The organism is Nocardioides lianchengensis, assembly GCF_900101465.1.
Classification (GTDB): Bacteria; Actinomycetota; Actinomycetes; order Propionibacteriales; family Nocardioidaceae; genus Nocardioides; species Nocardioides lianchengensis.
This window is the reverse complement of record NZ_FMZM01000004.1, coordinates 1-111,278: the sequence shown is the minus strand read 5'-3', so window position 1 is coordinate 111,278 and position 111,278 is coordinate 1. Positions and strand designations below refer to the sequence as shown.

Here is a 111,278-nt window from a genome sequence, read left to right as displayed (position 1 = left end):
GAGCGGCCCTCGTTGGTCGAGTAGCGAGCGCCAGCGAGCGTATCGAGACCCCCGGCAGGTTGGTCTCGATACGCCGCGCTCGTTCCTCGCCGGATGCTCGACCAGCGAGGGCCGTAGCCTGACCGGGTGACTCCCGGAGACCCGTCGTACCTCTCGGCCCAGCGGGCCGACCTGCTCCGGTTCGCCGCGGGCTCGCGGACCGAGCAGGGCTTCGGCTGGCTCGACGAGACGGGCGCGCTCGACCCGACGAAGCCGGTCGAGCTGTGGATCACCTGCCGGATGACCCACGTCTTCTCCCTGGCCGTGCTGGCGGGGGAGGAGCCGGCGCCCGGCGGCCCCGATGCGGCCGAGCTCGCCGAGCTGGCCGAGCACGGCGTCAGCTCGCTGCTCACCCATCTGGCCGACCACGAGCACCGGGGCTGGTACGCCGCGGTCGGCCCGGACGGGGTCGTCGACGACAGCAAGCAGTCCTACGGGCACGCGTTCGTGCTGCTGGCTGCCTGCTCGGCGCTGCTGGCCGACGTACCCGGGGCCGACGAACTGGTCGCGCTCGCGCTGACCGCCCAGGAGCTGAACTTCTGGGACGACGAGGCCGGGCTGGTCGTGGACCGGTGGGACCGCACCTGGACCGAGCTCGACCCCTACCGCGGCGTCAACGCCAACATGCACGCCGTCGAGGCCTACCTCGCCGCCGCCGACGTCACCTCCGGGGACGGCTCCGCGAGCGACTCGGTCTGGTACACCCGGGCCGGCCGGATCGCCAGCCAGGTCCTGGACTGGGCCGAGGCCAATGACTGGCGGATCCCCGAGCACTTCGACGAGCAGTGGCAGCCGCTGCTCGAGCACCACCGCGACGAGCCCGCCCACCCCTTCCAGCCCTACGGCGCCACCGTCGGCCACGGCCTCGAGTGGGCCCGGCTGGTGCTGCCCTTCGGCCTGGTCCAGGCCGCCACCGAGCTCGCCGACCGCGCGGTCGCCGACGGCTGGGCCACCGACGGCGCCGACGGGTTCGTCTACACCACCGACTGGTCCGGGCAGCCGGTCGTGCGCGAGCGGATGCACTGGGTCGCCGCCGAGGCGGTCAGCACCGCCCACGCCCTGCACGAGGCCACCGGCGAGCAGCGCTGGGCCGACGCCGCCACCACCTGGTGGGCGTACGTCGACCGCTGCTTCGTCGACCACGAGCACGGTTCCTGGCACCACGAGCTCGACGCCCAGAACCGCCCCGCGGCGACCGTCTGGCCGGGCAAGCCGGACGTCTACCACGCGTACCAGGCCGCGCTCGCCCCCGAGCTCGCCGGCGGCACGTCGTACGCCGGAGGCCTCGCCGCCCGTCGCCCCGACTGACGCCGGCCGAGCCGCCGGGGGCCCACGCTGGTTGAGGTGTGAGGGCCGCTAGGCCCGAGCCTCGAAACCCGGTGAGGTGGGTGTCGGTCTGGGTTGAGGCCGACTGTTGGCAAGACGGGTTTCGAGGCTCGCTTCGCTCGCACCTCAACCACCGTGGGGGTCGCGCCTCAACCAGCGCGGGGGACCGGTTGTCCATGTGACGTCTCCGACACGGGACACCCGGGGTACTGGGTGGGATCAGCGAGTAGGTTGCGGGACACCCCACCCGGAGGACGGCGCGATGGACGATGAGCAGGACGTCGTACCCGTGTTCTTCCTGTCCGACAGCACGGGCATCAGCGCGGAGACGATGGGCAACGCGCTGCTCATCCAGTTCCCCGACACGCGGTTCGAGCGGACCCTGATCCCATTCATCCACACCGTGGACGACGCCCGCCGTGTGGTGGCGCAGCTCGACGAGGCGATGGACGGGCCGATCACGCCGCTGGTGTTCTGCACCGCGGCGACCGACGAGGTCCGGGCCGAGCTGCACCAGACGCGCGCGCCGCTCATCGACTTCTTCGAGATGCACATGGCGAAGGTCGAGACGATCATCGGCCAGCAGGGGGTCCGCGAGGCCGCCCGGTTGCACGGCGTCGGCGACATCAAGCGCTACAACTCGCGGATGGCGGCGGTCGAGTTCACCATCGAGCACGACGACGGCCAGAGCCTGCGGGCGCTGGAGAAGTCCGACGTGATCCTGCTGGCGCCCTCGCGCTGCGGGAAGACCCCGACCAGCATGTACCTCGCCCTCCAGCACGGGCTGTTTGTCGCGAACTACCCGCTGGTCGACGAGGACCTGGAGGCCGACGGCCTCCCGGAGCCGGTCCAGCCGTACCTGGAGCGCTGCTTCGGTCTCGTCACCACCGTCGACCGGCTCAGCCGGGTGCGCAACGAGCGTCGCCCGAACAGCCGGTACGCGTCTCCCGAGCAGTGTCGCTGGGAGCTGCGCCGGGCGGGTGAGCTGTTCAAGGCCCACCGCCTCCCGGTCATCGACTCGTCGGCGAAGTCCGTCGAGGAGATCTCCGCGCTGATCCTGCAGACCCTCAAGTCCGACGCCCGGTCCCGGCGCCGGCAGCCCGAAGGGAAGTCGTCATGACCAACACCAACGTCCGGTGGTTCTCCGAGCTCGGCCTCGCCGACCTGGAGCAGGTGGGCGGGAAGAACGCCTCCCTGGGCGAGATGGTCTCGCAGCTGTCCGACCTCGGGGTGCGCGTCCCCAACGGCTTCGCGACGACCTCGGACGCCTTCCACCGCTTCATCGGGGAGACGGGGCTGAAGGAGCGGATCGTCGGCCTGCTCGACGGCCTCGACACCGACGACGTACGACGCCTCGCCGAGGTCGGACGCGAGATCCGGACGGCGGTCGTCGAGCAGCCCTTTCCCGAGGACCTCGAGGCCGACATCCGCCGCGCGTACGACGAGCTGGCCGCCGAGACCGAGGGCGAGCCGTCGTTCGCCGTACGCTCCAGCGCCACGGCCGAGGACCTCCCCGACGCGTCTTTCGCGGGCCAGCAGGAGACCTTCCTCAACGTCCGCGGGATCGACGCGATCCTGCAGGCCATTCGCGAGGTCTTCGCGTCTCTCTACAACGACCGGGCGATCGCCTACCGCGTCCACCACGGCTTCGCCCACGCCGACGTCGGCCTGTCCGCGGGCGTGCAGCGGATGGTCCGCTCCGACATCGGCTCCTCGGGCGTGCTGTTCACCATGGACACCGAGTCGGGCTTCACCGACGCCGTGTTCGTGACGTCGGCGTACGGCCTCGGCGAGGGCGTCGTCCAGGGGGCCGTGAATCCCGACGAGTTCTACGTCTACAAGCCTGCCCTGCGCGCGGGGCGGCCGGCGATCCTCAAGCGTGGCGTCGGCGGCAAGGCCACCAAGATGGTCTACACCGACGACGCGGCCGTCGGCCGTACGACGGAGTTCGTCGACGTCGACGCCGCCGACTCGCGGCTGCTGTCGCTGACCGACGCGGAGGTCGAGGAGCTGGCCCGGCACGCGCTGGTGATCGAGGAGCACTACGGCCGGCCGATGGACGTCGAGTGGGGCAAGGACGGCGTCGACGGGCAGCTCTACATCCTCCAGGCCCGCCCCGAGACCGTGCAGTCGCGCGTGACCGGCGCCCTCGAGCGCTACAAGATGCCGAAGGGCGCCGCGACCGGCGTCGACGTGCTCGTCGAGGGCCGCGCGATCGGCCAGAAGATCGGCGCGGGCGCCGTCCGGGTGCTGACCTCGGTCGAGAACATGCACGAGTTCGAGACCGGCGAGGTGCTGGTGGCCGACATGACCGACCCCGACTGGGAGCCGATCATGAAGCGCGCTTCGGCCATCGTCACCAACCGCGGCGGGCGGACCTGCCACGCGGCGATCATCGCCCGCGAGCTCGGCATCCCCGCGGTGGTCGGCACTGGCTCGGCTACCAAGACCCTGGCCGACGGCCGCGAGGTCACCGTCTCCTGCGCCGAGGGCGACACCGGGCTGGTCTACGAGGGCCTCCTCGACTTCGACGTCGAGCGCACCGAGCTGGACGCGATGCCCGACGTACCGGTGAAGATCATGATGAACGTCGGCACCCCCGAGCAGGCCTTCGCCTTCTCACGGCTGCCCAACAAGGGCGTCGGCCTGGCCCGCCTGGAGTTCATCATCAACCGCCAGATCGGCATTCACCCGAAGGCCCTGCTCGACCTGGCCGCCGACCCGACCGCGCTCGACGACGGGCTGCGCGCCGACATCGAGGAGACCATCGCGGCGTACGACGGACCGCGCGAGTTCTTCGTGCAGCGCGTGGCCGAGGGGGTCTCGATGATCGCGGCCGCCTTCGCACCCGAGCCGGTGATCGTGCGGATGAGCGACTTCAAGTCCAACGAGTACGCCAACCTCGTCGGCGGCGAGGGCTACGAGCCCGACGAGGAGAACCCGATGATCGGCTACCGCGGCGCCTCGCGGTACCTGTCGGAGGACTTCGCCGAGTGCTTCGCGATGGAGTGCGAGGCGCTGCGCCACGTGCGCGACGAGATGGGCCTGACCAACGTCAAGGTGATGATCCCGTTCGTGCGCACCCTGAAGGAGGCGCGTGGTGTCATCGACCTGCTGGCCCAGCACGGTCTGAAGCGCGGCGAGAACGACCTGCAGGTCGTGATGATGTGCGAGCTGCCGTCGAACGCCGTGATCGCCAGCCAGTTCCTGGAGCACTTCGACGGGTTCTCGATCGGCTCCAACGACATGACCCAGCTGACCCTCGGCCTCGACCGCGACTCCGGCCTGGTCGCCGACGGCTTCGACGAGCGCGACCCCGCCGTACTCCACATGCTCGACCTGGCCATCACCGCCTGCCGCGACGCCGGCAAGTACGTCGGCATCTGCGGCCAGGGCCCCTCCGACCACCCGGACCTCGCCGAGTGGCTGCTGGAGCGCGGCATCGAGTCGATGTCGCTCAACCCCGACACGGTCGTCGACACCTGGCTGCGGCTGGCCAAGGTCAGCGGCTGAGGGGCCGGGGGAGAGTTTCATCGGCTGGCCGATGAACCTCCCGCCAGGACGACAAAGGTTCATCGTCCCGGCGTGAGTTTCATCGGCTAGCCGATAAAACTCACCGAGCCCTCCGGGGGAGGCTCCAGCCACCGGATCGCCGACCCGCGACAATAGGCCCATGCGGTTCACCGAGCGGGAGATGACGGAAGGGCTGACCGGCGCCGCCAAGCTGGTCGCCGCACGCGGGAAGGCCGACAAGAAGGACGAGGTCTGGGACGGCCTGACCCGGTTCCAGCGCTACCAGCTGCTCGACTCGCTCGGCACCCAGGTGCTCGCCACCCTCGTCGCGCTGCCCGACGTCGACGTCGAGATCGGCACCCGCCCGACCTTCACCGACGCCCAGGTCACCGAGGCGGTCGAGGGCACCCTCGGCGACGTCGGCCGGCTCAAGCGCAAGATGCAGCTCGCCGCCCGGGTGGCGCTGGTGAAGACGGTGCTCGAGCACGTCCCGCCCCGCCAGGACCCGGACGCGCTGATCATCCCCGACCACCTCTGAGGGGTCCCGGCGGTCCTCCGCCGTTCCGCAGGTGGCGGATGTATCGGGAGCCGGCCCGGCCGCTCCTCAGCCTCGAAGGGGCGAGAGCCGCCCCGGGAAGGTGCGTCATGAAGCTCTCGGTCCTCACCACCGCGGCGGTCCTCGCCGCCGGACTCGTCACCGCGGCCGCGCCGGCACAGGCCGCGCCGGCCGCGCCCGCCCGGGCCAAGGTCACCGTCACCATCACGGCCGACGGCACCGACATGTCCGGCGTCGTACGCAGCACGCGTCCGAAGCGCTGCGCCCAGGACCGGACGGTCAAGGTCTTCAAGCTGGTCGCCGGCGAGCCGCACCTGTGGGCGACCGACACCACCGACCTGCAGGGCGGCCGCTACGTCTGGTCGACCGGCAACACCGGCACCGAGGGCCGGTTCTTCGCCAAGGTGGCCCGAAAGGCTGGCTGCAAGGGTGACGTGAGTCCGACGATCCGGGTGCGCCGCAACGACTGAGCGCCGGGCCCGGTCTCTAGGCTGAGCCCACCATGACCAGCCCGGACCGCACCCAGCTCCCGCTCGACGTCGACACCTCGGCCCGGCCGATCGGCCCGGTGCGACCGGGGAAGGGCGCGCCCAACGTCGTCATCGTGCTCATCGACGACATGGGGTACGGCGCCTCCTCGGCGTACGGCGGCCCCTGCGAGATGCCGACCGCCGAGCGGCTGGCCGGGGACGGGCTGCGCTACAGCCGCTTCCACGTGACCTCGCTGTGCTCGCCGACCCGGCAGGCGCTGCTGACCGGCCGCAACCACCACTCGGTCGGGATGGGCGTGACGTCGGAGATGTCGACGCCGAAGCCGGGCTACCACGGCTACCGGCCGGCCAGCGCGGCGACGATCGCGCAGATCCTCGGCGGCAACGGCTACTGCACGGCGGCGTTCGGCAAGTGGCACCAGACCCCGCCGGTCGAGGTGAGCCCGTCGGGGCCGTTCACGCGCTGGCCGATGGGGGAGGGCTTCGACTTCTTCTACGGCTTCATGGGCGCCGAGATGAACCACTGGTACCCGCAGCTCTACCAGGGTCGCCACCCCGTCGAGCCGGACCGGATGCCCGAGGACGGCTACCACCTCTCCGAGGACCTGGTCGAGCACGCCATCGACTGGGTCGAGAACCAGCAGGCGATCACCCCCGAGCGCCCCTTCTTCACCTACCTCGCGCTCGGCGCGACGCACGCGCCGTTCCACGTCGCCCCCGAGTGGCGCGACAAGTACGCCGGCCGCTTCGACCAGGGCTGGGACGCGCAGCGCGAGGAGATCCTGGCCCGCCAGCAGGAGCTCGGCATCGTCCCGGAGGACGCCGAGCTCGCGCCGTGGGCCGAGGGCGTGCCGCACTGGGACGAGCTCGACGAGACCGAGAAGCGGGTCGCGGCCCGGTTCATGGAGACGTACGCCGGGTTCGCCGAGCACGCCGACGTGCAGGTGGGCCGGTTCGTGGACGCGCTCGACGAGATGGGCGTCCTCGACGACACGCTGTTCTTCTACCTGCTCGGCGACAACGGCGCCTCGGGCGAGGGCGGTCCGCGCGGCACCTTCCGCGAGCACCTGGTCGGCCACGGCATCCAGGACGACACGGCCGACATGGCCGCGCGGCTCGACGAGCTGGGGTCCGCGTCGACGTACCCGATCTATCCCGTGGGCTGGGCGCTGGCGATGAACACGCCGTACCCCTGGACCAAGCAGGTCGCCTCCCACCTCGGTGGCATCCGGGACGGGATGATCGTGCGCTGGGGCCGCGAGATCGCCGACCGCGGCGGGATCCGCCACCAGTGGCACCACGTCATCGACGTGCTGCCGACCATCCTGGAGGCCGCCGACCTGCCCGCGCCGGAGACCTTCGGGGGCGTCCAGCAGCAGCCGATCGAGGGCACCAGCCTGCGCTACACCTTCGCCGACCCCGACGCGCCCGACCGGCGCGGCACCCAGTACTTCGAGATGGTCGGCAACCGCGGGATCTACCAGGACGGCTGGGCCGCGGTGACCCGGCACGGCACGCCCTGGGAGATGGTCGGCTCGGGCGACAGGTCGTTCGACGACGACGTGTGGGAGCTCTACCACCTCGACACCGACTGGAGCCAGGCCCACGACCTGGCCGCACAGCACCCGGAGCGGCTGGCCGCGCTGCAGCAGGTGTTCCTGGAGGAGGCCGAGAAGCACCACGTGCTGCCGCTCGACGCCCGGGTCACCGAGCGCGAGAACCCCGAGGTCGCGGGCCGACTCGACCTGCACGCCGGCCGCTCCCAGCTGTCGTTCGGGCCGCGGGTCCGCCGGCTGTCGGAGGAGGCCGCGCCCAACGTCAAGAACCGCACCCACACGATCACCGCCGACCTCGAGGTGCACACCGGGTCGAGCGGCGTCGTGGTGGCGCAGGGCGGCCGCTTCGGCGGCTGGTCGCTGTACGTCGTCAAGGGCGTCCCGCACTACGCCTACAACTTCGCCGGCCGCGACCTGACCACGGTGCGCGGCACCGCGCCGATGGCGCCGGGCCGCCACGACCTGGTCGTCCGCTTCTCGTACGACGGCGGCCCGCCCGGAAGCGGTGCCTCGGTGACGCTCGAGGTCGACGGGGTCGCCGTCGGGACCGGGACGATCCCGGTCACCACCGCCTACTACTTCTCCTTCGACGAGACCTTCAACGTGGGCGTCGACCGCGGCACGCCCGTGACCGACGACTACCGGCCGGTCCACAACCGGTTCGAGGGGCTGATCCACCGGGTCCGCTTCGACCTCGACGGCGTGGCCGAGCGGGCCAGCGACGAGGACCGGGCCCGCGCGGTGATGGTCCACCAGTGAGCAGCTGCTGCGCCCCCTCCCGCGGCCCGGACGACCAGCGCCCGGCGCCCCCGGTGGTTGAGGAGGTTGCGCAGCAACCACCGCCCCCGGTGGTTGAGGAGGTTGCGCAGCAACCGTCTCGAAACCACGACCTCTTCCTCATCCCCGGCGGCCCCACCCGGGTCGGCAGCGACGACCCCGACCACCCCGAGGAGTGGCCGGTGCGCGAGGCCGCGCTGGCGCCGTACCGGATCGGGCGATGCGCGGTGACCAACGCCGAGTACGCCGCCTTCGTCGCCGCGACCGGGCACACCTCGGACGCGGAGCGGTACGGCTGGTCGTTCGTCTTCGGCCCCTTCCTGCCCGACGACTTCCCGCCGACCCGCGGCGTGGCGGCGGCCCCCTGGTGGCGCCAGGTCGAAGGTGCCGACTGGGCGCACCCGGAGGGCCCGCAGTCGTCCGTCGCCGCGCGGGCCGACCACCCGGTCGTCCACGTCTCGCGCCTCGACGCCGAGGCGTACGCCGCCTGGCGCGGCGCCCGGCTGCCCACCGAGGTCGAGTGGGAGCACGCCGCCCGCGGTGGTCTGACCGGCCGGCCGTTCCCCTGGGGGGACGAGCTGGAGCCGGGCGGGGAGCACCGGATGAACGTGTGGCAGGGCGACTTCCCGACCCGCGACACCGCCGCGGACGGCTGGTCCGGCACCTGCCCGGTCAACGCCTACGAGCCCAACGGCTACGGGCTGCACAACACCACCGGCAACGTGTGGGAGTGGTGCGCCGAGACGGTCAGCCGGGGAGGGTCGTACCTGTGCCACGCGTCGTACTGCCGTCGCTACCGGGTCTCCGCCCGGCAGGTGCAGTCGCCCGACGACAGCACCGGCAACCTCGGGTTCCGGATCGCCACCGACGCCTGACGCCCCTCACGCTGGTTGAGGTGCGAGCGAAGCGAGCCTCGAAACCCGGTGAGCCGAGAAACGGCCGGTGGTCCCCCGGCCGATGGACGACTCGCCGGGCTTCGAGGCTCAGGCGCGGGGCGCCTTCGCACCTCAACCAGCGTCTAGCCGCGTCCGACGGTCCTCGAGGTTCTGCCCGACGACTTGTCGGTGAGGGCGATGCGGGTGCTGTCGGCCGGGCTGACGCCGTTGCTGACCGTGACCTCGACCAGCCCGTCGTCGAACTCGGCGTGGATCTGGTCGGGCTCGGTGCCCTCGGGCAGCGTGATGGTCCGGCGGAAGGCGCCGTAGAAGCGCTCGCGGACGAGGAACTCGACCCCGTCCTCGGAGGCGTCCTGAGGGCGAGCCCCCGACACGGTGAGCACGCCGTGGCTGAAGCTCAGCTCGACGTCCTCGGGGTCGACACCGGCGAGCTCGACCCGGATCACCAGGTCCTCGCCGCGGGCCAGGATGTCGGTGGCCGGCACCCACGCGGAGGCGTGCGTCCGCTCGGCCGGGGTGAGGGCGTGCTCGGGCCCTCCGTGCACGCCGGTCGAGCGGACCCGGGCCAGCTCGCTGAACAGGTCGGTGACGCCCTCGAAGGGGTTGCGGCGCTCGGTCATGCGTTCCTCCCGGTGGTCTCGTGCTCCTGCTCGGTCGTCGCCGGGGTCGTACGGCCCTCCTCGCGCAGCGCCTTGACCCAGCAGTAGGCCACGCCGACGAGCACGACGGTGAAGGGCACCGACCCGAGTACGGCGGCCTGCTGCAACGCGGTGAGGCCGCCCACGAGCAGCATCGCGCAGGCGATGCCGCCCATCAGCACGCCCAGGACGACCACGACGATCCGCGACGGGGTGATCGACCCGCGGGACGCCATCGTGGCCATCACGACCGAGGCGGCGTCCGCTCCGCTGATGAAGAACAGCGCGATCAGGATGATGCAGAGCGCGGAGCTGATCACCGGCAGCGGGAGGACGTCGAGGGCGGTGAACAGGGACAGCTCCAACGGTGCTCCGAGCACGTCGACCTCGCCGCTGCGCTGCAGCTCGATGCCGGTCCCGCCCACGATGGCGAACCAGATGAACCCGAAGCCGGTCGGCGCCGCGACCACCCCCACGATGAACTCGCGGATGGTCCGCCCGCGGGAGATCCGGGCGACGAACATGCCGACGAAGGGCGCCCACGAGACCCACCAGGCCCAGTAGAAGATCGTCCAGTTGGCCATCCACTTCTCGTCGCCGACGCCGGTCTCCAGCGACATCGGGATCACCTGGATGACGTAGTCGCCGATCGACTCGATGCCGTTGCTGATGACCAGCACGGTGGAGCCGCCGACCACCAGGAAGAACAGGAACAGCACGATCGTGGCGACCGAGCCGAGGTTGGCCAGGAAGTTGATGCCCTTCTCGACCCCCGACGTCGCCGACAGGATGAACAGGCCCGTGACGACCACGATGATCGCGACCGCCACGCCGTTCGACTTGGGTACGTCGAGCAGGTAGTCGAGCCCGCTGTTGAGCTGCAGGCCGTTGAGGCCGAGCGCGGTCGCCGTACCGAAGAGGGTGGCGACGATGGCCAGCGCGTCTACGAGTCGGCCGATCGGCTTCTGGTGGGCGTCCGGGCCGAGGATCGGGGTGAAGGTCGCGCTGACCAGGACCGGCTGGTCCTTGCGGAACGCGAAGTAGGCCATCGCGCCACCGAGGACGGCGTACATCGCCCAGCCGTTGAAGCCCCAGTGGAAGTAGGTGTAGCGCAGCGCGGTCAGCGCCGCCTCCTCGCTCTCCGGCTCGGCGAGCCCGTGCGGCGGGTTGGCCCAGTGGGTCACCGGCTCGGCGATCCCGTAGAAGAGCAGCCCCGCCCCGAGCCCGGCCGCGAACATCATCGAGACCCACGAGAAGGTCCGGAAGTCGGGCGTCGAGTCGTCCGGCCCGAGCTTGATCTTCCCCCACGGCGAGAGCGCGAGGTAGAGGCAGAGGAGCAGCACCCCGGTCGCGATCAGGATGAACGCCCAGCCGAAGTTGCCGACCACCCAGCCGGTGGCCTCGCCCATCACCGTGCCGAGGTTGTCCGGGGCGACCAAGCCCCAGGCGACGAAGCCGGCGATGAGCACCGCCGAGCCCCAGCAGACCGCCGGGTCCACGTCCTTCAGGTACCGGTTCATCTCGCGCCCCTCCCGAGGATGTTCGCGCGTCCTCGTCCGGTGAGTCGGTCGCGAGGTGGCGACCAGCCTTGTGGCGCGCTCGCGCCGGTGTCAATGAGGCGGGGTGTACCCACCGATCGAGATCCGTTATCGGTCCCGGCCCGGGCGGTCTCGACCGGTGGGGCCTGGTGTGCGGCTCCGCCGTACGTCGTCGCCGCGTCCTGCCAGACTCCGATGTCGTGGAGGCGGACCCGATGCTGCGCGTGCTCCGGTCGCTGCGAGCGGTGCTCGCCCTGGTCGCCGTAGTGGTGGCCGGCGCAGCGCTGTGGATCTCGGTCGACAACCCGACGGTCGACGGCACCAGCCGGGGCACCTACACGTGCCTGGCGCCCTACGACACCGTGCTCAACGACGCGATCGACCCGGTGGGCGGGGAGCCGCCGCCGGACGAAGACGAGATCGCGGCCAGCTGCCGCGTGGCAGGCGAGGAACGGTTCGATCAGGCGGTGTACGTCGGGGTCGCGGCCGGACTGGTCGCGATCGCGGCCGCCGGGGTCTCGGTCCTGCTCCACCGCCGGGACCACCGCCCGGTCACGTAACCCTCGCGGGGTCGGCGGCGGGAGGTCACGGCCCGTGCTCGACCTCGCCGACCTCGGTGACGAAGTCGCGGTCCCGCAGCACCTGCGCGGCGACGTCGACCGCGGCGAGCACGTACGGGACGGTCTCGCGGTACTGGTCGACCTTGGTCAGTGCGACCCGGACCTGCGTGGGGGGCGCCACGTCGAGGACCCGGAGGTCCACGGTGGCCCGCATCCCCCAGGTGCGCAGCGGTCGGACGACGTCGAGCAGCATCGTGTCGCTGAAGATCCAGGACCGGAGGAAGGTCCCGAGCTGCAGCGTGGCGGACCCGTGGTCGCGCCGGACCAGGTCGGCCTTGGCGGCGACCAGGCCGGCGACGAGGGTGTCGAGGGACGCCTCCGGTGACGCGGACGTGGTGATCGTCAGGGCCGGCTCGTAGTAGTGGTGGGCCTTGCGCAGCCTCCGTCGCTCGGTCACAGCGCGGGACCCGTCAACGTCACCAGCGTCTCCTTCCAGCGCTCGACGACCACGGCGGTCTGCTCGCGGCCGGGGCCGAGCATGCCGGTCATCGTCGTACCGGTGAGCAGGTCGATCGTGAACTGCACGAGGGTGGGCGCGCGCGGGTCGTCGCCGATCAGGGCGGTGACCGCGCGGTGGATGGCGCCGAAGAGCCGGGCCTGGAGGGGGACCAACGCCTCGCGCAGGGCGTCGTCGGTGCGGGCGGCGACCCAGAGCTCCAGGGCGGCGAGGAACGCCGGGCTCTGCAGGTCGCGCCAGACCAGGTCGACGACGGCGTCCCAGCCGTGGCCGGGCGGCGGCCCGGCGTCGGAGGCGAGGACGGCGAGCCGCCGCGCGGCGATGTCCTCGACCACCCCGACCATCAGCGCGGCCCGGGTCGGGAAGTGGTGCAGCAGCGTGCCGCGCGCGACGCCGGCGCGCTCCTGGACGGCCCCGACGGTGGTGGCGCCGTACCCCTTCTCCAGCAGGCACGCGAAGGCCGCGTCGACGAGCAGGGCGCGGGTGGCGGCGGTGCGCTCGGCCTGGGTCCTGCGCGGCCGCTCGTCCATGGCGCTACCGTAGTGTCCCAGAAACAGTCTGACCAGACGGAAAGTGATGACGAGATGGCGAAGCTGATCCGCACGGCCCGCACCCTGGTGAGCGTCGCGCGCGCCGCCGTCTCCACCCGATCGGGCGTCGGGGCCGTCAGGGAGGGCGGTCCCGACGTTCCCCCTCCGGCGGGCCTGGAGGCGTTCGCGCGGCAGGTCAGCGCGACCCGGCTGCTGCCGGCGCCGCCCGAGGTCGTCGCCGAGGCCGTCCTCGACCTCGACCGCACCGCGGACTGGCTGACCCTGCACGCCGCCTGGCGCGGCGAGCGGCCGGACCGGCTGCGCGCGGGGGAGGAGTTCACCCAGCAGATCCGGCTCATGGACATCCCCGCCCAGGCGCGCTGGAGCGTCGAGGCGGCCGGACCGGACGGCTTCGCACTGCGCGGCACCGGCCCGATGGGCATCGTCATCGGGCTGTGGTGCACGCTCGCCCCGGCCGAGGGCGGTACGGCGGTCCGCCTCGACGGCGGTCTGGACGGCGCGCCGGTCCGCGGCCCGGTCGGGCTCACCGCGGTCCGCAGCGTCGAGGTCGCGCTGGCCGAGTCGCTGGCCGCGCTCGAGCAGGTCGTCTCCGGGGGCGGCGCGCGGCTCCGGCTGTCCCGCGACCCGGTCCGCCACCACGCCTCCGGCCGCGAGCTCGACCCGCGCACGCCGGTCATCGTCGGTGTCGGGCAGCTGGTGCAGCGCAAGCCCGACCTGAGCACCCCGCGCGAGCCGGTCGCGCTGTCCGTCGAGGCGCTGCGCGGGGCGGTCGCCGACAGCGGCGCCACCGCCGACCTGCTCGCGCAGGCCGACCTCGTGTACGCCGTGCCGAGCGCGAGCTGGACCTACGGCAACCAGGCGGGCCGGGTCGCGGAGCTGGTCGGGGTGACGCAGGCCGGCACCGTGCAGTCCTCGCCGTACGGCGGCGACGGTGCGCAGCTGGTCGTCAACGACGCGGCCCAGCAGGTGGTCGACGGGCACGCGGACGTCGTACTCCTGACGGGGGCGGAGGCCGGCGCCACCGTGGCCGCGCTGCAGGTGGCCGGGCGGACGCCCGACTGGCCGCGGGTCGCCGAGGACGAGCGCCCGGACCGGGTGATCGGGGTCGACCGGCCGGCCAACAACGAGGCCGAGACCGCGGTCGGGCTGGGCGCGCCCATCTACGCCTACGCGCTGGTCGAGTCGGCGCTGCGCGGCCGCGCCGGCACGTCGTACGACGACCACCGCGCCACCCTGGGCCGGCTCTGGTCGCGGCTGTCGGAGGTGGCCGCGCGCAACCCGTTCGCCTGGGACCCGACCGCCCGCACGGCCGCCGAGGTCGCCGACCCGACGCCGGGCAACCGCTGGGTGAGCGACCCGTACACGAAGCTGATGTGCGCCAACCTCCAGGTCGACCTGGCGACGGGGATCGTGCTGACCAGCGTGGCCGCGGCCGAGGCGGCCGGCGTACCGCAGGAGAAGTGGGTGTTCGTGCACGCCGGGGCGTCGGCGACCGACGAGTGGTTCGTCTCCGAGCGCGCCGACCTGGCGACCTCGCCGGCCATCGCGGCCGCGGGCGCCGCTGTCCTCGACCACGCCGGGCTGGCGATCGAGGACGTCGACCTGGTCGACCTCTACTCCTGCTTCCCGGCTGCCGTGCAGCTCGGTGCGCACGCGCTCGGCCTGCCGCTCGACGACCCCGACCGGCCGCTCAGCGTGACCGGCGGGCTGACCTTCGGCGGCGGTCCCGGCAACAACTACGGCAGCCACGCGATCGCCACGATGGTGCCGCTGCTGCGCGCGGCGCCCGAGCGGGTCGGGCTGTCGACCTCGCTGGGCTGGTACGCGACCAAGCACGCGATCGGCGTCTACGCGGCGACTCCGCCCGCGCGGGCCTACGCCCACCTCACCCCGGCCTTCGAGCGCCCCGCCCCGCGCCCGGTCCGCACCTCGCTCGACGGGTCCGGGGTCGTGGAGGCGGTCACCCGCCCGTTCGACCGCGACGGTACGGCGGAGGCCGCGATCCTCAGCGTGATCGCCGACGACGGGGCCCGCGTGCTGCTGCGGATCGAGGACGGGCCGACCCTCGGCGTCCTGGACGAGGCCGACCTGCTGCGGACCCGGGTCACCTACGACGGCAGCGGGCTGACCGTCGACACGTCCGCGCGCCTGGAGCTCCCCGCGCCGCCGCCCGCACCGGTGCGGACCTCGCGGGAGGGGGCGGTCGCGGTGATCACCCTGGACCGCCCCGAGGTGCGCAACGCGATCGACCACCGCACCGCGGTCGCGCTCGAGCGCGCGCTGGACGACGCGGAGGCGGACCCCGCCGTACGGGTGCTGGTGCTGACCGGCGCCGGTGACCACTTCTGCGCGGGCATGGACCTGGCCGCCGCGAACCGCGGCGAGCTGCCGATCACCGACGGCCGGGGGCCGCTGGGCATCACCGCGCGCCCGCCGACCAAGCCGCTGGTCGTCGCCGTCGAGGGCGCGGCCCTTGCGGGTGGGTTCGAGCTGATGCTCTGCGGCGACCTGGTGGTCGCCGCGGACGGCGCGCTGATGGGGCTGCCCGAGGCCCGGCGCGGGATGGTCGCCGCCGCCGGCGGGCTGCTCCGGATCGGGACCCGCCTCCCGCGCGCCGTCGCCCTGGAGCTGGCGCTGACCGGCGAGCCGCTGCCGGCGTCCCGGCTGCACGAGCTCGGGCTGGTCAACCGCGTCGTACCGCCGGGCACGGCGCTCGACGTCGCGCTCGGGCTGGCCGCCTCGATCGCCGCGTCCGCCCCGCTGAGCGTCGCGGTCGGCAAGCGGATCGTCGACGACGCGTCCTCCTGGTCGGCCGAGGAGGGCTTCGAGCGGCAGACCGAGCTCGCGACGCCGGTGATGCTCTCCGACGACGCCCGTGAGGGGGTCGCGGCGTTCGCGGAGAAGCGAACGCCGGTGTGGACGGGGCGGTGACGACGGCCTTGTGACGCCCGTCATGCCGTGTCACGATGATTCCCGACCGATCGGTCGGGAAATGCGGGAGGCGCGGTGGACGACCTGGAGCGGCAGTTCGAGGAGACGGTGGCGCGTCACGACCGGATCGAGCCGCGCGACTGGATGCCGGAGGGCTACCGGCGGACGCTGGTGCGCCAGATCGCCCAGCACGCGCACTCCGAGGTGATCGGGATGCAGCCGGAGGGCGCCTGGATCACCCGCGCGCCGAGCCTGCGGCGCAAGCAGGTGCTGCTCGCGAAGGTGCAGGACGAGGCCGGCCACGGGCTCTACCTCTACTCCGCCGCCGAGACGCTCGGCGTCACCCGCGACGAGCTGGAGGCGCGGCTGATGAGCGGCGCGCAGAAGTACTCCTCGATCTTCAACTACCCCACCCCGTCGTACGCCGACGTCGGCACGATCGGCTGGCTCGTCGACGGCGCCGCGATCTGCAACCAGGTGCCGCTGTGCCGGACGTCGTACGGGCCGTACGGGCGGGCGATGGTGCGGATCTGCAAGGAGGAGTCGTTCCACCAGCGGCAGGGCTTCGAGCTGTTGATGACGATGATGCGCGGCACCGACGAGCAGCGGGCGATGGTGCAGGAGTCGGTCGACCGGTTCTGGAAGCCGGCGCTGATGATGTTCGGCCCGCCCGACGCCGAGTCGCCGAACACCGCGCGGTCGATGGCCTGGGGCATCAAGCGGCACACGAACGACGAGCTGCGGGCGCGGTTCGTCGAGATGACGGCGCCGCAGGCCGAGGCGCTGGGGGTGACGCTGCCCGGCAACGACGTCGACTGGGACGAGCTGAAGCGGGTCGTGTCCGGGGACGGGCCCTGCAACGCCGAGCGCCTCGCCCACCGGCAGCAGGCCCACGACGACGGCGCCTGGGTGCGGGAGGCGGCGAGCCGATGACCGGACCGCTCTACGAGGTCTTCGTGCGCGCCAAGCGCGGCCTCAACCACGTCCACGTCGGGTCGCTGCACGCGGCCGACGACGCGATGGCCCTGCGCAACGCCCGCGACGTCTACACCCGCCGCAACGAGGGGGTCTCGATCTGGGTGGTCCGCGCCGACGCGATCACCGCCTCCAGCCCGGACGAGAAGGAGCCGCTGTTCGACCCGGCCGGCGACAAGGTCTACCGGCACCCGACGTTCTACGAGGTCGGCGATGTCCCCCACCTCTAACGTCGACCACGGTCCGTACGACGGCCTCGACGCGACCGACCCGGCCCACTGGGCGTTCGGCACCGGCTTCGCCGACCCGCTCGACGGCATCGATCCGCACGTCCCCGACGGCGTCGACCGAGTCGCACTGGCCGCCCTCTGCCTGCGGCTCGGCGACGAGGCGCTGCTGCTCTCGCACCGGCTGTCGGAGTGGTGCAGTCGCGCCCCCGACCTGGAGACCGACGTGGCCCTCGCGAACGTGGCGCTCGACCTGCTCGGCCAGGCCCGGCTGCTGCTGGCCCGGGCCGCCGTCGTGGAGCCGGGCGTCGTCCCGGAGCTGCCGGCCGGCTCGCCGGTCCCCGCCGAGGACGCCCTGGCCTTCTTCCGCGACCCGCCCGCCTGGACTGGCTCCCGCACCGCCGCGCTCGCCAACGGCGACTTCGGGCACACCGTCGTCCGGCTCTTCCTCGCCTCGACGGTCCGGCTGGTCGTGCTGCAGCGGCTGACCGGCCACCCCGACCCGGTGCTCGCCGCGGTCGCCGCGAAGGGGGTCAAGGAGCTGACCTACCACCGCGACTGGTCCGGGCGCTGGGTCGTCACGCTGGCCCGCGGGACGCGGGAGTCGCGGCGTCGTACGACGGCGGCGCTCGGGCAGCTGGCCCCCGCCTGGGCCGAGCTGCTGGACCGCGACCCCGCCGTACGTGACGACGTGGAGGCGGTCCTCGACCAGCTCCTCGACGCCTCGGATCTCGAGCGGCCGGACGAGGGCGGCGAGCTCCCCGACGACCTGCCCGACCTGCTCGCCGAGATGCAGTCGGTCGCCCGCGCGCACCCGCAGGGGCGCTGGTGAGCGCCTACGACGCGGCGGCCACCGTCACCGACCCCGAGCTGCCGATGCTGACGATCGCGGACCTCGGCGTGCTCCGCTCGGTGGCGGAGGTCGACGGCCGCGTCGAGGTGGCGATCACGCCGACGTACTCCGGATGCCCCGCCCTCGCCACCATCCGCGACGACCTGGTCCGCCGCCTCGCCGAGGAGGGGTACGACGACGTCCGCGTCCGGGTCGAGCTGGACCCGCCGTGGTCCAGCGACCGGATCACCGACCGCGGTCGGGCCGCGCTGGCCGAGCACGGCATCTCCCCGCCGGGACCCGCCCCGGCCGGGCCCGTCGTCCTCACCCTGGCCCCGCCGCGGCGGGTGGTCCGCTGCCCGCGCTGCGGCGCCGTGGCCGACCGGACCTCGGAGTTCGGGCCGTCGGCCTGCACCGCGCTCTACCGCTGCCCGGAGTGCCTCGAGCCCTTCCAGCACGTCAAGGAGATCTGATGCCGCTGCTCGAGGTGGCCCGGGTCGACCGGCTGACCGACGACGCGGTGGCGGTGACCTTCGCCGTCCCCGACGACCTCGCGGAGGCCTTCGCCTTCGAGGCCGGCCAGTCGCTCACCCTGCGCCGGGTCGTCGACGGCGTCGAGCACCGCCGCTCGTACTCCATCTGCGCCCCCGTCGGCGCCCCGCCCCGCATCGGCGTGCGCGAGATCCCCGACGGGCTGTTCTCACGCTGGCTGGTCCGCGACGTCACGCCCGGTGCGACGGTCGAGGTGCTGCCGCCGACCGGCCGGTGGCGGGTCGAGCCGGGCGGTCGCCACCTCTGCATCGGCGCCGGGTCCGGCATCACCCCGTTGCTCTCGATCGCCGCGACCGCGCTGTCCGGCGACGGTGAGGTCACGCTCCTCTACGGCAACCGCACGAGCGGCTCGGTGATGTTCGCCGAGGAGCTCGCGGACCTGAAGGACCGGCATGGGCCGCGGCTGTCGGTCGTGCACGTGCTGAGTCGTGAGCCCCGCGACGTGGACCTGTTCAGCGGCCGTCTCGACGCCGACCGGCTGCGTCGGCTGCTGACCACGGTCGCGCCACTCGACGGGGTCGACCACGTCTGGGTCTGCGGCCCCTACGCGCTCGTCGTCGAGGCACGTGCGGTGCTCGCCGACCTCGGCGTACCGCCCGAGCGGGTGCACGTCGAGCTCTTCCACGTCGACGAGCCGCCGCCCGCCGTCGTCCGGGCCGAGGCGGCGCCGACGGGGGAGACCAGCGAGGTGACCGCGGTGCTCGACGGTCGCGCGGTCACGACCCGGGTGGCGCGCGAGAGCAGCGTGCTCGACGGTCTGCAGGCGGTCCGCGCCGACCTGCCCTTCGCCTGCAAGGGCGGCGTCTGCGGCACCTGCCGCGCGCTGGTCCGCGAGGGCGAGGTCGACCTGCGCCGCAACTACGCGCTGGAGCCCGATGAGGTCGACGCGGGCTACGTGCTCACCTGCCAGAGCGCGCCCGTGTCCGACCGCGTCGTGGTGGACTTCGACGCATGACCGAGACCCGGGTTCGCCGCGGCCGCCCCGGCCACGACCAGGCCACCGTGCTGCGGGTGGCCATCGACCTCTTCATCGCCCGCGGCTACGACGCCGTCAGCATGGCCGACCTGGCCGCCGAGCTCGGGCTGTCGAAGTCCTCGCTCTACCACCACGTTCCGAGCAAGGAACGGCTGCTCGAGCTGGCCCTCGACGAGGCGCTCGCCGAGCTGACCGCCGTGGTGGACGCGGCCGCCGACGGGGCCGGACCGGCGTACCCACGCCTGCGCCGGGTGGTCGAGGACAGTGTGCGTCTCCTCGTCGCCCACCAGCCGGCCGTCACCCTGCTGCTCCGCGTCCGCGGCAACACCGCCGTGGAACGCGCCGCCCTCGAGCGCCGGCGCCGGATCGACGCCCGCCTCGCCGGTCTGGTCCGCGCCGCCGCCACCGAGGGCTCCCTGCGCGACGACCTCGACCCGGAGGTCGTCTCCCGCCTGGTCTTCGGCATGGTGAACTCGCTGGTCGAGTGGTACGACGCCGCCGGCCCCGTCGAGGTCGGCGCGCTGGCCCGGACCGTCGTCGCCACCGCGCTGGAGGGTCCGGCGCGGGGGGCGTCTCCTGGTTGATCGAGCGCCTGCTCAACCAGGGTGGGCTGCCGCGACCAGGCGTCACGGCGTGCGCCGCTGCCCCACCGGCCCCCGCCGTACGGCGTCGCCGACCGTCTGGGCCAGCGAGCGAGGCCGGAGGACGGCGGTCGGCCCCGAGGCCGAGGTCCGCATCCCGTCCAGCACCTCGGCGAACACCTCGGGGGCGGACCGCGAGGGGACCCAGCCGAGCTCGGAGCGGGCGCGGCTGGAGTCGAGGTGCGGCAGCGCGAACCCCATGTCGAGCCAGCCGGCGTCGATCTGCTGCAGGTGTAGCCGCCAGCTCACGTCGACGCCGGCGCGAAGGACGGCCGACGGCACGTGGACGAGGCGGGCGCCGAAGGCCGCGGCGATGTCGGCAGCCGTGAGCGGTGCCGCGGCGGCGAGGTTGAACGCACCCCCGGCCCGCTGGGCGAGGACGCGGCCCAGGGCGTCGGCGACGTCGTCGGCGTGCACGAAGGCGATCCGCAGGCCGCGGTCGAGGGGGAGCAGCGGGAGGTGCCCGAGGACCCACGCCGGGACCAGGCCGGGCACGCCGTACCGCATCAGGGCGCTGCCCGCCGCGCGCTGACCGACGACGCCCGGGCGCATCCGCGTGATCACCAGGTCGCCGCCCTCCGCGGCGTCGAGGAGTCGCTCCGCGGCGACCTTGTGCCGGCTGTACGGCGAGGTGGGGATGCCACCGGTCGGGTACGACTCCGCGACCGGCCGGTCGTCGGAGGCCGGGGAGTAGGCGCCCAGCGAGGACTGGTGGACCAGGTGCGGGACGCCGGCGGCGCGGACGGCGCCGAGCACCCGGCGGGTCCCGCCGACGCCGAGCCGCTCCAGGTAGTCGAGGTCGTGCGAGGGCTGGAAGCCCCAGGCCAGGTGCACCACCGCATCCGCGCCGGCGAAGATGCCGGGCAGCGGGTCCTCGGCGGCCGTCAGATCGACCGAGTGCCACTCCACCTCGCGCCCGCCGACGGTCGGCGTGTCGGGGATCCGGCGGGCCAGGCCGACGAGCTCGTGGTCGCCGGTGGACGCGAGGTGGCGGAGCAGGGCGGTGCCGACGTTGCCGGTGGCCCCGGTGATGACGATGCGCATGAGGTCCGGTGCCCGACGGCTGCTCGTCCCACCGGCCCACCCGTACACGGACGGACACAAGTCGCCCCGGACGCGACGTCCCACGCTCAGCGCGACCGGTCGACCCCGACTTGTGTCCGTCCGTGTACGACGCCCTACCGGTCGACCCCCGCCGGCACTTCCGCGAAGTCCCGGTGCCCGACGATCTCCTCGTCGGGCAGCGCATCGGCCAGCTCGCGCCGTACCTCCTCGGACAGGAGGAGCGAGGCAGCATCGGCGTTCTCGTCGAGGCGGGAGCGGCGCCGCGTCCCCGGGATCGGTACGACGCCCTCCGCGAGCAGCCAGGCCAGCGCGACCTGGGCGGTGGTCGCGCCGAGCCGGGCGGCGACCGACTCGACCCGTGCGACCAGCCGACGGTTGGCTGCGAAGGCGGCGGGCTGGAAGCGCGGCAGGCCGCGCCGAGCATCGTCGGGGGCCAAGTCGGCGAGCGCGCGGACGCCGTCCGAGAGGACGCCGCGGCCGAGCGGTGAGAACGCGACGAAACCGATGCCGAGCTCCCGCATCGTGGCGAGCTCGCCGTTGTGCAGCACGTCGCGGGCGAACAGCGACAGCTCCGACTGCACCGCGGCCAGCGGGTGCACGGCGTGCGCGCGGCGGATGGTGCCGGCCGACGCCTCCGACAGGCCGAGATGGCGTACCTTGCCCTCGGCGACCAGCTCGGCCATCGCGCCGACCGACTCCTCGATCGGCACCTGCGGATCGACGCGGTGCAGGTAGTAGAGGTCGATGACGTCGGTGCCGAGGTGGCGCAGCGAGCGCTCCGCCGCCTTCCTGATGTACGCCGGGGTGCCGTTGCGACCGTGCACCGTGCCGTCGTCGTCAGTCTCCGCGGATGCCTTGGTCGCAAGCACGACCTCGTCACGCCGGTCGCCGAGCGCCCGCGCGATCAGCTTCTCGTTCTCGAACGGCCCGTAGGCCTCCGCGGTGTCGATGAAGGTGACGCCGCGGTCCACGGCGTGCCGGAGCGTCGCGACCGACTCGGCCTCGTCGCTGGCGCCGTAGAAGGCGCTCATGCCCATCGCGCCGAGCCCGATGACCGAGACCTCCAGGTCACCCAGATGGGTGGTCCTCATGGGGTTGTCCTTCCGTGCCGACCACCTCGCGGTAGGCGGCGATCTTGCGTTCGATGGCCAGTAGGTGGCCCTGAGTGCGTGCCAGCTCGTCGAGCACCCGATGCCGGTGGCCCTCGAGCAGCACGAGCCGCTCGGCCTCGGTGCCGGCGATGCGGCTGAGGTCGGCCATCGCCCGGATGTCGGCGATCGACATCCCGGTCTCGCGCAGCATCACCAGGCCGGCGATCCAGCGCAGGTCGTCCGCGCCGTACCGGCGACGGCCGCCGGCGTCGCGCGCGGCCGGGTCGAGCACCAGGCCCTCTCGCTCGTAGTAGCGCAGCGCCTCGATCCCCACGCCCGTCAGGCGCGAGGCCTCGCCGATTGACAGGCCGCCGGGCGGCACGTCGTACTCGAGGTCGGGGAGCAGGACGGGGGGCACGCGTTCCATGCTGTTATCTGTAGCGCGCTACAGGTCAAGCCGTCGGTCAGGATGGTTCCATGGACCCGGGGCTCGCGGACTTCGACGAGTCGCGACCGCGGCTGTTCGGCATCGCCTACCGGATGCTCGGCAGCGTCGCGGAGGCCGAGGACGTCGTGCAGGACGCCTGGCTGCGCTGGCAGCAGACCGACCGCAGCGTCGTCGAGAACCCAGCCGGCTTCCTCACCACCGTCACCACCCGGCTGGCGATCAACGTCGCCGACTCCGCGCGCCGACGCCGCGAGGTGTACGTCGGCCCGTGGTTGCCCGAGCCGGTCGACACCAGCGCCGACCCCGCCCTGGGTGCGGAGAACGGCGAGGCGCTGGAGGCGGCGGTGCTGGTGCTCCTGGAGCGGCTGCCCGCGCGGGAGCGGGCGGCGTACGTGCTGCGCGAGGCGTTCGACTACCCCTACCCGCGGGTGGCCGAGATCCTGGAGATCAGCGAGGCCAACACCCGCCAGGTGGTGACCCGGGCCCGCCAGCACGTCGCCGAGCACCGGAGCGCGCCGGTCGACCGGGCCGAGCACCGGCGGCTCCTCGAGGCGTTCGTGAGCGCCGCGCGGGGCGGCGACCTGGGCGCGCTCGAGCGACTGCTCGCGGCCGGGGTGGTCAGCACGTCGGACGGCGCGGGCGTCACCCGCAACGCGGCTCGGGTGCCGATCGTCGGCCGGTCGAAGGTGGCGCGGGTGCTTGCCGCCTTCCGCGACCGGTTCTGGACCGGATCGACGATCACCTGGCTGGAGACCAACGGCCGGCCGTCGCTGCTGGTCCGGCACGGGGACGAGCCCGCCGCGGTGCTGTCGATCGAGGCCGGGACCGACGGCATCGAGCAGCTGCTCTGGGTGATGGCGCCCGACAAGCTGTCACAGATCGGGCGGCTGCCCGGTCAGCACTGACGAACCGGGCCGGAGACGCCGGACCGGACGTCAGAGAGGCACATGCCATGAAGGTCGTCGTCATCGGGGGAACCGGGCTCATCGGGTCGCAGGTCGTCGCGCTCCTGCAGGAGCAGGGGCACGAGGCGCTCGCCGCCTCACCGCAGAGCGGGGTCGACGTGATCACCGGGGTCGGGCTGGCCGAGGCGTTCGCGGGCGCCGACGTCGTCGTCGACGTGACCAACTCGCCGGTCTGGGAGGACCAGGCGGTCCTCGACTTCTTCACCACCTCGACCCGCAACCAGCTCGCGGCCGAGCGGGCGGCCGGGGTCGGCCACCACGTCGCGCTCGCCATCGTCGGCGCCGAGCGGCTCCCCGGCAGCGGCTACCTGCGCGCCAAGGTGGCCCAGGAGCAGCTGATCGTCGAGTCCGGCGTGCCGTACTCGATCGTCCGCGCGACCCAGTTCTTCGAGTTCGTCGCCGGCATCGCCGACGCCGCCACCCGTGACGACGGCGTCCACCTCGCCCCGATCGGCTTCCAGCCGGTCGCCGCCGCCGACGTGGCCCGGCTCGTGGCCGAGACCGCGGTGGGGGCTCCGCTGAACGGGACGGTCGAGATCGCGGGCGCCGAGAAGGTGCGGATGGACACCTTCGTGGCGAAGGTCCTCGCCGGCCGGGGCGACGACCGCGTGGTCGTGGCCGATCCGTCGGTCGGCTACTTCGGCGGGGCCGCCGTGGCCGACGAGATCGTCCCCGCACCGGACGCCGACCCGGTGATCGGGGCGACGTCGTTCGCCGACTGGGAGGCCGGTCGCTAGGCGGCTAGAGGTCGAGCGCCATCGCCACGTCGGCGCGGGCGTAGGGGCCGGGCTCGTGCTCGTCGGCGCCGAGGTGGCGGAAGCCGTGCTGCTCGTAGAGGTGTACGGCGGACGCCAGCCGGCGGTTGCTCTCCAGCTCCAGCCGGGTGGCGCCGAGCTCGCGGGCCCGGTCGAGGGCGGCGACGACCAGGGACCGGCCGATGCCGTGGCCCTGGTGGTCGGGGGAGACGGCCATCTTGACCAGGTCCATCACGCCGGGGCGGGTCACGGCGAGGGCGACGCACCCGACCACCTCGTCACCCAGCCGCGCGACGAGGACCGCGCCGCCCGGCGACACCAGCTGGCCCACCGGGTCCTCGAGCTGGCGGCGGTCCTCGGCCTCGAGGGCGAAGTACTGGCCGATCCACTCCTCGTTGAGCCGCCGGAAGGCGTGGGCGTCGGTGTCGTCGCGGAGGTCGTCGATGGTGATCGTGCTGGTCATGCGTCCAGTGTTCGCGCTTCGACGAGATAACTCCAAGACTTGTTCAGGACGATCGATAACCTGGATGCATGGATGTCGACCTGCGCCTGCTGCGGGCGTTCGTGGCGGTCGCCGAGGAGCTGCACTTCGGTCGCGCGGCGGAGCGGCTGCGGGTCGCCCAGCCCGCGCTGTCGCAGCAGATCCGCCGGCTGGAGCGCGAGCTCGGCGTCCTGCTGCTGACCCGGACCTCGCGCAGCGTCGCGCTCACCCCGGCCGGCTCGGTGCTCCGCGACCGGGCCCGCGCGCTGCTCGGCCAGGTGCGGCGCGACCTGGAGGAGACGGTCCGGGTCGGGCGGGGCGAGGAGGGTCGGCTCGACGTCGGGTTCGTCAGCTCGGCGCTGCCGCTCGGTCCGGTCCAGCACGTGCAGTCCTTCCGGGAGCGCTGGCCGCGGGTCCAGGTCGCGCTCACCGAGGGCTACACGGCACGGCTGCTCGAGCTGCTGACCCGCGGCGAACTCGACATCGCCGTCGTCCGCGACCCCGACCCGCGCGACGACGTCACCTGCACGACGTTCCACGTCGAGCCGTTCGTCGCGGTCGTCCCGGCCGGCCACCGCCTCGCCTCCCGCCCGAGCGTGCGGGCGCCGGAGCTGGCGGGCGACCCGTTCGTCTTCTTCCCGGCCGACGCCGGCGCGCTGGCGACCGAGCGCAACCTGGCGCCGGTCGTCGAGGACGGACGGGTGCCCGAGATCGTCCAGGTCGGGTCGTCCTGGGCCACCCTGCTGCACCTCGTGCGGGCCGGGGTCGGTGTCACGGTCGCTCCCGCGAGCGCGCTGCTCGTCGCGCCCGACGGCGTCGTCGCGCTCCCGCTGGAGGGCAGCGACCACCGCAGCGAGCTGGTCTGGGCCGTCCGCACCGGCGACGACCGGCCCCTCCTCCGCAACTTCGCCAGCGGCTCTACTCCTGGTCGCTGAGCCGGGCCGCCTGCCACAGGTCGATGCCGGAGTCGGTGGAGTGCTGCTCGATCGCGGCCAGCTGCTCGTCGGTGAACGCCGGGCCGCTCAGCGCGGCGACGTTGCGGTCGAGCTGCTCGGGGCTGGAGGCACCGATGACCAGCGAGCTCATCCGCGGGTCGCGCAGCGCCCACTGCAGCGCCAGCTGGGCCAGCGACTGGCCGCGCTCGGCCGCGATCTCGTTCAGCGAGCGCAGCAGCGCCACCATCTCGGGCGTGATCGAGTCGCGGTCGAGCGACTTGCCCTGCGTGGCCCGCGAGCCCTCGGGCACGCCGTCGAGGTACGTGTCGGTCAGCAGCCCCTGGGCCAGCGGCGAGAACGCGATGCAGCCGGCGCCGACCTCTTCCAGCGTGTCGAGCAGGCCGTCGCCCTCGACCCACCGGTTCAGGACCGAGTACGACGGCTGGTGGATCAGCAGCGGCGTGCCCAGGTCGGCCAGGATCGCGGCCGCCTCCAGCGTCCGCGCGGGGGAGTACGACGAGACGCCGACGTACAGCGCCTTGCCCGAGCGGACGATCGCGTCGAGAGCGCCCATCGTCTCCTCGAGCGGCGTCCGCGGGTCGGGCCGGTGGTGGTAGTAGATGTCGACGTAGTCGAGGCCCATCCGCCGCAGCGACTGGTCGAGGCTGGCCACGAGGTACTTCCGCGAGCCGCCGACCTGGCCGTAGGGACCCGGCCACATGTCCCAGCCGGCCTTGGTCGAGATCACCAGCTCGTCGCGTAGGCCCGCGAAGCTCTCGCGGAGGTGGCGGCCGAAGTTCTCCTCGGCCGAGCCGTACGGCGGCCCGTAGTTGTTGGCCAGGTCGACGTGGGTGATGCCGTGGTCGAACGCCCGCTGCAGGGTCGCGGCCTGCCGCTCGAACGGCACGTCGTCGCCGAAGTTGTGCCACAGGCCGAGGCTGATCGCGGGGAGGTCCAGGCCGCTGCGGCCGACGCGGCGGTACTCCATCGCGTCGTAGCGGGCGGGGTCGGGGAGGTAGCTCATGCCCCGATCGTGGCACTACCGCGGGCGTGCACGGCACCCACCACCGTCACGGCCAGGACGATGACGCCGGCGACGACCAGGCCCGCGCCCAGGTGCCACTTCAGCAGGGCGGCACCCGCGGCCGCGCCGGCGAGGATCAGGACCACGGCCGCCGCCCGTCGTCCGCTGCCCCCGCCCTTGCCGCTGCCGAGCACCGAGTCGGCGGCCAGGCCGGTGATGGTCGAGGTGACCACCACCGTGGTGACGTCCTTGACCGCGATGAACCGGGCCGCGGCCGCCTGCACCCCCATCGCCGCCCCGAGCAGCGTGGTCACCGCGAGCGCGAGCGGCTCGGCCAGATCGTCCTCCACCACCCACAGGACCACGGCCAGCGCGACCATCACCACGCCCACCCCGGCGAACAGGAGCGTGGTCCGCCGCGTCCACGCCCCGGCCGCCCGCTTCAGCACCCGCCCGCCGAGCGCGGCCCCGGCCATGAACCCGACCAGCGCGAGCACCGGCCCGAGCACCGGCAGGTCGTCGGCGCCGACGAGCGCCATGCCGAGGATGACCACGTTGCCGGTCATGTTGCCGGTGAACACCCGGTCCAGGCCGAGGTAGCCGACGGCGTCGACGATCCCCGTCCCGAAGGTCAGCGCCAGCATCAGCAGCAGGTGCATCCGGTCGGCGGGTACGGCGCGCAGGCGGTCGGTCACGTCGGGATCCTAGGATCGCCCGCGTGGACGAGGTGACGCTGCGGCCGGCCGTGGACGACGACGCCGAGGCGCTGGTGGCCTTCTGGGCGTTCGCCGGCGAGAACGAGTCCCGGCCCACCGACCGGCCGGAGATGATCACCGCGCTGCTCGCGCACGACCCGTCCGCGCTGCTCCTCGCGACGGTCGACGGCGAGATCGTCGGCACGGTGATCGCCGGCTGGGACGGCTGGCGGGCCCACCTCTACCGGCTCGCCGTACGCCCCGACCACCGGCGCCGCGGCCTCGGTCGGCTGCTGGTCGAGCGGGCCGAGGAGCGGCTCCGCGCCCTCGGCGCCGGCCGCTTCGACGCGATGGTGCTGGAGGGCAACGAGCTCGGCGACGCCTCCTGGCGGGCCGCCGGCTACACCCGCCAGGACAACTGGCGTCGCTGGGTCCGACCCTCCGGTGGTTGAGGAGGTCGCGCAGCGACCGTCTTGAAACCTGGTGGGCCGAGAGTCGGTGGTGGTCGGGCCCGGCTGTCGGCGCGGGCGGTTTCGAGACGGGACTTCGTCCCTCCTCAACCACCGGTGGGCAGGGTGACCGTGAACGTCGTCCCGCGCCCCAGCTCCGAGCTGACCCGGACCGACCCGCGGTGCCGCTCGACGATGGTGGCCACGATGGCCAGGCCGAGGCCGGTGCCGGGCTCGCGGAGGGCGTCGGGGTTGGTGGTGCGGAAGAAGGCGCGGAACAGCCCGACCTGGTCCTCCTCGGAGATCCCGAGGCCGTCGTCGGCGACCTCGACGACGACCGTGTCGTCGCGACGGACGGCGCTGACCGCGACGGTGCCGCCGGCCTGGGTGTACTTCACCGCGTTGCTCGTCAGGTTGCCGACCACCTGGTCGATCTCGTTCGCGTCCCCGGGGACGACGAGGCCGCCGGGCCCGAGGTCGACGCGCAGTCGAAGCCCCTTGGCCCGGGCGGTGGACTCGACGAGCGCGACGACGTCGGCGGTCACCGCGCCGACGTCGACGGGGACCGGCACCAGCGGGTGCTGCGGGTCGCTGACCCGGGCGAGCAGGAGCAGGTCGTCGACGACCTTGCCCATCCGGTGGGTGCCGCGGGTCATCGCCTGGTGGTAGCGCCGGGCGGTCTCCTCCAGGTCGAGCTCGCCGAGCATCTCCAGGTTGCCGGAGATGACGGTCAGCGGCGTGCGCAGCTCGTGGGAGAGGGTCGCGATCAGCTGGGTGCGGTAGTCGTCGAGCTGCTGCAGCTCGCGGACCAGGTTGCGCTCGCGCTCCAGGGCCCGGGCCGTGACCAGCGCCGCGCCCAGATCGTGCCCGATCTCCTGCGCGGAGGCGGCCTCGACGGGCGACCAGGTCGGGTCGTCGGGCCCCCGGGTGAGCACCAGCAGGCCGACGCACTCGCCCCCCGCACCGAGGGGTACGGCGAGCGCCGACGCCAGCTCGAAGTCCGCCAGCTGCTCGGTCGCCAGCGCGCGCACCCGGTCGCCCACGTCGGTCCCGGGCGGGACCGGGGAGCCGTCGGCGGTGACGACCACGGCCCGCTGCTCGGCCCACAGCCGCGGGGCCAGCTCGCGGGCCATCTCGACCATCGGGTCGGGCAGCGTGACCACGTCGCTGTCGCGTGACCGGGCGTACCCGATCGACGGGCCGTCGGTCCCGAGGACCTGGATCCAGGAGCCGGAGGCGGTGAACCCCTCGACGAGCGGCTGGTAGGTGTACTCGAGCACCGCCTGCAGCGACGCGTGGGCCGGCATCGACGCGGACCGGACCAGGCGGCGGGCCGCCTCGGCGTGCGCGATCTGCTGGACCAGCTCCTCGCGCTCGAAGGCGGTGAGGACGGCGCGCTCGGTCTGGGCGGCGTACCGCTCGAGCAGTCGCCGCTGGGCGTCGTCGGGCCGCATCCGCGAGATCGGGCGGTCGACCGACAGGCAGCCGACCAGGGTGCCGTCGTCGTCGCGGAGGAAGCCGATCAGGGCATCGAGCGGGTGCCACGCGTCGGGGACGTCGAGCGGCTCGTCGGCCGCGACGAACCAGCTGCCGTCGAGCTCGCCGTCGTACTCCTCGGCGGCCAGGAAGGTGAACCGGCCCCAGCTGGTGCCCTGCTCCGCGACCTGGTCGAGGCTCGAGATCGGGTCGGCGTGCTCGAAGACGTATTCGCGCCACTCCTCGGACCCGGTGTAGGCGACGGTGACCAGCAGGCCGTCGAGGACCACGGACAGCACGGCGGTCTCGAATCCGATCATCTCGGCGACCGACTCCACCATCAGCTGGAGCACCGCCCGTGCCGAGGAATCGGACCACGCCGACCCGTCGGCGGGCGCCGTCACGGGCGGTCCGGGAGGTTGGTCCAGCCCTTGCCGTCGGCGCGGCGGTACCAGCCGGACGCCGCGAGAGTCCCTCCGTCCACGGCGACAGTCTGCCCGGTGACGAACCGGGCGTCGTCGGAAGCGAGGAAGTCGACCACGCCCGCGTAGTCGTCCGGCCGCCCGAACCGGCCCAGCGGCACCCACCAGGGGACCGACGCGGGGTCACGCCCGCGCAGCATCGCCGCCGCCGGGGTCTGGTCGGTGTCGGCCAGGTCGGGCGCGACGGCGTTGACGCGGACGCCGTACGGCCCGGCCTCGACGGCCAGGCTGCGGGTGAAGGCGACGACGCCGGCGTTGAAGGCGGAGTACGCCGCGTGCCCCGGGATGCCGCGGAACGCCTCGACGGTCGCGTTGTTGACCACCGCCCCCGAGCCCTGCTCGACCATCACCGGCAGCAGGGCGTGGGTGACCTCGAGGACGTGGCCGAGGTTGAGGTCGTGCAGCCGCCGCCGCTGCTCGCGGGTGCTGTGCAGGAAGGTGCGCGACGCCGGCCGGAAGTCGCCGACGTTGTTCACCAGGACGTCGAGCCGCCCGAGCTCGTGCACCTCCCCGACCAGGCGCTCGACCGTCGCGTCCTCGGTGACGTCGCCGACGACGGTCCGGCAGCGCCCGCCCGCAGCCTCGACCTCCGCTGCGGTGACCTCGGCCGCCGGGCCGTCGACGTCGACCAGCACCACCAGGTCGCCGCGGCCGGCGAGGCGGCGGGTCACCGCGCCGCCGATGCCGCGGGCGCCGCCGGTGACCACGCTGACCCGGGGGCTCATCGGCCGACCTGCCGCTCCTCGGTGAACCGCAGGTCCAGCTCCCGGCGTGCGAAGAACCAGTGGCCGGCGATCCGCCGGTACTCGTCGCGGTAGACCAGGTGCCACACGTGGTCGGTCCCCTCGTCGACGTGGTGCGCGACCGCGGTGACCCGGCCCGTCACCGCGTGCGGGCCGGTGCGGTCCAGCACGATGCCGCCGATCTCGTGGGCGGTCCGCCTGACCCGCTCGAGCGCGCCGAGCGCCTTCCGTACGGCGGGCCGCCCGGCGACCGGCTCGCGGCGCGCGGGCACCAGCACGCCGTCCAACGTGAACAGCGCGGCGGCCCGGTCGAGGTCGCGGTCGTCGACGTACGCCGCGTAGCGGTGCACCAGGTCATGGAGGGCCAGCGTGTCCTCGGGGCTCACAGCCCCAGCCGTCCGGCGCAGGCCGACAGGGCGTCCCGGGCCTGGTCGAGGTCCGCGGTCGGCGCGGTCGCGAGCACCAGGCGGTCGGCCCCGAGGGCGGCCAGCCGCTCCGCCCTCGCCGCGTCGACCCGGTCGACCAGGTGGCCCAGGGTCAGCTCGAGCGCCTCCGGGTCGCGCCCGGCGCGCGCGGCCTCCTCGCGCATCAGCGCGACCAGCCCCGCGAGCTCGTCGCCGGCCACGCCGAGCGGCTGCAGGCCGGCGCCGTACCGCCCGGCGCGGCGCGCGGCCGCCCTGCTGTGGCCGCCGACGTGGACGGGGACCCCGCCCGCGCGGACCGGCTTGGGGTAGGACATCGCGCCGCGGAAGGAGAAGAACTCGCCGTGGTGGTCCACCCCCTCCGGTCCGTGGTCCGACCACAGCGTGGTGAGGACCTGCAGCTGTTCGTCCGCACGACGGCCGCGACTCTCGAAGTCCACCCCGCAGGCCTCGACCTCCTCGCGCATCCAGCCCATCCCGACGCACAGCCGCAGCCGCCCGCCCGAGAGCGCGTCGAGGGTGGCCAGGCGCTTCGCCAGCACGACCGGGTGGTGGTCGGGGAGCACCAGCACGCCGGTCGCGAGGCCGAGGGTCGTGGTCCGACCGGCGAGGAAGGCCAGCAGCTCGAGCGGGTCCGGCACGTCGCAGTCGTCGGGCAGCTCCATCCGGCCGGAGGCGTCGTACGGGTAGGTGCTGGTGTAGCCGGCCGCCACCACCGCGTGCTCGACGACCACCACGCCGTCGAACCCGCAGGCCTCGACGTGCTCGGCCCAGGCGGCGATCCAGGCGGGGTCGGCGGTGGTGCCGGCCGCGACGGGCGCGATCACGTCGTACTGCATGACGGGAACCTAGCGGGCATCATGCCCCCGTGGACCGACCTGTCGCCCTCGTGACCGGCGCGAGCCGGGGGATCGGCCGCGAGACGGCGCTGGTGCTGGCGCGCGAGGGGTACGACGTCGCGTTCACCGCGCGCACCGAGGTCGAGGGGACCGGCACGGTGCCGGCCCGGACCGCCGCGGAGGGGCCGCTCGTGCACGCCGTGCCGGGCAGCCTGGAGACGACCGCCCGCGAGCTCTCGTCGTACGGCGTCCGCGCGCTGCCGGTCCGGATGGACCTCCACGACCTCGGCTCGGTCCGCGCGGCGGCGGCGACCGTGCTCGCTGAGTGGGACCGCGTCGACCTGCTCGTGCTCAACGCGATCAGCCACGTCCCGCACGCCCGTCTGCTCGACCTCGACCTCGACGCGTTGAGCCGCAGCCTGGAGGCCAACCACGTGCACCAGGTCGCGCTCGTCCAGACCGTGCTGCCCGCCATGGTCGCTGCGGGCGGCGGCACGGTCGTCGCCGTCTGCTCCGCCTCCGCCGCCACCGACCCGCCCGCCCCGCCCGGCGAGGGCGGCTGGGGCCTCGGCTACTCCTCGGCCAAGGCCGCCTTCGGCCGGATCGCGGGCGCGGTGAACGCCGAGTACCGCGCCGCCGGGGTCCGCGCCTTCAACGTCGACCCGGGCTTCGTGGTCACCGAGTCCGGCGCCGCCCGCGGCGGCACGGCCGCCATCGCCGACCGCGGCTTCGACTCCTCGCCCGCCGACGCCGTCGGCCGCTGCGCCGCCTGGCTGGCCACCTCACCCGACGCCGACCGGTTCCTCGGGAAGGTGGTCTGGGCGCCGCGGCTGGCCGAGTCTCTGGGCCCGCCAGCCGCGCTGTAACGCGATGTTCGCCGCACTAGGTACGCGCTGCAGCGCGTACCTAGTGCGGCGAACATCGCGTTACAGCTGCGGTGGACCGACCCCCAGCACCCCCAGCAACGGCAGCGGTACGGCGTCGACGGCGAGCGCGGCGACCAGCGCGGCGGCGTACTGCGCCTTGCGGCCGGAGCGGGTGCCGAGGAACCGGTGCAGGTGCTGCTCGACGGTCCGGTCCCGCTGAGCGGGCTGGCGCTGCAGGACGCGGAACGACGACAGCTCGCCCTGGGCGGCGACGACGCGGAGGGCCTGCTCGAGGCCGAGGGCGCGGACCAGCTCGCCCTCCAGGTCGGGGTCGCAGCCGAAGAAGCCGTGCGCCTCCAGGTCGGCGGCGTCCGCGACCCGGCCGAACCCGGCCCGCTCCAGCCCGCCGCGGAAGAACCGCTCCTCGGCGGCGTCGTACAGGCCGCCGACGGCGACGCCGTCCGGCAGCTCGAGCAGGTGGCGGGCCACGTTGGTCGCCCCGCCCATCGCCACGACGGACACCCCCTCCGCGGGGAGCGAGCGGCCGAGCAGGGCCGCCACCCCGTGCAGCGCGGCCGCGTCGGAGGCACCCTCGACCAGCAGCACGCGGGCCGTGACGGGAGGGGGCACGCGCTCTAGATTGCCCCCATGACCGGCCGCCACGCGCGCGACGAGCCCGAGCGGCTCACCCTGCGCCTGCCGCGCGTGACGCTCGAGGCGCTGGCCTGGGGGCCGGCGGACGGGCGGCTGGTGGTGGCGCTGCACGGGTTCCCGGACACCGCCCACACCTGGCGCCACCTCGGGCCGTTCCTCGCCCGTCGCGGGTTCCGCGTCGTCGCGCCGCACACCCGCGGCTACGCGCCGAGCGCGGTGCCGGACGACGGCTGCTTCCACGTCGCCGCGCTGATGGCCGACGCGGCGGCGATCCCGGAGGCGGTCGACTGGACCGGGAGCGATCCCGTGCTGGTCGGCCACGACTGGGGCGCCATCACCGCGCACGCGCTCGGCGCCCACCCGGACTCGCCGTACGAGCGGGTCGTCGCGATGGCCGTCCCGCCGCTGGCGACCATGGACAGCCGCAGCCCGCGGCTGCTGGCCCGCCAGGCCCGGCACAGCTGGTACATCGGCTGGCACCAGCTCCCGCTCCTCCCCGAGCGGTTCCTCGACCGCGAGGTCGCCAAGCTCTGGCGCGACTGGTCGCCGGGGTACGACGCGGGCACGGACCTCCCGCACGTGCTCGCCGCGCTCGACGAGCCGGCGAACCGGGCCGCCGCGGTCGGCTACTACCGGGCCATCCGGGCGCCCTGGCGGGTCCCGTCGTCGTACGCCGGCTGGAAGCGGACGTGGGACGGCACGCCGACCGTCCCGACCCTCTACCTCCACGGCGCCGACGACGGCTGCCTCGAGCCCGGCTTCGCCGACGGGCTGGTCGCCAAGCTGCCGGCGGGCAGTCGCGTCGAGCGGGTCGTCGACGCCGGTCACTTCCTGCAGGTCGAGCAGCCGGACGTCGTGAACGGCCTGGTCGCCCAGTTTCTCGAGACACCGTTCCACGGGACATGAGCGACCTGGTCGCCGCCACCGCGGCCGCGATGCTGCCGGAGGCCGACCTGCGCACCGACGAGGTGGTCGCGCAGATGCTGCGCGAGATCCCGGAGCTCGGCGGCGACCGGGTCCTGGAGGACCTGCTGCGCACCAGCGTCGGCGACAACGTGCGCAGCGGCATCGAGCGGTTCGCCCGCGGCGAGGTCGCCCCGGGCCAGGACGCCCCCGCGAGCGCGATCGCCTACGCCCGCCTGCTCGCCCAGCGCGGGGTGCCGGTGAGCTCGCTGCTGCGGGCCTACCGGCTCGGGCAGGCCGCGTTCCAGGAGCGGGTGCTGGCCGGGATCGCCGGCTCCGGGGCCGACGCCGAGACCGTCCTGCGGGTCACCATCGAGCTGACGACGGCGAGCTTCGCCTACATCGACGGCCTCGCCGAGCAGGTCGTCCGGGTCTACCAGGCCGAGCGCGACGCCTGGGTCCAGCGCGCTCGGCCGCGCGTGCGGCGACCGTCGCGGCGCTGGTCGGCGGCGGCCCGGTCGACGTCGACCGCGCCGAGCAAGAGCTCGGCCACCCGCTGCGCGGCACCCACGTCGGCGTGGTCGCCTGGTACGACGCCGGCGTCGACGACCCGCTGCCCCGGCTCGAGCGGGCGGTGGCCCGGCTGGCGCAACGGGCCGACTGCGCGCGGGCGCCGCTGGTGCTGCCCGCCGACGGCTGGACGGTGCACGCCTGGCTGCCGGCCCCGGGAGCGCTGACCCCGGAGGAGGACGGGCCGTGGCTGGCCGTCGGTGACCCGGCCGCGGGCGTCGACGGCTTCCGCCGGACGCACCAGCAGGCCCGGCAGGCCGCCTCGGTCGCGCTCGCCGTACCCCCGGCGCGCCGGGCGCGGCTGACCTCCGCGGCCGACGCCGGCCTGGTCGCCCTGCTCCGGGCCGACCCCGACGCCCTGCGCGTCTGGGTCCGCGCCGTCCTCGGCGACCTCGCGACCGACGACGAGCCGCACGCCCGCCTCCGCGAGACCGTCCGGGTCTGGCTGGCCCACCAGGGCAGCCACACCGCCGCGGCCGCCGAGCTGCTGCTGCACCGCAACACCGTCCAGTACCGGGTACGACGCGCCGAGGCCGCCCGCGGCCGCCCCCTCTCCGAGCGGCGGCTCGACGTCGAGGTCGCCCTCCAGGCCTGCCACCTGCTCGGGTCCGCCGTCCTCGGGGGAGCCCCGGACCGGCGGTGAGCTGTGCACCGGATCGCCGCGGGAATCGGTGGCCAGCTCACCGCTCGTCCGGCGGGTCCGCGCGGCTCGCCGTACCGGCGGTGAGCCAGCCACCGAACCCAGCGCCGAATCGGTGGCCAGCTCACCGCCGCTCCGGGCCCGCCCGCCGTGGCTGCTTGTGCCGCCAGCACAAGGCCGGCCCCGAACTTCGTGCCCGCCGCCGCTGGTGGCGCACCACCGCCCGTCCCACAGTGAGCCCATGGGCTTCCTGCAGCCGAACCTCCCCGACCTCGACCTGCCCGCCTGGTCCGCGGGCACCCGCAACGAGCGGGTCCGGCCGCTGCAGCGACACGTCGCCGAGATCGGCTTCGGCACCCCCGACGTCGTGTTCCTCATGTACGTCGTCAAGATCGGCCTCTACGTCCTGGGCGCGATGCTCTTCGCGCTCAGCACCGACACGGTCACCGGCTTCACCGACGTCGGTGACTGGTGGGCCGATCCGGTCGTCCTGCAGAAGGTCGTGCTCTGGACCCTGTTCTTCGAGGTGCTCGGCCTGGGCTGCGGCTTCGGCCCGCTCAACCTGCGGTTCTCCCCGCCGATGGGCTCGTTCCTCTACTGGCTGCGGCCCACGACGATGCGGCTGCCACCCTGGCCGGGCCGTGTCCCGCTCACAGCCGGTACGACGCGGACGCCGGTCGACGTCGTCCTGTACGCCGCCCTCCTCGCCACCACGGTCTGGGCGCTGCTGGCCGACGGCTCGCTCGTCCCGGGGGAGCGGGTCGCGCTGGTGCTCGGCTTACTGGTGCTGGCCGGGCTGCGCGACAAGGTGATCTTCCTGGCCGCCCGCTCGGAGGTCTACGCGACGATCGCGGTGACCTTCCTGATCATGGACGGGGACCTGGTCGACGGGATCGTGGCCGCCAAGCTGGTGCTGGTGGTGATCTGGTGGGGCGCCGCGACGTCCAAGCTCAACCACCACTTCCCGTTCGTCGTCCAGGCGATGCTGAGCAACTCGCCGATCCTGCGCTCGCGCCGGATCAAGCGCGGCTGGCACCGCAGCTTCCCCGACGACCTGCGCCCGTCCCGTCGTACGACGCTGGTCGCGCACGTCAGCACCGCGGTCGAGTTCGGCGTCCCGCTGGTGCTGCTGCTCTCCGACGGCGGCGCGGTCACGGCGGTGGCGGCGGTCGTGATGGTCGCCTTCCACCTCAACATCCTCACCAGCTTCCCGATGGGCGTGCCGCTGGAGTGGAACGTCTTCATGATCTACGCGATCGGGGTGCTCTTCGTGCACGACGCCGCGCTCGGCGTCGGCGACCTGACCGACCCGCTGCCCGTCGTACTCCTGGTGGGGGCGGCGGCCGGCACCGTCGTGGTCGGCAACCTCCTCCCGCAGCAGGTCTCGTTCCTGCCGGCGATGCGCTACTACGCCGGCAACTGGGACACGTCGTTCTGGTGCTTCACGCCCGAGGCGCTCGACAAGCTCGAGGCCGGGACGGTCAAGGCGACGCCGCTGCCGCACGTGACGCTGGAGAACATCTACGGCAAGGAGCAGGCGGAGGTCCCGCTGTTCACCGGCTACGCCTTCCGCACCCTGCACAGCCACGGCCGGGCGCTGTTCGGGCTGATCCCGCGGGCCTGCGGACCCGACCACGAGCGCTACCTGCCGATCGACGGAGAGGTCGTCGCGGGCGTCGTCCTGGGCTGGAACTTCGGCGACGGGCACCTGCACAACGAGCAGTTCATCGAGGCCCTCCAGCAGCGCTGCGGCTTCGAGCCCGGCGACGTGCGGATCGTGCTGCTGCACGCCCAGCCGATCCACCGGCAGACCCAGCAGTACCGGCTGGTCGACCCCGCCCTCGGCGAGCTCGAGCGCGGCGAGGTGAGGGTGGCCGACATGATCAGCCGGCAGCCCTGGGACTGGGACCTGCCGCTGACGGTCCACCACCAGCAGGCCACCACCAGCGACCCGGCATGATCGACGCATGACACTCGACGCGGTCGTCGTCGGCTCGGGGCCCAACGGGCTCGCCGCCGCCGTCGCGCTCGCGCAGGAGGGCCACGCCGTCCAGGTCCTCGAGGGGTACGACGAGATCGGCGGCGGCACCCGCACCGCGGAGCTGACCGAGCCGGGGCTGCTGCACGACGTCTGCTCGGCGATCCACCCGTTCGCGCTGGCGTCGCCGTACCTCTCCTCGCTGCCGCTCGCCGACCACGGCCTGGTCTGGAAGCATCCCGAGGTCGACCTGGTGCACCCGCTCGACGACGGCACGGCGGGGGTGATGCACCAGCGGCTGTCGCAGACGGCGATCGGGCTGGGCGCGGACGGGCGCCGGTGGCTGCAGACCTTCCAGCCCCTCGCCGACCATCTCGACGATCTCGCCCAGGACGTGCTGGGACCGATCGTCCGCTGGCCCGACCACCCGCTGCTGATGGCGAGCTTCGGCCTCCGCGCCGGGCTGCCCGCGACGCTGCTCGCGCGGCGGTTCTCGACCGAGCAGGCGAAGGCGCTGTTCCTCGGGTGCGCGGCGCACCTGTACCGACCGCTGTCCGGGCTCGGCACCGCCGCCGTCGGCTCGATGCTCATCGCCGCCGGCCACGCGCACGGCTGGCCGGTGGCCGAGGGCGGCTCACGCGCGATCACCGACGCGCTCGCCTCGCTGCTGCGCTCGCTCGGCGGCACGATCGAGACCGGGGTGACCGTCCGCTCGCTGGCCGACCTGCCGCCCGCCCGCGCCGCCCTCTTCGACACCACCCCGGACGCCTTCGCCCGCATCGCCGGCGACCGGCTGCCCACCCGTCGCGCCCGCGCCTACCGCCGGTGGCGCTACGGCCCCGGCGCCTACAAGCTCGACCTCGCCGTCCGCGGCGGCATCCCCTGGACCAACCCCGACGCCCGTCGGGCCGGCACCGTCCACCTGGGCGGGTCGGCGGCCGAGACCGCCGCGGCCGAGGCGGCCGTCGTGCGCGGCCGGATGCCGGAGCGGCCGTTCGTCCTGGTCGGCCAGCAGTACCTCGCCGACCCCACCCGCTCCGCCGGCGACCTGCACCCGGTCTGGCTCTACGCCCACGTCCCCCACGGGTACGACGGCGACGCGACCGATGCCGTCCTCGACCAGGTCGAGCGGTTCGCGCCGGGCTTCCGCGACACCGTCGTCGCCACCCACGTCACCACGCCGGCCGGCTACGCGTCGTACAACCCCAACTACGTGGGCGGTGACATCGCGGGCGGGGCCAACGACCTGCGCCAGCTGGTCCTGCGCCCCTCGCTCCAGCAGGACCCGTACGACGCAGGCCTCCCCGGCATGTTTCTCTGCTCGTCCGCCACGCCCCCCGGCGCCGGCGTGCACGGCATGTGCGGCTACCGCGCCGCCCAGCGCGCGCTCGCGTACCTGTCCTGACGCTGGTTGAGGTGTGAGCGAAGCGAGCCTCGAAACCCGGTGACCCGACCTTCGGTCTCGATCGGGACCGAAGGTCGGCAAGACGGGTTTCGAGGCTCAGGCGCTGGGCGCCTTCGCACCTCAACCAGCGTCGGTAGAGGCCTCCCGCGCCCAGCGCGGGATCACGAACACCACGTCCGCCTCGACGCTGACCCCGTCGGCGTCGGACAGCTCGGCGTGCACGAAGACCTTGCTGCCCTCCTCGCCCGAGATCCAGCCGGCCAGCGACACCGGACCGAGCGGGGTCGGCCGGTGGTGGGTGAGGGTCAGCCGGCCGGTCATGGTCAGCCGGCGCCCGTCGGCGGCGACCACGCCCATCAGGTGGTCGAGCATCTTTGCGGCCGCGCCGGGGTGCAGGACGCCCGGCTCGTCCTGGTGAGCGGGACCGAGCACGACCGAGGCCGTGCAGGGACCCGACGGGTCCGGCCGCTCGACGACGAGCGGCGGCGCGGTCGCGTTGCGGGGCCCGATGACCGCGTTGCCCCAGCTCCAGGTCCGGCCCCGACCGTTGTGCCGAACCCCCAGCGGACCGTCGGTCTGGGCCACCCGCAGCGAGGCCGTCACCGCCTCCAGCGACGCCTGGGCAGAGGCGAGGACGACCGGCGGGGCGTCCACGTCGAGGGCCAGGTCGACCAGCGCGCGGACCGCGTCGGCGAGCCCGCCGTACAGCTCCTCCTGGCGATCGACCTCCTCGGTGGGCAGGTCCTCGACCGGGAAGTACGCGACGTGGTGGGCCGGGCTGCTCATGGCCGGAGGGTGCCACATGACAGCCACTTCGATCTTGACAGTGACTCCCACGATCGAGGTCACTGACCCCATGACCATCAAGGTGATCCAGTGGGCGACCGGCGGCGTCGGCGTCGCCGCCATCCAAGGCGTGCTCGCGCACCCCGACCTCGAGCTCGTCGGGTGCTGGGTGCACAGCGACGCCAAGCACGGGAAGGACGTCGGCGAGCTGATCGGCGGCGACCCGCTCGGCGTCGCGGCCACGACCAGCAAGGACGAGATCCTCGCGACCGAGGCCGACGTCGTCGTCTACTCGCCGCTCGTACCGAACGACGACGAGGTGATCGCCCTGCTGCGCTCGGGCAAGAACGTCGTCACCCCCGTCGGCTGGATCTACCCCAATCCCGAGCGCGTGGTCGGCATCGAGGCCGCCTGCGCCGAGGCCGGTACGACGCTGCACGGCACCGGCATCCATCCCGGCGGCATCACCGAGCGGTTCCCGCTGATGGCCAGCTCGCTCTCGCAGCGGGTCACTCACGTGCGCGCGGAGGAGTTCTCCGACATCCGCACCTACAACGCCCCCGACGTCGTCCGGCACGTGATGGGCTTCGGCGGCACGCCCCAGGAGGCGTACGACAGCCCGATGGCCGGCCTGCTCTCCGGCGGGTTCAAGGCGTCGGTGCGGATGGTCGTCGCCGAGATGGGCTTCGCGGCCGGCCACGACATCCGCACCACCCAGGAGGTCGCGGTCGCGGCGAAGCCGATCGACACCCCGATCGGCGTCATCCAGCCCGGCCAGGTCGCCGCCCGCCGCTTCCACTGGGACGCGCTGGTCGACGGCGAGCCGGTCGTCACCGCCGCCGTGAACTGGCTGATGGGCGAGGAGGACCTCGATCCCGGCTGGACCTTCGGCCCCGAGGGCGAGCGGTTCGAGGTCGAGGTCACCGGCGACCCGACGGTGCTGCTGACCTTCAAGGGCCTGCAGCCCGAGTCGGTCGCCGCCGGCCTGGTCCGCAACCCCGGCGTGGTCTCGACCGCCAACCACTGCGTCAGCTCGATCCCGTACGTCGTCGCGGCGGCGCCCGGCGTGAAGACCTACCTCGACCTGCCCCTGATCGCCGGCCGCGCCGCGCCGGAGGTGGGCAGGTGATCCTCGACCAGTTCCGCCTCGACGGGAAGGTCGCGGTCGTGACCGGGGCCAGCCAGGGCATCGGCCGCGGCATCGCGGTCGGCCTCGCCGAGGCGGGCGCCGACGTCGTCCTCGCCTCGCGCACCCTGGCCGACCTGGAGCAGGTCGCCGCCGAGGTCGAGGCCACCGGCCGGCGCGCGCACGTCGTCGAGACCGACGTGATGGAGACCGAGCAGCTGCACCGCCTCGTCGCGCAGGCGGTCACGACGTACGGCCGCCTCGACGTGCTGGTCAACAACGCCGGCGGCACCGGCCCGCGCCCGGCGATGGCGACCAGCGAGCGGATGTTCGAGAAGGCGCTGCGCTTCAACGTCACCTCGCCGTTCCTGCTCAGCCAGGCCGCCGCCCGGGCGATGGTCGACACCGTGGGGGAGGGAGCGATCGTGAACGTGTCGTCGCGCTCCTCCGACATGGTGCAGACCGCGTTCGTCGCCTACGGCACCGCCAAGGCGGCGCTGAACATGATGACCCGCAACCTGGCCTCCGAGCTCGCCCCACGGGTCCGGGTCAACGCGATCAGCGTCGGCGGCGTCGCCACCAAGGGCCTCGACGTCGTGCTGACCGACGACGCGCTGCGCGAGGAGTACGTCGCCGGCACGCCCATGCGTCGCCCCGGCCAGCCGCTCGACATCGCCTGCGCGGCGCTCTACCTCGCCTCGCCGGCCTCCGCGTGGGTCACCGGCAAGGTGCTCCAGGTCGACGGGGGAGTCGAGGCGCCGGCGATCGCCGTACCCGTGCCGCCGCTGGAGCCGGCGTGACCGGACTCCGCGAGCGCCAGCGCGCCGACCTCCGCGCCCACGTCGACCGGGTGGCGCTGACCCTCTTCGCCGAGCGCGGCTTCGACGCGGTGCCCGTGGACGAGATCGCGGCCGCGGCCGGCATCTCGCTCTCGACGCTCTTCCGCCACGTCCGCAGCAAGGACCAGTTGCTCGTCGGCACGCTCCGCGTCGGCCGGGCCGCGATCGTCGAGAACTTCGCCGAGCGGCCCGCCGACGAGCCGGTCCCGGCCGCGCTGGCGGCCGCGATCCTGCGCCGTACCGAGCAGTTCGCCGACGAGACCGAGACCATCGCGCTCTGGCGCCGGGCCATGGCCTCCGCCCCCGCCCGGGTACGACGGGCCTCGCTGCTCGACGACGACGAGCGCGCCCGGCTGGTGGTGCTGGTCGCCGAGCGCCTCGGCCTGGACGCCGAGGCCGACCTGGAGCCCGGGCTGCGGGTGCGGGTCGCGCTGGCCGCGGCCGAGCACGCCTACGAGCACTGGCTGACCCGGGAGACCGGTCGCACCCTGCACGAGCTGACCGCCGAGGCCCTCGACGGGGTCAGCCGAGGCTGACCCCGGTCAGCTCCTGGGTGACCTCCCAGACCCGGGCGGCCTCGGCCGGGTCGCGCAGCGGCGGGTAGGGCTCCTGCTCGGCCGGTGCCCCGCGCAGGCCGCCCAGCCCGCTGGGGCCGAAGAACCGGCCGCCGGCGTCCGGTGCGGTCGCGGCCAGCAGGGACGGCTGCAGGGCGGTCGCGACGGTGCCGGTCAGGCCGATCCGCGACAGCAGCCTGATGAGGCGCACCGAGCCGGTGTCGCGCGAACGGCCCATCCCGGGCTGCGCGGCGAGCAGGTTGGTCGGCGTGACCCCGGGGTGCGAGAGGTTGCTGCTGACGCCCCAGCCCGCGGCCCGGCTGCGGCGGTCGAGCTCGAGGCCGAAGAGCCCCTGGGCGATCTTGGACTGCGCGTAGGCCCGGCCGCCGTGATAGCCGCGCTCCCACTGCAGGTCCTCCCAGTGCACCCCGTGCCGCGCCGCGGCGACGCTGACCTGCGAGGTGACCCGGGCCCGCCCGGCGCGGAGCAGCGGCAGCAGGTGGCCGACCAGGGCGGCGTGGCCGAGGTGGTTGGTGCCCAGCTGCAGCTCGAACCCGTCCTCCGTCGTCCGACGGCTGGGTGGGGTCATCACCCCGGCGTTGTTCACGAGGACGTGGATCGGCGCGCCCTCCTCCTGCAGCGCCGCGCCGAGCCGCGCGACCGAGGCCAGGGACGACAGGTCGAGCTCGCGCAGCGAGACCTGCGCGTCCGGGTGCTGCTCGCGGATCCGGGCGAGCGCCGCCTCGCCCTTGGTCGGGTTGCGGACGGGCAGGACCAGGTCCGCGCCCGCGGCGGCGAACCGGGCGGCCAGGCCGAGGCCGACGCCGTCGCTCCCGCCGGTGAGGACGACGCGGCGGCCGGTGAGATCGGGGACGGTCGGGTCGGGCATGGGTGCTCCTCGGGTCGGGGTGTGCCACGAGCCTGCGTCGCCCCGGCGACCGCAACCACGGCCTGACGATCCGTGGCTGGGCGATCCGCGAGACGGTAGGAAGGTGGGGTGATCGATCGAGCCGGGCTGGCCGAGTTCCTCCGCCACCGTCGCGAGTCCCTGCAGCCGGAGGACGTCGGGCTGCCCCGCGGCCGGCGCCGTCGTACGGCGGGGCTGCGGCGTGAGGAGGTCGCGGTCCTGTGCCACATGTCGACCGACTACTACGCCCGGATCGAGCGCGAGCGCGGCCCGCAGCCGTCGGAGCAGATGATCGCCTCGATCGCCCAGGGCCTGCACCTCTCTCTCGACGAGCGCGACCACCTGTTCCGGCTGGCCGGGCACCGGCCCCCGGCCCGCGGCGGCACCAGCGAGCACGTCAGCCCCGGGCTGCTGCGGATCCTGGACCGGCTCGTCGACACCCCCGCCGAGGTCGTCACCGAGCTCGGCGAGACGCTGCGCCAGACCCCGCTGGGCGTCGCCCTCACCGGCGACACGACCGGGTACGCCGGTCCGGCGCGCAGCCTCGGCTACCGCTGGTTCACCGACCCCGCCGCGCGCGAGCTGCGCCCGCCGGAGGAACACGCGTCGTACTCCCGGCTCTACGCCTCCGGTCTCCGCGAGATCGTCGCCGCCCGCGGACCCGGCTCACGGGCCGCGCAGCTCGCCGACCTGCTGCTCGAGCGGAGCGAGGAGTTCCGGGACCTGTGGCAGCTCCACGAGGTCGGCCTCCGGCCCGGCGACGTCAAGCGCGTCGTCCACCCCGAGGTCGGCCTGCTGGAGCTGAGCTGCCAGACCCTGATCGACCCCGACCAGGGCCACCACCTGCTCGTCTACACCGCCGCCCCGGGCAGCGAGAGCCACGAGAGGCTGCAGCTGCTCGCGGTCCTCGGCGCTCCCACGCTCACCTGAGCGCGGCCCCGTCGGCGCCATGTGTGAGGGTGTCGGCCATGCCGCCCCGGACCCGCCGTACCTCCCGCCCCGCCAAGCCCGCCATGCCCGTGCCCGAGGGGGCGCGCGAGGTGTTCACCGACGGCGCGTGCGCCGGCAACCCGGGGCCGGGCGGCTGGGCGTGGGCGCTCGACGAGGCGGTCTGGGCCAGCGGCGCCGAGGCGCCCTCGACCAACCAGCGGATGGAGGTGATGGCCGCCTACCAGGCGGTCCGCTCGCTCGACGGTCCGCTGCTCGTGGTGAGCGACTCGACGTACGTCGTGAACTGCTTCCGCGACGCCTGGTGGAAGGGCTGGCGCTCCCGCGGCTGGACCAACAGCGCCCGCCAGCCGGTCGCCAACCGCGACCTGTGGGAGCCCTTCGTCGACCTGGTCGAGGCCCGCGGCGACGTGGCCTTCCAGTGGGTCAAGGGCCACTCCGGCAACCGGATGAACGACCTGGTCGACCGGCTCGCGGTCGCGGCCGCGAAGGACGGCGGCAGCACCGGTCGCTCCGAGGCGCCGCCGGCGCGCCCGGTGGACGACGACGCGCTCTTCTAGGACACGACCGCGCGCAGCTCGGCCAGCGCGGCCCGCCCGACGGTGCGGAGGTCGCGGTCCTCGGCGGGGTCGATCCAGCGGGTGAAGGCGACCCGGAACGCCCCCACGACGGCCTCGGCCGCGACTCCGGCCGCCAGCTCGGAAAGCCCGCGCCCGCGCAGGCCCGCGGTCAGGGCCGCGGTCAGGGCCGCCAGCTTCAGCAGCTCGCGCTCCTGCAGTCCGGGGGTCGCGTCGATGACGCGCTGGCGGCGGCGCGCGTGGTCGCGGCGGTCGGCGAGGAAGTCGCAGCCCGCGTCGAGTGCGGGGGCCAGCGCGGTCCAGGCGTCGGCGTCCGCGGGGGCGGCGGCCAGGGCCTCCACGAAGGCGGTCTGCAGGCCGCCGTCCCGGTCGAAGAGCACCTCGCGCTTGTCGCCGAAGTGCCGGAAGAAGGTGCGCTCGGTGACGCCGGCCCGCTCGGCGATGTCGGCCACGGTCGTCTGCTCGAACCCGCGCTCGTCGTACAGCTCGAGGGCCGCGGCCATCAACCGTCCGCGCGCGTCCGGTTGCCAGCGAGCCATGGCGCCACCCTACGTGATGTCAGGTTCTGACATTGATGCGCTACCGTGTCGATGTCAGCACCTGACATCACTCTCCCGGAGGTTCCACCATGCGTGTCTTCGTCACCGGCGGCAGCGGCTTCATCGGCTCCGCCGTCGTCCCCGAGCTCCTCGGCGCCGGCCACCAGGTCGTCGCGCTCGCCCGCTCCGACTCCTCGGCCGGCGCTCTCGTCGCCGCCGGTGCCGAGGTACGGCGCGGCGAGCTCGCCGACCTCGACGCCCTGCGGTCCGGGGCGCAGGAGGCCGACGCCGTCGTCCACCTGGCCTTCATCCACGACGACTTCTCGGACATGACGCCCGCGTTGCAGGCCGACCGGGCGGCGATCGAGGCCTTCGTGGACGCCCTGGCCGGCACCGGCAAGGCGCTGGCCATCGCCAGCGGCACCCTCGGCCTCGGCCCCACCGATCGACCCGCGACCGAGCGGGACGGGCTCTCCGGTCCGCGGCACCCGCGCGCGGAGACCGCCGACCTGGTCCGGGCCGCCGCCGAGCGCGGGGTCCGGGGGTCCGTCGTCCGGCTCTCACCGACCGTGCACGGCGCCGGCGACCACGGCTTCGTGGCCGCGCTGGTCGCGGCCGCCCGCGAGCGGGGCGAGTCGGGCTACCCCGGCGACGGCAGCGGCCGCTGGAACGCCGTGCACCGCAGCGATGCGGCCCGCCTCTTCCGGCTGGCGGTCGAGTCGGCCCCAGCCGGCTCGGTGCTGCACGCCGTCGGCGAGGAGGCGGTCAGTCACCGCACGATCGCCGAGCTGGTCGGCGCGGGTCTCGGTCTGCCCGTCGGCCCGGTCGCGGATCCCGACGAGCTGGGCTGGATCGGCCGGATGTTCGCGATGGACGCCCCGGCCTCGAGCGTGCTCACGCAGGAGCTGCTGGGCTGGGCGCCCACCGGTCCGACCCTGGCCGAGGACCTCGCCCCGGGGAGCCCCTACTTCGGCTGAGCCACCCCGACGACGACCGTCGCGTCGCGGTCGTCGTCGCGGTGGGTGGTCGCGGTCAGTCCGGCCGCGGTCATCAGGGCGCGGGTGGTCGGAGCCTGGGCCAGGCCAGTCTCGATCAGCAGCCGACCACCCGGTGCCAGCCACCGGCCCGCGTCGTCGACGACCCGGCGCTGCACGTCCAGGCCGTCCGGTCCGCCGTCCAGGGCGACCGCCGGCTCGTGCAGGCGGGCCTCGGGCGGCATCAGCGCGATCGCGTCGTGCGGCACGTACGGCGCGTTCACCGCGAGCACGCCGACCCACCCGCGCAGGGCGTCCGGCAGGGCGTCGTACAGGTCGCCCTCGTGGACGCGCTCCGGCGGCAGGTTGCGCCGGGCGCAGGCGACCGCGGCGGGCTCGACGTCGGCGGCGTGCACCTCCAGCCCCGGTACGGCGGCCGCGAGCGCCGCCCCGACCGCCCCGGTCCCGCAGCACAGGTCCACCACCACGTCGCCGGCGCGCAGGCCCACCGCCGCCAGCTCGACGACGTACGACGTCCGCTGCCGGGGCACGAAGACGCCGGGGTCGACGGCGATGCGGAGACCGCAGAACTCCGCCCAACCGACCAGCACCTCCAGCGGCGTCCCGTCGACCCGTGCGGCGACCAGCCGCTCGAGGTCGGCGTCATCGCGCGCGGCGGCGCGCAGCAGTGCGGCCTCCTCCTCGGCGAACACGCAGCCGGCGGCGCGGAGCCGGGACTCGATCACCGGGACATCATCCCGTCTCGCCGCGCGTCCGGAGTTACGGTCCGGCCGTGACGACCCCCGACGTGTTCGGACCGGCCCGGCTCGGCCCGGTCACCCTGCGCAACCGCACGGTCAAGGCCGCGACCTTCGAGGGTCGGGCGCCCGAGGGGCAGGTCACCGACGGACTGATCGACTACCACCTCGCGGTGGCCCGCGGCGGGATCGGCCTGACGACCGTGGCCTACCTCGCCGTCGCGCCCGAGGGTCGCACCCACCGCGAGCAGATCGTCGTGGGGGAGCACTCGCTGGCCGGCCTGGCCCGGCTCACCGAGGCGATCCACGAGACGGGCGCCGCCATCGCCGGCCAGGTCGGCCACGCCGGCCCGGTCGCCAACGGCCGCTCCAACGGGGTCCGGGCGATCGCCGCCAGCCCGATGCCGAGCCCGCTGTCGATGCAGATGGTGAAGTCGGCCACCGAGGCCGACCTGACCCGGGTCACGAAGGCGTACGTCGCCACCGCGCGGCTGCTGGTCCGCGCCGGCTTCGACGTCCTCGAGCTGCACATGGCCCACAGCTACCTGATCTCGTCCTTCCTCGCCCCGGGCCTCAATCGCCGCAAGGACTCCTGGAACGGCTCGCTGGAGAACCGCGCCCGGCTGGCCCGCCAGGTGGCGCGCGCCGTACGCGACGAGGTCGGCGACGAGGTCGCGGTGACCGCCAAGATCAGCGTCAGCGACGGCTTCAAGGGCGGCGTGACCACGAAGGACGGCATCGCCTTCGCGCAGCTGCTCGACGAGGACGGCACCCTCGACGCCCTCCAGCTGAGCGGCGGCAGCTCGCTGATGAACCCGATGTACCTCTTCCGCGGCGACGCCCCGGTCAAGGAGTTCGCGGCCTCGATGCCGCTGCCCGTGCGCCTCGGCATGCGGACCCCGATCGGCAAGAACTTCATCAAGACCTACGACTTCCACGAGGCCTACTTCCGCGAGAAGGCCCTGCAGTTCCGCTCGGCGGTGTCGACGCCGCTGATGCTCCTCGGCGGCATCAACCGCCGCGACACCATGGAGCAGGCCATGGCCGACGGCTTCGAGTTCGTCGCCATGGGCCGCGCGGTCCTCCGCGAGCCCGACCTGGTCAACCGGCTGCGGTCCGAGCAGGCCGTCTCCGGCGTCTGCATCCACTGCAACCGCTGCATGCCCACCATCTACAGCGGCACCCGCTGCCCGGTGATCGCCCCGGACCCGGTCCGGCTGTAACGCGATGTTCGCCGCACTAGGTACGCGCTGCAGCGCGTATCTAGTGCGGCGAACATCGCGTTACAGCACGGCCGCCGGGACGCCCCTACCGCAAATCTAGAACGTGTTCTACATTGCGAGACATGTCACAGGTCATCCCCGAGAAGCCCCTGCGGGTCGTCGTCTGGTCGACCGGGACCATCGGCCGGCACGCGATCGCCGGCATCGACGCCCACCCCGACCTCGAGCTGGTCGGAGTCTGGGTGAGCAACCCCGACAAGCACGGGAAGGACGCGGGCATCCTGGCCGACCTCGGCCGCGAGCTCGGGGTCACCGCCACGACGGACCGCGACGAGCTGATCGCGCTGCGGCCGGACGCGATCGTGCACACCGCGATGGCCGACGACCGGGTCTTCGAGTGCATCGAGGACCTCATCGGGTTCGTCGAGGCCGGCATCAACGTGACCTCCAGCGGCCCGGTGCTGCTGCAGTGGCCCGAGCAGATCCTGCCGCCGGAGTTCATCGCCCGCATCGAGGACGCCTGCGCGCGCGGCAACGCCAGCATGCACATCAACGGCATCGACCCGGGCTTCGCCAACGACATCCTGCCGATCGTCATGACGTCCCTGAGTCAGCGCATCGACGAGGTGCGGGTGATGGAGATCTGCGACTACTCGACCTACTACCAGCCCGTCGTCATGGGCGACCTGTTCGGCTTCGGCCGGCCGATGGACCAGGTGGGCGCGATCTTCGCCCCGGGCATCCTCGGCATGGCGTGGGGGAGCGTCGTACGACAGATCGCGGCGGCGCTCGACATCACCCTCGACGAGCCGCTCACCGAGGAGGTCGACCGCCGCGAGGCCGAGTGGGACACCGACAGCGTCAGCGGCGACGTGAAGAAGGGGACGATGGGGGCGGTCCGCTTCCAGGTGATCGGCAAGGTCGACGGCGTCCCGCGGGTCGTCCTCGAGCACATCACCCGCACCGACCCCGACCAGGTCCCCGAGTGGGAGAAGCCCCCGGCCGGCGGCGACGGCGGCTACCGGGTCCGGATCACCGGCGAGCCGATGATGCAGGTCGACTTCACCCACCACGGCGAGCACGGCGACCACAACGTCAGCGGCATGATCACCACCGCCCAGCGGATCATCAACGCGCTCCCGTCGGTCGTCGCGGCGAAGCCCGGCATCGTCCGGGCCATCGACCTCCCGCTGGTCGCCGGCCGCGGGCTGGTGGCCCGATGACGATCCTCGACCGCTTCTCGGTCACCGACCAGGTCGCGATCGTCACCGGCGCGGGCCGCGGCCTCGGCGCCGCCACCGCGATCGCGCTGGCCGAGGCCGGCGCCGACGTCCTCATCTCCGCGCGCACCGAGCGGCAGCTCGACCGGGTGGCCGAGCAGGTCCGCGCGACCGGCCGCCGCTGCCTCGTCGTCCCGGCCGACCTCAGCGACCTCGACGCCGTCGCCGGCCTCGCGCAGGCGGCGTACGACGAGTTCGGCCGCCTCGACACGGTCGTCAACAACGTCGGCGGCACCTTCCCGCAGGAGTTCCTGAAGACCAGCAACGACTTCCTCAACGAGGCGTTCAGCTTCAACGTGACCACCGCGCACGCGCTGAGCGTCGCCGCCGTCCCGCTGATGCTGAAGGACGACGAGGGCCAGAAGTCGATCGTCACGATCTCCTCGATGATGGGCCGTACGGCGGACCGCGGCTTCGTCGCCTACGGCACCGCCAAGGCCGCCCTCGCGCACTGGACCAAGATGGCCGCGCAGGACCTCGCGCCGCGGATCCGGGTCAACGGCATCTACGTCGGCTCGATCCTCACCAGCGCGCTGGAGTTCGTCGCGGGTCAGCCCGAGCTGATGGGCCAGCTGGAGACCAAGACCCCGCTCGGGCGGGTGGGCGAGCCCGAGGACATCGCCGCCGGCGTGCTCTACCTCGCGTCGAAGGCCGGCCAGTACGTCACCGGCAAGCTGCTGGAGGTCGACGGCGGCATCCAGCAGCCCACCCTCGACCTCGGGTTCCCGGACGTCGGACCGTAAGGTCCGAAGCGTGGCCACAGGTAAAGACCCCGGGACGTCGACCGCCCACGCGATCTCGCCGGACTCCGGCACGCACTGGTCGGCGGAGGGGGCCTGGCGGGTCGCCGAGGGCATCCACCGGATCCCGCTGCCGCTGCCCATGGACGGGCTGAAGGCGATCAACGTCTACGTCATCGAGACCCCGGACGGGCTCACCCTCGTCGACGGCGGCTGGGCGATCACCGAGGCCCGCGAGCTGCTCGACCGGTGCCTGAAGGAGGTCGGCTACGGCTTCGGCGACATCCGCCGGTTCCTGGTCACCCACGTGCACCGCGACCACTTCACGCTGGCCACCGTCCTGGGCCGCGAGTACGGCGCGGACGTGGCGCTCGGGGTGGGCGAGAAGCCGGCGCTGGAGCTGCTCAACGACGAGGCGCTGGACCACAACCCGTTCGTCGACGTCCTGGTCACGGCAGGGGCGCGCGAGGTGGCCGACCAGTGGGTCGCCATGCAGGGCGACGACCAGCCGGACACCAGCATCTGGGCCTTCCCGACCACCTGGCTCGAGGGCGACCACCGGATCGAGGTCGGGGCCCGCACCATCGACGCCGTGCACACGCCGGGCCACACGCCCGGCCACTACGTGTACGCCGACCAGCAGGACGGGCTCCTGTTCGCCGGCGACCACGTGCTGCCCACGATCACCCCGTCGATCGGGTTCACCGTGCCGCCGCCGGAGACCCTGCCCCTCGGCGACTTCATGGCCTCGCTGACCAAGGTCCGGGCGCTGCCCGACCTGCGGATCCTGCCGGCCCACGGCCCGGTGGCGCCGTCCTCGCACGCGCGGGTCGACCAGCTGCTGGCCTTCCACGAGCACCGGCTCGACCTCAGCCTGGCCTCGCTGGCCGGCGGCCCGCGCACCGCCCACGTCGTGGCCCAGGAGCTGCCCTGGACCCGCCACGACCGGACCTACCCGGAGCTCGACCTGTTCAGCCAGGGGATGGCCTCGATGGAGACCAAGGCCCACCTCGAGCTGCTGGTCGCGCAGGGACGGGCGACGCGGGCCGAGGGCGACGACGGCGTGGTCTTCACCGCGGCGGGTTGACCGGGTCCGGGTCGGCGAGCTGGGCCTGGTTCGCCAGGGCCCACACCGCCGCCTGGCTGCGCCGGGTGACGCCGATCTTGCGGTAGGCGGTGCGGACGTAGGTCTTCACGCTGCTCACGCCCACGAAGAGCTCGACGGCGATCTCCTCGTTGGTGCGTCCGGCCGCGACCAGGGCGAGCACCTGTCGCTCGCGGCGGGAGAGGGTCAGCAGGAGGTCGGCGGCCTGGTCGAGGGCGGTCGTCACCGGGGCGTGCTGGGCGGTGACGTCGACCATGAACCCGCGCATCACCAGGCGGTCCTGGGGCGTGCGCTCCGTGACGCCGCCGGAGACCACCACGCGCACGAGGCCGCTGGCGTCCACGATCTGGTGGTGGTTGCTGTAGCGGAGGCCCGGGACGGTCGCACGCGCCAGGACCCGCTCGGCCCGGGCCCGGCCCGCGGCGAGCTTGTGCCGCAGGCACAGGTCGAACGACGGGGTCACCTCGCCGGGTCGGTAGCCGTGCAGGCGGAACGCCTCGTCGGTCCAGGACCACTCGTCGGCGTGGACGTCCCAGGTGTAGCTGCCGAAGGCGCCTGCCCCGAGGTCGTCATGTGCGGTCACCGGGTGATTCTCGGGCCTGGGCTCGTCAGATGTCGGCGAATGGTCGGCATCTCACCCCGAAGGGCTTCGCCGCACCATCGGCAGGTGCGGGATCCCGTCCTCCAGGACCTCGGGACCGTCGACGGCGTACCCGAAGCCGCCGTACCAGCCGGCCAGCGGCGCCTGGGCGTCCAGCACCGAGGTCCGCTCTCCGACGACCTCCAGGGCCACCGTCATCAGCTGGTCGGCCAGGCCCTGGCCGCGGGCGGAGCGGGCCAGGACCACCCGGCCGACCCGGGCCACCGGGCCGTCGTCCAGGACCCGCAGGTAGCCCGCGACGGCGCCGTCGCGCAGCCCCACCACGTGCCGCGTCGCGAGCTCGGTGTCGCGCCCGTCGAGGTCGGGATAGGCGCACTCCTGCTCGACGACGAACACCTCCTGCCGCAACCGCCAGACGTCGTACGCCGTCCGCACGTCGAGGTCGTCGAAGGCCAGCACCCGGATCTCCACGAGCAGGAGTCTCACAGAGGGATGATGGGACCGATGCCGACGACCGCCCCCCTGCCGCGCGTGAACCCCGACTTCCTCACCCGACCGCGCCTGCTCGCGGCGCTGGACCGGTGGGCGCCGGTGACCGTGCTGCTCGCGCCGTCGGGTGCCGGCAAGGCGGTGCTCGCCGTCCAGTGGGCCGCCCGCGCCCGCGATCAGGGCCACGACGTGCTCTGGCTCGACGGCGAGGTGGACGAGCCGTCCGACGTGGTCGCGGCCCTGGCCCGCCACGCCGGCCTCGAGCCGCTCGCGGACGACGCGGCGACGCTGCGCCGGCTGCGCCGGGCCCTGCAGGGCCTGGATCGCCGCGTCGCGCTGGTGCTCAACAACGCCGAGCCGGTGCTGGCCGCCATCGGCGACGCGCTCGTCGACGTGGTGCGCGACTGTCGCGAGGTGCACCTGGTGGCCTGCCTGCGGCGCCGGCTCGACCCGGTGTCCAAGGCGCTGCTCGAGGCCGAGACCCGGGTGCTCGCGCTCGCCGACATGCAGATGACCCGCGAGGAGGTGCGCGAGCTCGCCGCCCTCCACGGCCTCGCCCTCAGCGAGCCCGAGGCGGAGGCCATCCGCGAGTCGGTCGGCGGCTGGCCCGCCCTGGTCCGCACCGGCCTGGAGTCGCTGCCCGACCGCTCCGGAACCCCGGTCACCGCCTGGTCGGGCCGACACGTCGCCTGGTTCCTGCGGGCCAACCTGATCCCCGTGCTGCCGCCCTCGGCCCGGGCGGCGGCCTGCCGCGCGGCGCTGGTCGAGCGGCCGACGTACCGCGCGGTGCTGGCGGCCACCGGTCCGCTCGACGACACGGCCCGGGTCACCCTCGAGGCGATCGGGATCCTCGACCCGATGGTCAGCGACGGCGAGCCGCTGGTGCGGCTGCCCCCGCTGATGCGCGACGCCTTCCGCGAGCAGTACGACGCGGCCGCGCTCGGCCCCGCGTCGGCCGTCCACGAGGCGGTGGCGTCGTACTGGCGCGAGGAGGGCGAGCCGCTGCACGCGCTGCAGCAGGCCGTGGCCGGGCAGTCCTGGCCGACGGCGGTGCGGATCGCCGAGGAGCACTGGTGGCCGATGCTCGCCGAGGACCCCGCCGCCTTCGTGGTGGCGCTGGCGCAGCTGCCGCTCGCGGAGCTGGCCGGACACCCGCTCGTCGAGGTCGGGCGCCAGCTCGTCCTGGCGGACGGGACGGTGCCGGAGTCGGAGGCGACCCGCACGCTGGTCGCCGACCTCCTCGCCTGGCCCGACGACGAGCTCGTGGAGCGTGCTCGGGGCTCGCGGTCCGGGCAGGTCCTGGAGCTGCTCACCCTCCTGGCCGCCGGGGCCCGCCGGCAGGGCCGGCTCGACGACGCGCGGAGGCTGGCCGACCGGATCGAGCTCGTCCTGGACCCCGGGCGCTCCCCGGAGCTCGGCTCCGCCTCCGCCGTCGTACGACGGGCCGCGCTGCAGGCCGGGACCACCCGTCTCCTGGCCGGCGAGACCGCCGCGGCGGCGGCGGTGCTGCAGCGGGCGGTCTTCGCCGACGAGGCGCCCGGCGATCCGTTCGCCGGTGAGGCTTCCGGCAAGCTGGCGCTCTGCGCGGCTCTGCACGGCGACCGCAGCGCGGCCACCGGCTGGCTGGAGCGCTGGACCGGATCCCGGCGGCCCACCCCGCGGCACGGCCAGTTCCTCGACTACGGCGCCCACGTCGCCCGGGCCGCGGAGGCGGTCCGGCGCCTCGACGCCGCGACCGCCCGGGCCGAGCTCGCCGCGCTGCGCGAGGAGGTGTCGGCCCGCGACGAGCTCTGGCCGTTCGCACTCCTGGTGGAGACCGAGCACGCCCTGGCCTGGGGTGGCCGGTCGACGCTGCGCGCCGAGCTGGCCACGGCCCGGGCCCAGCCGGGTCCGCGCTCGACGATGCCGTGGCTGCAGGGCCTCCTCGGCGCGTGCGAGGCCGAGCTCTGCACCTCCCTCGGCCGGACGACGGCGGCCGCCAAGCTGCTCGGCGAGCTCGACCCGTCCTCCGTGTTCGTCGCGCTGGCCCGGGCGCGGCTGGCCCGGGTCAGCGGCCACCACGAGGAGGCGCTGGACCTGCTGGCGCCGGTGCTGGCCACCGACCACCCGTTCGCGCCGCTCCGCGTCGACGCCCTGCTGCTGGCGGCGTGGTGCCGCAGCGACGACGCCGCCGACCCCGACGCGGCGGTCGTCGCGGGGCTGGAGAGCGCCGTGCTCGCGGCCCGTCGCGAGCGGCTGGTGCTGCCGTTCTCCCGGCTGCCCGCCGGCTTCCTTGACCGCTACGCCGACCGCGTCCCCGTCCTGGCCGAGGTCGGGTCCATGCTCGCCGAGGCGGCCGTCCGCTCGCCGTACGACGTGGTCGCGGAGCTGCCCGCGCTCACGCCCCGCGAGGCCGCCGTCCTGGCCTGCCTGGTGCGCGGGCTGTCGCGCGAGCAGACCGCCCGCGAGCTGTTCGTCTCGGTCAACACGGTGAAGACCCAGACCACCTCGATCTACCGCAAGCTCGGGGCCCGCGACCGCGCCGAGGCGGTACGCCGGGCCTACCAGGTCGGCCTGGTCGACTGACCGCCCCTCGGTCCCGTTGCCGGCCGGCGGTCGGGCTGCTCTACGCTGGCGGCTCACGACAGGGGAGCACGCGCGAGCGTGCTGAGAGTGCGGAAGAGCCGCAGACCCTCGAACCTGCTCCGGTTAGCACCGGCGAAGGGAGTCCGGAATGAAGTGCACCCGTGCGCGCGCCCAGGCGCTCGCAGTCACCACCCTCGGCAGCCTGCTGCTCGCGTCCTGCTCGCTGGGCGGGGGTGACGACGAGGCGAGCGGCGGGGACGGCACGACGCCCACCGAGGTCGTGCTGGTCACGCACGAGTCCTTCGCGCTGCCCGAGGAGCTGACGAAGGCGTTCGAGGCCGACACCGGCCTGACCCTCACCGTGCGCGCCGCCGGCGACGCCGGCACCCTCACCAACAAGCTGGTCCTGACCAAGGACAGCCCGACCGGCGACGTCGCCTTCGGCGTCGACAACACCTTCGCCTCGCGGGCCGTCGACGAGGGGGTGTTCGCGCCGTACGCCCCGACCCTTCCCGAGGGGGCCGAGGCCTTCGCGCTGCCCGGCGACGACGGCGTCCTCGCGCCGGTCGACTCCGGCAACGTGTGCGTCAACGTCGACGACACCTGGTTCGCCGAGCAGGGTGTCCCCGCCCCGACCACGCTCGACGACCTGACGAAGCCGGCGTACCAGGACCTCTTCGTGATCCCCGGCGCCACCACCAGCTCGCCCGGCATGGCCTTCCTGCTCGCGACGATCGCCGCGAAGGGCGACGCCTGGCCGGACTACTGGTCGGACCTGATGGCCAACGGCGCGAAGCTGACCGACGGCTGGTCGGACGCCTACCAGGTCGACTTCACCCAGGGCGGCGGCGAGGGCGACCGGCCGATCGTCGTCTCCTACGACTCGTCGCCGGCGTTCACCGTCGACGGCGAGGGCGGTACGACGACCAGCGCGCTGCTCGACACCTGCTTCCAGCAGGTCGAGTACGCCGGCGTGCTGGCCGGCGCCGAGAACCCCGACGGCGCCGAGCAGGTCGTCGACTGGCTGCTCAGCGACGAGGTCCAGGCCGCCCTGCCCGACAGCATGTACGTCTTCCCGGTCTCCGCCGCCGCCGAGCTGCCCGCCGACTGGGCCACCTTCGCGAAGCGCCCGACCGCGCCGCTGGAGGTCGAGCCGGCCGAGATCGACGCCAACCGCGACGACTGGCTGCGCGAGTGGAGCGACGTCACCAGCCGCTGACATGACCCTCAGACGCGCCGCGGGACTGCTGGCGCTGGCCCTCGGGCCGGTGCTGGTGCTCGGCGTGTTCTTCGTGCTGCCGGTCGGCGGGATGCTCGCCCGCGGCCTGTGGCCCGACGGCGCCTTCGACCCGGGGGCCGTGGCCGAGGTGCTCACCCGCCCCCGGGTACGACGGGTGCTGGGCAACACGGCCTGGTTCGCCGCGTCCGCGACCGTGCTGTCGCTGGCGCTCGGGCTGCCGGCGGCGTACGCGCTGCACCGGCTGGCGTTCCCGCTGCGGCGGGTGCTGCGGGCGGTGCTGCTGGTGCCGTTCGTGCTGCCGACCGTGGTCGTGGGGGTGGCGTTCAAGCAGCTGCTGGGGGAGTCGGGGCCGCTCGGCTCCCTCGGCCTGGACGGCACGCCGGTGGCCGTGATCCTGGGCCTGGCCTTCTTCAACGTCTCGGTGGTGATCCGGGTCGTCGGGTCGGCGTGGGAGTCGCTGGACCAGCGGCCGGCGGAGGCGGCGGCCGCGCTCGGCGCGAGCCCGGTGCAGGTCTTCCGGACGGTCACCATCCCGGCGCTGCGGCCGGCGATCGTCTCGGCGGCGAGCGTGGTGTTCCTGTTCTGCGCCGCCGGCTTCGGGGTGGTGCTGACCCTGGGCGGGCTGCGCTACGCGACGGTGGAGACCGAGATCTACCTGCTCACCACCAACCTGCTCGACCTGCAGGCGGCGGCCGCGCTGTCGATCCTGCAGCTGGTGGTGGTCAGCGTGCTGCTGGCGGTCGCGGGCCGGCTCCGGGCGGTCGCCGACCCGGGGGTGTCCCGGGTGGTGGCGCGGCCGCGCCGGCCGCGGCTGGTCGACGTACCCGTGCTGGGGGCGACCGTCCTCCTCCTGCTCTTCGTCGGGGTCCCGGTGCTCACCCTCGTCGCCGGCTCGCTGCAGGTCGAAGGCGAGTGGAGCCTCGGCAACTACCGCGCCTTGGGCGGCACCGGCGACCAGCAGGCGCTGCTCGTCCCGGTGACGGAGGCGCTGGCCTTCTCCCTCCGTACGGCGGTCGACGCGACCTGGATGTCGCTGCTGCTGGGCCTGCTGGTCGGCGTCGTGGTCACCCGCCGGTCGCGCTCGCGGGGCGAGCGGCGGGTGCGCGCGGCCCTCGACGGCTTCTTCATGCTGCCGCTGGGGGTCTCCGCGGTGACCGTCGGCTTCGGCTTCCTGATCACCCTGGACCGGCCGCCGCTCGACCTGCGCGACTCGGCCCTGCTGGTGCCGGTGGCCCAGGCGCTGGTGGCGCTCCCGCTGGTGGTCCGCACCCTGGTGCCGGTCCTGCAGGGCATCGACGACCGGCAGCGCCAGGCCGCCGCCTCGCTCGGCGCCGGACCGCTGCGCACGGCGCTCACCGTCGACCTGCCGGTGATCTGGAAGCCGCTGCTCGCGGCCGCCGGCTTCGCCTTCGCCGTCTCGCTGGGGGAGTTCGGTGCGACGTCGTTCCTCGCCCGCGACGACCGGCCGACCGTCCCGATCGTGATCTTCCGGCTGATCGGCCACCCGGGTGCGATGAACTACGGCATGGCCCTCGCCGCCTCCGTCGTCCTCGCCGCCACCACCGCGCTCGTGATGCTGCTCGTCGAGCGGCTCCGGGTGCCCTCCGTAGGAGCCTTCTGATGAGCACCACCACCATCCTCGACGGCGGCCTCTCCAACGCGTTGGAGGACCGCGGCCACGACCTCTCCTCCGACCTGTGGACCGCCCGCGTGCTGGTCGACGCTCCCGGCGAGATCGCCGCGGTGCACCGCGCCTACTACGACGCGGGCGCGACCGTGGCCACCACCGCGAGCTACCAGGCGCCGGACGACCTGCTCGGCCGCAGCGTCCGGCTCGCCCGGGCGGTGCGCGACGAGCGCGACGAGGAGGGCCTGCTGGTCGCCGCCTCCGTCGGCCCGTACGGCGCCTCGCTCGCCGACGGCTCCGAGTACCGCGGCCGCTACGGCGTCCCCACCGCCACCCTCCGCGACTTCCACGCGCGCCGGGTCGCGGCCCTCGTCGAGGCGGAGCCCGACCTGCTGGCCGTCGAGACCGTCCCGGACGCCGAGGAGGCCGAGGTGCTGATGCCGCTGCTGGAGGACGCGGGCCTGCCCGCCTGGTTCTCCTACAGCGTCGACGGCGACCGCACCCGCGCCGGCCAGCCGCTCGCCGAGGCGTACGGCGTGCTCGCCGGCAGCCGGGTCCTGGTCGCCGCCGGCGTCAACTGCGCCCGCCCGGCCGACGTGCTGGGGGCGGTCGAGGCAGCGGTCGCCGCCACCGGGTTGCCCGCGGTCGCGTACCCCAACCGCGGCGAGGACTGGGACCCGGTCGCGCGCGCCTGGGTCGGCGCCGGCGGGGTGCCGCTCGAGCTGGCGCGGGCCTGGGTCGCCGCGGGGGCGTCGTACGTCGGAGGGTGCTGCCGGGTCGGCCCGGCCGACATCCGCGCCCTCGCCGACGGGCTGGCCGCCGGTGCTTGAGCTCACCGGCGTCTCGGTCGCCTACGACGGCGTGCCCGCCGTCCGCAACGTCTCCCTCGCCCTGCCCGACGGCGGGGTGCTCGCCGTCCTCGGGCCGTCCGGGAGCGGCAAGTCCACGCTGCTGCGCGCCGTCGCCGGCCTGGAGCCCGCGAGCGCCGGGCGGATCGCCTGGGACGGCCAGGACCTGGCCCGGGTGCCGACGCACAAGCGCGGGTTCGCGCTGATGTTCCAGGACGGTCAGCTCTTCCCGCACCTCACCGTCGGCCGCAACGTCGGCTACGCGCTGCGGCTGCGGCGCGTCCGGGGCAGCGCCGCCCGGGTCGCCGAGCTCCTGGAGCTGGTCGGCCTCACCGGGTACGCCGACCGCCTGCCCGCGACCCTCTCCGGCGGCGAGCGGCAGCGGGTCGCCCTGGCCCGGGCCCTGGCCGTCGAGCCGCGGCTGCTGCTGCTCGACGAGCCGCTGTCCGCCCTCGACGCCGGCCTGCGCGAGCGGCTCGCCGGCGATCTGCGCCAGATCCTGCGCGCCGCCGGCACCACCGCGCTGATGGTCACCCACGACCACGAGGAGGCCTTCACCGTCGCCGACCGGCTCGCGGTGATGCGCGACGGCGCGCTGGTGCAGGAGGGCGAGATCGCCGCGGTCTGGCGCGCGCCGGCCGACCCCGCGACCGCGCTCTTCCTCGGCTACGCCCGGGTGCTGACCGGCCCGGCGGCCACCGCCGCGCTGGCCGCCGCAGGTCGACCGACGGCCCCCGCGGTCGCCGTACGGCGCTCCGCGCTGAGCGTGGCGGCGACCGGTCCGCTCACCGGCACCGTGCGCTCCGCGCGGGCCACGCCGGAGCAGGTGCGCCTCGTGGTGGACGTCGCCGGGGTCGGCGAGGTGGACGCCGTCGCCGACCTCGACCACCACCCGGCGGTGGGGGAGAGCGTCCGCCTGGACGTGGATGTGTCCCGCCTCGCAGTCCTGCGAACGGGCGTCGGTGGGGAACAGTCCTTACACTGACCTCCGTGTATCGCCGCGCCTACGTCCTCATGATCGGCATCGCGGCGGCCATGGGCCTCTGGGCGATCATCACCGCCGTCATCCTCGACAAGCCGCTCGGCGATCCCGAGGGCAGCTTCCTCGGCCCGTCGTACATCCGGCTCCCGCTGCTGCTGACCGGTGCGCTGCTCCTCGACCTGCTGCCGCGGATCGTGTGGAAGGCCAAGCTGAAGCCGAAGGCGATCCCCGGGGTCGTCCGCGACCGGCTGCGGACCCACTGGAACCGCGAGCGGATCACCCTGGTCGCGCTCGGCATCATCTGCTTCTACATCACCTACGTCAGCTACCGGAACCTCAAGTCGTTCCTGCCCGACGTGCACAGCGCGATGTACGACCGCGAGCTGCACCTGCTCGACAAGGTGCTCTTCTTCGGCAACGAGCCGGGCGTCGTGCTGCAGACCGTGCTCGGCACCACCATCACCGCGCACGTGCTGTCCTACATCTACCTGTGGTTCCTGCCGATGGTGCCGCTCGGCGTCACCGCCTGGCTGGTCTGGTCGCGCAACCTCTCCTTCGGATACTGGTTCGTGACCGCCCAGTGCATCGCCTGGTCGCTCGGGACCCTGTCCTACTACGCCCTGCCGACCATCGGTCCCGGGCTCGAGTACAACTGGCTCTACGAGCCGCTCGCCAACACTCCGACGTCCGCGTTGATGGACAGCCTGGTCAACGACCGGCAGCCGGTCCTGGTCGGCCTCGACGGCATGCAGACGGTCGCGGGCTTCGCCAGCCTGCACACCGCGATCACCCTGCTGCTCGCGCTGATGGTGCAGTTCACGATCCGCAACCGGGTCGCCCGCTGGGTGTGCTGGGTCAACTTCGCGCTGACCATCGCCGCGACCCTCTACTTCGGCTGGCACTACGTCGCCGACGACCTCGCCGGCATCCTCATCGCCCTGGTCTCGTTCTACCTGGCCGGTCTGGCCACGGGGCAGAAGTTCGATCGCGGCGGCCTGGCCTCGCACCCGACGACGACCACCTCGGCCGTCCCCGTCGGCCGCGACTGACCGACCGCCTGCTGCGCGGACCCGTCGTACGACGACGGCCACCGACACCGCCCCGGGGACGATTCCGGGTGGGGCCGGTGGCCGTCGACCCCTGCCATCGGCCGGGATGGCGTCGTTCTGAAGAGAACTACACCGTTGTAGTTTTCAAGGCGACACGCCGCGAAATCTGAGAAAGTTGGGGAAATTGTGGCGGATGTGACGAAAGTTCACTAGCGTGACGGTCCTGGCCCCGGGTGGCGACATCGACTCCCGGGGCCTTTCCACGACCTGACCGCAGCCAGAGAGGGGCCCGCCGTGCGCCGCATCGGGACCGTCGCCGGGCTCACGCTCGCCATCGCCCTGCTCACCGGAGCGGCCGGCCTCGGCATCGCCGCCGCCGACGAGACGACCGACGTGCCGACCCAGGCCGAGGTCGAGCAGGCCGAGGGCGCTGCCCGCACCGCCGCCGGCTCGGTCGCCGAGGTCCAGGCCCGGCTCGCGGTCGCCAGCTCGCGACTGGAGGCCGCCGCGGTCACCGCCGCCCGGGCCGCCGAGGCCTACAACGGGGCCCGCTGGCGGGCCGACCAGGCGCGCAAGGCGGCCGACGCCGCCCAGGTCCGCTCCACGGAGGCGGCCGCCGCGCAGGAGGAGCTCCGCGACGTCTACGCCGACCTCGTCGTCTCCGGCTACCAGCAGACCCCGCAGCTCGCCGCCCTGGCCGCGCTCACCGACGCCGACGGCATCGGCTCCGCGCTCGAGACCGCCAGCACCCTCCGCGCCGGCCAGACCGCCCTCGACGAGCGGTACGACGAGCTGCGCGCCGGCACCGTCCTGGCCGACATCGCCGCCGACAAGGCCGAGGATGCCCGCACCGAGGCCGATCGGGCCGAGCGGGACGCCCGCGCGGCCCGGGACGCGGCCACGTCGGCCGCGGCGCGCGCCGACGCCGAGGCGGCCGCGGTCGCCGCCGAGAAGACCCGTCTGGTCGCCGACCTGGCCCGCCTCCAGCACGTCAGCGTCTCGCTCGCCACGCGCCGCCAGGCCGGCCTCGAGGAGCAGGCCCGGCAGGCCGCGGCGGCCGCCGCCGAGCGCCAGGCCCGTCAGCAGGCCCGTCAGCAGGCCCGTCGAGCGGCGGCCCAGGCTGCGGCGAACCAGGCCGCCGAGGCCGCGGCGGCGCAGGAGGCCGACGACACCGAGGACTCCGACGACACCGAGCCTGCGGAGGCGCCGCCCGTCGAGGAGCCCGCGGACGCACCCGCCCCGAGCGCCGGCGTACCGGCCGTCCTGGCCTTCGCCCGGGCCCAGCTCGGCGAGCCCTACCGCTGGGCCGCGTCCGGCCCGGACGCCTGGGACTGCTCCGGCCTGACCGCCGGCGCCTGGGCCGCGGCCGGCAAGAGCCTGCCCCACTACTCCGTCGCGCAGTACGAGCAGTCGACCCCGATCAGCTCCTCCGACCTGCGCCCCGGCGACCTGGTCTTCTGGGGCGACTCCAGCAGCCCGTCGTCGATCTACCACGTCGCGCTCTACGCGGGCGACGGCAAGATCATCCACGCCCCGCGCACCGGCAAGCCGGTCACGGAGGAGTCGATGTACTACTGGATCCCGCCGAACTTCTTCGCCCGTCCCTGAGGTCTGGCAGGCCCCCGCCGGACGGTCCAGACCGCGATCCTCGGCACGTCTGGCCCCCGTGACCCGTGGGTAACGTGGAGGGCATGTCGACCGAGACCGTGCCGCCGACCGCCGCCGAGGACCTCCCCTCGACCGCCCCGGCCGCGACTCCCCAGCAGGACACCGACGCCGAGGTCGAGGAGCGCTCCGGCTACCGCCGCCCGGCGATCGACGTACCCGCGCTGACGGCGCTGCTCGACGGCAAGTACGCCGAGGTCCGCAACCTGGTCCGCACCAACCTGGCCGAGTACGCCGGCATCCTCACCGACGCCGAGGAGATGACCCGCGACGAGTTCCGCGAGCGGGTCAAGGACGTCGTGGTCGAGATGGCCTCGACCGGCCAGACCGGCATGGGCTTCCCCGAGGAGTACGGCGGCGGCGGCGACATCGGGGCCTCCGTGGCCGCGTTCGAGACCCTGGCCTACGGCGACCTCTCGGTGCTGGTGAAGGTGGGCGTGCAGTTCGGCCTGTTCGGCGGCGCGATCCTCCAGCTCGGCAGCAAGGAGCACCACGACGCCTACCTCGCCGACCTGATCACCGGCAAGCTGATGGGCTGCTTCGCGATGACCGAGTCCGGGCACGGCTCGAACGTGCAGGCCCTCGGCACCGTCGCGACGTACGACGTGGCGACCCAGGAGTTCGTCGTGACGACGACCCGCGAGGACGCCCGCAAGGACTACATCGGCAACGCCGCCAAGCACGCCGAGATCGCGGTCGTCTTCGCCCAGCTCGAGGTCGCCGGGAAGTCCGAGGGCGTGCACGCCTTCGTCGTCCCGATCCGCGACCGCGACGGCGGCACGCTGCCCGGCGTCCGGATCGAGGACGACGGCCTGAAGATGGGCCTCAACGGCGTTGACAACGGCCGGATCTGGTTCGACGGCGTCCGCATCCCGCGGACCGCGCTGCTCAACCGGTTCGCCGACGTGACCCCGTCGGGCGTCTACGAGAGCGAGATCGAGAACCCCAACCGCCGCTTCTTCACCATGCTCGGCACCCTCGTGCAGGGTCGGGTCTGCGTCGGTGGCGGCGGGATCAACGCCGCCAAGGTGGCCATCGCGATCGCCGTCAAGTACGCCCTGAAGCGGCGCCAGTTCGAGGCCACCAGCGAGGACGAGGAGGAGCTGCTCCTCGACTACGGCCTGCACCAGCGCCGGCTGCTGCCGCTGCTCGCCGACACCTACGCGCTGCACTTCGCGCAGGAGGTCGTCGCGGGCCAGCTGCACGACGTCACCTCCGGGATCGAGACCAGCGAGCACGCCAAGCGCGAGCTGGAGTCGCGGGCCGCCGGCACCAAGGCGCTCGGCACCTGGCACGCCACCCGCACCATCCAGGAGTGCCGCGAGGCGTGCGGCGGGGCCGGCTACCTGGCCGAGAACCGCTTCGCCGCGCTGAAGGCCGACACCGACGTCTTCACCACCTTCGAGGGCGACAACCACGTCCTGCTGCAGCTGGTCGCCAAGGGGCTGCTGACCGACTACGCCAGCGACTTCGAGGACCTCGACCAGCTCGGCACGGTCCGCTTCGTCACCAACCTGGCGGTCGAGACCGTCATCGAGAAGACCGCCGTCCACAAGCTGCTGGAGCGGGTCAAGGACCTGCTGCCCGGCGGCGACCAGTGGGACCAGGAGGCCGGTCTCCTCGACAGCGACTACCAGCTGGCGATGCTCCGCTTCCGCGAGGAGCACATGCTCTCCGGCGTCGCCCGCCGCCTCAAGCGCGGCATCGACCAGAAGATGAACCCCGGCGAGGTGTTCTCCCGGGTCCAGGACCACGTCATCGCCGCCGCCCGCGCCCACGTCGAGCGACTGGTGCTCGAGGCGTTCGTCGCCAAGGTCGAGGCGCTGCCGGACGGCGAGAACAAGATCGCCCTCCGGCTGCTCTGCGACCTCCACGCGCTCGGCGTCATCGAGTCCGACCGGGCCTGGTTCATGGAGCACGGCCGACTCTCGGTGGCCCGGTCCAAGGCGATCAGCCGCGAGATCGGCAGCCTGTGCCGCAAGGTCCGGCCGCTGGCCGACGACCTCGTCGACGCGTTCGCCGTCCCGCCCGAGATGCTCCGCTCGCCCTCCCTGCTGGGCTAGCGGTCGAGCGAGCCGCGCCACCGAGGGTGCGAGGTCGTGACCGGCGTGTCGAGACCTCGGCGCCGTAGGCTCCACGCATGCGTCTCCTCGGCGGGTGGTCCGACGACCCGGTCTACGCCGCGGCGTACGACTGGAGCGTCGAGCACCCCCGCGCGGGCGGCCTGGCCTGGCGGCTGGCGATGGGCAGCGACCTCGACCTGCTCTACGACGCCGCCCGCGAGATCAGCGTGCAGCCGCGCGGCGCCCGGGTGCTCGACGTGCCCTGCGGCGGCGGGGTCGCCGTACGGGCCCTGCGACCTGCGCAGGGCGTCGAGTACGTCGCCGCCGACCTGTCGCCCGCGATGCTGGCGCGGACGGCCCGGCTGGCCGAACGACGCGGCGTCGAAAGCCTCGTCACCACGGTGGAGGCCGACGTCGGCGCCCTGCCGTTCGCGGACGCGTCGTACGACCTGGTGGTCAGCTTCACCGGGCTGCACTGCTTCCCGGACCCCGCCCGTGCGATCACCGAGCTGGTCCGCGTGCTGCGCCCCGGCGGGGTGATCACCGGCAGCGCGTTCCTCAACGACACCGGCCTGCGCTACGAGCCGGCCCGCCGGGTCGGCCGGCTCACCGGTCTGCTCGGCCCGGGCTGCACCGGCGACCAGCTGATCGCCTGGCTGACCCGCCTCGACGTCCAGGACGTCACGCTCCGCACCAGCGGCGCGCTGGCCTATTTCCGGGGCGTGCGGGCCGGATGAGAGTTTCATCGGCTAGCCGATGAAACTCTTCCCGGGACGATGAACCTTTGTCGTCCCGGCGTGAGTTTTATCGGCTAGCCGATAAAACTCACCGAGGCCCGAGGCAGCACCGTCAGTGGATCGCGCCGGGGTTGTCCTTGAGCCGCTGGAACGACGCGCGGACCTCGTCCTCGGCCTCGGTGCGGCCGACCCACTCGGCGCCCTCGACGGACTTGCCGGGCTCGAGGTCCTTGTAGACCTCGAAGAAGTGCTGGATCTCCAGGCGGTCGAACTTGGAGACGTGGCTGATGTCGCGCAGGTGCTCCAGGCGCGGGTCGGTCGACGGCACGCAGAGCACCTTGTCGTCGCCGCCGGCCTCGTCGGTCATCCGGAACATGCCGATCGCGCGGCACTTGATCAGGCAGCCCGGGAAGGTCGGCTCCTGGAGCAGCACCATCGCGTCGAGCGGGTCGCCGTCCATGCCGAGGGTGTCCTCGATGTAGCCGTAGTCGGCCGGGTACTGCGTGGACGTGAAGAGCGTCCGGTCGAGGCGGATGCGACCCGACTCGTGGTCGACCTCGTACTTGTTGCGCTCACCCTTGGGGATCTCCACCAGTACGTCGAACTCCAGCACGTGTTTCCTCCGCCATCTGCGGGCCGTCTGAGGGGGCCCTTACGTCAGTACCCGGGCAGTCTCCCCCAGAATGGCCGCGGATGCGTAGCGGAGAGGGGATCGGGTGCACCGACGTGACCGACGCCACGGGCTGACCCAGGCCCCGCAAGGGGAGGCCGGGGGGCTTCGAGGCTGGCTCGCACTGCTCGTCGTGCTCGCGCTGACGGCGGGTGTCGTGGCGACCTACCGCTACGACCTGGCCGACCGCTGGTTCCCCCGCGAGCCCGCCGGGCCGACCGACCCCGCGGTCGTCGAGCCGCCACCCGGCCTCGACCTGCCGGCCGTCACCGCCCCCGCCCCGATCGCGGCCCCGGTGTCGGCCGCCGTCGTCGACAAGGCCGCGGTCCGGGCCGCGTTGGCGCCGTACCTGCGCGACGAGGACCTGGGCCGTCACGTGCTGGCCGCGGTCACCGGCCTCGACGGCGGGCCGACGTACTCCTTCGGCCGGGGTACGGCGGTGCCCGCCTCCACCACCAAGCTGCTGACCGGGCTCGCGACGCTGGCGACCCTCGACCCGGCGGCGACCTTCGCGACCCGCGTGGTGCGCGACGGACGCCGGGTCGTCCTGGTCGGGGGCGGCGACCCGTTCCTGGCCAGCACGCCGCCCGACGCCGACCGCAAGCCCGGCGAGCGGGCGGCCTGGCCGGCCCGCGCCGACCTCCGCACCCTGGCCACGCAGACGGCCGAGGCGCTGCTCGCCGACGGCGTCTCCCGGGTCCGGCTGCAGTACGACGACAGCCTCTTCAGCGGTCCGGCCGTGAACCCGGCCTGGCCGGCGAGCTACCTGCCGGACGGTGTCGTCGCCCCCATCTCCGCGCTGTGGGCCGACGAGGGCCGACCCGAGAACGGCACCGGGCGGGTCGCCGACCCGCCCCGCACGGCGGCGGACGTGTTCGCCCGCGAGCTGACCGCGGCCGGTGTCACGGTCGCCGGCGCTCCGGTCGGCCGGGCCGCCGGGCCCGACGCGACGCCCGTCGCGGAGGTCCGGTCCGCGCCGGTCGCCCAGATCGTCGAGCAGGCCCTGCTCGTCTCCGACAACGAGGCGACCGAGGTGCTGCTGCGCCACGTCGCGCTGGCCGACGGGGGAGACGGCAGCGCGGACGCGGGCGTGCGCGTGGTCACGGCCACCCTGGACCGCCTCGGCGTCCCCACCGACGCCGTCCGCCTGTACGACGGCTCCGGGCTCTCCCGCCGCAACCGGATCCCACCCGCCACCCTGCTCGGCGTGCTCCGCCAGGCCGCGACGGGTGCCCCAGCGCTGCGCACGGTGCTGAGCGGGCTGCCCGTCGCGGGATTCACCGGCTCGCTCGCCGAGCGGTTCGCGACCGGCCCCGCGGAGGGTCGCGGCCGGGTGCGCGCCAAGACCGGCACCCTCACCGGCGTCAGCAGCCTCGCCGGCGTCGCGACCACCGTCGACGGCAGCCCGCTGCTGTTCGTGCTGATGACCGACAAGGTCGAGGAGACCGACACCATCGACGCGCGCGACGCCCTCGACTCGGCCGCCGCCGCCCTGGCCGCGTGCGCCTGCGCGGCGACGGCCGCGCCGTAGCCGTCCAGCGCCGGCCCGGGTCCGACCCCGGCGGCCGCCCCCTCCACCAGCGCAATTGCGCTAGTGGTGGGGGCCGAGGCGGCCTACTCGCCCGTAGCCGCCGCACTTGCGCCGGTCCGGGGACCGCCGCCGCCCCGACCGCCTGCACCGGTGCCAGTACGGTCGTCCCATGACGCGGGAGATGGTGGACTGGGACCTGGCCGTGAAGCTCGGCTCCCGGATCGCCGGCGAGGGCCCCACGGTGTCCCGCGACGAGGCGGCCGCCGTGGTCGCCGAGCTGCGGGCCGACGCCGCGCGCTCGACCGGTCTGGTCCGCGAGTTCACCGGCCTCGACGCCCCCGACGGCACCGCCCCCGTGCTGGTCGTCGACCGCCCCGGGTGGGTGCAGGCCAACGCCGACGGGTTCCGCACCGTCCTGGCGCCGCTCGTCGACACGCTGACGGAGAAGAAGCCGCCCTCGGGCGTCGCGCTCGCCGTGGGCTCCAAGGTCACCGGCGTCGAGGTCGGCGGGCTGCTCGGCTTCCTGGCCGGCAAGGTGCTGGGCCAGTTCGACCCGTTCCACGACCCGCACGGGCGGCTGCTGCTGGTGGCCCCCAACATCGTCCACGTCGAGCGCGAGATCGGCGCAGACCCGACCGACTTCCGGCTCTGGGTCTGCCTGCACGAGGAGACCCACCGGGTGCAGTTCACGGCCGTGCCGTGGATGCGCGACCACCTCTTCTCCGAGGTCCGGGCCATCGCCGAGACCGTCGGCTCGTCCTCGGCGCTCGAGGACGGTCTGCAGCGGGTCGTCGACGCGCTGCGCAGCAGCACCCGCGGCGGCAGCCTGATGGACGTCCTCGGGTCGCCCGAGCAGAAGGAGATCGTCGACCGGGTGACCGGCGTGATGTCGCTGCTCGAGGGGCACGCCGACGTCGTGATGGACGGCGTCGGGCCGAGCGTCATCCCGAGCGTCGAGACCATCCGCGGCAAGTTCAACGACCGCCGCGGCGGCGTCGGCACCCTCGACCGGCTGCTGCGCCGCCTGCTCGGCCTGGACGCCAAGATGGCCCAGTACCGCGACGGCGCCACGTTCGTCCGCGCCGTCGTCGACAAGGTCGGGATGACCGAGTTCAACGCGGTCTGGGAGCGGGCCGAGAACCTGCCCTCGAAGGCCGAGATCGCCGACCCGGAGACCTGGGTCGCTCGCGTGCTGTGACCCTCCACCCGTCGCTCGCCGCCGTCCGCCGGGGCGTACGACGCTCGCTCGCCGACCTCGACCCGGGGCGGACCGTCCTGGTCGCCTGCTCCGGCGGGGCCGACTCGCTCGCGCTGCTCGCCGCCACCGTCGTCGAGGGCCACCGGGTCGGGCTGCGCGTCGTCGGCGCCACCGTCGACCACGGCCTGCAGTCGGGTTCGGCCGCGCACGCCGTCCAGGTCGTCGACCAGATGGCCGGCCTCGGCGTCGACGAGACCGTGGGTGCGCGGGTGCAGGTCGACGACGCCGGGATCGGCCCGGAGGCCGCGGCCCGGCGGGCGCGGTACGCCGTACTGGACGAGATGGCCCGGCACTTCGACGCGGCCGCCGTGCTCCTCGGGCACACCCGCGACGACCAGGCCGAGACCGTGCTGCTGGGCCTGGCCCGCGGGTCGGGCGGCCGCTCGCTGGCCGGGATGCGTCGCTCCTTCGACGTCTACCGCCGCCCCCTGCTCGACGTGGCCCGCGCCGACACCGTCACCGCCTGCCAGGTCGAGGGCATCCGGTTCTGGGAGGACCCGCACAACCGCGATCCCGCCTACACCCGGGCCCGGGTCCGGCACACCGTGCTGCCGGTCCTGGAGGAGCACCTCGGGCCGGGCGTCGCCGCGACCCTCGCCCGCACCGCCGACCAGCTGCGCAGCGACATGGAGCTCCTCGACGACCTCGCCGAGGCCGCCCACGCCCGGCTCGCCGGTCCGGACGGGACGCTCCCGGTCGCGGGCCTGGCCGCCGAGCCGGACGCCGTACGACGGCGGGTGCTGCGCCTCGCCGCCCTGGCCGCCGGCGCCCCCGCGGGCGAGCTGTTCCACGAGCACGTGCTGGCCCTCGACGCGCTGGTCACCGACTGGCACGGTCAGCGCTGGATCGACCTGCCCGGCCACCTCCGTGGACGCCGGGACGACGGTGGTGTCCGCGTCGTCCGGGCGGAGCCTTAGGCTCTCCGACATGGACGCTGCTCACGTCGAGAACGACCTCGTCAACGTGCTCTTCACCGAGGCCCAGATCCAGGAGCGGATCGGTGAGCTCGCCCAGGAGATCGAGGCCGAGTACGCCGGCCGCGAGCTGCTGATCGTCGGCGTGCTGCGCGGCGCGGTGATGGTGATGGCCGACATGGCCCGCGCGTTCACCCGCCACATCGAGATGGACTGGATGGCGGTCTCGTCGTACGGCTCGGGGACGAAGTCCAGCGGCGTCGTGCGCATCCTCAAGGACCTCGACACCGACATCTCCGGGCGCGACGTCCTCATCGTCGACGAGATCATCGACTCCGGCCTGACCCTCTCCTGGCTGACCTCCAACCTCGCCTCGCGCAACCCCGCCTCGGTCGAGGTGGCCACGCTGCTGCGCAAGCCGGAGGCCCTGAAGGTGCCGCTCGACGTGAAGTTCGTCGGATGGGACATTCCGAACGAGTTCGTGGTCGGCTACGGCCTCGATTACCAGGAGCGCTACCGCAACCTGCGTGACATCGGCACGCTCGCGCCGCACGTCTACTCCTGAGCGGACCGTCCGGCGGGCCCACGGTGCCGCCATTGCGCGGATCCTGAGACAATCGTGATTGCCGACGACGTGTACCGTCGTGGGTTCAGACGTGCCCGAGTCGGAAGAAGCCAGTGAAGCGCATATTCAAGGGTCCGTGGGTCTGGATCGTCGTCGCTGTCGTCGGCGTCCTGCTCGCTCTCCAGTTCCTCACCCCCAACGACGGGGGCAAGGAGATCCCCGCCTCCGAGATGAGCTCGCTCATCGCCGAGGGCGGTCTCAAGAAGGTCACCTTCGTCGACGGTGACCAGGAGATCCGGGCGGTGAAGGAGAACGACGACGAGGTCTTCACCAAGTGGATCGGTGGCACCCAGGACACCATCTACGAGGCCGCGATCGCCCAGCAGGACGCCGGCAAGATCGACAAGGTCGAGACCGAGGTCGCCGAGCAGAGCATCCTCGCGACGCTGCTGATCTCGTTCCTGCCGATCATCCTGATCGTCCTGGTCTTCTTCTGGCTCATCAACAGCATGCAGGGCGGCGGCGGCCGCGGCGTCATGCAGTTCGCGAAGTCCAAGGCCAAGCTGATCTCCAAGGACATGCCGAAGACGACGTTCACCGACGTCGCCGGCGCCGAGGAGGCCATCGAGGAGCTCGGCGAGATCAAGGAGTTCCTCCAGGAGCCGGCCAAGTTCCAGGCCGTGGGCGCCAAGATCCCGAAGGGCGTGCTGCTCTACGGTCCTCCCGGCACCGGCAAGACCCTGCTCGCGCGTGCCGTCGCCGGCGAGGCGGGCGTGCCGTTCTACTCCATCTCCGGCTCCGACTTCGTCGAGATGTTCGTGGGCGTCGGCGCCAGCCGCGTCCGCGACCTGTTCGAGCAGGCCAAGGAGAACGCCCCCGCGATCGTCTTCATCGACGAGATCGACGCCGTCGGCCGCCACCGCGGCGCCGGCATGGGCGGCGGCCACGACGAGCGCGAGCAGACGCTCAACCAGCTGCTCGTCGAGATGGACGGCTTCGACGTCCGCGGCGGGGTCATCCTGATCGCGGCCACCAACCGGCCCGACGTGCTCGACCCGGCGCTGCTGCGCCCGGGCCGCTTCGACCGGCAGATCCAGGTCGACGCCCCCGACCTGTCGGGTCGCCACCAGATCCTGCAGGTCCACTCGCGCGGCAAGCCGATGTCCGAGGACATCGACCTGATCTCGGTGGCCCGCCGTACGCCCGGGTTTACCGGCGCCGACCTGGCCAACGTGCTCAACGAGGCGGCGCTGCTCACCGCGCGCAGCAACCAGAAGCTGATCACCAACGCCACCCTCGACGAGGCCATCGACCGGGTGATCGCGGGTCCGCAGCGTCGTACCCGCCTGATGAGCGAGAAGGAGAAGCTCATCACGGCCTACCACGAGGGCGGCCACGCCCTCGTCGCCGCGGCGCTCCCGGGCACCGACCCGGTCCACAAGATCACGATCCTGCCGCGCGGCCGGGCCCTCGGCTACACGATGGTGCTGCCCGACGAGGACAAGTACTCCCAGACCCGCTCCGAGATGCTCGACAAGCTGGCCTACATGCTGGGCGGCCGGGCGGCCGAGGAGATGGTGTTCCACGACCCCACCACCGGCGCCGGCAACGACATCGAGAAGGCCACGAACCTGGCCCGGGCGATGGTCACCCAGTACGGCATGACCGACCGGCTCGGCGCGATCAAGCTCGGCGAGGCGCAGGGCGAGCCGTTCCTGGGCCGCGACATGGGCCACCAGCGCAACTACTCCGAGGACGTCGCCGCGATCGTCGACGAGGAGACCAAGAAGTTCCTCGCGACGGCCCACCAGGAGGCCTTCGACATCCTCGAGGAGAACCGCGACGTCCTCGACTCGCTGGTGCTCGCGCTGCTCGACAAGGAGACGCTCGACAAGGCCCAGGTGGCCGAGATCTTCACGCCGCTGCGCCGCCGCCAGGCGCGCCCGGCCTGGACCGGCTCCCCGGACCGCAACCCGTCCGACATCCCGCCGATCGAGATCCCGCAGGAGATCCGCGACCGGGCCGCCGCCAACGGGCACGCGACGGCGTCGTCGCCCGGCGTCGTCGTGACGCCTCCGGGCCCCGGGGGCGACGTCCACGGCGACCCGACCCTCGGCTCCGGAGGCGGTCCCGTCCCGCCCCCGACGCCGCCGGGTCCCGGCCCCGCATGACCGATCCGGTGTCCTCCCCGGTACGCCGGCCGGAGGACGTCCCGGCCTTCGACCACGCCCGGGCCGAGGCCGCCGTGCGCGAGCTGCTGTTCGCGATCGGCGAGGACCCCGATCGTGAGGGGCTGCTCGAGACCCCGGCGCGCGTCGCCCGGGCGTACGCCGAGCTGACCGCGGGGATCCGGATGACCCCCGAGGACGTGCTCACCACGACCTTCGACCTCGGGCACGACGAGATGGTCCTGGTCCGCGACATCGAGCTGTGGTCGATGTGCGAGCACCACCTGGTGCCGTTCACCGGCGTCGCCCACGTCGGCTACATCCCGGCGGAGACCGGCAAGATCACCGGCCTGTCCAAGCTCGCCCGGCTGGTCGACGTCTACGCCAAGCGCCCGCAGGTCCAGGAGCGGCTGACCACCCAGGTGGCCGACGCCCTGGTGGAGATCCTCGAGGCGCGCGGCGTGATCGTCGTGATCGAGGCCGAGCACCTCTGCATGACCATGCGCGGGGTCCGCAAGGCCGGCGCCCGCACCATCACCTCCGCCGTGCGGGGCTCCTTCCTCAACAGCCCGTCCACCCGGGCGGAGGCCATGGCGCTCATCCACAGCCCGAGGCGTTAGCGCCGCCGTGGACCTGCTGCACCCGACGGGTCGGCCCCGGGTGATGGGCGTCGTCAACGTCACCCCCGACTCCTTCTCCGACGGGGGTCGCTACGCCACCTCGGAGGCCGCGGTCGCGCACGGTCTCCGGCTGCTGGCCGACGGCGCCGACCTGCTGGACATCGGGGGCGAGTCGACCCGGCCCGGCGCGACCCGGCCGGTGGTCTCGGAGGAGCTGGCCCGCGTGGTGCCGGTCATCCGTGAGCTCGCCGCTGCGGGGGCGGTCGTCTCGGTCGACACCATGCGCGCCGAGGTGGCCGAGGCGGCGCTGGCGGCGGGGGCCATGGTCGTCAACGACGTCTCGGGCGGGCTCGCCGACCCCGCCATGCTGCGCGTCGTCGCGTCCGCGGGCGCGCCGTACGTCGCGATGCACTGGCGCGCCCACAGCGACCACATGACCGACTTCGCCCGGTACGACGCCCCCGGCGGGGTCGTCGCCGCGGTCCGCGACGAGCTCGCGGCCCGGGTCGAGGCGATGCTCGCCGCCGGGATCGCGGCCGAGCGGGTGGTGCTCGACCCCGGCCTGGGGTTCGCCAAGCGCGGCGAGCACAACTGGGAGCTGCTGGCCGACCTCGCGCCGCTGCAGGCACTGGGCCTGCCGCTGCTGGTCGGGGCGAGCCGCAAGAGCTTCCTCGGCAGCCTGCTCGGCCCCGACGACGGCCCGCCCCGGCCGGTCGACGAGCGTGAGCACGCCCATGCCGCCGTCCTCGCCCACCTGACCCGTCTGGGAGTGTGGGGGGTGCGGGTCCACGACGTCCGTGCGGCCCGCGACGCCATCGCGGCGACCGTCGCGATCGCCTCCAGGGAGGGGTCCGGATGACCGACGAACTGGCCGTGCTCGGGATCGAGTGCTACGGCCACCACGGCGTGTTCGAGTTCGAGAAGCGCGAGGGACAGACCTTCGTGATCGACCTCGCGCTCGGCATCGACACCGCACCCGCCGCGGCGTCGGACGACTTGCAAGACACGGTCGACTACGGGAGTCTCGTGGCCGCGGTGAAGATCGCCGTGGAGCAGGACCCGGTCGACCTGATCGAGACCCTGGCGCAGCGGATCGCGGACGTCTGCCTCTTGGACGACCGTGTTGAATGGGCGCGGGTCACGGTCCACAAGCCGGATGCACCCATCGAGGCGACGTTCCGTGACGTCGCGCTGACGATCACGCGAAGGACTCCCCGTGACTGAGACCCCCAACCCGCACATCGTCGACGCGGACACCCTCACCGGTGAGATGCGGCCGATCCGGCGCGCGGTGCTGGCCCTCGGCTCCAACCTCGGGGAGCGGATGACCGCCCTCCAGGGCGCCATCAACGCGCTGGCCGACACCCCCGACGTGTGGATCACCGGCGTCTCGCCGGTCTACGAGACCGTCCCGGTCGACTCCCCGGTCGAGGCCAAGAACTACCTCAACGCGGTGGTCCTGATCGACACCACGCTGGCCGCGACCCGGCTGATGGACCGCGCGCTGGCCATCGAGGACGCCTTCGACCGCGAGCGTTCCGAGGTCCCCAACTCCCCGCGCACCCTCGACGTCGACCTGATCGTCGTCGGCGACCGGCGCAGCGACGACGAGCACCTCCGGCTCCCGCACCCGCGCGCCGCCCAGCGCGCCTTCGTGCTCAAGCCGTGGTTCGACCTGGAGCCCGACGCCGAGTTCCCCGACGCGGGCCCGATCTCGGAGCTGCTGGCGACGATCGGCACCGACGGCCTCACCCCTCGCGACGACCTGACGCTCGAGCTCGAGTGAGCCGCCGGTGAGCCAGCCCTCCGAGGAGCCGCCGGGAGCACCCGACGGGCCTGGTGAGGGGCGGCTCCGCCCGACCTCCCCGGCCGGGCTCACCGTCTGCGCCGTCGCCGGTCTCGTCGGCGGTTGGTTCGTCCGACCGCTGGCCGTCGCCCTCGACGGCACGGCCCGGGTCGTCGGCTGGACCCAGCCGGTCGCCCTCGGCGTGGTCGCCGTGATCGTCGGCGTCGCCGCCTGGTCGACCTGGCGCCAGCTCCAGGTGCGCCGCGAGTGGATGGAGCCGCACCGCGCCCTGAACCGGCTCGCCCTGGCCCGCGCGAGCGCGTACGTCGGCGCGCTGGTCGCCGGTGCCTACGCCGGGTACGCCGTCTCCTGGCTCGGCCTGGCCTCCGAGCTGGTGGGCGAGCAGGTGACCCGCGCCCTCGTCGCCGCGGTCGCCGGAGTGGCGATGGTGATCGGCGGGCTGCTGCTCGAGCGCGCGTGTCGCGTCCGATCCGACGACCCGGACGCCTAACCTGCTAGGCATGGCTTCCCCATCAGCAACACGCGTCACAGCACGTCGTCGTCAGCGCAGCACCCGGCTGACGGTGGCCGTGGCGCTCCTGGTGCTCGCGGCCGCCGCCGTCACCGGCGCGGTCGTCAGCGGCTCGTGGCTCCTCGTCACGATCGCCGCGTTCCTCGGCGTCGCCCTCGGGGCGGCCGCCACCCGGATCACCCACACCGAGCTCGCCCAGGCCCGGCGCGACGCCGCTCGCGACCGCGCGGAGCAGGCCCAGGCCTACCGCGTCCTCACCGAGGAGCGCACGGCCGAGCACGCGTCGTACGCCGCCTCGATGACGGAGCGGATCGCCGAGCGCGAGTCGGCGCTGGCCCAGCTCCAGGAGGCCCTGGGCGACGCCCAGCGCCGAGCCGCCGACGCGACCCGCAAGATGAACGCCGAGGCCCGTCGGGCCGACGTGGCCGAGCGTGAGGGGCAGCGGATCGTCTCGCGGCTCGACGAGGCCGAGCAGACCGCGGCCGAGGCCGTGGTGCTGGTCGCCGAGCTGGAGCAGCAGGTCGACGTCCTGAAGGCCGAGCTCACCGCGGTCACCGCCGCGTGGCGGGCGTCCGAGGCCACCCGCAAGCGCGCCTGACCGCCCGCCTGCCGCCCGCCTACCGCCCGCCTACCGCCCGCATGGGGGAGGGCGCGGTGGGGCACAATGCCTCTCCGTGATCCCCGACGACTCCCGCTTCGAGACCGATCCCGAGGAGCTGGTCCCGGACCCGCCCGGCCTGCCGGAGGACTGGAGCGTCGCGACGCCCGACCCGAGTGACCGCTTCGACGTCGCCCGGCTCACCCACCTGCTGCGCGCCCACGAGCGGCACGGCCGCGGCTGGGCCGGCTCCGGCGTCGACGACGTGCTGGTCGAGGTCTCCGAGAAGGGCCTGCGCACTCGCGAGAACGTCGTCGTCCGCGACCCGGGCGGCGAGATCCGCGCCTGGGGCAGCGTCCACGACCGCGCCGGCGGCCGCATGCTCTTCGTGCACGTGGTCGAACGCGGTCTCGACGACGTGGTCGCACGGGCCTGCTCCGACGTCCTGGTCGAGTGGGCCGTGGGCCAGGCCCGGACCGTCGGCTCGGCCCGCGGCCTCGACGTCCAGCAGATCGACACCGGGGCGTTCGCCGACGACGACCGGCAGCACACCTGGCTGGAGGCGTCCGGCTTCACCCGGGTCCGCACCTGGCACCAGCAGAGCCGCCCCGTCACGCCCGACGAGGTCGGGCTGGTCCCCGACCCGGCGGCGTGGGAGTCCGAGGGCATGCGCATCCGGCTGGTGCGTCGTACCGGCTCGGGGATGCCCGACGAGGACGACCTGCGCGACGTCCACGACGTGCTCGAGGGCGCGTTCGTCGACCACTTCAACTCCTGGGAGGAGACCTTCGACGAGTTCCTGCACCGGCTGCGCGAGGACCCCGGGCACCGCTGGGACCACTGGTGGCTGGCCGAGCTCCTCGACGGGGACGAGCCGCAGCCGGTCGGCGCGCTGGTCGCCAACGTCTCCGAGAGCACCTCGGGCCCGGACGGGTCGTACGTCTCCTACATCGGCGTGCTCGAGGCCGCCCGCGGTCGCGGCGTGGCCAAGGGCCTGCTGCGCACCGTGATCGCCGACGCCGCCGCGCGCGGCCGGGACCGGGTCGGCCTCGAGGTCGACGCCGACTCGCCGACCGGCGCCCACGGCCTCTACTCGTCGATGGGTTGGGAGACGACGTACGTCACCGAGTCCTGGCACCGCGACGTCCCGGTCACCGACTGACGGTCCACCCGCATCGGCGGCGGACTCACGCCGACTCGGCGTCGGCGAGGGAGGCGCGCAGGGCGCGGTGGATGCCGTCGGGGGTGAGGACGCCGACCACCTGCGGGCCGTCCTGGACGCCGATCACGCCGCGGTCGTCGCGCAGCAGCACGGCGAGCGCCTCCTCCAGCGAGGAGTCGACGTCGATGACCGCGCCGAGGGCGCCGGTGGTGACGCCGTCGACCGGCTCGAGGTGGGCGCGGTCGATGCGGGTCACGCTGAGCCGGCGCAGGCCGCGGGTCGAGCCCACGAAGTCGGCGACGAAGTCGTCGGCGGGCCGGCCGAGGACCTCGGCGGGGGTGCCGTACTGCGCCAGCCGGCCGCCGGTGGCGAAGACCGCCACCCGGTCGCCCATCCGCACCGCCTCGTCGATGTCGTGGGTGACCAGCACGACGGTCTTGCCGAGCTCGCGCTGCAGCCGCAGGAACTCGTCCTGCAGCCGCACGCGTACGACGGGGTCGACCGCGCCGAACGGCTCGTCCATCAGCAGCACCGGCGGGTTGGCCGCGAGCGCCCGCGCGACGCCGACGCGCTGGCGCTGACCGCCCGAGAGCTGGTGGGGGTAGCGGTCGGCATACGTCGCCGGCTCCAGGCCGACCAGGTCCATCAGCTCCAGCGCCCGTCGGCGGGCGGTGGCCTTCGACTCGCCGTACAGCAGGGGCACGGTCATCACGTTGGTGACGATCTTCTGGTGGGGGAAGAGCCCCACCTGCTGGATGACGTAGCCGATCCCGCGACGCAGCTCGACCGGGTCCTGGCCGGTGACGTCGCGGCCGTCGATCTCGATCGTCCCGGTCGTCGGCTCGATCAGCCGGTTGATCATCTTCAGCGTGGTCGACTTGCCGCAGCCGGACGGGCCGACGAAGCAGACCAGCTCGCCCTGACCGACCTCGAGGTCGAGGCCCTGGACGGCGACGGTGCCGTCGTCGTACGTCTTTCCCACGCCCGACAGGCGGATCATCGCGTGGTCGTCCGCCGAACGGGTACGTTCCATGACCGTGACAGTACCCACGCTGGTCGCCCCGGCGGCGGAGCCGAGCTGCTACAGCCGGCTGACCAACGAGTGGATCTGCGGGCAGTACCTCTCCGACCGCCAGGACCAGATCGTCGACGCGACGGTCCAGCACCTCGCCATCACCGTCGCGGCGGTCGTCCTCGGGGTGCTGATCGCCTTCCCGCTCGCGCTGCTGGCCCGGCGCTACCCGCGCCTGGAGTCGACGGTGCTGGGCGTGAGCACGGGCGTCTACACGATCCCGTCGCTGGCGCTCTTCCCGCTGCTGGTGCCGTTCACCGGCCTGTCGCCGACCACGGTCGTGATCGGCCTGGCCCTCTACGCCCTGACCGTGCTGGTCCGGGCGATCCTGGAGGGGCTGCGGTCGGTGCCCGACGAGGTCCGTGAGTCCGCGACCGGTCTCGGGTACGGCGCCGGCCGGCTCCTCCTGCGGGTGGAGCTGCCGCTGGCGCTGCCGGTGATCATGGCCGGCCTGCGGGTCGCGACGGTCTCCACGGTCGCGCTCACCACCGTCGGCTCCCTGGTCGCGTACGGCGGGCTCGGCAACCTGATCAAGGACGGCGTCAGCACCAACTTCCGGGCCGAGCTGCTCACCGCCTCGGTGCTGTGCGTGCTGCTGGCCCTGGTCCTCGACGTCGTGCTCGTGCTCACCCAGCGCGTGCTGACGCCGTGGACGCGGGGGGTCGGCGCATGACCGTCCTCTCCGACGCCTGGGCCTACCTCACCGCCGGCGACAGCTGGACGGGCGACACCGGCATGCTGGCCCTGCTGCTCCAGCAGCTGCTGCTCACAGTCACCGCGCTGGGCCTCGCGATGCTGGTCGGGCTGCCGGTCGCGCTGTGGCTGGGGCACCTGGGTCGCGGCGGCTTCCTCGCGATCAACATCTCCAACATCGGCCGGGCGGTGCCGACCTTCGCGCTGCTGGCGCTCCTGGTCACCGCCGACTTCCCGGGGGCGCAGGAGTTCGGGCCCTACGGCCGGGCCGGCCTGGCCACCCTGATCGCGCTGGCGCTGTTCGCGCTGCCGCCGATCATCACCAACGCCTACGTCGCCGTCCGCGAGGTGCCGGCCGACGTCCGCGAGGCGGCGACCGGCATGGGCATGACCGGCTGGCAGCGGTTCGTGCGCGTCGAGCTCCCGCTGGCCCTGCCGCTGGTGGTCTCGGGCGTGCGGCTCGCGCTGGTGCAGGTGTGGGCGACCGCGACCATCGCCGCGCTGGTCGCCGGGCCGGGACTGGGCCGGGTCATCACCGACGGGTTCTACCGGACCAACTACGGCAAGGGCATCGCCGGCGCGGTGGTGGTCGCCCTGGTGGCGCTGCTGCTGGAGCTGCTGGCCGCCACCGCGCAGCGATTGTCGGACCCGGCCCGCCGGGGATCGTCACCGAATCGAGACCTGTCGGGTGAGGTGGGAATGTCGGTGACCGCTTCTAGTGTTGCGGACGACGCCGGCACCGTCGGCCGATAGCTGCATCCGGACACGCGTGGCGACGACGCCGCGGGACACAGAAGGAATCTCATGCTCGTACGACGCCAGTTGGCCGCGGTCCTCTCGGTCAGCACCCTCTTCCTCGCCACGGCCTGCGCCGGTGACGACCTCTCGTCGGACTCCGCCGACGACCCGGCTCCCTCCTCGGACTCCTCCGACGCCCCCGCGGGCGGCGGCGAGCTGACCCTGGCCGGCCAGAACTTCCCCGAGGCGACCCTGGTCGCCTCGATGTACGAGCAGCTGCTCGAGGACGCCGGCTACACCGTCGACGTCAAGCTGGTCGACGCCCGCGACGCCTACATGTCCACGTTCCCCGCGAGCGTCGACGTCGTCCCGGAGTACGTCGGCGGCATCGTCAACTTCCTCAACTCGCGCGAGAACGGCGCGGAGGCCGAGCCCTTCGAGGCCGGCGACGGCGACCAGCTGGCCAGCGACGGCCAGGCCCTGCTCGACGGTGCCGGGATCTCGCTGCTCGACGTCTCCCCGGCGACCGACACCAACGCCTTCTTCGTCACCCAGGAGTACTCCGACGAGAACGGCGTCACCAAGCTGTCCGACCTGAAGGGCAAGTCGGTCAAGCTGGCCGCGGCGCCCGACTGCGAGGGTCGCCTCGACTGCGAGGGCGGCCTGAGCGAGCAGTACGGCATCGACGTCACCGACTCGCTGCCCCTCGGCTACGCCAGCGACCAGACCTACCAGTCGGTCCTCGACGGCGAGTCCGAGCTCGGCGAGACCAGCACCACCGACGGCACGCTCGAGGAGCAGGGCCTGGTCGTCCTCGAGGACGACCTGCAGATCCAGCCCGCCCAGAACCTCGTCCCCGCCGTGAGCACCGCGTTCCTCGACGAGCACCCGGACCTGGCCGACGTGCTCAACCCGCTGATGGCGGCGCTGACCACCGAGAACCTCACCGAGCTCAACGGCCGGGTCGCGGTCGACCGCGAGCTTCCTGAGGACGTCGCAGCTGACTTCCTGACCGCCGCCGGCCTGCTCTGACGCCGGATCCGGACCCGACACCGGCCGGCCCGTCTCCCCTCGTGCAGGGGCGGACGGGCCGGCCGTCGGTCATGAGGCAGAATCCCCGCCGTGCTCCGTGATCTGCTGCCCGGCGGCCCGGGCGACGAGCTGACGCCGCGTCTCGGCGTGCTGGCCCGCCCGGCCCCGCTCCCGTCCCGCGAGCGGCGGCGCCGGGAGAAGGAGCGCCGGGAGGGCGTCGTCAGCGTGGTGATGCCCGCCTACAACGTGGCGCCCTACATCGCCGACGCCGTCGCGTCCGTGCTGGGCCAGAGCCACCGCGAGGTGGAGCTCGTCGTGGTCGACGACGGCTCGACCGACGGCACCCGCCAGCTCCTCGAGGAGCTGGCCGCGTCCGACCCGCGTCTCCAGGTCCACACCCAGGCCAACGGCGGTCCCAACGCGGCGCGAAACCTCGCCCTGAACCACGCCCGGGGCGAGTTCCTCACCTTCCTCGACGGCGACGACGTGGTCCTGCCGGGGGCCTACGCGCGGCTGGTCGGCTCGCTGCGGGCGACCGGCTCCGACTTCGCGCAGGCGTCGTACCTCCGGCTGCGCGGGAGCGAGCAGGAGCCGCCGATGCCGTGGATCAGCCGGGCGCACGGCCAGGAGCTGCTCGCCGCGTCCGTGACCGACCGGCCGTCGATGATGGTCAACGCGGTGCAGTGGAGCAAGGTCTACCGCCGGTCCTACTGGGACGAGGCCGTCCGCGAGTTCGCGGAGCCCGGCTACTACCAGGACCAGCTGGTGAGCGCGCGCGCGTTCGGCCACGCGCGCGCCGTCGACCACCTGGTCGAGCCGACCGTGGCCTGGCGCGCCCGCGACGACCGCAGCTCGATGACCCAGCAGGTGCTGTCCACGGCCAACCTGCGCGACCGCTTCCGCACGGCCAGCGAGGCGCTCGACATCCTGGCCACGGTCTCGGGTCCGAAGCTCCACGACGCGCGCCTGACCCAGTACCTCAACAACGACTTCGGCTCCACGATCCGCCGTGTCGAGGAGGCCCCCGACGACTACTGGCAGGCGCTGGTCGCGGAGGTGCGTGCCTTCACCGCGCTGGTCCCCAAGCAGGCGTTCTGGGACCGCATCTATCCCCAGCACAAGGTCGTCTACCACCTGATCGTCGAGGAGCGGCGATCCGACGCCATCGCCTTCAACGAGGCGGGCGGGCGGGTGATGAGCGACTTCCCCTACCTCGACCTCGAGGACGCCTGCTACCTCCGGCTGCCGCTCTGGGACGACCCGTCGCTGCCGCGCCACCTCTTCCGGCTGCCGCCCCGCTTCACCCGCGGGCTGCGCAGCGGCGAGCGCGAGTGGCCGGCCGGTCGGGTCGACGCCTGACGCTCGCCACCCGAGCGGCCGGTAGCATCGGTCCGCCCAGCAGGAGTCGTCGAGAGGAGAACCGTCGGTGCGTCCACGGCAGCGCGTGGCCGAGGCCCTGGTCCGAGCCGGCAAGGCGACGCCCCGGGGCATCCGCGGCCCGATCGGACGGGCGAGCCGACGCTTCCGCAGCGGGTGGGGCGACCCCCTGGTGACCGTGGTCCTGGCCGTCAGCGACGAGGAGACGACCCGGATCGGTCCCCAGCTCGACGAGCTGCGCGGCCAGGTCTACCGCAACCTCGAGGTGCGGGTGCAGCCGTGGGGCCGCAGCACCGAGGTACGACGGATCGCCGGCGAGCACGCCGACGCCGACTGGCGCATCCGGATCGCCAAGCACGACGCCCCGGACGCCGCGTCCGCCCGCAACGCGGGCGCCGACGCCGCGAAGGGTGCGTACCTCCTCTTCGCCGGGGGCGGCGACAACATCCCGCCGAAGGGCCTCGACCGGCTCGCCCAGGTCCTGCAGCGCTCCGGCTCCGACTTCGCCGTCGGCCGGATGGTCCTTCCGCCGGGGCCCGCGGGCCGGCACGTCGACTCGCCGTACCGCGCCGCCCACGAGGTGGAGCTGGTCGGCACCGATCTGGCGGCCTCGCCGATCGCGGTCACCGACCTGGGCCTCGGCAACCGCCTGCTCCGCACCGAGTTCTGGCGCTCGTCCGGCCTGCGCTTCGCCCCCGACCGGGCGCGCGGGACCGATGTCGCGCTGGCGTCGTACGCGAAGGCGCGCGCGTTCGACCTGCTGGCCGAGGACACCTACGTGCCGGTCGGCCGGCGCGACGGTGTGAGCGTGGGGTCGATGACCGACGTGCTCGCCGGCCTGGACGCCTGGGTCGAGGAGCACGAGCAGACCTGGGCCCAGCTGGAGGCGCTCGGCGCCGACGACGTCAGCGACTGGTGGCTGTGGGGTGTCCTCGACACCGCGATCCAGCCGTTCGTGTCCGATGTCGAGCGGGCCACCGAGGAGCAGTGGACGCGGCTGCGCGAGCACGCCCGGCTGCTGGTCCGCGAGGGCGGCGACGCTGCGTGGCGCTCCCTCGGCGCCGAGTCCCGGGTCCGGCTCTGGCTGCTGCAGGCCGGGAAGCGCACCGAGCTGGAGGAGCTGGTCACGGGCCGGCTCTTCGAGCGCGACAACCGGCCGACCCTGGTCGAGGACGGCGTCGTGGTCGCCGACCTGCCCTTCCGTCAGGACCCCGAGGTCGGGGTCCCCGACGACTGCTACGTGATGACCGAGCAGGAGACCCCGCTGGTCGTGGTGCTCCGCAACGTCCGGTGGGCCCCCGGCGACCGGCTGCAGCTCGACCTGGCGGCGTACGTCGACCACGTCGGCCTCCCCGACTTCCCGGACCTGCGGGTCGAGCTGGTGCGCGGTGACGAGCGGGTCGCCCTCGAGGTCGAGCAGTACGTCGACTGGTCGATCAACCCCAGCGAGGGCCGGATGTACCAGGACCTGGCCCGCTCCGCGGCCCGGGTCACGGTCGACGCCCCCGCGCTGGCCGAGCTGACGCGGTCGGGCCCGGACGGGACGGCCCGCTGGACGGTCGAGGTGCAGCTGGAGACGCAGGGGCTGACCCGCCGCGGCGGGATCACCCGCTTCGACGAGCGCTCGGTGGCCAGCTCCCTCTGGCACGGGTACGTCGGCGGCCGCCGCTTCGGCGAACAGCGCGTCGACCCGACCCGACGCGGGGCGCGCTTCCGCGTCGAGGTGCGCCCCGACCACGGGCCTCGGCTCGTCGAGGCGCGCGTGAACGGTCGGCGCGTCGTCGGTGCGCTGCGCCCCGGCACCGCTGCCCTGCGCGCGATCCAGGTCCAGATGGGCAGCCTGGAGAAGCGGGTGACCCTGCGGCCCGACGGCGACCTGCTGCGCTTCGACCTGGAGGTGCCGCAGCCCTGGGTGGGCCGCGAGCACGCCCGCTGGGACCTGCGGGCCGTCGGCGCGTCCGGCGACCTGCTCCCCGTCGGCTGGCCGGACCAGGAGGACCCCTGGCTCGCCGTGGGCGAGGGCGGCCTGGCGCTGAGCCGCTCCGGCACCGGCGACACCGACGTCGTCGAGGCCGACGGCGTCCTGGTCGTCCACGGCCTCGAGCTGGCCGACGGCGCCCTCGACCTGACCGGCTCCTGGCTGGGCCGGCCCGCGGCCCGGGGCCGCGTCGAGCTGCTCGGCCCGGCCCGGCTCACGGCCGACCTGACCACCGGGTCCGACGGCCTGGTCCACGCCGCGCTCCCGACCGTCTGGGATCCGTGGGGCCTCGGTCCCGCCCCGGTCCCCCCGGGCGCCTACACCTTCGAGCTCGACGGCGTCCCCGGGTCCGCGGCCCGGGTGATCTTCGACCCGGGGACCCTCGACCGCCTCCTCGGCTTCTCCGTCGCCCACGGCTTCCGCTTCCGGCCCGCGCGCTCGGCCCGTGGCCTCGGCGTCCAGCTGCTCCCGCCGCTCGCCGACGACGAGCGCGGCCCGTTCGCCCAGGCCAGCCTGCAGGCCTGGGCGCGCACCCACACCGAGCCGGTCGACGAGCAGGCCGTCTACCTCCAGTCGTACGACGGCGCGACGGCCACCGACAGCCAGCTGGCGATCCACCACGAGCTGCGTCGTACGCACCCGGAGCTGACGATCTACTGGGGCGTCTCTGACAGTGGCTCGCAGGTGCCCGAGGGCGGCGTCCCGGTCCTGATGCGCTCGCGCGAGTGGTACCGCGTGCTGACCACCGCCCGCTACCTCTGCCTCAACATCGACGTCGACCGCTGGTTCTTCAAGCGGCCGGGCCAGCAGCTGCTGCAGACCTTCCACGGCTACCCCGCGAAGTCGATGGGCATCCGGATGTGGGAGGCCAAGGGCTACACCCCGCGCCGGATCGCCCTCGAGCTGGCCCGCACCTCCGGCGACTGGGACCTGATCCTCACCCCGGCGCCCGAGATGGACGTCTACTACCGCACCGAGTACGAGTACGACGGCGCCATCCACAACCAGGGCTACCCGCGCGACGATGCGCTGGTCGCCCCGGACGCCGCGGAGCGGCGGGCCGACACCCGCCGTCGGCTCGGCATCGGCCCGGAGCAGAAGGTCGTGCTGTACGCGCCGACCTGGCGCGACGACCTGGCCACCGACTGGCGCTCGGCGGAGATGATCCACCACCTCGACCTCACCGCGGCCAGTCGCAAGCTCGGGCCCGACTACGTCCTGCTGATGCGCGGGCACCGCTTCCACGCCCGCCCGGACGCCGAGGCGGCCACCCAGGCCCGGCTGCTCGACGTCAGCGGCTACCCCGAGATCAACGACCTGATCCTGGCCTCCGACGCCGCGGTGCTCGACTACTCGTCACTGCGCTTCGACGTCGCCCTGGCCCGCGTCCCGACGCTGTTCCTGGTGCCCGACCTGGCGGCCTACACCGGCGGCGTGCGCGGCTTCCTCTACCCGTTCGAGGACTCCGCCCCCGGCCCGCTCCTCGACACCGCCGACGAGGTCATCGACTGGCTCAAGCGGCTGCCCCGGCTCGCCGAGGAGTACGCCGGCGCGCAGGAGGACTTCCACCGCACCTACAACGCGCTGCAGGACGGTCGCAGCGCCGAGCGGGTCGTCCGGGCGTTCTGGGGCTGAGCGGCCCCGCCGCGCCCGCGGCGGCGGGGCTCAGGCCTCGTCGTACGCCGTCTCCTGCATGGCCAGGGCGATCGGGTCGGCGCGGCGCAGGTCGATGAGGTGGCCGGTGCCGCCGGCGATCAGGGTGTCCAGCGAGGCCCGCGCGACGGCGGTGGACTCCAGCAGCGAGTCGGCCGGCTCCTCGCCGAAGGCCTTGGTGCGCATCGGGGTGCCGGTGCGCTCGGGGTTGATGCAGTTGACGCGCACGTGGTCGGCGGCCCACTCGTCGGCGAGCGCCTGGGTCAGGTTGACCGTGGCGGCCTTCGCCGAGGAGTAGAGGCTGTAGCCGCTGCGGCCGCGGGTGTAGGAGCTGGAGGTGAAGAGCAGCAGGCTCCCCCGGGTCTCCTTCAGCAGGGGGTAGAACTCCTGGGCGATGAGGATCGGGCCGATGTAGTTGATCTCGGTGGCGGCCCAGATGGTCTCGTCGCTGGTCTCGACAAGCGTGCCGCGGGGCAGCACGCCGGCTGTGTTGACGACGTAGTCGACCCGGCCGTGCTCGGCCACGACCTGCGCCGCGGCGCTGGCGATGTCCGCCCGGCGCTGCACGTGGGTGCCGGTGGTCGAGCGGCTGAAGGCGACCACGGTGGCGCCGTACTCCTCGCCGAGGCGGGCGATGTCGGCGCCGATGCCGTAGCTGCCGCCGAAGACGACCATCACCTTGCCGGCGAGCACCTCGCGGTAGGCCTCGGGCTCGCGGGTCGGGGGCAGGTCGCTCTGGGCGAGCTGGAAGAGCTTGTCGGCGAGGTAGATGTCGATCGGCTCGGTGACCTTCATGTTGCGCTCGTCGCCCGGGACCACCCAGATCGGGACGTCCGGCTGGTAGCGCAGCACGACGGTGCAGTCGTCGGTGGCCTCGAAGTCGGGGTCGAGCTCGGCGCGCGCGTAGGCGGCCTTCAGGACCGAGGCGAGGAAGGCCTGCGGGGTCTGCCCGCGGCGCAGCGACGCCCGCGGCGGGATGTCGCGGATCGTGTTGTCGGGGGCGACCTCGATGATCGTGTCGGCCGACGGGATGGCGACGTCGACGGCGCCGTACGTCTCGAGGGCCTCGAAGCAGTCGCTGATGATCCGCGGACTCAGCAGCGGGCGTACGGCGTCGTGCAGCAGCACCTTGCAGTCCTCGTCGCCGAGGGCGGCCAGCGCCCGCCGCGTCGTGTCGTTGCGGGTCTCGGCGCCCTCGAGGATCTGAGTGACCTTCTCGTAGCCGCCCGTGCGGACCATCGCGTGGACCGCGTCGAGGTGGCCCGGGGTCATCAGCACCAGGATCTCGTCGACGTCCTCGTGGGCGTCGAGGATGGCCAGCGTGTGCTCCATGATCGGTCGTCCGGCGATCTTGATGAGCTGCTTGGGGACGTCGAGACCGACGCGGACGCCGACCCCGCCGGCCAGCAGAACGGCCACGTTCTTCACGAGCAGGTGATCCTTCGGTGGACGGCAGGAGGGCGTCGAGCAGCCTACAACGCGGGCCGGGCCCGGTCGGGGGCCGTACGGGCGGGGATCTCTCAGACCGCCGAGATAAGGTCGGACCCGTCCTGGTGGCCCCGGGGCGGACACCAACGAGGAGTTGACGGGTCGACATGCGCTCAACGGGGACGGCGCCGACGCTGCCGGACGGGTCGAAGGTCATCCACATCGGCATGCCCAAGACGGGCACGACCGCCCTGCAGACCGCGCTGGACGCCGTCCGCGAGCAGATCGCCGAGGACGGTGTGCGCCTCATCGGCAAGGGGCGTCACGAGATGAAGACGGCCCTCGCCGCCGCGGGCACCCTCGCGCCGTACTACCAGGACCGGCGCGAGGAGCGCTGGCAGGAGCTGGCCACCAACTTCCGCACCTCCGACTCCCGGGTGACGATCTGGTCGAGCGAGGCGCTGTCCCAGGCGCTGCCGGAGCGGATCCCGCACATCGCCGAGATGCTCGGACCCGACGTCCACGTCGTCATCACCCTGCGCCCGCTCGCCCCGCTCCTCGCCTCGCAGTGGCAGGAGGTCATCCGCCGACGCGGCCTGGAGACGCTCGACGAGTGGCTCCGCCGGCACTTCTCGTGGGTGTCGCTCGACGGTGAGGTGCACACGACCTGGACCCGGGTGATGCCCGAGCTGCACCGCTTCAGCCTGCGTCGGCTCGTCGAGCAGTGGGGCTCGGTCTTCGGCGAGGACCGGCTGACCTTCATCGTGTCCGATCCCCGGGACCGCACCACCAACCAGCGCGCCTTCGAGGCGCTGCTCGGGCTGGGCCCGGACACGCTCACGGCCGAGGAGCGCGCGAACGCCTCGCTGCCGATCGCCGAGGCCGAGCTGCTGCGCCAGTTCAACATCGCCTTCACCGAGCGCGACGGCGACCACCCGACCTACATGAACACCGTGAGCCGGTCCGGCAAGCTCGCCATGCGCGAGCTGACCGGACTGACCGGCCAGCCGATCCAGGCGCCGCGGTGGGCGGCCGAGCGCTGCAACGACTACACGCGGACCTGGATCGAGGCCGTCGAGGCCTCGGACGCGACGGTGGTCGGCGACCTCGACCACCTCCTCGTCGACCCGGCCGACTACCCCGAGGACATCAGCCCGCCCGACAGCATCAGCGTCACGTCGGCGGGCCTGATCTCCGAGCTGCTCTTCGAGTCCGGTCTCCACCACGTCCCGGAGTCGCACAGCCTTCCGGGTCTGGACCGCTACCCGGGCGGCGACCTGGTGCGCGAGCTCGCCCGCCGCGCCCGCCAGCGGGTGGGACGACGTCGGTGAGGGCGCGAGCCGCCCGGGCCCTGGCCACCGTGCCGGGTGCCCGCCCCGTCGTACGTCGCCTGCGCGGGGGTCGCGCCGCCGTCCGCGGGTTCGCCCGCCGCCGGCGCTACGCCGAGCTGGCCGGCCTGGTCGCGTCCGCCGCCGGCGGCGATGCCGTGGTCGTGGTCCTCGGCCCCGCCAGCCCTCGGCTGGTGGCCGCGATCCGCACGGCCTCTCCCCGGGCGCAGGTGCGGGAGGTCGTCTCCGCCGACGAGGAGCGGCACCTCGAGCTGGCGCTGCTCGGCCGGGTCGACGTGATCGTCGACCAGGAGGACGTCGCCGGGCGCCGGCACCGGTTCGAGGAGACGTTCTTCCACCTGCGGGCCGGTGGCTCGTACGTCGTCCCCGACGGCGCCGGCGAGCTGGCCGGCGGTCCCCGGACGCTGGGCGAGCTGCTCGACCCCGACGCCACCCGGCCGCGCGGCCCGCGCCGGGCCCGGATCCGCGTGCGCGACCTGCGCGAGGTCGTGGCCCAGCACGTCACCCACCGGGTGGCCGGACCGGACCTGGTGCTCAGCCACGACGCCGACGGCGTGCTGGCCAAGATGCGCGAGAGCGAGTTCAACGCCTACCTGGCGGCCGGGACGTCCCGGCACCGGCTGCTGAAGACCATCCCGGCCGGCAGCCCGCCGCCCGCCCCGCCCGGCACCGAGGGTCCGGTTCCGCGACGACCGCCGATGCACCGTCGGATCCAGCCGGCGGAGCTCAGCCTGCGCGACTACCGCGACGTGGTCGTCGGCCAGTGGCAGCGGGTGGTGTCCGACGACCTGCTGCTGCCCGACACCTTCCGGCACAACCAGTGGCCCGAGCTGGTCCACACGAAGCTGGTCGAGTACGGCCCGCGGTTCGCCGTACCCCGGCCGCGGATGCCCGCGGACGCCCCGCGCCTCGAGGGCACCTTCCTGCACCTCGACAACGAGTTCCGCGGCCACTTCGGCCACCTGCTCACCGAGAGCCTGTCGCGGGTCTGGACCTGGCGCGAGGCGCTGGCGATCGACCCGGACGTGCGGGTCCTGGTCGGGGCGACCAAGCCACGGCCGCGTCCCTTCGAGTACGAGCTGGAGCTCTACGAGGCCGCCGGCATCCCGCGCGACCGGATCGTCGTCATCGACCACCCGGTCCGCGTCGACCGGCTGATCTCCGGCACGCCGATGTTCAGCCACCCGCAGTACGTCCACCCGCTGATCGCGGAGACCTGGCGCGAGGTGGGCGACAACCTGGCCGCGAAGGCCGAGGACCGCGACTGGCCGCGCCGCTTCTTCGTCGGCCGGCGCAGCGACAAGCGCGCCTGCCTCAACGGCGCGGACGTCGAGGCGATCTTCGGCGAGTACGGCTTCGAGGTCGTCTATCCCGAGGACTTCACGCTCGGCGAGCAGATCCGGCTCTTCCGGGCCGCCGAGGTCGCGGGCGGGTACGCCGGCAGCGGGCTGTTCCAGATCGCGTTCGTGCCCGACCCCACCCACGTGATCATGGTCGGCGCGGCGACGTACACGCCGCGCAACGAGTACCTCATGGCCGCCGTCCACGGGCATCGGGTCGAGGCCGTCATCTGCCGGCCGGGCGGTCGCAGCATCCAGTCGTCGTACACCTTCGACGTGGAGCGCGAGGGACCGTTCCTGCGGAAGCTGCTCGACCGGCTGCCCTGACCCTCCCTCTGACGCATGGCCGACAGGCGTGTCGGTTACGTCACACGCGATCCGGTTCCGCGGAGCGAGCGCCGGACGTAGCCTCGAGTCGGAAGCAAGCATCGCTACAACCCGTCCGGTACCCACCCCGGCTCCGTCCTCGGACGGAGTGGTCGGAGGGACTGGAACGAGAGATGTGGAGCAGCAACATGGTCCAGCAGTCCCCGCGACCCAGGCGCGTCGGCGTCATCGGTGCCGGCCGGGTCGGTGCCGTCCTCGCGGCCGGGCTGGCGAGCGCGGGTCACCCCGTGGTGGCCGCCGCCGGCGAGTCCGACGCGACGCGCGCGCGGATCGCCGCGCTGCTCCCGGGCGTCCGGCACGCGAAGCCGACCGACGTCGCGCGCGCCAGCGAGGTGCTGCTGCTTACGGTCCCCGACGACATGCTCGGCAACGTGGTCTCGATGCTGGCCGCGAGCGGCGCGCTGCGCCCGGGCCAGGTCGTGGTGCACACGTCGGGCCGGCACGGGCTCGCCGTGCTCGAGCCCGCCCGCGAGGTCGGGGCCCGCGTCGTGGCGCTGCACCCCGCGATGACCTTCACCGGCACGGCCGTCGACCTGGGTCGCCTGGCCGGCTGCGTCTTCGGGCTGACCGCCGCCCCAGCGGAGCGCGCGCTCGCCGAGAGCCTGGTCGCCGACCTCGGCGGCCGGCCGATGTGGGTGCCCGAGGAGATGCGCACGCTCTACCACGCGGGCCTGGCCCACGGCGCCAACCACCTGGTCACGCTGGTCAGCGAGGCCATGGAGATGCTGGCCGCCGCCGGGGCCGACGACCCGGCCGGCACGCTCCGCCCGCTGCTGACGGCCGCGCTCGACAACGCGCTCGCCCACGGCGACGCCGCGCTGACCGGACCGATCGTCCGCGGCGACCTCGGCACCGTCCGCGCCCACCTCGACGACCTCGCCACGAACGCCCCGCACACGCTGCCGTCGTACGTCGCCATGGCGCGCGCGACCCTGGCCCGCGCCGTCACCGACGGGCGGCTCGTGCCGCTGCGCGCCCTGCGCATCCACGAGGCGCTGACCGAAGCGCTCGCCGACGCTCCCGCCCTGCCGATCCTCCCGGCCGAGACGCGATGAGCCGCGGGCCCGCCCTCGCGCACACGCGCGAGGAGCTCGCCGACCTGCTCGCACGCGCCCGGGGTGCGGGGGAGCAGGTGGGGTTCGTGCCGACCATGGGCGCGCTCCACGAGGGGCACGCCAGCCTGATGCGGACCGCCCGCGAGCGGGTCGGCACCGGACCCGTGGTGGCCTCCGTCTTCGTCAACCCGCTGCAGTTCGCCGCCGGTGAGGACCTCGACCGCTACCCCCGCACGCTCGAGGCCGACCTCGACGTCTGCGCGCGCGAGGGCGTCGACATCGTCTTCGCGCCCAGCGCCGAGGAGGTCTACCCGGGGTGGCCCCAGCAGCGGGAGCCCCAGGTCACCGTCGAGCCCGGACCGCTCGCGACGCTGCTGGAGGGCCGGGTCCGGCCCGGCCACTTCAAGGGCGTGCTGGTGGTCGTGGCCAAGCTGTTCGGCCTGGTCCGCCCCGACGTCGCGGTGTTCGGGCAGAAGGACTACCAGCAGCTGGTCCTGGTCCGGCAGATGGTCGCGGACCTGTGCATGGGCGTCGACGTCGTCGGCGCCGAGACCGTGCGCGAGCCCGACGGGCTGGCCCTGTCGAGTCGCAACCGCTACCTCGACGCCGACCAGCGGGCCGAGGCCGTGCACCTCAACCGGGCGCTGCGCGAGGCGCAGGACAACGCCCGGTACGGCGTCGCGGTCGCGCTCGACGCCGCCCGCGCCGAGCTGCGGCTGGGCAAGGGGGTCGACCTCGACTACCTGGTCGTGACCACCCCGGCGCTGGCCGAGCTGCCGCCCGTCGTACCGCCGGGCACGGAGGCGCGGATCCTCGTCGCCGCCCGGCTCGGCGCCACCCGCCTGATCGACAACCTGCCGCTGGTCCTCGGGACCACCGGGGAGGACGCCTGATGCTCCGCACCATGATGAAGAGCAAGATCCACCGCGCGACCGTGACCCAGGCCGACCTCCACTACGTCGGCTCGGTGACCGTCGACGAGGACCTCCTCGACGCGGCCGACCTGCTGCCCGGCGAGCTGGTCCACATCGTCGACGTCACCAACGGCGCCCGGCTAGAGACCTACACGATCGCCGGCGAGCGCGGCTCGGGCGTGATCGGCATCAACGGGGCGGCCGCCCACCTGGTCCACCCCGGCGACCTGGTGATCCTGATCGCCTACGCCCAGGTGGAGGACGCGGAGGCCCGCGAGCTGCGCCCGCACGTCGTCTTCGTCGACGCCGACAACCGGGTCCTGGCCACCGGCCTCGACCCGGCCGAGGCCGTCGCCGGCTCCGGTCTGGTCCGCGGTGACCGGCTGGTCGAGCGGTAGCCTGCCCGAATGCCTCTCTCTGCGGTACGCCGCGTGCCGGGCCGGCTCACGGCTCCGGATCCCGGGTGGACGACGAGGGCCGACGTCGTCGTCATCGGCTCCGGCATCGCGGGGCTCACCGCCGCGCTGCGCCTGAGGGAGCACGTGGACCGGGTCCTGGTGGTCACCAAGGACGTCCTCGCCGCCGGCTCGACCCAGTGGGCCCAGGGCGGCATCGCGGCGGCGCTCGGCCCGGAGGACACCCCGGCCGAGCACGAGCTCGACACGCTGGTGGCGGGCGCGGGCGCCTGTGACGCGGACGCCGTACGGGTCCTGGTCACGGAGGGCCCCGAGGCGGTCCACGAGCTGATCGCGCTGGGCGCTCAGTTCGACCACAGCCCGGACGGCGCCCTGTCGCTCACGCGGGAGGGCGGCCACCACCGCGACCGGATCGCCCACGCCGGCGGCGACGCGACCGGCGCCGAGATCCAGCGCGCCCTGATCGCGGCGGTCGAGGCGGCGCCCGAGATCGAGGTGATCCAGCACGCGCTCGCGGTCGACCTCCTGCTCGACGGTCCCGCGGGCGAGGGCGGCGGGATCGCCGGCGTCACCCTGCACGTGATGGGCGAGGGGCAGCGTGACGGCGTCGGCGCCGTGCACTGCCGCGCCGTGGTGCTCGCCAGCGGTGGGCTGGGCCAGGTCTTCTCGCAGACGACGAACCCCGCGGTCTCGACCGGCGACGGCATGGCGATCGCGCTGCGCGCGGGGGCGACGCTGCGCGACCTGGAGTTCGTGCAGTTCCACCCGACGGTGATGTACCTCGGTCCGGACTCGGTCGGGCAGCAGCCGCTGATCTCCGAGGCCGTGCGCGGCGAGGGCGCGTTCCTGGTCGACTTCGAGGGGCGCCGGATCATGGAGGGCGTCCACGAGCTGGCCGACCTGGCACCGCGCGACGTCGTCGCGAAGGCGATCATGCGCCGGATGACCGAGACCGGGCACCCGCACATGTGGCTTGACGCCCGCCACCTCGGAGGCGCGTTCTGGGAGCGGCGCTTCCCCACCATCCTCGCGACCGCCCGGTCCCACGACATCGACCCGGTCACCGAGCTGATCCCGGTCGCGCCGGCCTGCCACTACGCCTCCGGCGGGGCGGCGACGGACCTGTGGGGCCGCACCGACGTCCCCGGTCTCTACGCCACCGGCGAGGCCGCCTGCTCGGGCGTGCACGGAGCCAACCGGTTGGCCTCCAACTCGTTGCTCGAGGGCCTGGTCTTCTCGCGCCGCATCGCCTCGGTCCTGCCGGACGAGCTGCGGCCCTGGGCCGAGCCGACGACCGACGAGCGGACGCCGGGCCTGGTGTCCGGGGCCGTCCGCCCGGAGCTGCAGGAGGTGATGTCGGCCCGCGCCGGCGTGCTCCGCAGCGCCGACGGGCTCGGCGACGCCGCCGGTCACCTGGAGAAGCTGACCGGTGTCCCTGCCGACACCCCCGACGTCGCCTCGTGGGAGACCACCAACCTGCTGACCATCGCGGGGGCCCTGGTCGAGGCGGCCGCGCTGCGCGAGGAGACCCGCGGCTCGCACTGGCGCGAGGACTTCCCCGAGCGGGACGACGCGCGCTGGGCGGGCCACTTCGACGTCCGGATGCGCGACGGCGAGACCACCATCGCCTTCGCCCCGTCACCCGCCACGGACGGCCCGGCATGATCGCGCGGACGTCGTACGCCGACCTCCCGCGGCCGTTGATCGAGGAGCTGTCCGAGGCCGGGCTCGACCCGCGCAGCGTCTACGAGATGGTGGTCGCCGCGTTCGAGGAGGACCTGCCCGACGGCGCGACCGACGTCACCAGCGCGGCGCTGCCGCCCCTGGGTCACGGCACCGGCGACTTCGCCGCCCGCGAGGCCGGGGTGGTGGCCGGGCTCGCGATCGCCGAGCTGGTCTTCGCCTACGCCCTCGGTGACCAGGTCGAGGTCACCGACCGGTTGGCCGACGGGACCCACGTCCGCCCCGGGGACGTGGTGCTGCGGGTGAGCGGTCCGTTCTCCGAGCTGCTCACCGCCGAGCGGACGGCGCTGAACTTCGCGTCGCACCTGTCCGGTGTCGCCACCGCCACCTCGCACTGGGTCGCGGCCCTCGAGGGCACCCGGGCGCGGGTGCTCGACACCCGCAAAACGCTGCCGACCTACCGCGCCCTGCAGAAGTACGCCGTGCGCTGCGGCGGCGGCGTCAACCACCGGTTCAGCCTGGCCGACCGGGCGATGGTCAAGGACAACCACGTGGTGGCCGCGGGCGGCGCGGTGCCGGCGTACGTCGCCGTCCGCGACGCCAATCCGGGGCTGCGGGTCGAGGTCGAGGTGACCGACCTCGACCAGCTGCGCGAGCTGCTCGACGCGGGCTGCACCGAGATCCTGCTCGACAACATGGACTCGCCGACGATGGCCGAGGCGGTCCGCCTCACGGCCGGGCGCGCCACCCTGGAGGCGTCCGGCGGGCTCACCCTCGACCGCGCCCGCGAGGTCGCCGAGACCGGCGTCGACTTCATCTCGGTGGGCGCGCTCACCCACTCGGTGAAGGTCTTCGACCTCGGCCTGGACCTGCACGAGGACTGAGCCCGGTGCCGCTCCTCGCCGCCGACATCGGCAACAGCCACACCGTCCTCGGCCTGCTCGAGGACGGCGAGGTGCTCGCCGACTGGCGGGTGGCGACCGACGAGCGTCGTACCTCCGATGAATGGGCCGTGCTGCTGCGCGGACTGCTCGCCGAGCACTACGCGCGAGTCGACGGCATCGCCGTCTGCTCGACCGTCCCGGCCGTGCTCCACGAATGGCGCGACATGCTCGTGCGGTATTTCCCGGACCGTCCGGCCGTGGTCGTCGAGCCCGGTGTGCGCACCGGTGTGCCCGTCCTCATGGACAATCCGCGCGAGGTGGGCTCGGACCGGATCATCAACGCCCTCGCGGCCGCGACCGAATACGGCGGGCCGGCGATCGTGGTGGATTTCGGCGGTACCGCCACGACGTTCGACGTCGTCAGCGTCCAGGGCCAGTACGTCGGCGGCGCGATCACCCCCGGTATCGAGATATCCCTGGAGGCATTGGGTCGTCGGGGCGCGCAGCTGCGGAAGGTGGAGCTGCTCCGACCGCGATCGGTGATCGCCAAGAACACCGTCGAGGCACTGCAGTCCGGCATGGTCTTCGGCGTCGCGAGCCAGGTGGAGGGGATCGTCGCCCGGATGATCGCCGAGCTCGACGTCGCGACGGAGTCCGTGCGCGTGATTGCCACCGGTTATCTCGCCCCGCTCGTGGTCGACGAATGCCGATGTTTCACCGAGCACGATCCCTGGCTGACGCTGCGCGGCCTGGAGCTGGTTTTCCTCCGCAATTCCTGACTAATCGAATTGCTGGCACGTCAGGTTCGGGTTGACGGCTTCGACGGGTTTGGGAAAGCGTCGTACGTCGTGCAACCATATCCGGGCGATATCCGAATAGTCGGGTGTCGTTCGGTGATTTCGACGAAAGAGGAATCATGGCTCAGAAGATCCACATCGTTCTCGAGGACGACCTCGACGGCAGCGAGGCCTCCGAGACGGTGACCTTCGGTCTCGACGGCTCGAACTACGAGATCGATCTGAACGACAAGCACGCCGCCGCGCTGCGCGACGCCCTCGCCACCTACGTCGGCCACGGCCGCAAGGTCGGCAGTGCCCCGCGCCGTGGCCGCAAGGCCGCCGCCACGTCCGCGACCTCGGGGCCGAGCGCCCGCGAGATCCGGGACTGGGCTCGCGAGAACGGTCACGACGTCCCCGACCGGGGCCGCGTCTCGTCCGAGGTCCGCGAGGCGTACGACGCCGCGCACTGACCCCGCCGTACCCCTGCACCACGCCGAGTCGGCGTGAGTTCGTCGCCGAGTCGGCGCGAGCTCGCGCCGACTCGGCGCTTGAGGGGGGACTGGACCCCTGTTCGCTCACAGCGGATGACGGTTTCGGGCTGTGGGGGAACGCGTAGGCTGTCAGCGGGGTTAGTTCTCTCGTCACCTTCCCTGCTACCCAAGCGGGACGGGTCCCCTTTCGAAGTATCAGGAGCGATGCGCATGTTCGAGCGGTTCACAGACCGAGCCCGACGAGTTGTCGTGCTGGCCCAGGAAGAGGCCCGCATGCTCTCCCACAACTACATCGGCACCGAGCACATCCTGCTCGGGCTGATCCACGAGGGCGAGGGCGTCGCCGCGAAGGCGCTCGAGAGCCTCGACATCTCCCTGGAGGCCGTGCGCGCCCAGGTCGAGGAGATCATCGGCCAGGGCCAGCAGGCCCCGAGCGGCCACATCCCGTTCACGCCGCGCGCCAAGAAGGTGCTGGAGCTGTCCCTGCGCGAGGCGCTGCAGCTCGGGCACTCCTACATCGGCACCGAGCACATCCTGCTCGGCCTGATCCGCGAGGGCGAGGGCGTCGCCGCCCAGGTGCTGCAGAAGCTCGGCGCCGACCTCAACCGGGTTCGCCAGCAGGTCATCCAGCTGCTCTCCGGGTTCCAGGGCAAGGAGTCGTCGCAGTCCGCCGCGGCCGCCACCGGCGCCGGCGGCGACGCGCCGTCCTCCTCGCTGGTGCTCGACCAGTTCGGCCGCAACCTGACCCAGGACGCCCGCGAGGGCAAGCTCGACCCGGTCATCGGTCGCGAGCAGGAGATCGAGCGGGTCATGCAGATCCTCTCGCGCCGCACGAAGAACAACCCCGTGCTGATCGGCGAGCCGGGCGTCGGCAAGACGACGATCGTCGAGGGCCTGGCCCAGGACATCGTCAAGGGCAACGTGCCCGAGACGCTGAAGGACAAGCAGATCTACACCCTCGACCTGGGTGCCCTGGTGGCCGGCTCGCGCTACCGCGGTGACTTCGAGGAGCGCCTGAAGAAGGTGCTGAAGGAGATCCGCACCCGCGGCGACATCGTGCTGTTCATCGACGAGATCCACACCCTCGTCGGGGCCGGTGCGGCCGAGGGCGCCATCGATGCCGCCAGCATCCTCAAGCCGATGCTGGCCCGCGGCGAGCTGCAGACCATCGGTGCGACCACCCTCGACGAGTACCGCAAGTACCTCGAGAAGGACGCCGCCCTGGAGCGCCGCTTCCAGCCGATCCAGGTCGCCGAGCCGTCGATCGCCCACACGATCGAGATGCTCAAGGGGCTGCGCGACCGCTACGAGGCCCACCACCGCGTGACGATCACCGACGAGGCGCTCGTGAGCGCCGCGACGCTGGCCGACCGCTACATCTCCGACCGGTTCCTCCCGGACAAGGCGATCGACCTGATCGACGAGGCCGGCTCGCGGCTGCGGATCCGCCGGATGACGGCGCCGTCCGACCTGCGCGAGTTCGACGACAAGATCGGTGACGTCCGCCAGCGCAAGGAGGCGGCGATCGACGGACAGGACTTCGAGGCCGCGGCCCGCCTGCGCGACGAGGAGAAGCAGCTCATCCTGAAGAAGTCCGAGCGCGAGAAGCAGTGGCGCGCGGGCGACATGGACGAGGTCGCCGAGGTCGACGAGGAGCTGATCGCCGAGGTGCTCGCCGTGGCGACCGGCATCCCGATCGTCAAGCTCTCCGAGGAGGAGTCCTCGCGGCTGCTCAAGATGGAGGACGAGCTGCACAAGCGGGTCATCGGCCAGGACGAGGCGGTCAAGGCGCTCAGCCGCGCGATCCGTCGTACCCGGGCCGGGCTGAAGGACCCCAAGCGGCCCGGCGGGTCGTTCATCTTCGCCGGCCCCTCCGGTGTCGGCAAGACCTGGCTGTCCAAGACGCTCGCCGAGTTCCTCTTCGGCGACGAGGACTCGCTGATCCAGCTCGACATGAGCGAGTTCGGCGAGAAGCACACCGTCTCGCGGCTGTTCGGCTCGCCTCCCGGCTACGTCGGCTACGAGGAGGGCGGCCAGCTCACCGAGAAGGTGCGGCGCAAGCCGTTCTCCGTGGTCCTCTTCGACGAGGTCGAGAAGGCCCACCCGGACATCTTCAACAGCCTGCTCCAGATCCTGGAGGAGGGGCGGCTCACCGACTCCCAGGGTCGGATCGTCGACTTCAAGAACACCGTCATCATCATGACGACCAACCTCGGCACCCGTGACATCAACAAGTCCGTCAACCTGGGCTTCCAGCAGACGGGTGACGCCGCGGGCTCCTACGAGCGGATGAAGAGCAAGGTGTCGGAGGAGCTCAAGCAGCACTTCCGGCCCGAGTTCCTCAACCGGGTCGACGAGATCATCGTGTTCCCGCCGCTGTCGCAGGCCCAGATCGTCCAGATGGTCGACAACATGATCGCCTCGGTCGAGCTGCGGATGCGCGATCGCGACATGAAGCTCGAGCTCACGCAGGCCGCCAAGGACCTGCTCGCCGTTCGTGGCTTCGACCCGGTCCTCGGCGCCCGGCCGCTGCGGCGCACGATCCAGCGCGAGATCGAGGACACCCTCGCCGAGAAGATGCTCTTCGGCGAGGTCGGTCCCGGCATGATCGTGCTGGTCGACGTCGAGGGCGAGGGCCCGACCGCGAAGTTCACCTTCGACGGCCAGAAGGTCGGCGAGCTGCCCGACCTGCCCCCGTTCGAGACGGCCGAGATCGGCGGTTCGGAGCTCGAGGGCCCCGACGACTCCGACAGCGGCACCGACGTCCCGAAGGCCAACGGCCCCGACGCCTGATCCCGCACCACCCGCTCCACCCCGTCGGCCCGGCAGTCACCTGCCGGGCCGACGGCCATTTCGCCGCCCTGTGGACAACCTCGCCGAGTCGGCGCACATGTGCGCCGACTCGGCGAGGCTGTTCACAGGTCAGGGGAGGGCGTAGGTGTCCGGGCCGGCGGGGACCACCAGGCCGTCGGCGACCAGGCCGGCCAGGCAGCGGACCCGCTGCGCCTCCTCGGTCCACGCGGCGTCGAGTCGGCTGCGGTGCACCGGGCCGGGGTCGTCGCGCAGCACCGCGAGCAGCCGGCCGCGGCACTGGCGGTCGGTGCCGGCCCAGGTCTGCACCTTCCGCGGCGGCCCATCGTACGGCGGATGGCCGGCGGCCCGCCACGCGCAGGCGTCGCGGACCGGGCAGGCCTCGCAGCGCGGCCTGGTGGCCGTGCACACCAGCGCGCCGAGCTCCATCAGGGCGATCGACCAGGTGGCCGCGGTCGGCTCGTCGAGGGGGAGCAGCTCCGCGGCCACCTCGCGCTCGGCCTTGGTGACGGCCGGGGCCGGCAGCTCCACGCCCTGGACGACGCGGGCCAGGACCCGGCGCACGTTCGTGTCGAGGACGACGTGCCGACGTCCGAAGGCGAAGGTGGCGATCGCCGCGGCCGTGTAGTCGCCGATGCCGGACAGGGCGCGGAGGTCGTCGTACGACGAGGGCACCTCGCCCCCGTGGTCGGCGACGATCGCGACCGCGGCGGCGTGCAGCCGCAGCGCCCGACGGGGGTAGCCGAGCCGACCCCAGGCCCGGACCGCCTCGCCCACCGGCTCGGCCGCGAGGTCGGCGGGGGTGGGCCAGCGGGCCAGCCAGGCCTCGTGCACCGGAAGGACCCGCGCGACGGGCGTCTGCTGGAGCATGAACTCCGAGACCATCACCGACCACGCGGACGCCTGCGGACCGCGCCACGGCAGCTCGCGGGCGTGGTCGTCGTACCACCGCAGGAGGGGGTCGTGGAGGTCGCTCATCGACGCCATTGTGGCCCGGCCGCCCGAGTCTCGGTGTGGCACCCCGGCCGGGGGCGTCGCGCTGGATAGCGTGGGCACCATGACCGCTCCGACTCGCGGGCCGCTGACCCGCGGGCCGCTCCCCGCCCAGGTCTACTGGCGCCGTCGCCTGGCCGTGCTCGGTGTGGCGGTGCTGCTCGTGGTGGGCGTCGCCCGGCTCCTCGGCTCCGGCAGCGACGGCTCGTCCGCGTCGGACCGGGCCGAGCTCGCCGACGCGCCGGCCGCCGCCGCGTCGAGCGCCACCTCCGACCCGACGACCTCGCCGCCCCCGACCCCGAGCGCCTCACCGACCCCGGTGGCCCCCACGAGCACCGCGCCCGTCCCGGCTGTTCCCGACGGCCCGTGCGTCGACAGCGACGTCGCGGTCACCCCCGAGGTCACCGAGGCCGTCGCCGGCCCCCGCCACGGGGTGACGATCGCCCTGCAGGTCCGCACGATCACCGACGAGGCCTGCACCTGGACGGTCTCGGCGCGGACCCTGACCATGAAGATCACCTCGGGCAAGGACGACATCTGGTCCAGTCGCGAGTGCCCCCGGGTGCTGCCGAAGCAGCAGGTCACGCTGCGGCGGGCGGAGTCCACCACGCTGAACGTCACGTGGAACGCCCGGCGTTCTGACGAGGAGTGCTCGAAGCTGACCGCCTGGGCGATGCCGGGCTTCTACCACGTGTCCGCGGCCGCGCTGGCCGGTGAGCCGTCCGAGGTGCAGTTCGAGCTGCTGGCCCCGCAGCCGGCCGTGGTCACCAAGACCGTCGAGCCGCGACAGGAGAAGGGCGCGAAGAAGGGCGCGAAGAAGGACCGGAAGCCCACGACGCCGACCGAGGAGCCTGCCTCTACCGGGGAGCCCTCGGGGGCGGTCGAGCCGGACTGAGGTCGCTCGCTCGAGTCCTCTTGGGACCCTGATGGGTCTGACACGCCGGTCACGACCTCGCAAGCTCGGTCGTGCCGCTCGCTCGACCACCACCGTCCGATCCGCTGGCGCGTCTCGGACCGACCACCATCGACGAGTCCGCTGACGCGTCCTCGTCACACGTAGCGTTCGAGGATCGTTGACTCGGCGAGGCGGGACAGCCCTTCGCGGACGCTCCGGGCGCGCAGCTCGCCGACGCCCTCGACGGCCTGGAGGTCGTCGATGCCGGCGGAGAGCAGCTTCTGGAGGGTGCCGAAGTGGTCGACCAGGCGGTCGACGACCGAGCCGGGGAGTCGCGGGACCTTGGCCAGCAGGCGGTAGCCGCGCGGCGCGACCGCTCCGTCGAGGTGCTCGCCGTTGCCGAGACCCAGGACCCGTGCCGCGGAGGCCGGGTCGACCAGCTCGGTGGCGGAGAGCGCCTCGAGCTTCGTGAGCAGCTCCTCGGGGCTGCGGGTCCGGCGGCCGGAGGGGAGGTAGTCGCGGATGACCAGCTCGCGCTCGGCGTCCACGCCGGTGACCAGCTCCTCCAGCTGCAGCGAGAGCAGCCGGCCGTCGGTGCCGAGCTCCAGGACGTAGTCCTCGATCTCGCGGGCGATCCGGGTGACCATCTCGAGGCGCTGGGCGACCACGGCGACGTCGCGCACGGTCACCAGGTCCTCGATCTCGAGCGCGGACAGGGTGCTGGAGACCTCGTCGAGGCGGAGCTTGTAGCGCTCCAGGGTCGCGAGAGCCTGGTTGGCGCGGGAGAGGATCTGGCCGGAGTCCTCCAGCACGTGGCGGGTCTCGCCGACGTACGCCGCGATGATCTGCATCGACTGGGACACCGAGATGACCGGGAAGCCGGTCTGGCGCGCCACCCGGTCGGCCGTGCGGTGCCGGGTGCCGGTCTCCTCGGACGGGATGGTGTGGTCGGGCATCAGGTGGACCGCGGCCCGGATGATCCGGGTGAGGTCCTTGTCGACGATGATGCCGCCGTCCATCTTGGCCAGCTCGCGCAGGCCGGTGGCGGTGAACGGGACGTCGAGGACGAAGCCGCCGGTCGAGATCGACTCGACCGTCTTGTCGTTGCCCAGGACGATCAGCGCCCCGGTGCGGCCGCGCAGGATGCGCTCGAGGCCGTCACGCATGGCGGTGCCGGGGGCGATCGAGGCCAGGGTGGCTCGCAGGCGGAGCACCTCGTCCGAGCGGTCGGTGGCCAAGCCGGATCCCTTCGTCACCCTGGCGGAACGCGTCGTGTCCGCGTGCTCACCTTAACCGTCCGAGACGTCCCGGAGCGGCCGTTGCCGCCCGTCGGTCAGCTTCAGCAGTCGCAGCGCGGTGTCGACGTCGGGCACCTCGATCACTCGCATGTCGTCGACCATCCGGCTCTCCTGGCGCTGCGCGGCCCAGGCGGGGGAGCGGCTGCCGGGCTGAGCGGGGACGACGGCGACCTGGAAGCCGAGCCGCGCCGCCTCGGCGAGTCGCTGGGGGAGGTCGCGGACCCGGCGCAGCTCGCCGGCCAGCCCGATCTCGCCCATGGCCACCACGCCGCGTGGCGGGACGGTGCCCTGGCTGGCCGAGGCGAGGGCGACGGCCATGGCGAGGTCGACCGCCGGCTCGCTCAGCTTGGCGCCACCGACCGTGGAGGCGAAGACGTCCTGGTTGTGGAACCGGATCCCGCAGTGCTGCTGCAGCACCGCCATCACCATCGCCATCCGCGACCCGTCAAGGCCCGAGGTGGTACGACGGGGCCGCTCCAGCGCGGAGACGGTGACGAGGGCCTGGACCTCGGCCAGCAGCGGGCGCCGGCCCTCCATCGTGACCGCGACGCAGGTCCCGGGGACCTGAGCGTGGTGGTTCTCGACGAACAGCCCGGTCGGGTCGGTGACGGCGTTGATGCCGTCGCTGGAGAGGTCGAAGCAGCCGACCTCGTCGATCGGGCCGAAGCGGTTCTTCATCGCCCGCACCATGCGGAACCGGGAGTTGCGGTCGCCCTCGAAGTGGAGGACCACGTCGACGAGGTGCTCCAGCACCCGGGGGCCGGCGATCGAGCCGTCCTTGGTGACGTGGCCGACCATCACGGTCGTGATGTTGCGGGTCTTGGCGACCCGGATGAGCGCGGCGGCCACCTCCTTGACCTGGGTGACCCCGCCGGGGACGCCCTCGATGCCGGAGGCGCCGATGGTCTGCACCGAGTCGACGACCAGCAGGGTGGGCCGGACCTCCTCGATGTGGGTCAGCACCGCGCCCAGGTCAGTCTCGGCCGCGAGGTAGAGCTCGTCGTGGACGCCACCGGTCCGGTCGGCGCGCAGCCGGACCTGGGACGCGGACTCCTCACCGGTGACGTAGAGCGTGCGGTGGCGCGTGCGCGCGGTCTGCGCGGCGACCTCCAGCAGCAGCGTGCTCTTGCCGACGCCGGGCTCGCCGGCCAGCAGGATCGCGGCTCCCGGGACCAGGCCGCCGCCGAGGACCCGGTCGAGCTCGGGCACGCCGCTGGTGCGGAACGCCGACTCGGAGACCGACACCTCGCCGATCGGGACCGCCTTGGTGGTCACCGGCGCCGCGGCGGTGCGCAGCGTGGGCGCCGCGGCCTCGGCCACCGAGCCCCACGCCTGGCACTCGCCGCACCGGCCGACCCACTTGCCGGTCTCCCAGCCGCACTCGGCGCAGCGGTAGGCGGGACGCGGCGACTTGGGTGCGGGCTTCGGCATGTCCCCGACCGTAGGGGACGGCGCCGACAACGCCGGGACACCCGCGCGGGCGGCGGCGGACGGGCCCGTCCGGAGATCGGGCACGCGGCCGCCGTACCGTCGTTATGCTGCCTTGGATCGGTCAAGGCTGGAGGGCGGATGGGCAGGATGCCGGGACGTGTCCCGTCGGCCCCGCCGACCCTGGCCGACGTCGCGGAGCTGGCCGGCGTCTCGCGCCAGACGGTGTCGAACGCGGTCAACAACCCCGACCTGCTGCGCAGCGACACGCTGCTGCGGGTGCAGGACGCGATCGCGACGCTCGGCTACCTGCCCAACCGGGCCGCCCGCAACCTGCGCACCCGCTCCTCGCACCTCATCGGCCTGCGGATCACGGCCGCCCAGGAGGGCACGGCCAATGCGACCATGGACCGGTTCGTCCACTCGTTGGTCGACACCTCGCGGGAGGCCGGCTACCACGTGCTGCTCTTCGCCGGCGACCCCCTCGACCCCCTCGCCGGGTACGACGACCTCCTCCGCTCGACCGCCGTCGACGCGTTCGTCGTGACCGACACCTACCTCGGCAACCCGCAGGCCGCGTGGCTGCAGACCCGCCGCGCGCCGTTCGTGGCCTTCGGCCGGCCCTGGGCCGACCCGGAGGCCACCCACCCGTGGGTCGACGTCGACGGTGCCGCCGGCTGCGACCTGGCGACCTCCCACCTCCTCGACCGCGGCCACCAGCGGGTCGCGTGGATCGGCTGGCGCAAGGACTCCTTCATCGGCGAGGACCGGCGCTCGGGGTGGAGCCGGGCGATGCGGTCGCGGGGGCTGCCGACCACCGGCCTGGCCTCCCGCGTCGAGGACACGGTGTCGTCCGGGCGCGAGGCCAGCGCGGTGCTGCTCGACGAGGCGCACCCGTCGGCCTTCGTCTGCGCCAGCGACACCCTGGCGATGGGGGTCCTGCACACGCTGTCCCAGCGCGGACTGGTCCCGGGGCGCGACGTCGCCGTGGTCGGCTTCGACGACTCCCAGGTGGCGCAGGTCGTCCCGCCCGGCCTGACCTCGGTGCGCCAGCCGCTGGAGGACGTCGCCGCCGAGGTCGTCACCGCCCTCGAGAGCCTCCTCGGCCACCCGCCGGCGGCCCACCCCGGCGTCCTGCTGGAGCCGACCCTGGCGGTCCGCGGCTCGTCGTAGGACTGGGCGGCACGGGCAGGGGTAGGAAGCCCGCGTGCTGATCCCCCTGTGGCTCCCGTGGGCCGTCGTCGCCGCGGCCGTGCTGTACGCCTTCCTGGCTCCCGGAGAGGCCCTGTCCGTCCCTGACCTGGGCCGCCGGGCGGTGGCCGTCGTCGCGATCGCGGTCGCCGTGGGCGTCACCGTGGACCACTACTCCGTCAGCGAGACGGAGCTGTACGACGCGACCCTGCACGTCACCGCACCCCTCGACGGTCGCGCCGGCTACGTGTTGTCGTCGAGCGTCCGGGTCCTGGTCGAGGAGCGGCTCGGGCAGGAGGTCATCCTCGAGAACGTCACCACCGACGACGCGGTCAGCCCGTACGAGCAGGTCAGCGAGATCGAGGTCCGGGCGGGGGAGGGGGGTCCCGTCGCGTGCCTGGAGCTGCGGACGGCGCTGAGCAAGACGGGCCCGCCGATCACCTACACGTCGGTCCAGGCCGGCGCCTGCCGCCGGTCGGACTAGTAGTCCTTCGACCAGACGTTGACCGCGTAGTCGACCTCGGTTCCCTCGTGCCCGGCGAGGGCGGCCTCGGCGACGTCGGGCGTCAGCTCGATCCGGACGACCGCCTCGAGGTCCGCGCGCGAGGAGAAGGACCACCGCATCTCCACCGGCGTACGACGCCAGCCGCGGCCCGTCCAGAACCGCTGCACCGCCTCGGGGTCGACCTCCGGGAAGGACCGGCGGAACCAGCCGCCGAAGGTTGAGCGGGTCGGGTCGTTGTCGATGACGAACGCCGTGCCGCCCCGCCGTACGACGCGGTCGAGCTCGGCCAGCCCCGGCTCGCAGCCCGGCCCGAAGAAGTAGGCCCACCGGGCGTGCACGACGTCGACGGACGCGTCCGGCAGCGGCAGGTCCTGGGCGGTGCCCTGCAGCACCGAGACGTGCCGCAGCCGCTTGGTCCGCCGCCGGGCGATGGCGACCAGGTCGTGGTGCGGCTCGACGCCGACGACCGAGGCGGCGGCCTCGGCGAAGCGCGGCAGGTGGAAGCCGGTGCCGCAGCCGACGTCGAGCACGGTGCGGCCGGCCCAGGACGCCTGCGCGGCCATCGCCGCCTCGAGGAGGCCGTCGGGGTCGACGGCCCGGTTCTCGATCTCGTACGTCGCCGTGTGGTGCCAGATGTTGGGGCTCGGCCGGGCCCCGGGGGAGACGCCTCGCGCACCGGATCCGGATCTCGACACGCCCGTCACGACCTCGTTCCTCGGTCGTGGGGCGGCTCGATCCGATCTGCCCGCGCAGCCCGTTCGTTCCTCACGGACTGCCGGCGATCAGATGCGGACGAGGCCGTTCGGGGTCTGCACCTGCGCCGCGATCACGCCGGGCGTGCCGTGCGGGGCGACCCACTCGACCTTGACGTCCTCCAGCGGCGCCTCGACGGTCTCGCCGAGCCACTCGCTGACCCGCTGGGGGTCACCGGCGATCTCCAGGCACGCCAGGGAGTAGGCGCCGTCGGCACCGGCGCTGGGCCGCTGCTCGACCGGGCTCTGCCACTCGATGAAGAACGGCAGCTGCGGGTCGGCGATCAGGCCGTGGACGCCGATCTGCTTCCAGCGCAGGTCGGTGCCGTCGGGGACGTGCCGGTTGCCCTGCACGGCCTCGCGGCCGAGCCGGGTCTCGACGGTGCTGATGTCGGGCACCGACACGACCCAGCCGAGCCAGCCGCCGCCGAGGGCCGAGCGGGCCCGGACGGCCTGGCCGAACGGCGCCTTGTCGGAGGCGGGGTGGTCGAGCACCTCGACGATCTCCAGGTAGGTGCCGCCGCCGAGGGCGAGCGTCATGTTGCGGGTGCCGAAGCGGGGGTGCACGCCGCCGTCGACGAAGGACCGGCCGAGCAGGGCCCCGATGCGCTGGGCGGTGCTCGCGAGGCCATCCGGTCCGGCTGCGTAAGAGAGATGGTCCAGGCGCATGTCACAGATTGTGGGCGACCGCCATCGGCCGACCGGACACCGGGGTCGGGTCTCTTGACGTCGAGAGGACGACGAAACGTTTCAGTAACGCGGCGCGGGTGTCAGCGCGGGTCGGCCGGGTGCAGCGCCAGCACCGAGCGCGACCGCACGTGCGCCTCGCAGTGCCGGTGCAGCTCGTCGTACGCCTCCTGGCCCATCAGGGCCACCAGCTCGGGGGCGGAGGTGAGGTAGAGCGGCTCCACGGCGACGTGCGCCTCGGTGTTGCCGGTGCAGTACCAGTCGAGGTCGTGGCCGCCCGGGCCCCAGCCGCGCCGGTCGTACTCGCTGATCGACACCTCGGTGTACGACGTGCCGTCGGTGCGCTCCACCTCGCGGAAGGTACGCCGGATCGGCAGCTGCCAGCAGACGTCCGGCTTGGTCTCCAGCGGGTTGAGCTCGAGCGTGAACGCCAGCGCGTGCAGCGCGCAGCCGGCGCCGGCGGCGAAGTCGGTGCGGTTGTGGAAGACGCAGGCCCGCTGGCCGTCGACCTCGACGGTCCGGGTCTTGCGCTCGCCCTCGTCGTCGAGCTCGACCCAGTCCTCGCGGCGCAGCTCGCCGGTGGGCCGGTGCTGCCAGAGCCCGTCGGTGAGCTGGTCGACGAAGCCGGCGACCCGCTCCTCGTCCTCGTCGTCGGCGAAGTGGGCGCCGAGGGTGCAGCAGCCGACGTCGGGGGCGTCGGCGTAGATGCCGGGGCAGCCCTGCCCGAAGATGCAGGTGTAGCTCGACGTCAGCCAGGTGAGGTCGCAGCGCAGCACCTCGGTCTCGTCGGCCGGGTTGACGAACTCCACCCAGGCGCGGGGGAACACCAGGTCGACCTCGGGCACCGACCCAGACTACGGCCCAGCCGACGGGCCCGGCACGCGGCGAGTACGTTGGAGCCATGCGCGTGGGCGTCCTCGACATCGGGTCCAACACCGGCCACCTGCTGGTGGTCGACGCCCACGGGGGCGCGGCCCCGCTCCCGGCGTACTCCCACAAGGAGCCGCTGCGCCTCGCCGAACACCTCGACGACACCGGCGCGGTGACCCGGGACGGCATCGACGCGCTCACCGCCTTCACCGCCGGCGCGCTGGTCGTCGCCGAGGACAAGGGCTGCGAGGACATGCTCGCGTTCGCGACCTCGGCGGTCCGCGACGCCTCGAACTCCGACGCCGTGCTCGGCCACGTCCGCGAGCGCACCGGCGTCGACATCGGCGTGCTGTCGGGGGAGGACGAGGCCCGGCTGACCTTCCTCGCCGTACGACGGTGGTTCGGCTGGTCCGCCGGTCGCCTCGCCGTCTTCGACATCGGCGGCGGGTCGCTGGAGATCGCCGGCGGTGCGGACGAGGCCCCCGACGTGGCCTGGTCGATGCCGCTGGGCGCGGCCCGGCTGGCCCGCACCTGGTTCGGCGGCGGCCAGCCCGACGACGACACGATCCGGCGGCTGCGCAAGGAGATCCGGGCCCAGATCGCCCGCGACGCCGGCAACCTGCTGCGCGCCGGCGTGCCCGACCGGGCGGCGGCGACGTCGAAGACCTTCCGCTCGCTCGCGCGGATCTGCGGCGCGGCGCCGTCGGGCGACGGCGCGCTGGTGCCACGCAGCCTGCCCTGCGCCGAGCTGTCCGAGTGGATCCCCAAGCTGGTGGCGATGTCCACGGCCGAGCTCGCCGACCTCCCGGGCGTCTCGCCGAGCCGGGCCCACCAGATCGTGCCGGGCGCGCTGGTCGCGGAGGCCTGCATGGACATCTTCGACCTGACCGAGCTGGAGATCTGCCCCTGGGCGCTCCGCGAGGGCGTGATCCTCGAGCGCCTCGATCAGCTGTCGGTCCTGGCGGGCTCATGACCGGCGTACGGGTCGGCCTGTCCACCTCCTCGGTCTACCCCGAGTCGTCGGCCCATGCCTTCGGCTACGCCGCCGCCGTCGGGTACGACGCCGTCGAGGTGATGGTCGGCATCGACGCGCTGAGCCAGCAGACCAGCGCGATCCTCCAGCTGTCCGAGCACCACGGGATCCCGGTCTCCGCCGTGCACGCCCCCTGCCTGCTCTTCACCCAGCGGGTCTGGGGCACCGAGCCGTGGGGCAAGCTGGAGCGCTCGGCCGAGATGGCCCACGACGTCGGCGCGGCGGTGGTCGTCGTACACCCGCCTTTCCGGTGGCAGAAGGAGTACGCCGCCAACTTCGTCAACGGGATCGCCGCGCTGGAGGAGTCGACGGGCATCGCCTTCGCCGTCGAGAACATGTATCCCTGGCGGGCCTCGCAGAAGCGGGGGATGGAGATGTACCTGCCCGGCTGGGACCCGTCCGCGGAGCCGTACGCCAACACCACCATCGATCTCTCCCACGCCGCGATCGCCCAGTCCGACGTCATCGCGATGGCCGAGCGGCTCGGCAGCCGGCTGCGCCACGTCCACCTCACCGACGGCACCGGCTCGGCCAAGGACGAGCACCTGGTGCCCGGCCGCGGCGGGATGGGCGCCGCGGCGTTCCTGGCGCACCTGGCGGACACCGGCTTCAGCGGCGAGATCGTCGTCGAGATCAACACCCGGCGCTGCAGCACCCGCGAGGAGCGGGAGGCCGACCTGCGCGAGTCGCTGGAGTTCGCCCGCGAGCACTTCGCGGTCACGACCCCCTGACGGGTCAGCGGTCGGTGAGCCCGAGGCGCTCGCTGACCTCCTGCCAGGCGTCGAAGGCGACCTGCCAGTAGAGGTGGGCGTCGCGATGCTCCGACCGCAGGGTGCGGTAGACCTCGAGGGACCCGGGGTCCGGCACCTGCCCGGTCGCGAGGGCGTCGGCGATGATCCGGGACTGGGCGTCGCGGCGGCGCCCGGCCTGCTCCAGGGCGTCACTCGCCGAGCGCAGCGCCACCCGGGTGCGGGTCAGGTCGGGGCTGATGACTCCCCGGGGGAGCGGGAGCTCCTCGGGGTCCGGCGCGGGCGAGCTCGGGTCGGCGAGCCGGGCCTCGAGCACGTGCACCTCGCGGAGCAGTCGCCGCTCGCGCTCGGCTGATCGGACCGAGTGGACCGCCACACCGAGGTCGCGCCCGATGTCGAGGGCCGCCACGGCCTCGACCGAGGTCCAGTCGGGGCCCTCCGCGTCCCGGGTCAGCGCCAGCACCCCGAGGCACTGGTGGCCGGCGCCGAGCGGCACGAGCAGGACCGACTCGACGTCGAGGCTCGCGATGAAGGTCTCCACCGCGCGCGACTCGGCCTGGGTGAGCAGCCGGGACGGTCGCCGAGGGCTGAGCACGGCCGTGTGCTGGTGGTCCCAGAGCCGGTGCGCCAGCTTGGCGGAGATCTGGTGGACCTCCGGGGTGAACTCGATCGTCCGGCCGTCGGCGGAGTAGACGGTGCTGCGGCCGAGTCCGTCCTCGTCGAAGGTCTGGATCCACATCCCGAGGGCGCCGAAGCCCTCGAGCAGCGCCGGCCGCGCCGTCTCGAGCACGTGCTGGAGCGAGCGCTCCTCCGACGCCTGGCGTACGACGTGCCGCGCGGTCTCGGCCAGGTGCAGGCGGTCGGCCAGCCGCTCGCGGTGGAGCGTGGCCGCGACCGCCCGGGCGGCGTGCGCGGCGTACGCCTCGAAGACCCGCAGGGCGCCGGTGTCCGGCGCGGGGGTCCCCTCGGGCAGGTACGCCGTCAGCGCGCCGCGGACCTCGCCGTGCTCGTCGCGCAGCGGTGCGCGGAGCCGGTCCGGGAGGACCTCGAGGTCGGCTGCGCCTTCGGAGTCGGGGAGCCGGACCTCGTCGCCCGCGGCCGCCACGACGTCGAGCTGGCCGTCGTCGCGGACGATCTCCGCGGTCGCCAGGGTCGCGCCGGTGAACGCAGCGACGCCCTCGGCGATCAGCTGGAGCGCGTCGTACGACGGCAGCGGAGTCGGTTCTGCCACGGAAAATCCCCCACGTCACCCCCCGGTGCAGTTCGGGTCGATCTTCCCCCACCTGCCCGTCACAGGGGAACCGGGTCGGGCGAATCCGTTCAGCTGGCGCGTGCCGCCGCCCCGGGTCGGGCCTGGTAGACCGACGACTTGCCGGCCGGGATCCGGTCCCACGCGTCGTCGACGCCCATGGTCATCTCGGCGGCACCCAGGAACAGGTAGCCGTCGGGAGCCATCACGTCGCGGACCCGGCGCAGGATGTCGCGCTTGGTCTGGACGTCAAAGTAGATGAGGACGTTGCGGAGGAAGACCACGTCGAACTTGCCCATGGGCGGGAACGGCCGGGTCAGGTTGGCGGTGCGGAAGCTGACGCCCTGCTTGATGCTCGGGTGGATCCGCCAGCCGGCTCCGGCGCGCTCGAAGTGGCGCACGAGGGAGGTGGCGGGCAGGCCGCGGTTGACCTCCAGCTGGGAGTACTCGCCGGTGCTGGCGCGCTTGACCATCGCCTCGGACAGGTCGGTGCCGATCACCTCGAGCTTCCAGCCGGAGATGGCCGGGGTCTCGGAGGCGACC

At 73.6% G+C, this 111,278-nt stretch carries 107 protein-coding genes, 1 pseudogene and 1 riboswitch; of the genes and pseudogenes, 76 read left to right on the top strand and 32 right to left on the bottom strand.

Annotation, left to right across the window (positions count from 1 at the left end; genetic code table 11):
- Positions 1-126 precede the first annotated feature (126 nt).
- The 7 genes from BLT76_RS08570 to BLT76_RS26140 all read left to right on the top strand — a co-directional run bounded on the left by BLT76_RS08570 (position 127) and on the right by BLT76_RS26140 (position 9,133).
- The gene (locus tag BLT76_RS08570; RefSeq protein ID WP_090853825.1) at positions 127-1,347 is read left to right on the top strand and encodes an AGE family epimerase/isomerase; all 1,221 of its coding nucleotides are present in this window, start codon (positions 127-129) and stop codon (positions 1,345-1,347) included.
- Between the two features lie 280 nt (positions 1,348-1,627).
- On the top strand, positions 1,628-2,485 hold the full coding sequence (locus BLT76_RS08565) for a pyruvate, water dikinase regulatory protein (RefSeq protein WP_090853820.1): 858 nt from the start codon (positions 1,628-1,630) through the stop codon (positions 2,483-2,485).
- Positions 2,482-4,878 carry a phosphoenolpyruvate synthase gene (gene ppsA / locus BLT76_RS08560; RefSeq protein WP_090853817.1) on the top strand — a complete coding sequence of 799 codons (2,397 nt, stop codon included), beginning with the start codon at positions 2,482-2,484 and terminating at the stop codon, positions 4,876-4,878. The genes BLT76_RS08565 and ppsA overlap by 4 nt, the downstream gene beginning before the upstream one ends.
- Before the next feature lie 160 nt (positions 4,879-5,038).
- Complete coding sequence (locus BLT76_RS08555) at positions 5,039-5,416, top strand: hypothetical protein (protein ID WP_090853814.1); 378 nt, start codon at positions 5,039-5,041, stop codon at positions 5,414-5,416.
- 107 nt (positions 5,417-5,523) lie between these two features.
- A complete protein-coding gene (locus tag BLT76_RS08550; RefSeq protein WP_090853810.1) occupies positions 5,524-5,904 on the top strand; it encodes a hypothetical protein in 381 nt (126 codons plus the stop codon).
- Positions 5,905-5,936: 32 nt separating this feature from the next.
- Positions 5,937-8,240 carry an arylsulfatase gene (locus BLT76_RS26145; protein WP_090853805.1) on the top strand — a complete coding sequence of 768 codons (2,304 nt, stop codon included), beginning with the start codon at positions 5,937-5,939 and terminating at the stop codon, positions 8,238-8,240.
- An 89-nt stretch (positions 8,241-8,329) separates the two neighbouring features.
- Positions 8,330-9,133, top strand: coding sequence for a formylglycine-generating enzyme family protein (locus tag BLT76_RS26140; protein ID WP_090853802.1), 804 nt, complete (start codon positions 8,330-8,332; stop codon positions 9,131-9,133).
- A 143-nt stretch (positions 9,134-9,276) separates the two neighbouring features.
- On the opposite strand, the gene BLT76_RS08535 is transcribed toward BLT76_RS26140, so the two are convergent.
- Positions 9,277-9,774 (bottom strand): Hsp20/alpha crystallin family protein, encoded by a 498-nt coding sequence (locus BLT76_RS08535; RefSeq protein ID WP_090853799.1) that lies wholly within the window; start codon positions 9,772-9,774, stop codon positions 9,277-9,279.
- Positions 9,771-11,312, bottom strand: a complete 1,542-nt coding sequence (locus BLT76_RS08530) for a BCCT family transporter (RefSeq protein WP_090853796.1) — start codon at positions 11,310-11,312, stop codon at positions 9,771-9,773. Before BLT76_RS08530 ends, BLT76_RS08535 begins: the two co-directional genes overlap by 4 nt.
- 233 nt (positions 11,313-11,545) lie before the next feature.
- On the opposite strand from BLT76_RS08530, the gene BLT76_RS08525 reads away from it, so the two are divergent.
- A complete protein-coding gene (locus tag BLT76_RS08525; RefSeq protein ID WP_139175451.1) occupies positions 11,546-11,890 on the top strand; it encodes a hypothetical protein in 345 nt (114 codons plus the stop codon).
- 25 nt (positions 11,891-11,915) lie between these two features.
- Here BLT76_RS08525 and BLT76_RS08520 read toward each other — a convergent pair whose 3' ends face one another.
- Entirely contained in the window at positions 11,916-12,347 is a 432-nt protein-coding gene (locus BLT76_RS08520) for a hypothetical protein (RefSeq protein ID WP_090853789.1), read from the bottom strand.
- Positions 12,344-12,937 carry a TetR/AcrR family transcriptional regulator gene (locus tag BLT76_RS08515; protein ID WP_090853785.1) on the bottom strand — a complete coding sequence of 198 codons (594 nt, stop codon included), beginning with the start codon at positions 12,935-12,937 and terminating at the stop codon, positions 12,344-12,346. Before BLT76_RS08515 ends, BLT76_RS08520 begins: the two co-directional genes overlap by 4 nt.
- Before the next feature lie 54 nt (positions 12,938-12,991).
- Here BLT76_RS08515 and BLT76_RS08510 point away from each other — a divergent pair, with 54 nt between their 5' ends.
- The 7 genes from BLT76_RS08510 (at position 12,992) to BLT76_RS08480 (ending at position 20,035) form a co-directional block, all read left to right on the top strand.
- Positions 12,992-15,889 (top strand): type II toxin-antitoxin system Rv0910 family toxin, encoded by a 2,898-nt coding sequence (locus BLT76_RS08510; protein WP_090853782.1) that lies wholly within the window; start codon positions 12,992-12,994, stop codon positions 15,887-15,889.
- A gap of 75 nt (positions 15,890-15,964) precedes the next feature.
- A complete protein-coding gene (paaA, locus tag BLT76_RS08505; protein ID WP_090853779.1) occupies positions 15,965-16,822 on the top strand; it encodes a 1,2-phenylacetyl-CoA epoxidase subunit PaaA in 858 nt (285 codons plus the stop codon).
- Complete coding sequence (gene paaB / locus BLT76_RS08500) at positions 16,819-17,094, top strand: 1,2-phenylacetyl-CoA epoxidase subunit PaaB (RefSeq protein WP_090853776.1); 276 nt, start codon at positions 16,819-16,821, stop codon at positions 17,092-17,094. Before paaA ends, paaB begins: the two co-directional genes overlap by 4 nt.
- Positions 17,078-17,923 carry a 1,2-phenylacetyl-CoA epoxidase subunit PaaC gene (gene paaC / locus BLT76_RS08495; RefSeq protein WP_090853773.1) on the top strand — a complete coding sequence of 282 codons (846 nt, stop codon included), beginning with the start codon at positions 17,078-17,080 and terminating at the stop codon, positions 17,921-17,923. The genes paaB and paaC overlap by 17 nt, the downstream gene beginning before the upstream one ends.
- The gene (paaD, locus tag BLT76_RS08490; protein ID WP_244509322.1) at positions 17,920-18,396 is read left to right on the top strand and encodes a 1,2-phenylacetyl-CoA epoxidase subunit PaaD; all 477 of its coding nucleotides are present in this window, start codon (positions 17,920-17,922) and stop codon (positions 18,394-18,396) included. Before paaC ends, paaD begins: the two co-directional genes overlap by 4 nt.
- A complete protein-coding gene (paaE, locus tag BLT76_RS08485; RefSeq protein WP_090853766.1) occupies positions 18,396-19,430 on the top strand; it encodes a 1,2-phenylacetyl-CoA epoxidase subunit PaaE in 1,035 nt (344 codons plus the stop codon). The genes paaD and paaE overlap by 1 nt, the downstream gene beginning before the upstream one ends.
- On the top strand, positions 19,427-20,035 hold the full coding sequence (locus BLT76_RS08480) for a TetR/AcrR family transcriptional regulator (RefSeq protein ID WP_090853763.1): 609 nt from the start codon (positions 19,427-19,429) through the stop codon (positions 20,033-20,035). The genes paaE and BLT76_RS08480 overlap by 4 nt, the downstream gene beginning before the upstream one ends.
- Before the next feature lie 42 nt (positions 20,036-20,077).
- On the opposite strand, the gene BLT76_RS08475 is transcribed toward BLT76_RS08480, so the two are convergent.
- From BLT76_RS08475 to BLT76_RS08465, 3 genes are all read right to left on the bottom strand, one after another.
- Positions 20,078-21,136: an NAD-dependent epimerase/dehydratase family protein gene (locus tag BLT76_RS08475; RefSeq protein ID WP_090853760.1), complete on the bottom strand. Its 1,059-nt coding sequence runs from the start codon at positions 21,134-21,136 to the stop codon at positions 20,078-20,080.
- A 134-nt stretch (positions 21,137-21,270) separates the two neighbouring features.
- Entirely contained in the window at positions 21,271-22,248 is a 978-nt protein-coding gene (locus BLT76_RS08470; RefSeq protein ID WP_090853757.1) for an aldo/keto reductase, read from the bottom strand.
- A complete protein-coding gene (locus tag BLT76_RS08465) occupies positions 22,226-22,675 on the bottom strand; it encodes a MerR family transcriptional regulator (protein WP_090853753.1) in 450 nt (149 codons plus the stop codon). Before BLT76_RS08465 ends, BLT76_RS08470 begins: the two co-directional genes overlap by 23 nt.
- Positions 22,676-22,725: 50 nt before the next feature.
- Here BLT76_RS08465 and BLT76_RS08460 point away from each other — a divergent pair, with 50 nt between their 5' ends.
- On the top strand, positions 22,726-23,601 hold the full coding sequence (locus BLT76_RS08460; protein WP_090853750.1) for an RNA polymerase sigma-70 factor: 876 nt from the start codon (positions 22,726-22,728) through the stop codon (positions 23,599-23,601).
- Between the two features lie 47 nt (positions 23,602-23,648).
- Positions 23,649-24,398, top strand: a complete 750-nt coding sequence (locus tag BLT76_RS08455) for an SDR family oxidoreductase (RefSeq protein WP_090853746.1) — start codon at positions 23,649-23,651, stop codon at positions 24,396-24,398.
- Between the two features lie 4 nt (positions 24,399-24,402).
- Here BLT76_RS08455 and BLT76_RS08450 read toward each other — a convergent pair whose 3' ends face one another.
- Entirely contained in the window at positions 24,403-24,879 is a 477-nt protein-coding gene (locus BLT76_RS08450; RefSeq protein WP_090853743.1) for a GNAT family N-acetyltransferase, read from the bottom strand.
- 68 nt (positions 24,880-24,947) lie between these two features.
- On the opposite strand from BLT76_RS08450, the gene BLT76_RS08445 reads away from it, so the two are divergent.
- Positions 24,948-25,832, top strand: a complete 885-nt coding sequence (locus BLT76_RS08445) for a LysR substrate-binding domain-containing protein (protein ID WP_090853741.1) — start codon at positions 24,948-24,950, stop codon at positions 25,830-25,832.
- Here BLT76_RS08445 and mgrA read toward each other — a convergent pair.
- Together mgrA and BLT76_RS08435 are read right to left on the bottom strand one after the other, a co-directional pair.
- Positions 25,816-26,856 carry an L-glyceraldehyde 3-phosphate reductase gene (gene mgrA, locus BLT76_RS08440; RefSeq protein WP_090853739.1) on the bottom strand — a complete coding sequence of 347 codons (1,041 nt, stop codon included), beginning with the start codon at positions 26,854-26,856 and terminating at the stop codon, positions 25,816-25,818. The two genes, BLT76_RS08445 and mgrA, sit on opposite strands and share 17 nt — an antisense overlap.
- Positions 26,853-27,551, bottom strand: coding sequence for a DUF1275 family protein (locus tag BLT76_RS08435; RefSeq protein ID WP_244509321.1), 699 nt, complete (start codon positions 27,549-27,551; stop codon positions 26,853-26,855). The genes mgrA and BLT76_RS08435 overlap by 4 nt, the downstream gene beginning before the upstream one ends.
- 23 nt (positions 27,552-27,574) lie before the next feature.
- Between BLT76_RS08435 and BLT76_RS08430 the strand changes: the two genes are divergently transcribed.
- Entirely contained in the window at positions 27,575-28,003 is a 429-nt protein-coding gene (locus BLT76_RS08430) for a GNAT family N-acetyltransferase (protein WP_244509320.1), read from the top strand.
- Positions 28,004-28,107: 104 nt separating this feature from the next.
- Here the strand turns inward: BLT76_RS08430 and BLT76_RS08425 are convergent, their stop codons facing one another.
- Genes BLT76_RS08425 through BLT76_RS08410 form a run of 4 tightly spaced genes read right to left on the bottom strand, consistent with a single transcriptional unit; the run spans position 28,108 to position 31,962 of the window.
- A complete protein-coding gene (locus BLT76_RS08425) occupies positions 28,108-29,880 on the bottom strand; it encodes a sensor histidine kinase (RefSeq protein ID WP_090853733.1) in 1,773 nt (590 codons plus the stop codon).
- Positions 29,877-30,683, bottom strand: a complete 807-nt coding sequence (locus BLT76_RS08420; protein WP_090853730.1) for an SDR family NAD(P)-dependent oxidoreductase — start codon at positions 30,681-30,683, stop codon at positions 29,877-29,879. Before BLT76_RS08420 ends, BLT76_RS08425 begins: the two co-directional genes overlap by 4 nt.
- Positions 30,680-31,087 (bottom strand): nuclear transport factor 2 family protein, encoded by a 408-nt coding sequence (locus tag BLT76_RS08415; RefSeq protein WP_170866980.1) that lies wholly within the window; start codon positions 31,085-31,087, stop codon positions 30,680-30,682. Before BLT76_RS08415 ends, BLT76_RS08420 begins: the two co-directional genes overlap by 4 nt.
- The gene (locus tag BLT76_RS08410) at positions 31,084-31,962 is read right to left on the bottom strand and encodes a TIGR03619 family F420-dependent LLM class oxidoreductase (RefSeq protein WP_090853727.1); all 879 of its coding nucleotides are present in this window, start codon (positions 31,960-31,962) and stop codon (positions 31,084-31,086) included. The genes BLT76_RS08415 and BLT76_RS08410 overlap by 4 nt, the downstream gene beginning before the upstream one ends.
- A gap of 29 nt (positions 31,963-31,991) precedes the next feature.
- On the opposite strand from BLT76_RS08410, the gene BLT76_RS08405 reads away from it, so the two are divergent.
- On the top strand, positions 31,992-32,828 hold the full coding sequence (locus tag BLT76_RS08405) for an SDR family oxidoreductase (protein ID WP_090853724.1): 837 nt from the start codon (positions 31,992-31,994) through the stop codon (positions 32,826-32,828).
- A gap of 60 nt (positions 32,829-32,888) precedes the next feature.
- On the opposite strand, the gene BLT76_RS08400 is transcribed toward BLT76_RS08405, so the two are convergent.
- Entirely contained in the window at positions 32,889-33,458 is a 570-nt protein-coding gene (locus tag BLT76_RS08400; protein WP_090853722.1) for a TOPRIM nucleotidyl transferase/hydrolase domain-containing protein, read from the bottom strand.
- Positions 33,459-33,476: 18 nt separating this feature from the next.
- On the opposite strand from BLT76_RS08400, the gene BLT76_RS08395 reads away from it, so the two are divergent.
- From BLT76_RS08395 to BLT76_RS08375, 5 genes and pseudogenes are all read left to right on the top strand, one after another.
- On the top strand, positions 33,477-34,388 hold the full coding sequence (locus BLT76_RS08395) for an alpha/beta fold hydrolase (RefSeq protein ID WP_090853718.1): 912 nt from the start codon (positions 33,477-33,479) through the stop codon (positions 34,386-34,388).
- Positions 34,385-34,846 (top strand): annotated as a pseudogene (locus tag BLT76_RS26735) (RsbRD N-terminal domain-containing protein); the annotation flags it as partial. The gene BLT76_RS08395 and the pseudogene BLT76_RS26735, both read left to right, overlap by 4 nt.
- A 116-nt stretch (positions 34,847-34,962) precedes the next feature.
- On the top strand, positions 34,963-35,598 hold the full coding sequence (locus BLT76_RS08385) for a PucR family transcriptional regulator (RefSeq protein ID WP_139175449.1): 636 nt from the start codon (positions 34,963-34,965) through the stop codon (positions 35,596-35,598).
- 238 nt (positions 35,599-35,836) lie between these two features.
- Complete coding sequence (locus BLT76_RS08380; protein ID WP_090853708.1) at positions 35,837-37,555, top strand: DUF3556 domain-containing protein; 1,719 nt, start codon at positions 35,837-35,839, stop codon at positions 37,553-37,555.
- A gap of 7 nt (positions 37,556-37,562) precedes the next feature.
- Positions 37,563-38,978, top strand: a complete 1,416-nt coding sequence (locus BLT76_RS08375; protein WP_090853705.1) for a phytoene desaturase family protein — start codon at positions 37,563-37,565, stop codon at positions 38,976-38,978.
- Between the two features lie 120 nt (positions 38,979-39,098).
- Here the strand turns inward: BLT76_RS08375 and BLT76_RS08370 are convergent, their stop codons facing one another.
- Positions 39,099-39,764 carry a PaaI family thioesterase gene (locus tag BLT76_RS08370; protein WP_090853702.1) on the bottom strand — a complete coding sequence of 222 codons (666 nt, stop codon included), beginning with the start codon at positions 39,762-39,764 and terminating at the stop codon, positions 39,099-39,101.
- A gap of 70 nt (positions 39,765-39,834) precedes the next feature.
- On the opposite strand from BLT76_RS08370, the gene BLT76_RS08365 reads away from it, so the two are divergent.
- Genes BLT76_RS08365 through BLT76_RS08355 form a run of 3 tightly spaced genes read left to right on the top strand, consistent with a single transcriptional unit; the run spans position 39,835 to position 42,265 of the window.
- Positions 39,835-40,893, top strand: coding sequence for an NAD(P)H-dependent amine dehydrogenase family protein (locus BLT76_RS08365; protein WP_090853700.1), 1,059 nt, complete (start codon positions 39,835-39,837; stop codon positions 40,891-40,893).
- On the top strand, positions 40,890-41,690 hold the full coding sequence (locus BLT76_RS08360; protein WP_090853697.1) for a glucose 1-dehydrogenase: 801 nt from the start codon (positions 40,890-40,892) through the stop codon (positions 41,688-41,690). Before BLT76_RS08365 ends, BLT76_RS08360 begins: the two co-directional genes overlap by 4 nt.
- A complete protein-coding gene (locus BLT76_RS08355) occupies positions 41,687-42,265 on the top strand; it encodes a TetR family transcriptional regulator (protein WP_170866978.1) in 579 nt (192 codons plus the stop codon). The genes BLT76_RS08360 and BLT76_RS08355 overlap by 4 nt, the downstream gene beginning before the upstream one ends.
- Here BLT76_RS08355 and BLT76_RS08350 read toward each other — a convergent pair.
- Positions 42,252-43,172 (bottom strand): SDR family oxidoreductase, encoded by a 921-nt coding sequence (locus BLT76_RS08350; protein WP_090853691.1) that lies wholly within the window; start codon positions 43,170-43,172, stop codon positions 42,252-42,254. The genes BLT76_RS08355 and BLT76_RS08350 overlap by 14 nt on opposite strands.
- A 108-nt stretch (positions 43,173-43,280) precedes the next feature.
- Between BLT76_RS08350 and BLT76_RS08345 the strand changes: the two genes are divergently transcribed.
- Both BLT76_RS08345 and BLT76_RS08340 read left to right on the top strand, forming a co-directional pair.
- Positions 43,281-44,120 carry a helix-turn-helix transcriptional regulator gene (locus BLT76_RS08345; protein ID WP_090853689.1) on the top strand — a complete coding sequence of 280 codons (840 nt, stop codon included), beginning with the start codon at positions 43,281-43,283 and terminating at the stop codon, positions 44,118-44,120.
- Positions 44,121-44,158: 38 nt separating this feature from the next.
- Positions 44,159-44,698 (top strand): ribonuclease H family protein, encoded by a 540-nt coding sequence (locus tag BLT76_RS08340; RefSeq protein ID WP_244509319.1) that lies wholly within the window; start codon positions 44,159-44,161, stop codon positions 44,696-44,698.
- Here the strand turns inward: BLT76_RS08340 and BLT76_RS08335 are convergent.
- A complete protein-coding gene (locus BLT76_RS08335; RefSeq protein WP_090853682.1) occupies positions 44,695-45,255 on the bottom strand; it encodes a TetR/AcrR family transcriptional regulator in 561 nt (186 codons plus the stop codon). The two genes, BLT76_RS08340 and BLT76_RS08335, sit on opposite strands and share 4 nt — an antisense overlap.
- A gap of 89 nt (positions 45,256-45,344) precedes the next feature.
- Between BLT76_RS08335 and BLT76_RS08330 the strand changes: the two genes are divergently transcribed.
- Positions 45,345-46,232, top strand: a complete 888-nt coding sequence (locus tag BLT76_RS08330; RefSeq protein ID WP_090853678.1) for an SDR family oxidoreductase — start codon at positions 45,345-45,347, stop codon at positions 46,230-46,232.
- On the opposite strand, the gene BLT76_RS08325 is transcribed toward BLT76_RS08330, so the two are convergent.
- A complete protein-coding gene (locus BLT76_RS08325; protein WP_211752815.1) occupies positions 46,220-46,975 on the bottom strand; it encodes a putative protein N(5)-glutamine methyltransferase in 756 nt (251 codons plus the stop codon). The genes BLT76_RS08330 and BLT76_RS08325 overlap by 13 nt on opposite strands.
- A 47-nt stretch (positions 46,976-47,022) precedes the next feature.
- On the opposite strand from BLT76_RS08325, the gene BLT76_RS08320 reads away from it, so the two are divergent.
- From BLT76_RS08320 to BLT76_RS08305, 4 genes are all read left to right on the top strand, one after another.
- A complete protein-coding gene (locus tag BLT76_RS08320) occupies positions 47,023-48,210 on the top strand; it encodes an oxidoreductase (protein WP_090853676.1) in 1,188 nt (395 codons plus the stop codon).
- A gap of 122 nt (positions 48,211-48,332) precedes the next feature.
- Positions 48,333-49,433, top strand: a complete 1,101-nt coding sequence (locus BLT76_RS08315) for an NAD(P)H-dependent amine dehydrogenase family protein (RefSeq protein WP_090853673.1) — start codon at positions 48,333-48,335, stop codon at positions 49,431-49,433.
- Positions 49,430-50,233: an SDR family oxidoreductase gene (locus BLT76_RS08310; protein WP_090853671.1), complete on the top strand. Its 804-nt coding sequence runs from the start codon at positions 49,430-49,432 to the stop codon at positions 50,231-50,233. Before BLT76_RS08315 ends, BLT76_RS08310 begins: the two co-directional genes overlap by 4 nt.
- Before the next feature lie 10 nt (positions 50,234-50,243).
- The gene (locus BLT76_RS08305; RefSeq protein WP_211752813.1) at positions 50,244-51,317 is read left to right on the top strand and encodes an MBL fold metallo-hydrolase; all 1,074 of its coding nucleotides are present in this window, start codon (positions 50,244-50,246) and stop codon (positions 51,315-51,317) included.
- Here BLT76_RS08305 and BLT76_RS26310 read toward each other — a convergent pair.
- Together BLT76_RS26310 and BLT76_RS08295 are read right to left on the bottom strand one after the other, a co-directional pair.
- On the bottom strand, positions 51,301-51,918 hold the full coding sequence (locus BLT76_RS26310; RefSeq protein WP_090853668.1) for a helix-turn-helix transcriptional regulator: 618 nt from the start codon (positions 51,916-51,918) through the stop codon (positions 51,301-51,303). The genes BLT76_RS08305 and BLT76_RS26310 overlap by 17 nt on opposite strands.
- A 51-nt stretch (positions 51,919-51,969) precedes the next feature.
- Positions 51,970-52,422, bottom strand: coding sequence for a GNAT family N-acetyltransferase (locus BLT76_RS08295; RefSeq protein WP_244509318.1), 453 nt, complete (start codon positions 52,420-52,422; stop codon positions 51,970-51,972).
- Positions 52,423-52,440: 18 nt separating this feature from the next.
- Here BLT76_RS08295 and BLT76_RS08290 point away from each other — a divergent pair, with 18 nt between their 5' ends.
- The 9 genes from BLT76_RS08290 (at position 52,441) to BLT76_RS08250 (ending at position 65,201) form a co-directional block, all read left to right on the top strand.
- Positions 52,441-54,990, top strand: coding sequence for a LuxR C-terminal-related transcriptional regulator (locus tag BLT76_RS08290; RefSeq protein ID WP_139175447.1), 2,550 nt, complete (start codon positions 52,441-52,443; stop codon positions 54,988-54,990).
- 50 nt (positions 54,991-55,040) lie between these two features.
- Positions 55,041-55,148, top strand: a riboswitch (TPP riboswitch).
- A complete protein-coding gene (locus tag BLT76_RS08285) occupies positions 55,139-56,209 on the top strand; it encodes a thiamine ABC transporter substrate-binding protein (protein ID WP_090853662.1) in 1,071 nt (356 codons plus the stop codon). It overlaps the preceding riboswitch by 10 nt.
- A 1-nt stretch (position 56,210) precedes the next feature.
- Positions 56,211-57,851, top strand: coding sequence for an ABC transporter permease (locus BLT76_RS08280; RefSeq protein ID WP_090853659.1), 1,641 nt, complete (start codon positions 56,211-56,213; stop codon positions 57,849-57,851).
- The gene (gene mmuM / locus BLT76_RS08275) at positions 57,851-58,687 is read left to right on the top strand and encodes a homocysteine S-methyltransferase (RefSeq protein WP_090853656.1); all 837 of its coding nucleotides are present in this window, start codon (positions 57,851-57,853) and stop codon (positions 58,685-58,687) included. The genes BLT76_RS08280 and mmuM overlap by 1 nt, the downstream gene beginning before the upstream one ends.
- Positions 58,680-59,690 carry an ABC transporter ATP-binding protein gene (locus tag BLT76_RS08270; protein WP_090853654.1) on the top strand — a complete coding sequence of 337 codons (1,011 nt, stop codon included), beginning with the start codon at positions 58,680-58,682 and terminating at the stop codon, positions 59,688-59,690. The genes mmuM and BLT76_RS08270 overlap by 8 nt, the downstream gene beginning before the upstream one ends.
- A gap of 5 nt (positions 59,691-59,695) precedes the next feature.
- Positions 59,696-60,736: a phosphatase PAP2 family protein gene (locus tag BLT76_RS08265; RefSeq protein WP_244509317.1), complete on the top strand. Its 1,041-nt coding sequence runs from the start codon at positions 59,696-59,698 to the stop codon at positions 60,734-60,736.
- Positions 60,737-61,030: 294 nt separating this feature from the next.
- Entirely contained in the window at positions 61,031-62,344 is a 1,314-nt protein-coding gene (locus BLT76_RS08260) for a C40 family peptidase (protein ID WP_090853651.1), read from the top strand.
- Positions 62,345-62,427: 83 nt separating this feature from the next.
- Entirely contained in the window at positions 62,428-64,464 is a 2,037-nt protein-coding gene (locus BLT76_RS08255; RefSeq protein ID WP_090853648.1) for an acyl-CoA dehydrogenase family protein, read from the top strand.
- A gap of 77 nt (positions 64,465-64,541) precedes the next feature.
- On the top strand, positions 64,542-65,201 hold the full coding sequence (locus BLT76_RS08250) for a class I SAM-dependent methyltransferase (RefSeq protein ID WP_090853645.1): 660 nt from the start codon (positions 64,542-64,544) through the stop codon (positions 65,199-65,201).
- A 112-nt stretch (positions 65,202-65,313) separates the two neighbouring features.
- On the opposite strand, the gene BLT76_RS08245 is transcribed toward BLT76_RS08250, so the two are convergent.
- A complete protein-coding gene (locus tag BLT76_RS08245; RefSeq protein ID WP_090854478.1) occupies positions 65,314-65,811 on the bottom strand; it encodes an inorganic diphosphatase in 498 nt (165 codons plus the stop codon).
- A 106-nt stretch (positions 65,812-65,917) separates the two neighbouring features.
- On the opposite strand from BLT76_RS08245, the gene dacB reads away from it, so the two are divergent.
- The 12 genes from dacB (at position 65,918) to BLT76_RS08185 (ending at position 77,005) form a co-directional block, all read left to right on the top strand.
- Positions 65,918-67,402 (top strand): D-alanyl-D-alanine carboxypeptidase/D-alanyl-D-alanine endopeptidase, encoded by a 1,485-nt coding sequence (gene dacB, locus BLT76_RS08240; protein ID WP_090853642.1) that lies wholly within the window; start codon positions 65,918-65,920, stop codon positions 67,400-67,402.
- Between the two features lie 169 nt (positions 67,403-67,571).
- Positions 67,572-68,600, top strand: coding sequence for a zinc-dependent metalloprotease (locus BLT76_RS08235; protein ID WP_244509316.1), 1,029 nt, complete (start codon positions 67,572-67,574; stop codon positions 68,598-68,600).
- Positions 68,597-69,577: a tRNA lysidine(34) synthetase TilS gene (gene tilS, locus BLT76_RS08230; protein ID WP_090853636.1), complete on the top strand. Its 981-nt coding sequence runs from the start codon at positions 68,597-68,599 to the stop codon at positions 69,575-69,577. Before BLT76_RS08235 ends, tilS begins: the two co-directional genes overlap by 4 nt.
- Positions 69,578-69,587: 10 nt before the next feature.
- Positions 69,588-70,139, top strand: coding sequence for a hypoxanthine phosphoribosyltransferase (hpt, locus tag BLT76_RS08225; protein ID WP_090853634.1), 552 nt, complete (start codon positions 69,588-69,590; stop codon positions 70,137-70,139).
- Positions 70,140-70,252: 113 nt separating this feature from the next.
- Positions 70,253-72,310, top strand: a complete 2,058-nt coding sequence (gene ftsH / locus BLT76_RS08220) for an ATP-dependent zinc metalloprotease FtsH (protein WP_090853631.1) — start codon at positions 70,253-70,255, stop codon at positions 72,308-72,310.
- Complete coding sequence (gene folE, locus BLT76_RS08215; RefSeq protein WP_090853629.1) at positions 72,307-72,927, top strand: GTP cyclohydrolase I FolE; 621 nt, start codon at positions 72,307-72,309, stop codon at positions 72,925-72,927. The genes ftsH and folE overlap by 4 nt, the downstream gene beginning before the upstream one ends.
- A gap of 43 nt (positions 72,928-72,970) precedes the next feature.
- Entirely contained in the window at positions 72,971-73,786 is an 816-nt protein-coding gene (gene folP / locus BLT76_RS08210) for a dihydropteroate synthase (protein WP_090854475.1), read from the top strand.
- On the top strand, positions 73,783-74,151 hold the full coding sequence (gene folB, locus BLT76_RS08205; RefSeq protein ID WP_090853626.1) for a dihydroneopterin aldolase: 369 nt from the start codon (positions 73,783-73,785) through the stop codon (positions 74,149-74,151). Before folP ends, folB begins: the two co-directional genes overlap by 4 nt.
- Complete coding sequence (folK, locus tag BLT76_RS08200; protein WP_090853623.1) at positions 74,144-74,713, top strand: 2-amino-4-hydroxy-6-hydroxymethyldihydropteridine diphosphokinase; 570 nt, start codon at positions 74,144-74,146, stop codon at positions 74,711-74,713. Before folB ends, folK begins: the two co-directional genes overlap by 8 nt.
- Positions 74,714-74,720: 7 nt before the next feature.
- Complete coding sequence (locus BLT76_RS08195) at positions 74,721-75,224, top strand: DUF3180 domain-containing protein (protein ID WP_090853616.1); 504 nt, start codon at positions 74,721-74,723, stop codon at positions 75,222-75,224.
- 10 nt (positions 75,225-75,234) lie between these two features.
- Complete coding sequence (locus BLT76_RS08190; RefSeq protein ID WP_090853613.1) at positions 75,235-75,843, top strand: hypothetical protein; 609 nt, start codon at positions 75,235-75,237, stop codon at positions 75,841-75,843.
- A gap of 76 nt (positions 75,844-75,919) precedes the next feature.
- On the top strand, positions 75,920-77,005 hold the full coding sequence (locus tag BLT76_RS08185) for a GNAT family N-acetyltransferase (RefSeq protein ID WP_211752811.1): 1,086 nt from the start codon (positions 75,920-75,922) through the stop codon (positions 77,003-77,005).
- A gap of 25 nt (positions 77,006-77,030) precedes the next feature.
- Here the strand turns inward: BLT76_RS08185 and BLT76_RS08180 are convergent, their stop codons facing one another.
- A complete protein-coding gene (locus BLT76_RS08180; RefSeq protein WP_090853610.1) occupies positions 77,031-78,038 on the bottom strand; it encodes an ABC transporter ATP-binding protein in 1,008 nt (335 codons plus the stop codon).
- A 4-nt stretch (positions 78,039-78,042) separates the two neighbouring features.
- Between BLT76_RS08180 and BLT76_RS08175 the strand changes: the two genes are divergently transcribed.
- The 5 genes from BLT76_RS08175 to BLT76_RS08155 all read left to right on the top strand — a co-directional run bounded on the left by BLT76_RS08175 (position 78,043) and on the right by BLT76_RS08155 (position 85,530).
- Positions 78,043-78,750: an ABC transporter permease gene (locus BLT76_RS08175; protein WP_244509315.1), complete on the top strand. Its 708-nt coding sequence runs from the start codon at positions 78,043-78,045 to the stop codon at positions 78,748-78,750.
- On the top strand, positions 78,747-79,523 hold the full coding sequence (locus tag BLT76_RS08170; protein WP_090854469.1) for an ABC transporter permease: 777 nt from the start codon (positions 78,747-78,749) through the stop codon (positions 79,521-79,523). The genes BLT76_RS08175 and BLT76_RS08170 overlap by 4 nt, the downstream gene beginning before the upstream one ends.
- A 51-nt stretch (positions 79,524-79,574) precedes the next feature.
- The gene (locus tag BLT76_RS08165; protein WP_090853603.1) at positions 79,575-80,540 is read left to right on the top strand and encodes an ABC transporter substrate-binding protein; all 966 of its coding nucleotides are present in this window, start codon (positions 79,575-79,577) and stop codon (positions 80,538-80,540) included.
- A 90-nt stretch (positions 80,541-80,630) separates the two neighbouring features.
- Positions 80,631-81,899 carry a glycosyltransferase family 2 protein gene (locus tag BLT76_RS08160; RefSeq protein ID WP_090853600.1) on the top strand — a complete coding sequence of 423 codons (1,269 nt, stop codon included), beginning with the start codon at positions 80,631-80,633 and terminating at the stop codon, positions 81,897-81,899.
- A gap of 67 nt (positions 81,900-81,966) precedes the next feature.
- Positions 81,967-85,530 carry a bifunctional glycosyltransferase/CDP-glycerol:glycerophosphate glycerophosphotransferase gene (locus BLT76_RS08155; protein WP_139175446.1) on the top strand — a complete coding sequence of 1,188 codons (3,564 nt, stop codon included), beginning with the start codon at positions 81,967-81,969 and terminating at the stop codon, positions 85,528-85,530.
- 30 nt (positions 85,531-85,560) lie between these two features.
- Here the strand turns inward: BLT76_RS08155 and BLT76_RS08150 are convergent, their stop codons facing one another.
- Positions 85,561-86,976, bottom strand: a complete 1,416-nt coding sequence (locus tag BLT76_RS08150) for a bifunctional cytidylyltransferase/SDR family oxidoreductase (protein ID WP_244509314.1) — start codon at positions 86,974-86,976, stop codon at positions 85,561-85,563.
- Between the two features lie 167 nt (positions 86,977-87,143).
- Here BLT76_RS08150 and BLT76_RS08145 point away from each other — a divergent pair, with 167 nt between their 5' ends.
- From BLT76_RS08145 to BLT76_RS08100, 10 genes are all read left to right on the top strand, one after another.
- The gene (locus BLT76_RS08145; RefSeq protein ID WP_090853594.1) at positions 87,144-88,307 is read left to right on the top strand and encodes a sulfotransferase; all 1,164 of its coding nucleotides are present in this window, start codon (positions 87,144-87,146) and stop codon (positions 88,305-88,307) included.
- Entirely contained in the window at positions 88,304-89,992 is a 1,689-nt protein-coding gene (locus BLT76_RS08140; RefSeq protein ID WP_090853591.1) for a glycosyltransferase family 61 protein, read from the top strand. Before BLT76_RS08145 ends, BLT76_RS08140 begins: the two co-directional genes overlap by 4 nt.
- A gap of 188 nt (positions 89,993-90,180) precedes the next feature.
- Entirely contained in the window at positions 90,181-91,107 is a 927-nt protein-coding gene (locus BLT76_RS08135; RefSeq protein WP_211752809.1) for a Rossmann-like and DUF2520 domain-containing protein, read from the top strand.
- On the top strand, positions 91,104-92,000 hold the full coding sequence (gene panC / locus BLT76_RS08130; protein WP_090853585.1) for a pantoate--beta-alanine ligase: 897 nt from the start codon (positions 91,104-91,106) through the stop codon (positions 91,998-92,000). The genes BLT76_RS08135 and panC overlap by 4 nt, the downstream gene beginning before the upstream one ends.
- Positions 92,000-92,419: an aspartate 1-decarboxylase gene (gene panD, locus BLT76_RS08125; RefSeq protein ID WP_090853582.1), complete on the top strand. Its 420-nt coding sequence runs from the start codon at positions 92,000-92,002 to the stop codon at positions 92,417-92,419. Before panC ends, panD begins: the two co-directional genes overlap by 1 nt.
- Before the next feature lie 9 nt (positions 92,420-92,428).
- Positions 92,429-94,102, top strand: a complete 1,674-nt coding sequence (locus tag BLT76_RS08120) for an L-aspartate oxidase (protein WP_090853579.1) — start codon at positions 92,429-92,431, stop codon at positions 94,100-94,102.
- A complete protein-coding gene (gene nadC / locus BLT76_RS08115) occupies positions 94,099-95,004 on the top strand; it encodes a carboxylating nicotinate-nucleotide diphosphorylase (RefSeq protein WP_090853576.1) in 906 nt (301 codons plus the stop codon). Before BLT76_RS08120 ends, nadC begins: the two co-directional genes overlap by 4 nt.
- A gap of 5 nt (positions 95,005-95,009) precedes the next feature.
- The gene (locus tag BLT76_RS08110) at positions 95,010-95,783 is read left to right on the top strand and encodes a type III pantothenate kinase (RefSeq protein ID WP_090853573.1); all 774 of its coding nucleotides are present in this window, start codon (positions 95,010-95,012) and stop codon (positions 95,781-95,783) included.
- A 137-nt stretch (positions 95,784-95,920) separates the two neighbouring features.
- Positions 95,921-96,253: a histone-like nucleoid-structuring protein Lsr2 gene (locus BLT76_RS08105; RefSeq protein ID WP_090853570.1), complete on the top strand. Its 333-nt coding sequence runs from the start codon at positions 95,921-95,923 to the stop codon at positions 96,251-96,253.
- A gap of 231 nt (positions 96,254-96,484) precedes the next feature.
- On the top strand, positions 96,485-99,067 hold the full coding sequence (locus BLT76_RS08100; protein ID WP_090853567.1) for an ATP-dependent Clp protease ATP-binding subunit: 2,583 nt from the start codon (positions 96,485-96,487) through the stop codon (positions 99,065-99,067).
- Between the two features lie 129 nt (positions 99,068-99,196).
- Here the strand turns inward: BLT76_RS08100 and BLT76_RS08095 are convergent, their stop codons facing one another.
- Positions 99,197-100,063: an HhH-GPD family protein gene (locus BLT76_RS08095; RefSeq protein ID WP_090854462.1), complete on the bottom strand. Its 867-nt coding sequence runs from the start codon at positions 100,061-100,063 to the stop codon at positions 99,197-99,199.
- A gap of 79 nt (positions 100,064-100,142) precedes the next feature.
- On the opposite strand from BLT76_RS08095, the gene BLT76_RS08090 reads away from it, so the two are divergent.
- Positions 100,143-100,973, top strand: coding sequence for a hypothetical protein (locus BLT76_RS08090; RefSeq protein WP_139175445.1), 831 nt, complete (start codon positions 100,143-100,145; stop codon positions 100,971-100,973).
- 155 nt (positions 100,974-101,128) lie between these two features.
- Here the strand turns inward: BLT76_RS08090 and disA are convergent, their stop codons facing one another.
- Together disA and radA are read right to left on the bottom strand one after the other, a co-directional pair.
- Complete coding sequence (gene disA / locus BLT76_RS08085) at positions 101,129-102,211, bottom strand: DNA integrity scanning diadenylate cyclase DisA (RefSeq protein ID WP_090853561.1); 1,083 nt, start codon at positions 102,209-102,211, stop codon at positions 101,129-101,131.
- Between the two features lie 51 nt (positions 102,212-102,262).
- Positions 102,263-103,702 carry a DNA repair protein RadA gene (gene radA, locus BLT76_RS08080; RefSeq protein ID WP_090853558.1) on the bottom strand — a complete coding sequence of 480 codons (1,440 nt, stop codon included), beginning with the start codon at positions 103,700-103,702 and terminating at the stop codon, positions 102,263-102,265.
- A 147-nt stretch (positions 103,703-103,849) separates the two neighbouring features.
- Here radA and BLT76_RS08075 point away from each other — a divergent pair, with 147 nt between their 5' ends.
- Together BLT76_RS08075 and BLT76_RS08070 are read left to right on the top strand one after the other, a co-directional pair.
- Positions 103,850-104,872, top strand: a complete 1,023-nt coding sequence (locus BLT76_RS08075; protein WP_244509313.1) for a LacI family DNA-binding transcriptional regulator — start codon at positions 103,850-103,852, stop codon at positions 104,870-104,872.
- A gap of 34 nt (positions 104,873-104,906) precedes the next feature.
- Positions 104,907-105,374 carry a hypothetical protein gene (locus BLT76_RS08070; RefSeq protein WP_090853552.1) on the top strand — a complete coding sequence of 156 codons (468 nt, stop codon included), beginning with the start codon at positions 104,907-104,909 and terminating at the stop codon, positions 105,372-105,374.
- On the opposite strand, the gene BLT76_RS08065 is transcribed toward BLT76_RS08070, so the two are convergent.
- The 3 genes from BLT76_RS08065 to BLT76_RS08055 form a co-directional block, all read right to left on the bottom strand.
- On the bottom strand, positions 105,371-106,099 hold the full coding sequence (locus BLT76_RS08065) for a class I SAM-dependent methyltransferase (RefSeq protein ID WP_244509312.1): 729 nt from the start codon (positions 106,097-106,099) through the stop codon (positions 105,371-105,373). The genes BLT76_RS08070 and BLT76_RS08065 overlap by 4 nt on opposite strands.
- Positions 106,100-106,177: 78 nt before the next feature.
- Complete coding sequence (locus BLT76_RS08060) at positions 106,178-106,816, bottom strand: VOC family protein (RefSeq protein WP_090853548.1); 639 nt, start codon at positions 106,814-106,816, stop codon at positions 106,178-106,180.
- A 101-nt stretch (positions 106,817-106,917) separates the two neighbouring features.
- Positions 106,918-107,679, bottom strand: coding sequence for a DUF3109 family protein (locus BLT76_RS08055; RefSeq protein WP_090853545.1), 762 nt, complete (start codon positions 107,677-107,679; stop codon positions 106,918-106,920).
- 56 nt (positions 107,680-107,735) lie between these two features.
- Between BLT76_RS08055 and BLT76_RS08050 the strand changes: the two genes are divergently transcribed.
- Positions 107,736-108,677 carry a Ppx/GppA family phosphatase gene (locus BLT76_RS08050; RefSeq protein ID WP_090853542.1) on the top strand — a complete coding sequence of 314 codons (942 nt, stop codon included), beginning with the start codon at positions 107,736-107,738 and terminating at the stop codon, positions 108,675-108,677.
- Complete coding sequence (locus BLT76_RS08045; RefSeq protein WP_090853538.1) at positions 108,674-109,468, top strand: sugar phosphate isomerase/epimerase family protein; 795 nt, start codon at positions 108,674-108,676, stop codon at positions 109,466-109,468. Before BLT76_RS08050 ends, BLT76_RS08045 begins: the two co-directional genes overlap by 4 nt.
- Positions 109,469-109,472: 4 nt before the next feature.
- On the opposite strand, the gene BLT76_RS08040 is transcribed toward BLT76_RS08045, so the two are convergent.
- Together BLT76_RS08040 and BLT76_RS08035 are read right to left on the bottom strand one after the other, a co-directional pair.
- Complete coding sequence (locus BLT76_RS08040) at positions 109,473-110,717, bottom strand: GAF domain-containing protein (protein ID WP_090853533.1); 1,245 nt, start codon at positions 110,715-110,717, stop codon at positions 109,473-109,475.
- An 89-nt stretch (positions 110,718-110,806) separates the two neighbouring features.
- Positions 110,807-111,278: CheR family methyltransferase (locus BLT76_RS08035; protein WP_139175444.1), on the bottom strand; the 472-nt coding region annotated here is incomplete at its 5' end.

Excerpts from the sequence above, each read along its gene's own strand:
- BLT76_RS08565 (WP_090853820.1), top strand. The coding sequence starts at position 1,628 with ATGGACGATGAGCAGGACGTCGTACCCGTGTTCTTCCTGTCCGACAGC.
- ppsA (WP_090853817.1), top strand. The coding sequence starts at position 2,482 with ATGACCAACACCAACGTCCGGTGGTTCTCCGAGCTCGGCCTCGCCGAC.
- BLT76_RS08555 (WP_090853814.1), top strand. The coding sequence starts at position 5,039 with ATGCGGTTCACCGAGCGGGAGATGACGGAAGGGCTGACCGGCGCCGCC.
- BLT76_RS08550 (WP_090853810.1), top strand. The coding sequence starts at position 5,524 with ATGAAGCTCTCGGTCCTCACCACCGCGGCGGTCCTCGCCGCCGGACTC.
- BLT76_RS26145 (WP_090853805.1), top strand. The coding sequence starts at position 5,937 with ATGACCAGCCCGGACCGCACCCAGCTCCCGCTCGACGTCGACACCTCG.
- BLT76_RS08535 (WP_090853799.1), bottom strand. The coding sequence starts at position 9,774 with ATGACCGAGCGCCGCAACCCCTTCGAGGGCGTCACCGACCTGTTCAGC.
- BLT76_RS08530 (WP_090853796.1), bottom strand. The coding sequence starts at position 11,312 with ATGAACCGGTACCTGAAGGACGTGGACCCGGCGGTCTGCTGGGGCTCG.
- BLT76_RS08525 (WP_139175451.1), top strand. The coding sequence starts at position 11,546 with ATGCTGCGCGTGCTCCGGTCGCTGCGAGCGGTGCTCGCCCTGGTCGCC.
- BLT76_RS08515 (WP_090853785.1), bottom strand. The coding sequence starts at position 12,937 with ATGGACGAGCGGCCGCGCAGGACCCAGGCCGAGCGCACCGCCGCCACC.
- BLT76_RS08510 (WP_090853782.1), top strand. The coding sequence starts at position 12,992 with ATGGCGAAGCTGATCCGCACGGCCCGCACCCTGGTGAGCGTCGCGCGC.
- paaB (WP_090853776.1), top strand. The coding sequence starts at position 16,819 with ATGACCGGACCGCTCTACGAGGTCTTCGTGCGCGCCAAGCGCGGCCTC.
- paaC (WP_090853773.1), top strand. The coding sequence starts at position 17,078 with ATGTCCCCCACCTCTAACGTCGACCACGGTCCGTACGACGGCCTCGAC.
- paaE (WP_090853766.1), top strand. The coding sequence starts at position 18,396 with ATGCCGCTGCTCGAGGTGGCCCGGGTCGACCGGCTGACCGACGACGCG.
- BLT76_RS08480 (WP_090853763.1), top strand. The coding sequence starts at position 19,427 with ATGACCGAGACCCGGGTTCGCCGCGGCCGCCCCGGCCACGACCAGGCC.
- BLT76_RS08475 (WP_090853760.1), bottom strand. The coding sequence starts at position 21,136 with ATGCGCATCGTCATCACCGGGGCCACCGGCAACGTCGGCACCGCCCTG.
- BLT76_RS08470 (WP_090853757.1), bottom strand. The coding sequence starts at position 22,248 with ATGAGGACCACCCATCTGGGTGACCTGGAGGTCTCGGTCATCGGGCTC.
- BLT76_RS08465 (WP_090853753.1), bottom strand. The coding sequence starts at position 22,675 with ATGGAACGCGTGCCCCCCGTCCTGCTCCCCGACCTCGAGTACGACGTG.
- BLT76_RS08460 (WP_090853750.1), top strand. The coding sequence starts at position 22,726 with ATGGACCCGGGGCTCGCGGACTTCGACGAGTCGCGACCGCGGCTGTTC.
- BLT76_RS08455 (WP_090853746.1), top strand. The coding sequence starts at position 23,649 with ATGAAGGTCGTCGTCATCGGGGGAACCGGGCTCATCGGGTCGCAGGTC.
- BLT76_RS08450 (WP_090853743.1), bottom strand. The coding sequence starts at position 24,879 with ATGACCAGCACGATCACCATCGACGACCTCCGCGACGACACCGACGCC.
- BLT76_RS08445 (WP_090853741.1), top strand. The coding sequence starts at position 24,948 with ATGGATGTCGACCTGCGCCTGCTGCGGGCGTTCGTGGCGGTCGCCGAG.
- mgrA (WP_090853739.1), bottom strand. The coding sequence starts at position 26,856 with ATGAGCTACCTCCCCGACCCCGCCCGCTACGACGCGATGGAGTACCGC.
- BLT76_RS08420 (WP_090853730.1), bottom strand. The coding sequence starts at position 30,683 with ATGAGCCCCCGGGTCAGCGTGGTCACCGGCGGCGCCCGCGGCATCGGC.
- BLT76_RS08410 (WP_090853727.1), bottom strand. The coding sequence starts at position 31,962 with ATGCAGTACGACGTGATCGCGCCCGTCGCGGCCGGCACCACCGCCGAC.
- BLT76_RS08395 (WP_090853718.1), top strand. The coding sequence starts at position 33,477 with ATGACCGGCCGCCACGCGCGCGACGAGCCCGAGCGGCTCACCCTGCGC.
- BLT76_RS08380 (WP_090853708.1), top strand. The coding sequence starts at position 35,837 with ATGGGCTTCCTGCAGCCGAACCTCCCCGACCTCGACCTGCCCGCCTGG.
- BLT76_RS08375 (WP_090853705.1), top strand. The coding sequence starts at position 37,563 with ATGACACTCGACGCGGTCGTCGTCGGCTCGGGGCCCAACGGGCTCGCC.
- BLT76_RS08370 (WP_090853702.1), bottom strand. The coding sequence starts at position 39,764 with ATGAGCAGCCCGGCCCACCACGTCGCGTACTTCCCGGTCGAGGACCTG.
- BLT76_RS08365 (WP_090853700.1), top strand. The coding sequence starts at position 39,835 with ATGACCATCAAGGTGATCCAGTGGGCGACCGGCGGCGTCGGCGTCGCC.
- BLT76_RS08350 (WP_090853691.1), bottom strand. The coding sequence starts at position 43,172 with ATGCCCGACCCGACCGTCCCCGATCTCACCGGCCGCCGCGTCGTCCTC.
- BLT76_RS08340 (WP_244509319.1), top strand. The coding sequence starts at position 44,159 with ATGCCGCCCCGGACCCGCCGTACCTCCCGCCCCGCCAAGCCCGCCATG.
- BLT76_RS08335 (WP_090853682.1), bottom strand. The coding sequence starts at position 45,255 with ATGGCTCGCTGGCAACCGGACGCGCGCGGACGGTTGATGGCCGCGGCC.
- BLT76_RS08330 (WP_090853678.1), top strand. The coding sequence starts at position 45,345 with ATGCGTGTCTTCGTCACCGGCGGCAGCGGCTTCATCGGCTCCGCCGTC.
- BLT76_RS08315 (WP_090853673.1), top strand. The coding sequence starts at position 48,333 with ATGTCACAGGTCATCCCCGAGAAGCCCCTGCGGGTCGTCGTCTGGTCG.
- BLT76_RS08310 (WP_090853671.1), top strand. The coding sequence starts at position 49,430 with ATGACGATCCTCGACCGCTTCTCGGTCACCGACCAGGTCGCGATCGTC.
- BLT76_RS08290 (WP_139175447.1), top strand. The coding sequence starts at position 52,441 with ATGCCGACGACCGCCCCCCTGCCGCGCGTGAACCCCGACTTCCTCACC.
- BLT76_RS08285 (WP_090853662.1), top strand. The coding sequence starts at position 55,139 with ATGAAGTGCACCCGTGCGCGCGCCCAGGCGCTCGCAGTCACCACCCTC.
- BLT76_RS08280 (WP_090853659.1), top strand. The coding sequence starts at position 56,211 with ATGACCCTCAGACGCGCCGCGGGACTGCTGGCGCTGGCCCTCGGGCCG.
- mmuM (WP_090853656.1), top strand. The coding sequence starts at position 57,851 with ATGAGCACCACCACCATCCTCGACGGCGGCCTCTCCAACGCGTTGGAG.
- BLT76_RS08255 (WP_090853648.1), top strand. The coding sequence starts at position 62,428 with ATGTCGACCGAGACCGTGCCGCCGACCGCCGCCGAGGACCTCCCCTCG.
- BLT76_RS08250 (WP_090853645.1), top strand. The coding sequence starts at position 64,542 with ATGCGTCTCCTCGGCGGGTGGTCCGACGACCCGGTCTACGCCGCGGCG.
- BLT76_RS08235 (WP_244509316.1), top strand. The coding sequence starts at position 67,572 with ATGACGCGGGAGATGGTGGACTGGGACCTGGCCGTGAAGCTCGGCTCC.
- hpt (WP_090853634.1), top strand. The coding sequence starts at position 69,588 with ATGGACGCTGCTCACGTCGAGAACGACCTCGTCAACGTGCTCTTCACC.
- folE (WP_090853629.1), top strand. The coding sequence starts at position 72,307 with ATGACCGATCCGGTGTCCTCCCCGGTACGCCGGCCGGAGGACGTCCCG.
- folP (WP_090854475.1), top strand. The coding sequence starts at position 72,971 with ATGGGCGTCGTCAACGTCACCCCCGACTCCTTCTCCGACGGGGGTCGC.
- folB (WP_090853626.1), top strand. The coding sequence starts at position 73,783 with ATGACCGACGAACTGGCCGTGCTCGGGATCGAGTGCTACGGCCACCAC.
- BLT76_RS08190 (WP_090853613.1), top strand. The coding sequence starts at position 75,235 with ATGGCTTCCCCATCAGCAACACGCGTCACAGCACGTCGTCGTCAGCGC.
- BLT76_RS08180 (WP_090853610.1), bottom strand. The coding sequence starts at position 78,038 with ATGGAACGTACCCGTTCGGCGGACGACCACGCGATGATCCGCCTGTCG.
- BLT76_RS08170 (WP_090854469.1), top strand. The coding sequence starts at position 78,747 with ATGACCGTCCTCTCCGACGCCTGGGCCTACCTCACCGCCGGCGACAGC.
- BLT76_RS08165 (WP_090853603.1), top strand. The coding sequence starts at position 79,575 with ATGCTCGTACGACGCCAGTTGGCCGCGGTCCTCTCGGTCAGCACCCTC.
- BLT76_RS08145 (WP_090853594.1), top strand. The coding sequence starts at position 87,144 with ATGCGCTCAACGGGGACGGCGCCGACGCTGCCGGACGGGTCGAAGGTC.
- BLT76_RS08135 (WP_211752809.1), top strand. The coding sequence starts at position 90,181 with ATGGTCCAGCAGTCCCCGCGACCCAGGCGCGTCGGCGTCATCGGTGCC.
- panC (WP_090853585.1), top strand. The coding sequence starts at position 91,104 with ATGAGCCGCGGGCCCGCCCTCGCGCACACGCGCGAGGAGCTCGCCGAC.
- panD (WP_090853582.1), top strand. The coding sequence starts at position 92,000 with ATGCTCCGCACCATGATGAAGAGCAAGATCCACCGCGCGACCGTGACC.
- BLT76_RS08120 (WP_090853579.1), top strand. The coding sequence starts at position 92,429 with ATGCCTCTCTCTGCGGTACGCCGCGTGCCGGGCCGGCTCACGGCTCCG.
- nadC (WP_090853576.1), top strand. The coding sequence starts at position 94,099 with ATGATCGCGCGGACGTCGTACGCCGACCTCCCGCGGCCGTTGATCGAG.
- BLT76_RS08105 (WP_090853570.1), top strand. The coding sequence starts at position 95,921 with ATGGCTCAGAAGATCCACATCGTTCTCGAGGACGACCTCGACGGCAGC.
- BLT76_RS08100 (WP_090853567.1), top strand. The coding sequence starts at position 96,485 with ATGTTCGAGCGGTTCACAGACCGAGCCCGACGAGTTGTCGTGCTGGCC.
- BLT76_RS08095 (WP_090854462.1), bottom strand. The coding sequence starts at position 100,063 with ATGAGCGACCTCCACGACCCCCTCCTGCGGTGGTACGACGACCACGCC.
- BLT76_RS08090 (WP_139175445.1), top strand. The coding sequence starts at position 100,143 with ATGACCGCTCCGACTCGCGGGCCGCTGACCCGCGGGCCGCTCCCCGCC.
- radA (WP_090853558.1), bottom strand. The coding sequence starts at position 103,702 with ATGCCGAAGCCCGCACCCAAGTCGCCGCGTCCCGCCTACCGCTGCGCC.
- BLT76_RS08075 (WP_244509313.1), top strand. The coding sequence starts at position 103,850 with ATGCCGGGACGTGTCCCGTCGGCCCCGCCGACCCTGGCCGACGTCGCG.
- BLT76_RS08060 (WP_090853548.1), bottom strand. The coding sequence starts at position 106,816 with ATGCGCCTGGACCATCTCTCTTACGCAGCCGGACCGGATGGCCTCGCG.
- BLT76_RS08050 (WP_090853542.1), top strand. The coding sequence starts at position 107,736 with ATGCGCGTGGGCGTCCTCGACATCGGGTCCAACACCGGCCACCTGCTG.
- BLT76_RS08045 (WP_090853538.1), top strand. The coding sequence starts at position 108,674 with ATGACCGGCGTACGGGTCGGCCTGTCCACCTCCTCGGTCTACCCCGAG.